This window comes from Fervidobacterium nodosum Rt17-B1 (genome assembly GCF_000017545.1).
In the GTDB taxonomy this organism is placed as follows: Bacteria; Thermotogota; Thermotogae; order Thermotogales; family Fervidobacteriaceae; genus Fervidobacterium; species Fervidobacterium nodosum.
Genome location: NC_009718.1, coordinates 1499455 through 1614797 on the forward strand (window position 1 = coordinate 1499455; position 115343 = coordinate 1614797).

Here is a 115343-nt window from a genome sequence, read left to right on the forward strand (position 1 = left end):
ATCGTTCTTGAAAGGATGGTGGTTGAGAAACACCCAAAATGCAATGTCATATACTCAGGCGGCGACGACTTCATGATACTCGGTCCATGGAGCGAATTACCACTACTTGCAAGAGATATAACAAATGAATTTAGAAAATACAGCAAAAATGATGAGTTATCGATATCCATGGCAATAGCAGTGGCACCTTCAAGAAAATTCCCGGTCTACAAACTTGGAACGCTGGCTGGTGAGTATCTGGACGACAAAGCGAAATCATATAAACGCACGTACAATAACAAAGAATTAGAAAAATCAGCCATCTACATGTTCGGGGGGTATGTAGGTTGGGAGGAGTTTGATAAGGTCTACAAACTCAACCAGCAACTTGAAGACATTATTTCACAAGGTGTTACAAGGAATATACTGCACGTGCTGAGCGCTTTTCTTGATAAACAGCAAGAAGGTGAACAACCAAAGATTTGGCGGCTATATTATTACGTAGGAAGACTCATGGAAAGGCAGGAAAACAGAGAAACAAAAGCTCTGATTCAAAGGTTTTTCAATGAAATACTGGAGGAAGGTAACAGCAGATTATATGATAAATTGGGATTGGTAATTAAGTGGGTTCACGACAAAACGCGTAAAGTTGAAAGTGATGAAAATGGAAAAGCTTCTCAAAACAGAATGATAACGGAGGTGTAAAGTATGCCGGAAAACAGAAATAATCAACACTCAACAGCTCACCAAACCTCATCGCCTTTGCAAAAATTGTTTGAAACGGTTGAAAGGGTGTTTAAGGGTATCGACATTAAAAACATTGATGGTAGTGTTTACAACCAACTAAATACATATGCCCATGACATAGGAAAAGAGCTATCACTCAATTCATCTAAATTGCGAAAATTCTATAACCATATCAAAAAACTGGAAATGGAGATTAGTGATCACAATAGCATAGTAAGAAAGCTCAACAAATTCATTGCCATAATGATGTATGATGTGGGAAGGGAAAATAATGAAGAACTAAAGAACTTTGCTTTAGGTATGAAGAAACTCGTAGACTTAGTGAAGTCGAGTAATGAACACGAAATAAAGAAGTTTTACAACATTTTCCTTGATTTCTTCGAATCACTTGTAGCTTACCATAGATACTATCATCCGGAAAGGTCTTAAATCTTTTAGGTCGGAAATTTGCAAGAAAATAAAAGCATAAGGGAGGAAATGGTATGGCAGTAAAATCTTTCAAAGGTAAATACATTGTCAAGGCTGATATAAGACTCATAACAGGGTTGCACATAGGCACGAGTAAAGATGACCTTGAAATAGGAGGACTTGATAACCCAGTCATCAAAGATCCCGAAGGAAAACCATACATCCCAGGTAGCACACTAAAAGGAAAACTAAGGGTGTTAAGTGAGTTCTTCAACGGAAAAGTGGATGAATCTGGTAAACCTCACGCATGTGATGATGAGAAATGTGTCGTGTGTGGACTATTCGGTACAGGAATTCTTAGAACAGAGAGCAAAACACTTTATTTGAGAAGGCTCATAGTTAGAGATGCATACATAGATCCAGAATCTTTGAAAGACCTGGAGGAATACTTGGAAACAAAATGGACAGAGGTGAAACACGAAAACATGATAAACAGACTAACATCAAGGGCTAATCCTCGACCTCAGGAGCGAGTTCCGGCAGGGGCAGTTTTCAAGGCAGAGTTTGTAGTCAATATATTTGAAGGAGACAACGAGGACTACCTGAATGAACTCTTGAAAATAATGAAACTCTTGGAAGATGATTACATAGGTGGCAGTGGTTCAAGAGGTTACGGAAAAATAAAATTCGAGAACATAAAAATAATCAAAAGAGAAAAGGATTACTACACTGGAGATAAAGAAGAGAGAACGATTAAGGAGATCAAATGTTTAGAGGACGTGGCGATTAAGAGTTCACACTAAGCTCCGTAAGTTTCTTATCAATTCAAAACAAACTGTAGGATGTGATGCATATGCTAACCTATCGGGTAAAGCTTAGATTCAAGGGACCGATTCATATTGGATACCTTGATAGAGTATTTGAAGTTTCTGATGCTACGATTCATGCAGATACCATCTTCTCAGGGCTCATTAACTCTTATAACTTACTTTTCGGAAGTGAGAAAACTAAGGAACTACTTGGGAAAATAGACAATAGTCACTCAGAGCTACTTTTATCGTCGACATTCTTTTACGTAGGAGACAAATATTTTCTTCCAAAACCAAAGGGTGAAACATTTGGTTTAGAGAATAAAATTGAACAAGTTAAGAAAATTAAGAAGATTAAGTTCGTTGAAGACAAGGTATTACTGGAGAATTCATCGCTTAGCGAAGAAAACATAGATATACCCTTCATACTCTCAGGAAAAGCCGATGCAGCGATTGCGAAGTTCTATGAAGTTCTAGAACGTCCGAGAGTCATGGTTGCGCGGGATTATTCTCAATCGAACCTGTTTTATTTCTCTGAAGTCCATTTCAAAGAGGGCAGTGGGCTATGGTTTTACTTAAAAGTTAGCGACGATATAGAAAAAGAAGTATTGGCGGCTTTGAAACTGCTTTCCGATGAAGGAATAGGCGGAGACAGAACTTACGGCTTTGGCCAATTTGAGTATGATTTAACACAGGTGAATCTTCCAGAACAAGGAGAGAACTATTTACTTCTCTCACCATATATTCCAGATTCGGAAGATTACGAAGAAAACTCGAAAGAAATCACAAAGCTTGCAAAGGCGTACGAACTACGATACAGAACAGGTTACATCCACAACAGCGACAAAAAGGCAAAAAGAGTGACAATGTTCGCAGAAGGAAGTGTATTCACAAAACCAGTAAAAGGAAAAATACTTGACGTAACACCCGACAACTTCGAATACGATTACAGAATATACAGATACGGGAAAGCATTCCTACTCCCGTTTAAAGGGGGTACAAACACATGAGGTTGAGAATTGAGCCAGTCTCTCCTGTATATATAGGCTCAGGTGAGAAAATAGGTAAGTTTGAAATGCTAATTCGTGGTGACAAAACATACGTTTTAGATTTTGACAAACTAATGTCTAAGAACAATTTTGTGGAATATTTTGTTGCAAACATTGATATAATCCTTGAACCGTCAAAAAAAGACATAGCCCTGGAAAAAATATTCAAAGCTCTAAAAATGAACGTCGAAGATTATACAAAATTTGTCTTTCAAACCATCATGGATGAAGAGTCTGCCAAGACTTTACAGATTAGTAAATTCATACACTCAGCAAACAGAAGATACATCCCCGGAACATCGATTAAAGGTGCACTTCGAACGATGTTAATCAAGGCTACGTCACTAAGAGAAAAAATGACAAGAAAATTTGGAGATAACAATTCGGTCAACGACATCAGAAAAAATGCAATCGAATCTGAATTGGTAGGTTTTCCGCAGCAGTCCATATTTAAATTTCTAAGAGTTTCGGATAGTACTTTCATCGATAGCAGATACATCAACGTGAAAAAGGTGGAGATAATTCACCTTTCAAATGTAAGGGCTCAGATACCGCAGTTTATCGAGGCATGGTTACCTGAAAACAATACAGACGGCCAGAGCAATTCTGTAGAGGTAACCGTCGAATTTAAGAACGACTTATACAGATTAGCGTTGGAAAAAAGAAATATTTCAAGAATATGTGCTATTCCAGAGCTCGCCGCAATACTTACGCAAAAGGACAAGTTTATTGCTGCAATGAAGAAGGCAAATAACGAAGTTATTCGGATCGAGAAAGAAAAGATCAGTAAACTTAAAGATTTTTCAGATCAAAACAGGCAGCAGATAAAAAAAGTACTCCAAACTTTCTATGATGATATCGAAGCTCAGAATGAGCAACTTCAAGACTCATTCTTCCTCAGACTTGGTGGACATACTGGATTTTATTCAAAGACAATTTTCGAGAAACCTCTTTCTGGAGAGCTGGTCAGATTCTTGGGAAGATTTGGATACAGAAATCTGAACATGAACGAATTTCCGATAACCACAAAAATTGTCTGGCTTTCGCCTTCTCCGAACGAAGTGAAGCCACTTGGATGGGTTAAAGTTACAGTCTTAGATTAACAAATTGGAGGAATGGATTTGATTGAGATTATCACTGAATGGAACTTTCAGGCTCCAAGAACTATCACTACAGAGGATATTAAGTTAGTTTACAATACATTAGACGAAGAATTCTTGTCAGTTTCTCATTTTCTCTCTAAGAAATATTACCCTTACGAAAAAGGTTACTACGTCTTTGGAAAGACCTATTTGAAGATTCGAACCTATGAATCACGGGTTGGTTCCATTGCGAAGAAACTCATTAAGCTGTTCATAAACGGAACCAGCCCTTGTTCCATCTCAATACAAGAAATCAGTCCAAATTCAGAGGGGTTTATCATTGCAAACAAAGAACTTGGAGAACTAAACTATGACGAAGTTTTATCACATATTGAGGATTGCTATTTTTCATTAGCAGAACGGTTATACAACGGTTTTTATCAGAAGAAGCTCATTCCAGTTATAACGAATTACAAAAGCAATCTTTACCGAATCCAGCTTTTTGGCGATGAGAAAGTGATAGAATTATTCAATATCGTAGGGCTTAATATTTTTGGAAAAAGATTATTCTTCTACCACAAGGAAGAACTTGGGGAATTAGAAAAGCTCTCAAACAAAATTAAGGAGGTTTTAATTTGAGGTTATATATCAAATTCAGCTTCGAACAGCTCGAACTTCCAACCGAATACAACAACATTTTGCAAGGGTTCGTATACAACATCATTAGTGAGGAGAAATACAGGAAATTCCTTCATGACAAAGGCTATCAACTCGGTAAACGAACTTACAAACTATTTAGCTTCTCAAGATTGCTTGGTAAATTCGAGCTTAATAAAGAAAATAAGACCATCAAGTTTTTAAACGAAGCGAAGTTGATAATATCTTCTTATGATACTTTACTTGCTGAGTTCATAATTGAAAAAGTAGGAACATTTGATAGCCTAAGAATAGGTCGTAATATTGTTCGACCAGAGAAAATCGAAATCTTTGAATTTCCACAAACCCAAAAAATCGTCGTATCAACAAAATCTCCAATAACAGTTTACTCGACGATCGAAAAAGATGACGGAAAGAAATTCACAAAATTTCATTCACCAAACGAAGATGATTTTATAAGGATTCTTAAAGAAAACCTTTTAAGAAAATACCAAACAATACACGAAACGCCGTTTAAAGGAGAGCTTCATATTGAAAACATAGCGGAAAAACCAAAAAAAGTGATATTGCAGTACAAGAACAGGAAGCTTGATGGATGGATAACCGTTCTAAAGCTCGAAGGGGATTACGAGATACTAAAAATAGCCTACGACACAGGATTAGGTTCCAAAAACTCTGCAGGATTTGGTTGCATCGAACTGGTAGACAAAGTACTGACTTAAGGTCAGTAGATTAAGTATCTGGAATTCCGTATAATACCACTTTCTTCAGCTGCTTCACGCAACTTGTATTTTGGTATCAAGTCTGAAAGGGCGACAGTCTTAACATGTAATAAAGCATAGAAAGTTTTTGGATCCATATCACAGCCCAGTTTAATGGAAAACGAAAATGGCAACCGACCTTTGTATAATAGCTTACCGTTGAATATAATTGCACCCGGCATAGTTACTAAATCATCGCTAAGAAAGACATTTGCTACTTTACTATCAATCTCAATTATCAAATCGTTGAATCTCATTATAGCCATTCTTTCTACCTCCGTTACAAAAAATTTGAAAGTGAGGTGTTTACGGTAATGTCAAGGAGAATACTGCTTGTTTATGACGTCAACGAAAAAAGAGTGGCAAAAGTTCACAGATTGTTACTAAGATACTTAGTATGGCGGCAGAACTCAACTTTCGAAGGAAAACTAACCAATGGCGCTATAAAAGAAATGATAAGAAAAATATCAAGATACATAAAACCTGAAGAAAATGATGGGGTTGCGATATATTACCTTTCCTCAAAAGACAGTGTAACAGTAGAAATTCTTGGAACTGACAAAGGAAACAAATTCTCGAACTTTATAGAATAAAGAGCCCTCTAAGTTTGTTACTCTATCATAGACTTTTCACCTTGCGCTTCCCCGATGATCAGCTTATGAGGCGCACTTCCTGTTTTTATTATGTAAAAATAAATACTGTCGTACTCTTCATCAATTACCTTTCTTAGCTCAGACTTTAACATACTATACTGCTCCTGAGTGAGATAACCTTCAAAAGCAGATCTAAGAACTTGGTGGAGATACTTTCGGCATATTTTCAAGACCTTTCGACACCGCCTCACTTCAACATCGTAGACAACTATAAAGTACATACCCTTTCGTCCTCCCAATCTCATCTCTAAATTTAAATAACGTGGAAAATACAGAGAACTGACACTGCATTTCGAATCAATATGATATTCATTTTGCAATATAATAGCAATTGATAATTAATATCTCATCTGTAACACTAATTGAGATGATCGACAGTAATTCTAAAAACTTTTTATAGCATATGTTAGCAAAAAAAAAAGAACAACAACCAACACTAAGTAATATAAAAGAGACATTATAGACACTCAAAAGTTACATACATCTTAATTTATATGGTAGCAACATTAACATATAGCTCGCTGAAAATTGGCAACTAGCGTCAAAACACGCTAAATGAACTTATGGTATGTAACAAATTTGTTAAGTTGAATTCTTGCTACTAATCTTCTCACCTAGAACTCAAGACTTCTTTCTTGAAGAAACACTCGCAACTTCTTTATCTATGCTCTAACTTCACAGATCAGACGAATTTTACAAATGTAACTATCAATTTTAACATAAAATGTTGTATATTATATATGAGGGATGGACGAGTTTTAGAAGTGACTATGAGGGATGGAAACAAAGATTTTTCGTTCCCTGTTGAAGTATGCTACTCGTTTTAGAAGTGACTATGAGGGATGGAAACTTGCCAACGCTAATTTGTTATCACCATTCTTGAGTGGTTTTAGAAGTGACTATGAGGGATGGAAACATATCCGAAAGTTTTTGTAGCAGCTCGTCTGTCAGTTTTAGAAGTGACTATGAGGGATGGAAACACTTCCCTTTGTTCGCGAGAAACTTCTTCAAGAACTTCAAGTTTTAGAAGTGACTATGAGGGATGGAAACCAAAGTATCTTCTTTACCAACCATACCCAACACCTCCTCTTAGGTTTTAGAAGTGACTATGAGGGATGGAAACGCCCTGGAGGCTTTGATGAGCTTGTCAATCTCTTCGGGTGTGTTTTAGAAGTGACTATGAGGGATGGAAACCCTAAACCGGCCCCGCTTGTCTGCGGTCCAATCTATTTCGTTTTAGAAGTGACTATGAGGGATGGAAACTTCTTTGACGATCTGAATCAGTTCCTCTGTGATAATAGAAAGTTTGTTTTAGAAGTGACTATGAGGGATGGAAACTTGTTTGTTCCAATGAAAAGTAAACATCGACGACGTCTTCGGTTTTAGAAGTGACTATGAGGGATGGAAACAAAGTTCTGAACTCTCCCTTCCCAACGTTAATGTAAGTTTTAGAAGTGACTATGAGGGATGGAAACTTGTACCCCCCCTTTAACAAGCTTCTTACTTCCTTTAAAAAAGTTTTAGAAGTGACTATGAGGGATGGAAACTTTAAAATTGCCTCATTTATAATTTTGTCTGGAACTGCGTTTTAGAAGTGACTATGAGGGATGGAAACTCACTCAATAGTTTCTGTCTCCTAATATCCTACGAAACTGTTTTAGAAATAACTATAAAAATGGAAACAATAAAGATCTGGTCAAAGACCAGGCAAAATGCTAAAAAGGGTTTTAGAAGGAGCTATCAGGGATGGTGTTTTTCTCAAGAGGGGTTTTTCTAACTAATCATGTTGTGATAGAAAGAATGTTTGGTAGTTAAGTTCTTTTGTTTTTTTGATATAATTGTCTTAGACAGGAGTGTTTGTTTTGGGGTGAGAAGACTTGAAAAAGCTCGGAAGTTATAAGTTTTATTCTCAACTTGTCATTTTCTATCATCCAGCGAAGACGGTTGGAAGTTTTTTGAATCTTCCAGATGTGTATATGTCAAGGAGTGGTACGAGATCATCAAGACCCGGGCTCTTGGAAGAAAAGGGCTCGCAAGTTCTTGTTGCCTTTCTTTCTACAAAGAATTATTCGGGTATAAGATTTAATTTGATAGACTGTTGTCCTTTGGCAAACGAGAGAATTTACGGAAACGAAAATTATATAATGAAATTCCATGGTGTTTCAGTCTTTAGGCTACCAGTTTTCTATATCAATAATTTAAAGCGAGAGAAGAAGATTGTCTTCGTTGCTGGTTGTTCCATTGATTTAGAGCATTGGAGTGATGAATGTGTCACAATTGAGAGATTTTAAAAAAATTGGCCGATGTCTAAGATTGTATATTCGTACGGGAAACTTTTCTTCTGAATGTGAAGGTGTTATCAAGAGTTTCATTAGGCACATAATATATAACACACCTGGTTTTAGTTTTGGAGCTTCGCGTAGCTTATCCAACGATGCTTTAGTTGACGACATTTCCCAGGAGGTTTTGAGTGCTTTTTGGAATGTAAGACAGAGATTGGAATCTATAACTGATGATGCTGCTCTGACTAATTATTTTATGAGATCTGTCAAAAATAAGATTCAAGACTATCGTCGCGCTAATATCAGGGCTTCAAGTGTTGTTTCATTGAATCAGTCAATTGCCTCGAATGATGATGAGTACTCTGAGATGCTCGATTTTGTGCCTGATAAAGGTTCTGAGATCGAGCAGTTCGATGAAGTCATTGCTGAATATATTTTTGACAGTTTCGTGAGCTATATGCGTAGTAAAGAAGCCGATATCTGCGATTATATTTTCTTTTCTTTATTAGCTCAAAGTACACACTTCAGAGAGTACAGTTCTACCGATGCAATGTATAAGGCTCATCAGAGGGCAAGGGATAGGGTAAAAGCATTTTTCGAGAAAGAGGTAAGTGTTTCATACGGCGTGATAAAGAAGATTTTAAAAAGATTTGTGTCAGAAATTTGCGAGAGTTTACGTAATAATAATTGAAGCAAAAGTACGCAGCAGTTGTTAAAGCAAGTGACTCACGTTTGGAGGTGTTCTTATGAAAAAATTGAAAGAAATATTTGACAATTATAAAAGCATTTCGAAAGTGATAGAAAAGCCTTACGAGGTTGGAATAGAAAGACTTGAGATTGGGGATATCTTTGTAGTCTATGCCGAAGATCTTGTCTATGGTGTTGTTATAGAAGAATTAGACGGCGTTTACAATGCAATCTTTCTAACAAGTGAACTGATATTAGGAGGTCCGGGGTACAAAGTTAAAGTGAACCATTTGGTTTCAGCGTTGAAAGTGACACCAATAAATTTTTACGTAATTCCTGAACTTGTTAAGTATTGTGAGGTCATAGGAAAGGTACAAGATTTGGAGACCTTGAAAGAAAACTTCAGAAAGCTGACGGAGAGAGAATACAAAGGTGTCTGGAAAAGCTTCTATGAATGGGAAACTAAACGTATAGGTATTTTCTATGACGCGTTTTTGGAATATATTAGCACTCAAGAGGAAACGAAAAAGGCACTTGATAAAGACGAACTTGATAAAGACGAAATAATAATTGATTTACGAAAGTTTTTTGATGTTGATGAAATCAAGAAGAGAATTACAGAAGTTGCTGCTGCCGCCTCAAACATTTTGAGCAAAGAAGATTATATATTACAGAGCGAAAATGGCGTTCTTTCCTTGTTCTTTTCCGACGAGTTTGTTGGCAAGAATGTTGAGGTTAAGCTTTTCAACAAGATAATCTTTTCAGGACCCGCTCCGAACGTTTTGAAAATTGATTTGCATACCGATGCTCCTGTAAGCATAATTTCTGAGAAGCTCGAAGTTGTTCTGACAGAATAATGTTTGGATTTCAATATTTCGTTATCATATAGACTCTTAATCTTTTTCTGAATAGCTCGGTGTGTGCTTTACGCACACACCTTTTTTGTTTATTAGGAATTCGCTATCCACTTTATTTTGCCTTGTTTAATCGTTCTTGTTTTTGGCAAGCATTTTGATTTTCTCCAAGATTTCTTAGAAAGCATCTGTCAGATTTCACCAGTTACGACGTTTATTATAGTGACCCTCAAAAATCTTTGCTAGTAATGGTTCTTTTGAAGCCGGTACGGAATTTCTAAAGTTCCAACTTCTTGTGGAGGTGGATAGTAGTGGTTAGAAAGGGGATAGTTATTACTTGTTTTCTATTCACAATCTCTATTTTCTTCAGTTTACAAGCATGTGTTGGCACTTTCGATGATCCATTACACGGCTGGACAATTTCGAGCAAGAAAGACCCTATGACTGGAAAAGAGAGTTGGTATGCTATTTCACCTGAGGTAAAATCGCTCGAAATAATGACCTTTCCATATTCAGGCACAAAAGCGAGGTTAGTCGTTGCAACAGATGGACAAACAGAATGGACGTACATATGGTTCAACAATGCACCCAACATCGTAGATTTCGACTTTGGGAGTGGGGGATACCTTATTATAAACACGCGCATAAAATGGGATAACCAAGAACCGGAATACGCTACGTTTTACAAAGAACCGCTGAGTAACTTCTTGAATTTTGGAAACGATGTGTATATCATTGACAAAATCCTGAACCACGAAAAACTGACGGTCGAACTCAATTGGTACAGCCAAGGATATGTGCATTTTGAATTCCCACTTGCAGGTGGCAAAGAAGCAGTTAAGCAGATAAGAAGTAAGTTCAATAAATGATAAGTAATTGTTTGGTTTCATTTTGCGTTCCGTACCGGCAACTTTTTTCAAAATTCATAAACTTCAGGGGAGGTTGGAAGGTATATGAAAGGTCTTAAGGGAAGCATATGGATCATTATCACGCTATTAACTCTCTTTGGAACAACTTTGCTTGCAGAAACAGAATCAGCAACAAGCGCTAGTTTGGCGGTTGTAGAGAACGAAGAAATAAGAATAATTGTAGACTTGGAGAGCTATGCAGGAACGCTATTTGACATTTTGGCAAATACAAAAGTCTTGCGTTTAACAATTACTAACAAGACAGGACTACCTTTGAAAATCATATGGGACGAATCTCTATTCACTGACAACTACGGGAAACCCGTCAAACTAATTCGTGAAGGTCAAAAGTTCATAGACGCAACGCGTGCTCAGGTTCCGACAGTAATCTTGCCGAATTCTACACTTTCAATTATTGCAGTCCCAGAGAGTCACATTTATTACTCAGGTGGTTGGCAAGTTCTTGGAATCTCCGGAATTGTTTCCAATAGAAAGTTGTTTGTTACATACGAAGTTAATGATAAAAAGAAGTACATAGAAACAAGTATAATAATAGAATTGCCATCGAAATCTTCTAAAAACCAAAAAACAAGGATCACTTTTCCATTTTTCAATATTCTCTACCCTTTTTCTGACAAAGAAGGAAACATAACAAGTTACAAAGGCTTCTCGGCACTTCTCTTTGGATACGTGGAAAAGAACTATTATGGATCTATGAAATTCAACTCATGGAACAACTTCTGGCATTGGGGAACGGCATTTATTGTACTCCCATATATAGGTATAGGAACTGAATATGTCAACGGTGATGGAACATTTGCATTTTCGCTTTTTACATTGTATATAGTCCCATTCTTTGAATTTTCAGTTTCATTCTAATTTTGATACCTTTTTCTTCTCCTCAACCGCCTCTATATTTGAGGCGGTTTTTCCTTTGAAAAGTTGAAAAAGTTATGTCAGATTTTGCCGATTCTTACGTTTTATATATTGTAAACTACCAGAAAAGCTTCTAGTTGGGAGGTATTCCTTTGATTAGGAGGAAAGAGGAAAAACGTGTGAGAAGAAGAATTCGTAAACACCGTCTTCCTGTTTGGGTACCTATTAAAAAGAGAGGATTATTAGAAAGGTTAGGTTTAATTAGACCGTCGTGATATCTCAATATCTTTGCGGCTTACTTATGCGGTTATTCTGTTAAGTATTAAACTTTAGAAGAGGAGGTCTTTTCGGTGTGTAGATTAGCCATTTTCAACAACATGGGTATAAAAGGAACATGGTTGGACATGCTTACTCTATCAAGAGGCGGAGATGGAAACGGGTTTGTTAGCTCAGAAGAGATAGAACCAAGACGCTACAAAATTGGCAAAACAAAAGATTTCTTAGTGAACGATTTGCATGTCAAGAAATGGTTCATTGGTGAAAACTACGCATATGAGCACGCAGGTTTAGAAATTTCTTGGCTTGTTTTTCACACGAGGTATGCAACGGTTGGAAGCGTTGACCTTGAACACGTTCATCCATTTGTTGTAAGAAATGAAAATAGAATTGTGTTGCTCATGCAGAACGGACACGAACCAGATAACATACAGCAATTGGCAGAAGAAACTGGAATATTCTTTGACGGAACTGATTACAGAACAATGGCACGAATAATTGCGGAAACAGGAGACAGTTGGCACCTAACCAAAACACGAAGCAACTGGTTTGTCTTTGTCTTTGAAAAAGCTGAAAACAAGTGGTATCTGAACGTTGCTTCATTTAGACCGTACGACCCACTTCATTTCTACGGGGATTTTAAAGGTTCTTTCTACATATCTTCAGAAAAATTAGAATCAGATCAAGAGACAAAGACATTAGAAGGTCTCTTAAGATTTGAAGTATCAAAAGAAAAATTGAAACTCCTTGTCTAAAACAACTTATTAGAGCTAATGCCTTTGGTTAGAAAGTATAATATGTAAAGAATTGATTTATTCTTTTTCACATCGCATGGCTTCGGTACTCCACCGAAGCCATGCCGAGTGAAAACTTTATAAGATAATTTTTTCCGTTCCACTTCCGTGGGCAAGTCCAATTTACAAGCTTCTGAGTAAGCAATACAGTTGTAAAATTAAGGTACTATTCTCCGAGTAACTCTGACAGAAAGTTTATAACATACTTTCTCTTTAAGGAATCATGACAGTATTGGTTTTTGTAGTTTCGTAGACAACCATAACAGCTTGAATCACCGTCTGTACCACCGCATTCGCAGTTTTTAACAATGTTTAGGGTTTCATAAAGTATCTTCGTAAAATTGTCCTCGTTAGCTATTCTTTTGACATGTCCTGCTCCTCCGGGAAAATCGTCAAAGAGAACTAATGCTGGACTCCCTAGAGCACCTTGATAGTAATATAACGTACCATCAATGTCTTGGCGTTCTATTTCTAAAGCTTTACTTGTTCCCTCGATTAGCCCGTACAACATTGATAACCAAAAGGCTTCGTCTGTATTGATGAGCTCTGGGATTTTTATAATACATATGTCGGTCTTGAATTCGTAACCTAATGCGTATCTTTCGAAAGAACCTGTGCATTCTTTGCCATAAGGATTCCTATGAGTTCGAGAATACTTATTATTGTATATCTCTGCATAACCACATTTTTTGCAGACTATAAAACCGCGCATTCCGGCGTTATTTATAACCGCAAGTTTTCCACTTCCTGCTGATATTTGTATAATAAAACCGTTCTTTTCCAAGGTTATTGGTTCGTCAATTTTCTCTTCCTGAGCAAAGTGATAACGCGTGGTGTAAGTTCTTTCGGGTTTTGTCATACTAGGTTTCCTTGGTTTTTCTGATATGAAACCAAATTCTGGGGTTATAAAAATTCCTTTTTGTTTCAGTTTTGAACCGCAATATTTGCATGTATCGAATGTGTCATGTTTTTCTGCTATATCGCTGAAGTATCTCTTACATTTATCACAGATACCGTATCGATATGTTATTGGTTCTCTGTCAGGTAGTTTTTTAATATATCTGCTTGTCCAGAGTTTTCCACCAGCTATGACTTCGCTGTCGGGTGCGTATTCAGATATGGCAATTTTCAGATCTCTTGTGAGCTCAAGCCCCTTTGCCTCATCGCCGTAATGATCTATAATCAACTCGACAACGTCTACTGGAAAGCCATATTTCGGAATCACGTTACTCTGCGAGAGATAATCTATTATGTTCTTATTTTCAAGTGTGTTAATGATTCTGCTTACTTCATCTGCTCTTCTGTGTTGACGATTGTTGGAGTATTCTCTTTCTATGGTTTTTAGTTCTTCTATGTCACTTAATATTCTTCTTTCGGCTTTTGTTAATACACCGTCTTTACCTATAAACTCATTAATCCACTCCCAGTTTTGAATACCTATTTCCATTTGTATGTCTTTTGGAACTATTCTTTCTAATCTCTCTTTCAATTCTTGAGGTTTGTTATGCAGGAATTCTCTCAATACCTCCGTTATAGGTTTATCTTTTTCGAAAAAGTTTTTAACTGTGCCGTAATAATAAGGATTCTCCTTCCAAAATAGCGAGAGTACGACTGAGTGAATGTGTCTTTTGATTATTTTCTCGTTCCTTAATTCAAAATGTGGTGGCTTTATTTTTCCTTCAACCATTCTGAAAGGTTCAGAAAAATGTGAAAAATCGTGTGAACGTGCTTGTGCAAATGTAAGTGCGAAGGCCGTTGATGATATTCTTCGTCCAGCACGTCCTACTCTTTGCACATAGTTTGAAGGGGTGGGTGGGACGTTTCGTAAAAATACGACCTCAAGTTCACCAACATCGACTCCCAATTCAAATGTTGTGCTACAGCTCAGTATGTTTATTTCTCCTTTGTTAAATTTTGCTTGGATTTCAGCAGCGGTGTCTGTGGTAAGTTGTGCGGTGTGTTCTTTCACCTTCATGCTTATCGGAGGTATTGTCAAGAAAAGTTTTCTATAGTGATTATTTTCCAATTCTTCAGAAATATTGATTTCAACTAGTTGCCCATCACAACGATACGATGGGCAAACACCCTGAACATTGTAAATGGATATCTTGTTACATTTTGTACATCTGTAGACCTTGCTGGATTTGTCAACTTCCAGGGGTACTATTTTCCAGTAACTTAAATCAAGGCGATAGCCATTCTTGGGGTCTCCTGAGAGGAAACTAGTTTGTGGAACTAAGAACTTATGCCATATGTCTGAAAGGAATTTTATGGCTTCATCCGTTGTTTTTTCTTCTCCCTTTACAGCGGCTAGGCGCATCAAAAAGTCTACCCTTGAATTGATTTTGTTTTCATAAGGAATCCAACTTAGCACTTTTTTCGTTCGCTCTTCATTTCCTTTAACGTATTTAAAACAAATATCTTTATTCAGTGGTGCAAAGAACTCGTCATTACGATCTACAATGTCGGGAAATTTCACAGCACCATATTTTCGTATGGTATCGAGCAATACGAATAGAAGATCATTTGCTTCGTTTTCAGTTAGCTCTACGAACTGTTTGCGTAAAGCTGGTGGAAGTTGATTATTCGATAACAACGGCTTAAAACTTAATACCCCTAGACTGGTTAAACTTGTTTCTCCGCCACGTTCCAAAAATTCATTAAGAACATACTTCCATGCAATTTCCTCCAATTCCTGGGGACTGTATTCTTTAAAGATTCCAGATTCTTGCATTATTCTTTTAAGATACCTCGCAAGATCATTTATTCTCCACTCATTCTTAATAATCTCATCCGCAAATCGTTCAATAGTCATTGCTAATAGTCGTTTTTGTAGTATTAGATTGTATGAATTCTCTAAATATACGGAGAAGAACGCAGCATCCTGTCGGCTATCCGAAAAGATCAACATTCTCTTTTTAGTTTCTGCAGAATTTGGTACTGATGGGACATACCATCCATCATCTGAGTTCAGCTCTAATTTTGGATTTTCTCTCTCGCCGGTATGTTGGTAAAGAGCTGTGGCTAAAACACTTGTTGCAGCCTCACTTCCAAGGATCAATCGTCTGACAATTGATGAACTGGGGTTAATGCTGCCGCATGCAGGACACTTATGAATGATTCCTTCACGAGTTGAGGCCTTGATAACTTTGACGTGGTATTGAGTTCCACAACTGCAAAATTCTCCACTTTCGTTCGCCTGTCTTATGGCACCACATTTTCCACAAAGAATGTACTCATTGTCGAGATCTTCTTGTTGTTCGTTATTGTCTAACAATATCATTTCATCCTCGTTATCCGGAGCAAGGGATGTTGTTGGTACTAGGAAGAATTTTAGACTCTTCATGTCTTCGAAAAATCGTTTGCCAGGCTGGTTCAGATACAACAAGTTATCCCTTGTATTGAGCTCACCTACTATGTAAAGTGAGTTACATTTGGAACAGGTGGCAATCTCGAAACACCGGAACTCTTTGTCATCAGTCCACTCTCGCCTATTTAAGTAAAGTTTTATTTTCGGAAATAGTGATATGAACCCGCCTTCGAGCGCACGTATAAACAGATGATACCTTACAGGAAGGAGTGGTTGCGAATTTTCATCCAGTTTGGCGTTGCTTGCAACATGCACTAAGGCTGACAAATTTTTGTAATTGAATTCATCGTTATCGGATGTAAATATTCTTCTCGCCATGTCCTCAAAATACTCAGGCTTTTCCTCTATTATGTTTTGAAGCTGAACAATTCTTTTATCATCTTTGAGGACTAGATACAAAAACTTCTGCCAATTGTCTTCACAGTTGTTTCTTACGTTCTCAATCACATACTCAGGAATTCCATGTTTCTTTCCTTCAATTATTAGTTTTTCAATAACTAAATTTTGATTACTTTCATTTTCAATAATTTCTGACCAAGCCGCATAGAGGGATTCTTCCGGTTCACCCCACGGTTGACTAGAAATATTGAGCTTTTTCTTCTTACCTGTGATAATATCTTGTCTCTTTGGATCTGTTTTAATCCACTCAAATTTTTCGTCAAACAGTTGTTCAGCGAACTTTGCTACTTCTTCGAATTCTTCGTTGTTTTCACTTGCAAGTGTTGCACTTGTTCCTATGCATTGAATTTTTTCTTTTTGACCTTTAGTTACTCGATCCTTTAATCTTCTAAGCAGCATTGAGAACTCGATGCCTTTTGAGCCTGAATAAATGTGAATTTCATCTACGACAATGAATTTCCATTCAGAAGCGTGTTTTCCATCAAAAAATACATTATCGTCAGGTCTTAGGAGTAAGTATTCAAGCATTGCATAGTTTGTTATTAGAATGTGAGGAGGTTTCTTTTGCATCATTTCCCTGGATAACAGTTCATTCACTAATCTATTTTCGTTAGGATTCATTTTTTGGAATTTTTCTATAGCTCTAGATTCAGTGCTTTCCGTTTCCCCTGTGTAGCTACCAAAGGTTATATCTGGATAATTCTTCAAGACTTGACGTAGGCGCTTTAGCTGGTCGTTAGCTAGTGCATTCATAGGATACAGGATGAGTGCTCTTACACCGGGAGTAAGCCGACCAATTTCTTTCTGTCTCATAAGGTAACTCAGAATTGGTATCAAAAATGACTCAGTTTTTCCACTTCCTGTGCCTGTTGAAATTATGACATTTCTCTTATCTACTACAATTTTTCTTATTGCTTCTTCTTGATGAATGTACAGATGTCTGTCAAGAGGCAAGGCATTAGATGAAAGTTTAAGAAACTCTCGTGAAAGGATACCTTCTTCGATTAGTTCTATTAGCTTCTTACCTGTTTCAAATGGTGGTGTTGCCTCTAAGATGGGGCCTTTAACAAATTTTTTCTTATTTATTAGTTCGCTTCTAAGTTGTTCCCTAAGTTCAGGGTCGTTAAATGAAAACGTAGTTGTTAAATAATCAATGTAACGATTTACAACTGTCCGTGTTGTTTCAATTGGATCAAGCCTGTGCATGTTCTTCCTCCCTCAGAGTTATTAATAAGCCGTCAGGAAGTATGACATATCCTTCTTTGTTACACTTTTCATGCTCTCTGTGATCAGAAAAAAGGCTCTTACATTTTTTGCAATACATAATTCCATCGCCTTGTGAATCTTCAATCTCGGTTATTCTGAACTTTCCGTTCAATAGGCTATTCCAGTTAACTGTAAAGTTCCAAAAGGAATTGTCAAGAATGTCTTTCCTTTGTTGACTGCAGAGTCGTCCCCTAAATCTTCTACCAGTTAGCGAATCTTCTACTAGTGGTTCTATGTCCTGTATCCAGTATTGAGCATTTGTTGGAAGTTCTTCGCTTTCTGATTCAACTCCTTCAATATCCAGAATTCTGATTCTTTTGATTCCTTTTACAACTTCTTCTATAATCTTTTTTGGATTTACGAGTTGAACGATGAATGAACTTCTTATAGATGGTTCCATACCTGAATCTCTCCAGGGATCCTCAATTTCGAATTGAAAAACATATTTCCCTGGTTCGATCTGCTCCAGATAATTCTCGAAGTTTAATGCGTATTCTCCGTCTTTGATTTTCCAGCGCCATTCCGGAAACTCTTTATTTAGCTTTCTAATAGACAAAACTCTGTCTGTTGCTTTTCCCAAATCTTTCCATTGGATATGTAGAACAGGAGGGTTATCTGTAGAAATTTCTATTAAGAAGCTCTTAACTTCCCACAGCAATCGTATATTTGCTACTAGTACTTGCCCTATTATGTTCTTGTTTTCGTCTTTAAAACCCAAGTATAACCCAGTGGTAGTAACTTTTTCCTGAGAGTGGAGTTCATATAGAATATCAGTCATTTCCTGAAGGTTAAACTTGACCACATCATCACCAATTCTTTTTCCTGTTATGTAAAAGTCTGTAGACCCAAGGTAAAGAAAAGGTTTCGTCTTAAGTAAGTAGGATGGGAGTTTAACTTGAAAGCTTCTTAGGTCATCAAACCAAACTTCCTTTGGGGTGGTCGTCCATTCTTCGTCTTCTGAAAACTTCCAATTTATTCTTGGAACGTTGAGGTTAAATGTGGTTTCGTAAATCATTTTTGCTCTATCAATCGAATTGTAGAATTCAACTGTGAGGTTCACGTTTTCTCTCTGACGATCTGTTCGAAGGATTTTAACTAAATCGCTGCCCTCAAGTTGTACGTTCTTGTCTATGTCAGTAACTTTGAAGGGTATATCAGACTTTAATAGAATTTCACTGTCAGATTCATTATTGTTTGAGAAATACCTTTCTAAGCTGACAGTTAAATTTGGGACTAAAACAAATTCCTGATTCCAAATAGGAACCATGTCTTTTATTAATGACAACCTAAAGGAACCATACATTTGCTTTGTTAGTAAACTTAGTGGAATTTCAATTGTACGACCTGCAAAGCCTTGGCCAATGAGTTCTTTTACTGGTTTGGATATAACTTGACCCGTTTCATCAACAAGATTTATATAGTATAATCTTATATCTTCATCTTTTCTGATAGAGAAAACAAAGCTTGGACTAAATGTGGAATAGATTTGTTTTCCGTCCAGGCTTATCCATTCGACTATCTTAACTCCGTGTAATTGTGGTTCAGTATTTATCATTCTTTCTAGTCTTCCAAAGGTCTTACCATCCTTTTCTAGGATTATTGATTCAACGTCTCTCAGATTAAGGCAAGTATATTCATAGTCATTCCATCCAGCAATAAGTTGTTCCCTTTCAATAACAATATCGGGAATCACTTTGCATCCTGCTTTTGTTACTAAATAGATGGTATCGTACTTTTCCGGAATTTCATCACCAATAATAAGTTTCATTTCCGGGCTAAATAGCATATAATCTCGGTTAAGTTTGAGCACCCATTTTTTTATTTCAATGTGAGAATCCATATCTTCTATCAAGAATTCATAGTTTTCACATGGTTTAGCTAAATGCTCTATGATAGCTTTGGTGCGATACATGTCACCAGCACGTCGATAACGTAGTTGCTTTGTTCCAAGTATAATATTGTCACCCTTTATCTTGAATTCCCACGTCCCAAGTTTATCGCAATCGCATATTACTTGCTCCGGTAAGATTACTTGTATACTTTTGCCTGTTGGGTCAAGTCTCATGGTGGGTTTTCTAAACCGGCTATGTGGTTTATCACTCTCTTCGTATAAGTTTTCATCTTCTTGATAACGATTGAAATTCCTGGTGGTTCGTACAATGTACCTTACAGTGTTGGTCATGGCTAAACTAAGTTTTTGCTCAAGCGATTCTTTTATTCTTGTTTTTAACCTGCTTGGTAAATTAATATCTTCAATTCTTTCACTTCTCACTATCCTCTTTAACAAATTGAGACTTTCGTAAATGAATCTCTCTGCAACTTCCCTACCCTGGAGTATGAAGATTCGAACAGGCTCAGGAAGTAAACTCAATAGATTGTTTGTACGAATGTTGATAAGCTCATGATTCGCAATTTCATTTTGAATACTTTGAAGCTCTTCTTTAATCAACTGCATATTCATTTCATAGTTAAATATCACAGGTAGGCAATTAGTCATATCATGCAAATCTTGGTGAGAATAGCGTTGTAGTCTCTCTTGTTCTAAGTCGTTTATTTTCTTTCTCAGTTCTTTTTGCTTTTCTAAGAACTGGAGTCCTTCGATGATTTCGCCTGGATATACATTTTTAAGCTTTTCTTCGAAATCGCTAAGGCTTTCTGCTCTTTTCTTGCTTAATTCCTCCCTCAGATTTTTCAAAACTTCATTGGCAATTTGATTGTTAATGTTTACAAGGTCTATAATGCTTTTCGAGCTTGTAGACATTCTAACAAACTTAAGGTTTGTTGCTTGCGTGTTATCTTTGATATACTCTTCCATAATGAGCAAGCGTTTAAGTATTTCGAGATCTAATTGTTCTATTTTCATGCATAGCTCACTTTTTTTGCTGAAAATCTCGAGAATTTCATTAATTTTGCTGAACAGGTCGTCAAAGTCTTTTTTCTTCTTTATATAATCGTTGAGATTTGCTATCAACTCATCTACCAATTGTGATTGTGATAATGCCTTCCTTAATTCTGTCAGCTTTCCAAGGGTTTCATATAGTGGAAACAACTCCAAAGTTCGAGTAAGTTTTGCTTCACGTTCTATCAATTCTTCTAAAGTATTTCTTGCCATCAGATTTTGAGATTCTCTTCGCCATTGTTCGACAATTGGTTGGACATTTGCAAAAGACAAGTCATCTCCTGATAATTCTTTCTTATAAAGATTATAGATGAAATTGAAATAGTCATCTATATATACGTTTGCAACACATCCATGTGCCAACACTGGTGTGACATATCGTAATCCTCCAGTGAAAAACATCATATCATGTTGTCTTAAGGTGCTTAGGAAAATTTCACCCAGCTTTCGTTGAACAGCTATCTCTTCGAAAGGTATGTTGAGAACCTCGTAAACATGTGCCCAAAAGTTTCCATTATATTTTAGGATTCCGGTCCAGACGAGAAATGTTGAAATAGCAAGGGAACCGGTAGAAAACTCTTCCACTTCGAAAATACATTCTCTGATTATTTTAGTAATGCATGTATAATCTTCCTCGTCGAAATCAATGAGCCCAAATACTTTTGGTTTACTTTCGGAGTTTAATATATCTTCAAAAAAATGTTCGAGCTCTTCTAAAGTTCTAAACCTATCCAAGGATAGTATGCTCATAAAATCGCACTCCTCATGTGTCTTATAACAATTATAACATATTTGTATGTTTTTTATGTATCGAATAAATTAACTTTATCTGGCCTCATAACACACGCGATGTCTTTTTAATAGCTGCGAGTGTAAAGGAAACCTGTTTCTTAAAAGGATAGTTTTAATTGTAAAAAAGCGTAAGAGTCTCGACTAGGTGACGTAAAAATAATCCTACAAATTTTATAAGACGTTCCTGATGGATTGGTATAAAGTTACTTGTGTTATTATTTATTATGGCTTCTGTTATATAATATTTTTGTACCTCAGAATTTAAGTCAGAAGGGTTTGGTAAATCATGGTCGAAGACAGTCGGAAATTTAGACAACCTTATTCAACAAAAAGCCTGCTTCCATCGTGTTTCATCGGAGGAAACGATTTGTTTTTGAAAGAAATCAGCGAGACTATATTAAAGGCTATTGAGATAGATATAATTGTTTCGTTTGTTCTCAAATCAGGTGTTGAGTTGTTGCTTGAACCGTTAAAGAAAGCAAGTTCAAATAGTGCAAAAGTGCGGGTGTTAACGAGTACTTATTTGAATATAACCGAACCTTCCGCACTTGTTCTCTTGAAAGATTCTCTTGGTGACAATTTAGATTTGCGGGTCTTTAAGTATGAAGATAAACATTTTCATCCGAAAGCGTATATTTTTGAGTTCACAAATGGCGATGGAGAGCTCTTCGTTGGGTCTTCAAATATTTCCAAGGATGCTCTGACTGGTGGTATAGAGTGGAATTATAGAATTTCAAAAAGCGCAAATCCTGAACATTTTGAGTATTTCAAGAAAGCTTTCTTTGACTTGTTTGAAAATCACAGCGTCTTAGTCGATGATAAGTTCATCGAGCAATATGCTGAAAAGTGGGCAGCCAAAAAGTCTGACTCCGAGTATGAAGGTTTGAAAAATTTGGAAAAGGATATTTACGTTTTTGAGTCGGATGAATGTGAAACTAATTTGGAGGAAATGGAAGGTATTGAACAAAGTAAGTCTGAGCTGTCCAATTTACCCATCATTCCTAACGAGGTTCAGCAGGAAGTTTTGAGGGAGTTGAATAATACAAGAGCAGAAGGATTCACAAAAGCGCTTGTCGTTTTGGCTACAGGGGTTGGGAAGACTTTCCTCGCAGCATTTGATTCTATGCAATTCAACAGAGTTTTTTTCATTGCACACAGAGAGGAGATACTAAAACAAGCGAAGAGCACGTTTGAGAAAGTACGCCCAACATCTCGCATGGGCTTTTTCACCTCTTCAGGGAAAGATACAGATGCTGATATCGTTTTTGCTTCTGTGTTCACAATTGGCAAAGAAGAATATCTGAACGATGATTACTTCCCGCCGGACTATTTTGACTACATAATAATTGACGAGTTCCACCATGCTGCGGCTGAGAGTTACAAAAAGCTCTTGAGTTATTTCAATCCTAAGTTCTTGCTTGGCCTTACTGCAACACCTGAAAGAATGGATGGTAAGGATGTATTCGAAATATGCGACTACAACGTTGTGTATGATTTAAGGCTACCGGATGCCATTAATAGAGGATACTTAGTTCCTTTCCACTATTACGGAATCTATGATGAAACCGACTTTTCAAAGATTCCAATTATAGACGGTCATTACAAAGAAGACGAGCTTGAAAAAGCATTAATGCTCCATAAAAGAGCTGATTTAGTGTTGCAAAAGTATGTAAAATATGGTAGAAAGCGGGCAATAGGTTTTTGCGTTTCTCGAAACCATGCCGAATACATGGCTGATTACTTTAACAAGAACGGTGTAAATGCATGTGCCGTTTACAGCGGTGAACAAGGTAGAAATGCTCTTCCAAGATGGGAAGCTATAGAAAAACTCAAAAATAGAGAAATAGATGTGATTTTCACCGTAGACGTCTTCAATGAAGGTGTCGATATTCCTGAGATAGAAATGGTCATGTTCCTAAGACCTACAGAATCTACTACCGTTTTCATCCAGCAACTTGGGAGAGGTTTGAGAAAAGCTAAAGGTAAGAAATACTTGATAGTGCTCGATTTTATAGGCAACTATAAGAATGCTGTTCTTGTTCCGTTTATACTTACACAGAAAGAGTACGATATTAGCTTGCTGAGAAGAGAACTTGATACAAAAAAACTAAGCGAAGTACTGGAACTCCCCAAAGGTTGCGAAGTTGAATTTGAATTCAAAGTTGTTGACCTCATTAGGAAGATGGCAAAAGAATTGCAGCAGATAGAAGAAATCATCTTTAACGAGTATCTTAGAATAAAGGAATTCTTGGGTCACAAGCCTTTGAGGCACGAGTTCTATAAATATGTAGAAAAAGTTGTATATAACAACATACGTAGAAACTCGAAACTGAACATCCTGAGAGATTATATTGCGTTTCTTAACAACCACGGAGAGCTCGATGAAAATGAAAGAGCTATTTGCAATACTATTGCTCATAGGTTTATAAACTTCATAGAGACTACTAATATGACAAAAAGTTATAAAATGCCAGTTTTACTTGCGTTTTATAACAATGGAAACCCGAAATTATGCGTAACTTCAGATGATATTTATATGAGCTTTAAGGAATTTTATTCCAATCCATCCAATGCTGTCGACTTAAAAATGCACAGCTCCACGAGAGATTTTGAAACATGGGGAAAAGATGAATGGGTGAAGCTTTCAAGAAAGACCCCTGAGCATTTTCTTGAGCAAACACACGGAGAATTCTTCAAGAGAAAAGGTGAGCTGTTTTGCCTGAATGAAGAACTTGCGAGGTTCTTTAATAATAAAGCATTTATAGAACACTTTAGAGATGCAATTGAGTACAGGACAATAAGGTACTACAAGGAGAGGATAAAGCATGGATAGAACGCTGGATTATTACAATAAGAACGCGAAGAAGTTTTTCGAGGATACAATAAACGTCGATATGAGCTTTTTGTATCAGATGTTCTTAAAATACATCCCAGCCAGAGGGAAGATTCTTGATTTGGGTTCTGGTTCGGGAAGGGATACAAAATACTTTCTGGAACGAGGTTTTTCTGTTGTTGCTACTGACGCTTCGCCTGAGATGGTAAAGATATCGACCGAATACACAGGAATCCAAACACTTCACATGAGTTTTGATGAGCTGAACTTTGTTGAAGAATTTGATGGTGTCTGGGCTTGTGCATCGCTTTTGCATGTTAAGAGAAGCGAAATAGATGATATCCTATACAAGATACGCCGAGCACTCAAGCCTAATGGAATACTCTATGCTTCTTTCAAATACGGTAACAAAGAAGAATACAGAGAAGATGGAAGGTATTTCAACTACTACGACGAAGATGCTTTTTCTGAATTGCTGAAAAATCATCCATACTTCAAGCTCTTAGAAACCGCAATCACAACAGATGTAAGAAAAGACAGGGCGAACGAAAAGTGGTTGAATGTGATATTGAAAAGAGTATAAGTCAAGGCTCAAACATTTTAACTTGCCAATGAAAGTGGAAAAGACAAAATTATATTGTTAACCCCTCAAACCGCACGTCAGTGGTACCCCACCAAAGCTATGTTCTTTAATCTAATCTGACTCCTTTCTTAGCCAAAGAGAACACCCTCTTGTTGGTTATATTTTACCACATTCGAGGGTGTTTTCTGTGTATTATTAAGGTCCTGCACTGAATATCATCTGTTCCATGATGATTTGGAAAAAACAGTTGAAAATGTTATAATTATAAAAACTGATGTTCTTGTAACTGTTACGTAAATCTACCTGAAAGGACATGTACTTCAAGGTATTGGGCTGAACATTTCACTGGCTAAAGAGCTCTTTCACTTGGTAGAGCTTGTTCTGCTTGGTGGGGGTAACATGACAAAAGCCGAGAGAATTAGGCAAGCTATCCAACAAACTAAACAAAGACATAAAGAGCAAGTTCCAGTGGTCTATGAACTGAAAGTAAATCTCAACTCGCTATCTAAGGCAGATAGAAAGAATCTGATTGCCTTGTTCTCTGAAGCTAAGTGGTTGTACAATCACATTGTAGCTGATATTGACAATAGGCTCAAATATGAATCATATAAACTGTCAGAAGTTGAAGTCAAAGTAGGGGATAAGTTTGAAACAAGACCAATCATTAATCTATCTTCTCAAATGAAACAGTCCATAGTAGAAAGAATTCAGAGGAACTTGTACGCATTACACAGCTCGAAAGAGAAAGGTAATAAAGTAGGTGCTCTGAAGTTTAAAAGAGAAGTAAACAGCATACCACTTAAACAATACGGGAAGACTTTTAAATTTACGAACGAGCAGAAAACGAAAGTTAAATTACAAGGGTTCAACAAACCAATTCGTGTACTCGGAGGTCACCAGATACCAGAGGATGCCGAAATTGCAAAAGCAGAGCTTGTGAGAAAAGCAAGTGGGATATACCTGCATGTGACATGCTACATTGGCAAAGAAGATTTCCTAAAGGTTTGGCAAAACAGAGTTAATCGCAAGCAAATAGTCAAACGACGGGAGTGGAAAACATTTAATCAAGCAGCAGCAATAGATTTCAAACCAACGGGAGTAGTTCTTTCCAATGGATTGAAAATAGAATGGAAGATAGAAGAAACACCAAGACTGAAAAGGTTGCAGCGGACATTATCATGCAAGAAGAAGGGTTCAAGAAATAGGCAAAAAGTCAAACAAAAGGTTAGGAAAGAATATGAACATATAGTAAACGTAAGGCAGGATGTAGTTAATAAAGTAATCTCATTGCTATACAGGTACGATACACTAATCTACCAAGACGATAACATCCAGGCATGGCACAAGGGGAGTTTTGGCAAATCAATACAAACGAGTGCAGTAGGGATGATAAAGCGAGGACTGAGGGACAGCCTTCGAGTCTCTACTGTACTCATAGATAGATTCCAACCTACCACGAAGACTTGCAGCCGGTGTGGCAACGTACAGAGCTTAGAACTCTCTGACAGAGTATACAAATGTCCTGCTTGTGGCAGTGAACTGGATCGTGACTTAAACGCAACCTATAATATGCTGAAGTTCGTAGGGCTGGACCGGTCCGAAGTAAAGCCTGTGGAGCACGAGACCGCTGTCAAGATTTTTGGGGCCAACCCAAAGGTCTTGATAAGTTTCGTGCAATGAAGCAGGAAGCCAATCCCTTAAAAGGGGTAGGAGGAGGTCAAGATAATATTTCAAAGTGATAGAAATGATGTCCACTATGAACCCACTTTTGAAAGCTTGAAAGGTGAAAAATCGTATTCCTGACTAACTCTTCACATCACATGGCTTCGGTTCTTTACCGGAGCCATTTGTTTTAATTTCTTCTGATGCTACTTCCCGTTGTAGAATTTTATATACTTTTCTATCGACCTCCTACATAAAATTATGGTATAAATATTCTAGTTAAAAGATAGGTAAGGACAGAACAACTTCTCTCATTTTGGCTTTCAAGTAATTTGTAGAATCTGTTGACTGTTCAATCATAGTAAGTTAGTTGGGTTTGCAACCCTTGTCATACTGGAGATTTTGTTCAGCAGGCACTTGCCTTTTATTCCAATCAAAGGAGGTCATGCCATGGATAGTAAAGTTTTTTCTGTTTTCGTAGGTATTGATGTTTCCAATGGTAACTTTAATGCCTGCGTAATTCACAATCCCAATTCCATCATCTTTGAGAAAGATTTTGAGATATCTAACCAAGGTTTTTCCTCATTTGCTGAAAGTCTTTCTTCTTTTCCCAAAGACTCCATCGTTTTAACATTAGAATCTACTGCGTGCAACCAAGTCAATTTGCTTTCGTTCCTTGTTAAAGATTTCTCTTGCGTTGCCTTTAAACCTTTGAATGTTAAAGATTCTCCTTGTGATTCTTTTAGAAAGACCGAGAACGAGAAATCCCATGCTTACTCTATTGCTTGTACTTTGTTTTATTTTCAAGAACAACTTTCTTCTTCCTCATTCCTTGATACTGAGTTTCGTGATGTTGTTATAGAACGTGAGAGAGTTATCCAAGAGATTTCAGAATCCAAGAGTGAGATCAAACAACTTCTTATTGTCCTTTTCCCTGAACTCGAAAGGTTTACTAATATCTACAGTGATTCTACTTTAGAATTTCTTCTCTCTTTTCCTTCTGCTAAAGCAATACAGAAAACTTCTCTCGAAGCCTTAAAAGCTTATTATTCAGAAGCTATCGGCAGGGAACCAAATATTTCTCCAGTCTTTCTAAAAGAACTCGCAGATAACTCTATTGCTCAGTACTGGCCCTTGAACGAGAAGTTACTCATCCACGAAATTGAAAGACTCAGATTATACCAACAACAACTTAAAGAATACGAAGGGATACTTACCCAATTTTGCGAGTGTTATTCAATTGATGTGAGCAATTTAAATAATAATGGCTGAAAAAGTTTTCAGGTTAGTCCATACCAGTTTGTTATCTTGAATTATCATCAAATACAGCTTCGCTTTGCTGTTCTTCTTTTGTCGCTTTTTTTTGTGTAATTTTTATTCCTTATCCGTGCACATAGTCCATATCTTTCATTATTCTGTATACCTTTTTATGGTTTATCATCATCCCTTCGTTTCTTAGCTCCATTGTTATTCTTCTGTATCCGTATGTTCTATTGTGCTTGAAGTATATCTCCTTTATCCTTTCTTTTAGTTCCTTATCTTTGTCTTTCTTATTTATCGCTCGGTAATATGCATTTATTGATATGTTTGCTATTTCACACAACAACTTGATGCTGAATTCTGTGCTTAGTTGATTGTTTCTGCCTTTGCTCTTTTATCTTTTTCTTTAACCTGTCTTTCCATGATTAATTTCAAATACGCTTCCTCTGCTTTTGACATTTCCAGCTGTTTTTCATGTGCTTGTTTCTTTGGTCTTCCTCTTTTCATTTCCACGTTTCCATGGGTAAGGTAGTTCTTTATCCACATTATTACTCTACCTTCGTCGATGCCTAAGATGCAATCTTGTTCTTTTGAAGATGCTTTTCCAAATAGAGTCTGATAACTTCTTGTTTCAGTCCAGAAGGATATTTCGTGAATTTCTGAGCTTTCTTAGCCAAATAAAACCCCCCCTTGTTGGTTATGATTTTGTTAACCAAAGGTATTGATAAATTTCAAAAATCATATTATCTTCTTAAAGAGGGGACACCCCCCAACCAACTCTCGACAAAGGAGGTATCCCGATATGAACAACTCAACGCTCTCTTGTCCAAAATGCGGTTCCACCAGCTTATACAAAAACGGTCATGACAAATACGGTAACCAACAATTCCTTTGCAAACTCTGCCATCATTCTTTCAAACTCTCCCATTCTCAAAAACGCAAAAACTTCCCTTTCCCTTATCCCAAATGCACTTCTTGTGGTAAATCTATGCAAATTTACAAAGTCCGTCGCTCTTTCGTTGTCTTCCGTTGTAGAGCTTGTCGTACCAAAGATAGAGTACCTTTTAACCTCCCCGAACCAGTCACCCTTATTCCTGAGAAATTTAAATATTTCCGCTTCCCTATCTTTTTCGTCTTAAAGGCTTTTGTTTTGTATATGAAACACAATATGTCTTATCGCTCTCTTGCTCATTCTCTTAATATCAAAGTATCTCATGTCACCATATACAAATGGGTTATTAAATTGTGTACTTTATTCTCTGTACTTTTTCCAACATTTACCATCGAAAATGTTTTCTCAGTTCATGCTGATGAAACTGTTCTTGTGTTCAAAGAACAAAAGTACTATGTTTGGCTATTAGTTGATCACGAAACTAACTTAATTCTTTGTTGGCATGTCTCAAAGTATCGTGATATGGGACAAGTCAAAGTATTGCTCGAGAAGTTCTTTGGTAATTCAAAACCTAGAAACATTGAACTTATTACTGATGGACTTGGTGCATATGAAAGTGCAGTAAAGCTGTTGTTCAGAAATATCAATCACGTAGTGGTACCGCTCGGTAAAAACAATCAATGTGAATCTAAGTTTTCATTGTTGAAAGACTTTTTCCGACTCAAGCGAGGGCTGAAGAATACGAAGAACTTAGCGAAATATATTCAAGGATTTTGTGTAGTGAAGAATCTTTGGAAAACGCACAATGGCAATATCAATCGCATTCTTTCACAATTACACTCTTTCATCACTACAAGTTAACACTATCGTTTTCACTCTTTTTTGGTTTTTTCTTGTTAATATTTTACATCTAAGGTAAATAAGTGTCAATTAGAGTAAAGTATGTAAAAAAGACAAAGAGCGGAATATAACCGCTCTTTGTTTGGATGTTTTATATCAATATTTTTTCAATGAATTATTTTATGCTTTTCTTATTTTATCCATTATTTCAACGAAAAATCCGACAGTTTTTCTGAGCATTTCGTTTTTTATGTTCTTAATCTCTTCTTTTGTTGGAAAGTATCCAATGGCTTTTACGAGGTTGAGTGTGAATTCAGCGTAATTTGTGATTTCTGCATCGAAGAAGTTATCCAACGGTTGATTGAGTAGTTGAAGCAATTGCTTAGAAAAGTCGAAGTGTAGTTCATCAATTTCCGGATGGATGTCTTCTATAAAATGGTCAACGTTGCTTTCGTTAGAGAGTATGTATTGGTAAAGTCTTAGAATGGTAGTTGTACAAGCTAATGGAAGTCCTGTACCTATTGTCGCAATTGTTAATATCGTTGCGTTCTTTTCCATTATAATTGGGTCTGTACCCGCTATGTACATTCCTGAGAGTATGTACGGGAAGTTTTCAAAGTTTGGGTTGTGATTATCGAATGGTTGAATGTTTATTTTTGTAATTTCAGCGAATTTGTCTATCAATATATTTCCATCATCGTCCGTTGATTCTATGATTATTTCCAATTCTTTTTCAAATGGGAATTTCACTTTTTCTAAGACACTTTCCGCCTTTTTCATTTCGTTGATGTATTCACTTTCAAAGTCTTTCTTGCCAACGTAAAATTGTATCCTTTCAAAATTTTCTGGGAAGTGTTCTTCTATTTTTTTGAATGTTTCGTATGCTTCTTCGTAAAGTCCAAGTCTTCTTTGGAGTATGCCAAGTTCGTTTAAGACTTCTGGTGTCTGGACTTCTTTTGATAAATCCAATAATATTTTGTAAGCTTCCATATGTTTGCCCAATTTTGTAAGTGTATAAGCGAGATTGTAGGTAATCTCAGCTTTTTTACCGGTGCTAAGTCCCAATTTGAATATTTCTTCGGCTTTTTCGTATTGTTGCCTAAGGTTGTATAAAACACCTAATCTGAGGTATGCCTCTGGCATGGGTTCGATTTCGAGCCCTTCTTTTGTTGCATACTGGTGCAGTTTGTCGCGTGCGATTATGGATTTGTAAAACATCTCCGCATCGTCAAGTTGACCGAGCTCCATGTAAGTATCGCCTATTTTCAATAGAGGCAATAAGAAGTTTGGGTCTTTTTCGTAAGCTTTTCTGTACGCTTCTATTGCATCTTCGTAATCTTTTTCTGCGAATAGTACGTTACCTAGTTCATAGTAAGCTAAGGCAAAGTCTGGGTTAAGTGTTAAAGCTTGTTTGAATTCGATTTCAGCGAATTCATAGTTCCCCATTTTTGCTTGGAGTAATGCGTTGTAGAAATGGTAACGATAGTCGTAATGGAGTTCTTTTACTTTTTTTAGTATTTCTTCAGCTTCTGCGTAATTTTTTTCGTTTAGCAAAACTTTGAATTTTTCATAGTAAAAATATACAAGGTAAGATAACCAATAGTCACTTTTCTCAACCTTGTACTGTTCTTCTAAGCCTCTGAGTATAACATCGAGTGGAATGTTATCTTGGTCAGTTATTAATGGCAAATCTTCCGCTAAAACTGGTAATTTAACAGGTAAGTTCAATCGTTTTGCCACATCAACTTTGATTGGTAAATAAACAAGTACTTTTATAGCCAATCACCTCCGATGGTTTTTCTTTCTTGTTGTAACATCAAATAATTATACACCAATTTTGTCTGATTTTCGATTGTATTTGTACTTTTATTTTTTTGTCATCAATAGACAATAAGTGTAATGTATGGTAAAATACAAAATTGGGAGGTGGTAAATGTGGTAAGTTTAGACAGTGTAATAGAACAAAAGATCGCGCCTAACTATCAAAAGAAAATGCTTTTTATTACTTCTCTGATGTGGATGTTTGACGCAGCGGGAGTTTTGGTTTTGTCTTTTACTTTACCGAATATATCGAAAGAATGGAATTTATCGGTTTCAACTTCTGCTAATGTTATCAGCTCCACATTCGTTGGTATGCTTATAGGTGCACTGAGTGTTGGAATAGTTTCTGATATGTTTGGTAGGAAGCTTTCCAATATTCTTTATTTCTTATTTACTGTTATTTTCACAGCGTTGCTGGGGTTTACAAAAGATGTTGGCACTTTTATTGTACTTCGTTTGTTGGCAGGTATCGGTTACGGTGGCCTTATGCCATCTGTGAATGCTTATATGGCTGAATTTACAGGTAGGGGATTAAGAGGGGCGTACCTGGTTCTTCTTGAAGCTAGCTGGGCTATTGGAAGTATAATCATTGGATTGATTTCTGTTTTAACGGTTGGTGTTAGTTGGAGGATAAGTTACTATGTTTTCTTGATAGGTATTTTGTTGCTTCCAATGTTGTTTAAACTTCCCGAATCACCGAGGTTTGTTTTCAAAAAGTCTGGTAAAGAAAAGCTAGAAAAGGTGTTTTCGATTAAAATAGAAGATAACATAGAGCCTATTCCCGAATCGAAAGTAGGTGTAATTGATATACTTAAGGGTGCTTATTTTAAACGTACTGTAATGATATGGATTCAATGGTTTACGGTGAGTTTTGTTTACTATACGCTATTTTCATGGGCGCCTAAGATATTCGCTCAGCAGGGACTAAGTGCGACTAAATCTCTGTGGTTTACTTTCTTTATGATGGTTGCACAACTTCCAGGATATCTTTCTGCGGCTTATTTTATAGAGAAGATTGGAAGGAAAAAATCTTTGGTTGTTTACACGCTCGGTATGGCTATTACTTCTATTATATGGGCATTCGTTAGTTCGACGGTTCAATTGGTAATTGTTGCTTTACTTTTATCGTTCTTCACGTTGGGCGTTTGGGGGTTAGTTTACGCATACACACCAGAACTTTATCCAACAGCGATGAGGGGAACTGGGAATGGCATGGCGGGGGTTATAGCAAGGATTGCAGGTATATTGGCTCCTCAGTACGGTGGTTTTATGCTCGCCAATAATAAATCGTTCCTTGAGATTTTTGGTTACCTTGCTTTACTTTCTATTATCTCATCAATTATCGCAGGGATAATGGGCGTTGAAACAAAACAGAAAGATATATTTTAAAATGTAATATGGTATAATATATTTCGAAAAGGCGAAAATATTCAGGGTACTCTCGGGGCAGGGTGAAATTCCCGACCGGCGGTGAAAGCCCGCGAGCCTTCCGAAAGTTTTTAAGTTTTTTGTAGGAAGGTTGATCCGGTGGAATTCCGGAGCCGACGGTGAAAGTCCGGATGGGAGAGAGTACCAAGAGCATTTGCTATTGTGCTCAGATGTTAAATGGTTAGTAATCAAGCCCCGAGAGTAAAAAGACTCTCGGGGCGTTTATTTTTGATTCTTCAAAAGGGGTGATTTTTCTGAACGAAGATAAGGTTCATGAAAGATTTATGAAACTTGCCATAGTTATTGCAAAGAAAGGTATTGGGTTTGTAAATCCTAACCCACCTGTTGGTGCCGTTATTGTTAAAGACGGTAAGATTTTGAGTATGGGATATCACAAATACTATGGTGGGTACCATGCTGAAAGGGATGCGATATTGTCTGCTTTAAACGCAGGGATTGATATTTCCGGTTCAACTATGTACGTAACTCTTGAACCGTGCGACCACTATGGCAAGACACCACCGTGTACCGATTTGATAATTCAGTCTGGAATAAAGGAGGTTTACATAGCTTGCACGGACCCTAATCCAATTAGTGGAAACGGTGCTGAGAAATTGCGAAAAAATGGTGTGGATGTGCACATCGGCTTACTCGAGGAAGAAGCGAGAGAATTGGCAAAGTTCTTTTTTAAGTCCGTTGAGACTGGGATTCCATATGTTACGTTAAAATACGCTGCTACGCTTGATGGGAAAATCGCGGATGTTAACGGAAACTCTAAATGGATTACAGATGAGTTGAGGAAGGTTGTTCACAAATTGAGAAGTGAACATATGGCGGTTTTAGTGGGCGCAGGTACGGTTATTAAAGATAATCCGACGCTCAACGTTAGGTTTTTAAAAAGCAAGAAGAGGAATCCTATAAAAGTTGTGCTTGATAAAAGAGGTGTTATTTTTGAAAAGATAAAAGATTTGAACGTATTTCAAGGCGAAAAGGTGATTGTTTTTACGGAAAAGCAAGTGAGTGCTCCTGAGCTCAATGGAGTGAATGGAGTGAAGATATTTAATGTTTTGGAACCGATTGAGATTCTTAAGACACTTTACAAGGAAGAACGTGTAGATTCTGTGCTAGTAGAAGGTGGGAGCGAGATTTTCAGCCAATTTTTGCCCTTTGCCGATGAGATTTATGGTTTTTACGGATTGAAAGCTTTGGGTAAAGGTAAAGGTATTTTTGAAAATATAGTGAATTTTATAGATTCCCCTTTCGATTTTTCGATTAAGCATTTTAAAGTTTCGAAGAATAAGAAAGAATTCTTGGTGGTGATGAAGAGATGTTCACAGGGATAATACAAAAGGTAGCAAAGGGAGTTTTGGTGGGGAATAGGTTGAAAATTGAGCGTTGTTGGGGAGATTTATCACTGGGAGAGAGTATTGCCATTAACGGTGTTTGTCTTACACTTACAGATTTTGACGATTCGTTTATGTATTTCGATGTTGGGGCGGAAACGTTGAAGTTAACTAATATTAAATACGAGAAGTTATTTAATTTGGAAAGGGCTTTGAAACTTGGAGATTCTGTTTCTGGACATTTTGTGACTGGTCATGTCGATGGTATGGTGAAGCTTATAGCTAAGCATATATACGATAAAACATTGTATCTTACTTTCTCAATGCCAAAGGAAAGATGGGGAGTTGTTAAGAAAGGTTCTATAGCTTTGAACGGAGTTAGTCTTACTATCGCGAATGCATCTCTTGATACTTTTACTGTTCAACTTATACCACACACAATAGAAAATACGACGTTTAAATTTATTACCTCTGGTTCCTATGTCAACTATGAGATTGATGTATTAGCAAGGTTTATTCATAATGAATTAAATAATCTTGAGAAGGGGTATAAGGATGGGATGATGTATGAGTATTGAATTGGGTATTTTGAAGGATTTGAGGGAGTATTTTCTTTCGGGTAAACCACTTATATTAATTGATGAGAATAGAGAAAAAGAAGGGGATTTTGTTTATCCAGCCGAGCTTATCGATGAGAGTATGGTTGAATTTTTTGTCAGGTATGGTAAAGGGCTTTTTTGTTTGGTTGCACCGGAAGGTGATTTACTGAGCAGAGGATTTTTCAAGTTGCCCACGAATTACGGCGCAAATTATTTTATTCCAATAGATTTTGGTGATGGTACAGGGATAAGTGCGTATGAAAGGGCGGTAACTTGCAGGGCGTTGGCTAATAGAGACAAAAAAATAAGTGAATTTAGGTATCCAGGTCATGTGATGTTGATTGGTTCGCAGGATTTTTCCAAAAGGCGTGGGCACAGCGAATCTTCGGTTGAGCTCATGAAAATGTGTGGATTTAAGCCTTACTCTGTTATTGTTGAAATTTTAAACGAGAGAGGCGACTCGCATGATTTTGATTATTTAAGTAAATTAGCTGAGAAGTTTGAATTGAAGACTATGAGTATTAAAGATGTATGGAGACTTTACGTTTTAAGTAATGAACTTATCAAGATTAAATCCACTGCGAAATTACCAACCGAATATGGGATATTTGAAATTGTTTCTTTTGACAATAAATTAGATTACAAAGAGCATTTTGCGCTTGTTAAGCGATGGCAAGGTGTGCCACTTGTAAGGATTCACTCTGAATGTGTGACTGGCGATTGCTTATCTTCTCTAAGGTGTGATTGCGGCTCGCAACTTGGTAAAGCTTTGAAGATGATAGAAAAAGATGGAGGAGTGCTTATTTACCTTAGGCAGGAAGGGAGGGATATAGGTTTAAGCGCAAAAATAAGTGCTTATGAACTTCAAGATAAAGGGTTGGATACGTACGAGGCGAATGTAAAACTGGGGTTTAAACCTGACCAGCGCGATTATGCAGCGGCAAGTCAGATATTAAAAGCACTTGGCATTGATAAAGTAAGGCTTTTAACGAATAATCCAAACAAGGTTAAGGCTTTAGAAAGTTATGGGATAAGCGTCGTTGAACGTGTGAGCCTTTATGGGAAAGTAACGAAATTCAATGTGAGTTATCTAAAGACTAAGGTAGAAAAATTTGGTCATTTGATAGAGATTGAAGGGTCAAAGGAGGTCAATTTATGAGCAACGGTTACAAAAATTACAAAGTAATTGAAGGCGGTTTTTCAGGAGAAGGTTTGCGTTTTGGGATAGTTTTGTCAAGGTTTAATAGTACCGTTACTGAAAGGCTTCTTGAGGGTGCTGTAGATTGTTTGACAAGGCATGGTGTGAGATACGAAGACATCGAAGTTGTTAGAGTGCCGGGAAGTATGGAAGTTGCGTATGCACTTAATTTGATGACAAAGCAGGAGGAACGATACGATGGGATAATTGTATTAGCTGCTGTTATCCAAGGTGAGACTTACCATTTCAATATTGTCGCTAATGAAATAGGAAAGGTTGTTGCTCAATTTAATATGACTTCGAAGATTCCTATCACTTTTGGCGTGTTGACAACGGATACTGTAGAACAAGCTTTGAATAGAGCTGGAATAAAGAGTGGTAACAAAGGGTTTGAAGCAGCTATGGCTGCGTTGGAGATGGTGAATTTGAAAAAGGCTTTTAATGGTTGATAAAAATTAAAGGCTTCGGTCTTTTTCCGAAGCCTTTAATTTTTGCTATTCTGAAATGCCAACGATTATTTTTATTTTCTGTATTACTTCTTGAGGATTTCTTCCGAATACTCTTATCATCGCTTCTTTTCCATACCAACCTTCATCGTAAATGATATCGGGAAGCTCTTCTGTTTTTTCTAAGGCGTATTTTATCATCCATTGCATGGAACTTCCATCGCTGTTTTTAATCTCTTCAGGTTCTAAGTTTCTATCGTATTTAAATACTTTCAGACCTTGTTTCAGAGCGTTTTCTATGTATTTTTCTTCGTATCTCACATTGCTTACACATCTTACGTAAGGTTTGAACGACTTTGCCGTTATAGCCATTCTTGCTGTGTGCGATTTGTCATTAAAAGACGGGTCTGAGACAAAGCACGCTTTTCCTTCCTTTAGTCTTATTCTCCCTGGAAATTTAGCCACGTCTTCTTCGCATTGCGACCATGGAAGTGCGTAAGAGATATTTTGGCCAACTTCTGGAATAGTTAAGTGGCCTATCTTTTCTATTTCTTCCTTCACGATTCTTAGGCTTTCTAATGCGTCGTATTTCATCCACTCACGGGCGAGTTTTTCACTTTGCACTTGCTGTATTTCCGTACTTCTTTCTAGAATTTTGCTCATTACAATCATCGCAGATTGAATAGCCTCTTCCACGGGGTAATCCATAGATAGAAATCCTGTGAAAATGCTTGTGAAAGCACATCCAGTTCCGTGGAATGATGAACCTTTAGGTCCTTTAATTCTTTTTGTCTTCATCTCTTTGTCATTATAGTAAACGCTAATGTATTCTCCTTCGGTATGGCCGTACGTTACAATAAATTTTTCTGAAGGTTTAACATCTAACTCTTGCGCTTCTTTGTTGTTTAAAACAATGTAATCGGCGTAATCAAAATTTTCTTTAACGATTTCTCTTTGCTCAAATTCGTACCCAGAACTTGCTTTGAGAACAATGTTCCAAACAATTTTTGCATCTGGGTATTTTTCTCGAATGAGTTTGACCATTTCAGGAGATATGAGCCCTATTTTTATATAATCAGGCTTGGGAAGAACTGTTAGCTCTGAATCTATTTCTTCCCATTTTCTGAATTTTGCCAGAAAGACTTTCTCGCTATTTTGAACTGTATAAGCACTAACAACTCCTATCGCACTTATTCCAAGCAAAGATAACGATTTTATATCCTGTAAAATCCCTGCTCCCGCCGATGGGTCAAATCCAGATACGACAAGTACTGTATTTGACATATTTACACCGCCTCCCAATACTCTAAGAGCTTACTCAATTCATTTGGACAATCGTTTGATGGCTCGATTACCAAATCTATATCTAATTTTTTAACTTGGGCTATAAGCTCAAGTATCTTTTTGAATTGTAAAGAATCCCCCCACGGCGCATGGTGACATTTGTTGTATGTTTCAATATCAGCGTAATAAAGATGGTATTCTTTGGTGTACTCGATTGTTTGATTGAGAAAGTCTATGGGATCAAGCATGTAATACTCAGTGTCTATGAGTAAATGGCCGATATCTATGCATAACTTAGTGTTGGTTTCTTTCGCGAGCCATACATAATCTTGTGGATTATGGAAATAATCATTTAAATATACATTTTCAATTCTAGTTTCTATAATTCGATTTAAATTTACGATATGGTTTATCGCTTGATTTACTATCTTTTCCTTTTTCCAATTATCCTTCTGCTTTGCGTTTGGAAAGTGGATTACTATATATTCTGCGCCTATGTTTTTTGCAAATTTACCACAAAATACGTTCGTTATGTATGTGTCTATTCTCAAATCTTCTAAGAGGTGCGTTGGGAATGGATGCGTTTCTTTGTATTTGTATATAAACGGTGCATGTATTCCAAATGTCGCGTTTCGTTTTTTTAGGAAGTTTAAGACTGTCTCAACATCTTGTTGCTTAAAAAATGTGAGTTCGTAATGTGATGATACCGGTAAAGTTTCTATTTTTTCGATATTTGCCCTTATCATGCTTGTTGATATGCCTTTTCGCATTTTTTATCCCCTTTTGATTTTATTTATTTTGCGTATTCGTTAGCTATTTTTATTGCGCAAAAAGGACCACACATCGAACAGCCTTTTTCTTCGTATGGTCTTTTCTTTAAGTAATCTTTAGCTTTTTCAGAGTGGATAGCCAATTCGAACATCTTCTCCCAATCAAATTTACTCCTTGCTATGGCCATTTGTTTTTCGAGTTCTAAGGCTTTTTTGTTTCCACGAGCCACATCGGCTATCGTTGCTGCTATTTTTGAAGCTATAACACCTTCTTTGACATCTTCAACAGTTGGAAGTGAAACATGCTCAGATGGTGTTACATAACACAGGAAATCGGCACCATAGTAAGCTGCCAAAGCTCCTCCAATAGCGCTAACTATATGGTCGTATCCAACACCTCTATCTGTGGGGAGGGGACCTAATAAAAATATTGGAGCACCTTTTCCCACTTTTTTCATCAATTTCACGTTCATCTCTATATCATTGAGTGGTACGTGTCCAGGACCCTCTAACATGACTTGTACGCCTTTTTCCCAAGCTCTTTCAACCAATTCGCGCATAACGAACAATTCTTCCAATTGTTGATGGTCAGTGGCATCAAGAATAGCGCCGGGTCTCATGCCATCACCTAAGCTAAGCGTTACGTCGTATTCTCTAGCTATATCTAATATCTCGTCGAAATACTCATAGAAAGGATTTTCTTTGTTATTTTTTATCATCCAGCCTGTGACAATCGCTCCCCCGCGACTAACTATTTTTAGTATTCTTTGGTTGTTTTTAACCTTTTCAAGCACGTTTTTCGTTATTCCAACGTGAATGGTCATGAAGTCTATACCATCTTCTGCGTGCGATTTAACCATATCTATGAAATCTTTCTCTGAGAAATCTACAACGTTTTTTCCAGATTTGTACGAAAGAACAGCGGAATCGTAAATTGGTACTGAACCAACCGGCACAGGGCTCATTTCGACTAAAATTCTTCTCATTTCCTTTAAATCTCCCCACGTGGAGAGTACCATGACGGAATCCGCACCAGAGTCTATAGCTACTTTTAACTTTTCGATTTCTTCTTCAAGTGAACTATAGCCAAGTGATGTTCCAATGTTTGCGTTAACTTTTACAGAAAATCCTTCACCGACAACCATTGGTCTTGATATTTTGTGGATTTTGTTTTTTGGTATAACGGCTTTTCCAGAAGAAAGTTTTTCTAATATTTCTTTAACATCTACACCCTCATATTCTGCACAAATTGACATTTCTGGAGATATTTGAGATTTTCTTGCCATTTCAAGTTGTGTCATACTCTCACCCACATCTTATCTTCTGAGGTTTCTATTCTTTTCAGCTCTTCTTCTATCAATTCAGCAGCGCGAAGACCAGACATTATCATTCCACCGAAAATTGGCCCCATTCTTGGTCCACCACCGACACTTACCGCCGCCATGCCCATGACGTAAAGACCGGGGTAAATTTCTTTTGTGTTTTCAACGACGAATTTTTCACCATTCTCAGCGTCCATTGGAAATTCGTATTCAACAACTCCGCATGAGCAAAGGTTTTCCGAAGAACCTTTTACAGAATTAATTATTCCTCTTTTGGAGAGTAATCTGACGAGATTTGCTGGATGTCCCGTGCCGTCAACTGTGAATTTAGCTACAACCGTTATAGGGTCGACGTGTAATTTTTCCTTTATAGTTGGCATCCAGTTTATGACAACACCGGATATTCTTTCATTGTACATAACAAGGTCTTCAACGAATACGTTATTGAATATATACGCACCATTTTTCGTTGCGTTGTAAAGCATTGCGGAAGCAAAGTGCACGGCATCAACAACGATGAACTCATCTTCCTTTTTGTACTTAATATGATGTTCCTTCAAATACCATTCGAGTTCACTTTCCAAAACTAGTTCATTGAACATCATTCCACCGCCCCAAATACCTCCGCCAGGTTCGTTTTTCGCCTCAAAAATCGCTACTTTTCTACCATTTTTGGCAAGTTCTGTGGCAAGAGCAAGGGCGCTTGGCCCACATCCAGCTATAGCTACATCTACATTCAGCACATCGTTTAGTTTTTGGAAGTAATGCTTTACGATAAGTTGGGAAATCTTTAAGTCTTTCATACTCATCTCCTCCCTGTTTTGAAGTTTTTTACAATAAAAAATCCCTCCGAATTTTCTTCGGAGGGATTTTTGTTTTGATATTTCATTTTGCTTATTTAACTTTTTTACAATAATTACCACTCCCAATCCCTCCGCCGGTATTACCCGGATCAGGTTCGTAGGGTCGAGGGATTGCCTCCCTCCTCTCAGCCCCGCAGTATGGAGCTCCCCTTGGGAGAATATTCACTTTTTCTAATTTGATTTTATCTTACCTATATCTGTATGTCAATTGCCGATTTTTGGTGAATTTGTTTGATTATTTGTATTTTGATAGCTCAGAATCGATTCAATCAACCCAAAGCGCCTAATTTTCTTCCGCCGATTATATGGAAGTGTATGTGGTGAACTTCTTGACCAGCGTCTTTGCCATTGTTTTGGACGATTCTATAGCTTTCGAGGTTTTGGTCTTTTGTTACTTTTTTTATCACTTCAAATAGTTTCCACATGTTTTTAGAATCTTCTTCGGAAAGGTCGTTTATTGTCGCAATGTGTTTTTTGTATATCGCAAGCAGATGAACAGGAGCGACTGGGCGAATGTCTTTGATAACGATAAAGTCATTGTCTTCGTATACTTTTTCAGAAGGTATTTGCCCATCGATTATTTTGCAAAATACACAATCATTCATCATTTTCACCCCCACAATCTGAAAGATTTCATTTTTTAATTTTGTTTATTGTTTTTATCTTACTTTCAAGGTTGTAATATTTTCCATTGCCTACGTTGAGCGCGTTTGCACTTGTATTGAATAAGTAGATTATTGAATAATCATCAATATCAATTTGGTTTAATTCAGAATTTTTTGATTTAACTAATCCACCTTTTAGAATTTTCAGCGATGAAATTTTCGAATTAACTATGTTCAGCTCAGAAAGATCCGAGATTTCAGAGTTGTCTATTTGAGAGTCGTACATGATTACTTTGGAAAGTAGAGAAGTCACGAAGGTGTTTACTACAGAGTTGTTTATATATACTTTTCCGCAATTTTGGATGTTTAGGTTTTCTATCTTTGAGTTTATTATATACACAGCGTAAGCGCCATTTATTGTTACATTTTGAAGCTCAGAATTTCTTATGACGACAAAATTTGGTAGTACTAAATTGGCATTGTTGGCCTTCGCGTTATCAAGAAAGATTAAAGCCCCTATATCGGAGTTTATGTTTGTAGTGTAAGCATTCCCATTTAAGTAAAGTATGCCACTTTGGGTTACGCTTAATCTTCCGCTTTCGAGGATAGTTATTGGACCTGTTGATATGAATGAACCTTTGATGTTTAGCTCAGAATTGAGCGCGTTCATTATAACCACGCCTTCCTCAAGTATGAGCCCACTTTGTTCGTTTAGAATAACTTTGCTCAGGAGTCTGTAAGGTGATTTTGAAGAGAGTAAGAATTTTTTCCCAGATATGTTTGTTATTGGGACTTGGGAATCTAGTATGTCTAGTTTTTCAAGTAGTGGAGGGATGAATATAACATCGGAGATATTACCGAATTCATCTTCAAATACCGCGATTTGAGGATTTTCAGACAAGGTTACTTCCGTGCTCTTTACCGGATTTCCTAACGAACGGTTGGTTGGATTAATTACTAAAGCCGCTTTGGTGAATGTATAAGCATACAAAGATTGGGTAACTTCAATAGGTTCTTTGTCTGGTTGTGTCTTAACTTCCACGGTGTATGTCTTGTTGTCTATTGTAATTTTTCTTTCACCATCTTTAAGGAGCATTCCATCTAAAAAGGTGTACGGATAATTTTTTCCGTCGACTTTTATAGTCTTATTTAACTCTATTTTTTTAATTCCCAATTTTGAAGGTATCGATTGAGAAGCCTCGGCGGCGTACACCACCGAGGATGCAAAGAATGTGAATATTGTTAATATTAGAATCTTATAAACAAAAGATTTTCTAAATGTTTCTATGTTTAATCTTTTAATAGTCATGTTTTTTATTTTCTTTCCCCTCTCAGCACTGCGCTACACCTTGGACAGGTTTCTGGGTGATTTTCATCTTTTCCTGTATCTGGATGGTATTTCCAACATCTTTGACATTTTTGACCTTCCGCATGTTCAACTAATACAGTCACAAGCTGCCCGTTTATACCATCTGATAGTTCGTTTAATATAGAGACTTTTGATACGATAAAGAAGTCTTCCAGCATATCGGCATATTTTTCAAGTAATTGACCAATTTCGCTGTTTTTAGGTTCGATTTTAACATGTGCGTCAAGTGAGTGACCGATTACATCAGAAGAACGTGCGTTTTCGAGTGCTTTTAGAACGTCGTCTCTAACAAGCAGCAGTTGTTGGAATTCTTCGAGTAAGTTTTCATTGATAAATTCTTTTCTCACTTCTGGCCAATTTTCAAGGTGTACGCTTTCATACTTTTTCAGAGGACTTTCTTGGTAAGCTTCTTCAGCTGTAAATGGCATAATTGGCGCAAGGATTTTGATAAGTGCTTCGAGGATGTAATAAAGTACTGTTTGCGCAGACCTTCTGTAAATTGAGTCTTTGGCTTCAACGTAAAGTCTGTCTTTAAGTATGTCAAGATAGATGGAACTTAATTCTGTAGTACAGTATTTTACTGTTGCGTTGTAAACTTTTGAGTATTCGAATTCTTCGTAATATTGTGTTACTTGTTCAATGTATTTCTGTAATCTTCCAAGTGCCCATTTGTCAAGTGGGAGTAGTTTTTCGTATGGTAAGATATCATTTTCTGTGAAGTCGTAAAGGTTGCTAAGTAAGTATCTGAGCGTGTTTCTAAGTTTTCTATATACTTCAACTTGTTGTTCTATTATATTCTTTCCAACCCTTATGTTATCAAAGAAGTCGGTGCTTGCCACCCATAGTCTTAGTATGTCCGCACCGTATTTATTTACAATTTCCATTGGGTCGATTACGTTTCCAAGTGATTTACTCATTTTTCTGCCTTGTTCGTCTTTGATAAATCCGTGCGTAACAACTGTTTTGAATGGCGCATTTCCTGTCTTTGCTGTTGCGAGGAATATTGAGCTTTGGAACCATCCTCTGTGTTGGTCATCGCCTTCCAAGTACAAGTCAACGGGGAATTTCTCACCCTTTGACCTTATAACCGCTTCCCAAGAACAACCTGAATCAATCCAAACGTCTAATGTGTCGTAAGTCTTTTCAAATTCTTTGCTTCCGCACTTTGGGCAGGAGAAATCAGATGGTATAAGTTCTTTTATGTCAAGTTCGAACCAAGCGTCAGTACCTTTTTCTTTGACTATATTCGCAAAGTGTTCTATAACTTTTGGATCGAGTGTAACTTCGTCGCATGACTTACATTTTACTGCGGGGATTGGTACACCCCAAACTCTTTGTCTTGATATAGTCCAGTCAGGTCTTTCTTGGACCATCGCGGTGATTCTATTTTCTCCCCATGATGGGTACCATTTTACTTTCTTTATTTGTTCAAGAACTTTTCCCCTTAAGTTGTTTTTGTTGACAGAGATAAACCATTGAGGTGTTGCACGGAACATAACGGGACCTTTACAGCGCCAGCAATGTGGATAACTATGGCTAATTTTTCCAAATTTTATCAATGCCCCTGCTTTTTCTAAATCTTCGACTACTACTTTGTTTGCGTCCCAGATTTTCAATCCTTCGTACTTTCCAGCTTCTTTTGTGAATTTTCCTTCGTCATCGACTGGCGATAAGATTGGGAGGTTGTATTTTAAACCAGTCTGATAGTCTTCTTCACCGTGTCCAGGCGCTGTATGGACACAACCAGTACCATCTTCAAGGGTAACGTAATCGGCGAGTACGATAACGGAAGTTCTGTCGTACAAAGGATGTTTTGTTAATTTGCCTTCTAAGGTTTTTCCCAAGAATTTTTCGGTTACTTGGAATTCGATACCTGTTTCTGAAGCGAATTTTTGCAATAGACCATCGGCGACAATCCAGTATTCGTTTCCAACTTTGATTTTCAAATATTCGTATTCTGGATGGAGCGCTATTGCAACGTTTGCAGGAATTGTCCAAGGTGTTGTTGTCCAGATGACAACGTATGTATCTGGTTGGTCAACCATTTGGAATTTTACGTATATTGATGGAGATTCGTGGTCGTGGTATTCGATTTCTGCTTCCGCAAGCGCGGTTCTACAAGTTGGGCACCAGTAAACTGGTTTGTTGCCACGATAGACATTCCCATTTTCAACCAATGTTTTGAATACATCTAATATGTGGTACTCGTAGTCTGGTGTGAGTGTTATGTATGGATGCTCCCAATCGCCTTTCACGCCAAGTCTTTTAAACTCTTCTCTTTGAATATCCACGTATTTTAAAGCGAATTCTTTACAAAGTTTTCTTATTTCAACTGGAGATTTTTTCTTTGCTTCTTCGCCAAGGGTTGTTGTGACTCTGTGCTCGATTGGAAGACCGTGTGTATCCCATCCAGGTACGTATGGGACTCTGTAACCACGCATCGTTTTGTATCTTGTTACGAAATCTTTCAAAATTTTGTTCATTGCGGTACCAAGATGGATATCTCCATTTGCGTAAGGAGGTCCATCATGGAGCAAATACGTTGGAGCACCTTCGCGGGTCTCAAGCGTTTTTTTGTAAATTTCTTTCTCTTCCCAGTATTTAAGCATGTTTGGTTCTTTTTGGACTAAATTTGCTTTCATTTGGAAGTTGGTCTGTGGCAAGTTCAATGTTTCTTTGTAATCCAATTCAAACACCTCCTGATTTTGCTTAGAATTTATATGATAATTATTATATTTGTATATATAAAGACAAAAAGGGGTGAGTGCCCACCCCTTTTTGTCTGGTGTGGGCACTATATCACATGTTAATTAAACGGCTTATTATTTCTTTTAATTCTGTCAAGTCAGAAGATTTAACAACGTAAGCATCAGCGGCCCAAGAAGCCATATCACTTTTGTAATGCGAATAAGCGGTTAACAATACTAATTTAACATCACGCTTTATTTCTCTCAATTTTCCGGCAAGTTCAAGTCCGTTCATTCCTGGCATTTCTATATCAATCGTTACAAGATCGTATGTTTTTTCTGTGAATTTTCTTAGGGCTTCTTCTCCATTTGCCGCTTCATCTACGTCATAGCCAGCATCGGTAAGCTCTTCCGTAACCAATAGTCTCATGTTTGGTTCATCTTCCACGACAAGAATCCTTTTGGGCATATATCCTACCCCCTTTCTTGGGGATATTATACCACAATACTGATAGTTTTTTCAATAATTTTAATTTTACTTGTACATTACCATCGCGGATATGGATTTTACAGTTATTTTTCCACTAACTTGATACAATACTTTTGTACCTGCGTTTTGTTGGTCGACTACTACGTTCCATGTGCCTTCTGGTAATGTAAAATCTTGGTCTTTTGTATCACCGTTGTATATGACGAGTATCTCTTTCCAGCTATCGTTTTCATCTTTGATTGTAAAGGCAACCATTTTCCTTGTGGTTGGCAAAAATGTGATTTTCTTTTTTATATCATCTGCTGTTCTTTGTCTGAATGCTGGATGAGCTTTTCTGATTTCTATGAGTCCTTTGTAGTAATTGAAGACATCTATGAATTCTGCTTTTCTTGCATAATCAAGACCGTTTATTGAAATTGGTGAGTTATATGAATTTTCATCACCTTTTTTGGTTCTTGCAAAATCTTGGCCAGCGTGTAAGAATGGTATACCTTGAGAAGTTAATAGTATGGCTCCAGCTAATTTTTGAGCGTTTTTGAGCATTTCTTCTGTCCATTTTATGTTTGTATCTGCTTGAGCTGCTAAGTAATTTTTATCCCAAAGTGTGTGGTTATCATGGCATGCAACGTAATTAATTGTTTCTTCTGGGTCTTTTGCAAAGCTTCTTATTACATCGTCGTACTCAATGCTTCCGACAACGCCACGTTTGATCGCTGTTTCTTTTGCAAGCGCGCCCATTAAGAAACCTTTGACTGTTGCGTTGAACACGGAACCCCTCATAGCGTCTCTGAATTCATCGTTAAATGCAGCGATGTGTGTTCCACCAACATCTGATTTTCCGAATCTTATTGGAGCACCCCAACCACCCCATGGTTCACCGTAGAGCAATATCGTTGGATCTATAGCGTGCAATTCTTTTTCCAAATCTAGCATTGTTTTCTTATCCATGAGACCCATTTGGTCGAATCTGAATCCATCAACATGGTATTCTAATACCCACCACTTCAATGTATCAATAACGTATTTTCTAAGCATTGGTCTTTCTGTTGCCATGACATTTCCAACGCCGCTTTCGTTCAAATAAGCGCCTGTCTTATCGATTCTGTAGAAATAGTAAGGGACCGCTGTGTCAAATGGTGAAAGAACGCCGATACCAAATGTATGTGGGAATACCATATCGAGTATTACTCTTATTCCATTTTCGTGTAATGCTTTGACCATTTGCTTGACTTCGTTTATCCTAACGTGTGGGTCAATTGGGTTTGTTGAGTATCTACCTTCTGGTACTGTGAATAAGTAAGGATCGTATCCCCAATTGTAGCTCTTTTCAAAATCTCTTTCTGATTCATCACCTGTGTAGAAATCAAACATTGGAAGGATATGCACATGCGTAACGCCTAATTCAACAAGGTGGTCTAAACCAGTTGTAACGCCATTTGGTCCTCTTGTACCCTTTTCGGTAAGGCCAAGGTATGTAGCTTTATTTTTGACATTGGAGTTGTCAAGTCCTGTCATATCTGCAATATGAATTTCGTAGATTATAGCGTCTTCAAGAGCTTTCATGGTTGGTCTTACATCTTTATCCCAGTCAGATGGGTTTGTCTTTTTCAGATCTATGATTGCGCTCTTTGCAGAGTTTTTCGTGACTGCTTTGGAGAAGTAATCTACTCCTTCCCTATACTCTCCGTAACTGAAATATCTTATTCTATAGAACCAACCTTCCCAATCACCATCGAGAACGGCTTCCCACGCGCCATTTCCGATGTATTTCATAGGTACGACTTTTGTAGGTTCTTTGTCATCCCAATTTTTGTAAAGTAGTAAATCTACTGTCTTTGAGACAGGAGACCATACTCTGATTGTAGTTTTAGTTGGAGAATACTCAAAACCAAGTGGACCATCGTAGTATATTTTGTCTAAGATTTCCATCATGATTACTCTTGCTGGTTTGTAGCCTTCGATTTCAACTTGGACATCTTTGTTGACTTCGTCAAGCTTTATTGGTTCAGCAAGAGTGATTTTTACGTGGTTTGTTTTTGATATATCCGTTGGATTTGCTTTTTCAACCTTTGCAACTTTTCTTTCAACACCGTCGACTGTAACTTTTGCGCTAACTTTTGTAGTATCAACTTGTCCTGTTAAGTAAGCTTCGATAACATCCTGTGCTCTAGCTTGAGCGAAAAGTACTCTTGGGCTTGTATCTGGCTTTGTTGTGTATATCTGTTCGATACCTTGCAACAACCACACCTCCGCTTTTCCATCTTTTATCGATATAAATCTATCCATCGCAACATCTTTTTCCTTCCATTCATTAAGTCTAACAATGATTCCAACTTTTGTCAAAGTTTCGTCGAATTTAACTCTTGCTACGACACCGAAATCATCTTTTTCAGTAAATTGATATGCCGCGCCGTCTTTAGAGATAGGCTCTACCCACCAAATCCATAGGTTCCAACCATCGTAATTACCATCCCAGCGATGATAATGGATGACCAGTTCTGTTGCTGCGTATGAGAAAACAACAGCTAATAAAAATAGAAAAACAAGAGCTTTCTTAGAAAAATTAACCATAGTAGCACCTCCTATTTTTGAGTTTGAAGAATTTTGAAAATTCCAATATAAATTATACATTACTTATTCAATTTTTGCATATTTTTTTGGAATCATTTCCAAATTTTCTTAATATTTCTTAACGTTTCAAAATTTTTTCCAAATAATTCTATTAGAAAATTAAGCTGTAAACTTCAAAAACTGGGAGGTGCATATTATGAGAAGATTTTTATTAGGTATTTTGGTTTTAGTTCTCGCTTTAAACATTTTTGCAGTGGATAAGAATACTTTAGTTATCAAAGGTTCAAACACGTTACTTGATGTTGCGCAACTTTGGGTTGAGGAATTCAACAAACTTTATCCCGAAATAAAAGTTACACTTGAAGGCGCAGGTAGTTCTACGGGTATAGCTGCTTTATTCAACAATACAACGGATATCGCCAACTCAAGTAGATGGCTTAAGAATTCAGAAGTGCAGAATATGTTCAATCAGAAAAAGTGGCTTGCCCCTATTTTGGTTGCGTGGGACGGTATAGCGATAGTTGTACACAAAGATATTCAGATGAAGAATATAACAATCCAACAATTGAAAGATATTTACACTGGGAAAATAACAAGGTGGAACCAAATTGATCCAAATCTTCCAGCGAGAGATATAGTAGCGTTTTCGAGAAATACGGCTTCTGGTACATTCGAGGTCTTTAAAGAAAAGGTTTTAGGTGATGAAAAGATGTCTCCAAGGGTAAGGATGTTGGAATCATCTATGGCAGAACTTGAAACAGTAGCAAAAACACCATTTTCAATAGCTTATTTTGGCGTTGGATATGTTGATCCGAACCAAGTTAAGGTTCTCACAGTAAATGGCATTTCGCCATCAAAGCAAAATATATTGGCTGGTAAATACCCACTTTCAAGACCGCTCTTTGTGTTCGTGGATGTAACAAACGGTTGGCCGGAAGAAGGTCCAGTCGCAGAATATCTTAAGTTCATAATGTCAAAGAAAGGACAAGAATTGGTTGAAAAAGCAGGCTTTGTCGCAGCGTTAGGTCAGTAATAAGGAATATACACAAGGTAGATGGTTATGCGGATATTTGAAAGCAACCATCTACCTTTTCATATAAATCTAAATAATTTAAAAATTAAAACCTTTTTAGAAAGGAGATTCACATGAATCGAGCTTTAAAAGATAGAGTTAGGAACCTGCTGCTAATTGTACCTGCGATATTGGCAATAAGCACTCTCTTTGGAATATATGTGTATCTCATTAAAGAATCTCTTCCTGCCCTAAAAAATGTTGGGGCAGAACTTTTTCTTTCGAATCAATGGTATCCTGTTTGGGATCCTCCAGAATTTGGAATGCGAAATCTTATAGTAAATTCAATATTGATAACCGTACTTGGTTCATTATTGGTTTTACCAATAGCTTATTTTATAGCTTTATATCTCCATGGTTACGCTTATTTTAGAGAAAAATATGTAATACGGAGGATATTTGAATATCTATCTGGTATTCCTTCCGTGATAATAGCTTTTGTGCTTTTAGATTTTGCGAGCCCGCTTTTTCCAAAAATTGGTATATACTCGCCTCAAAATTTACTCCTTGCGCTCATAGGACTTTTCTTTTTGACTATACCTATTGCCACTATACTCATTCTTGAATCTTTAGATAACGTACCACGCGAATTAGAAGAAGCAAGTGCCGCGCTTGGAGCAAACGAGTTCAAAACTTACACAAAAGTTACTTCCAAAGCAGCTCTTCCTGGTATTATGAACGCAATTGTCCTTACGGCCAATAGGATTGTGGGAGAAACGATAGTGGTTTTATTACTTGGTGGAGGAGCTTCAATAGTACCTCAAAAGTTAACTGACCCGATGAAAACATTGACGGCCGCAATAGCAAGTGAAATGCCAGAAACAGCACGAGGCTCTATGCATTATCATGCTCTTTTTGCCGCTGGATTTATACTCATAATCTTTTCCACTATTTTTGAAATTGTTTCAATTTCCATTTTAAGGAGGCATAAGAAATGAATGAGATAAATGTAAATGAGCTTGTTATTAATAGTAAATCATCCAAGAAAAATAAAAGAGCGAATGTGTTTTTGAGGATTTTAACGTATTTAATTTCTTTGATGATAATTGTTTTGTTTTTGCTTGCCTTTATACCAGGTTTAAAATACTGGAATTTAACGTTTTTTGCTCAATTTCCTAAAGATGGAATGACAGGTGGAGGAATTTTCCCAGCTATTCTTGGGTCTTTGCTTTTAACGTTAACGGCACTTGCGATAAGTATACCTCTTGGTATCTTACTTGGTGTTGTTTTGTCTGAATACAATCTTGAATATATAAAGTTCGTTGTGACTATTCTTAGCGGAATTCCCTCAGTTGTTTATGGGCTTTTCGGTCTTGGGCTTTTTTGTATAACTATGGGAATGCGCACGTCTATTTTAGCTGGTGGATTAACATTATCACTCCTTGTTTTGCCTGTCATTTCATCATCAGTTTACGAAACGATGAGGGCAATTCCTATGGAATTGAGAGAAGCTGCTTACGCACTTGGCGCGAAGAAAAGTGAAGTGATCTTTGAAATGCTGTTGCCCGCAGCAAAAAAATCCATATTGACAGTTTCTTTCGTTTCTGCGGGAAGGGCGATAGGAGAAACTGCACCGTTGATACTCACTGCAGCGGTATTTTATGCGACCGACCTTCCAAGAAATTTACTTTCACCAGTCATGACACTGCCAACACATTTGTATTTCTTAGCGGCAGCCTACGGTGAGAAGGCACGTTGGATGGCAGAGGGAACAGCGTCCGTTCTTATAGTTTTCGTTATATTAGTCTACACATTAGCATTTATGTTTAGGAGGGAAGAGAGATGAAGAATATTTCTAATGAGCTTGTTTTGGATATAAAGGATTTTAACGCTTATTATGGTGCAAAGAAAGCTGTAAAAAATGCAAATTTAAAAATATACAAGAACAAAATTACCGCGATTATGGGACCTTCTGGATGTGGGAAGTCCACACTTTTGAGAAGTATAAATAGGATAAATGATTTAATACCAGATTTCAAGGTTGATGGTGAAATTCTATTCCATGGAAAGAATATATACGATAAAGATGTTGATATTTATACTTTACGCAGGAAGATAGGGATGGTTTTCCAAAAACCAACACCGTTTCCCATGTCTATATATGATAATATAGCTTATGGATTGAAACTTATCGGTATAACAGATAAAAAGGAAATAAAAGAAAAAGTTAAGTGGTCCCTTGAAAAAGCAGCGCTTTGGGACGAAGTTAAGGCGGAGTTGGATAAGAGTGCGTTGAGATTATCAGGAGGTCAACAACAAAGATTGTGTATAGCACGGGCTATAGCTATCGAACCAGAGGTAATTCTCTTCGATGAGCCAACGTCCGCGCTTGACCCTGTAGCCACCCAAAAGATAGAAAGTTTAATTGAAGAATTAGCTGAAGAGTTTACGATAGTTATAGTGACTCACAATATAGGTCAAGCATCTAGAATTTCAGATTACACAGTTTTCATGTATCAAGGTGAAATCGTTGAACAAAATTATACCGCTGAAATTTTACGAAATCCACAGCATGAAATCACTCAGCAGTTTTTAAGTGGTAAAATTGGATAGAGAAATGAAAAATAAAAATTTAAAAGTTTAATAGGGAGGAAAATAAAATGGTTGAAATGAGACATCATTTTGAGAAAGAATTTTCATTACTTAGAGCGGAACTTGTAAAGATGGTATCTTTGGTAAGTGATTCTGTTGATATATCTTCAAAGGCTTTCGAGAACCTTGATAAAAGCCTTGCAATAAAAGTTATAGAATTAGACGATGAAATTGATAATCTCAACAGGGAGATAGAAAATCTCGTTTACGATATAATTGCAAGGTTTAATCCATTGGGGAAGGATCTTAGATATGTTGTTGCGGCTATGAAGCTCTCAAATAACTTGGAGCGTATTGCCGACCACTCTTGTAATTTTGCGGAAAGAACTATATGGATAGTTGAACACTTGCCAGATTTTAAACCATCTATGCTTGTTAAAGAGATGTTTGGAGTAGTTATAGGGATGCTACAAAAGACAGTTATAGCTTTCTCCAAAAGAGATGTGAATTTAGCTATCGAAACATGGAAAATGGATGATGTAGTAGACAACCTTGATAGAAGAATAACAAATGAAGTTGATAATATTGAACCGCATTCGCTTGTACTTTATGTTTTGTTTTCAAGAGACCTTGAACGAATAGCCGACCATCTTACGAACGTATGTGAGGAAATTGTTTTTATAGAAACCGGAAAGGAGTTGAAATCATTTCTATGAGAGTTCTCATCGTTGAAGATGAGCGTATTATCGCAGAAAATCTTCAAAAGTTGCTCAAATCAGATGGTTTTGAATCGGATGTCGCTAATGGGATAAACGATATGTATAGGAAACTTGAGAAAAATACTTATGAAGTTATATTGCTCGATTTGATGTTACCTGATGGAAATGCTATAAACGAGATTCAAACGCTCAAAAATGAGTTTCCTGATATAGGTATTATCGTAATTTCAGCAAAGAGTACGGATATTGATAAGATACTTGGTATAGAACTTGGAGCTGACGATTACGTTGGAAAACCTTTCAATCCAAGAGAAGTTGTTGCTAGAGTTAAAGCGTATTTACGCCGTACAAAAGGCATAAAAGAGGTTATACGTTATGGTAAATTGGAGATATATCCATCTGATTACGTTGTCCTTTACGATGGGCAAAAGATAGATTTAACCGCAAAAGAATTTGAAATATTGAAATTGTTGGCTCAAAGACCAGACAGGGTTTATTCTCGTGAAGAAATATTAGAGACCATCTGGACTGATGAGTATGATGTTTTTGATAGAGTTGTCGATGTACATATAAATAGTCTTAGAAAGAAACTTGGAAAAGATTGGATAATAACCGTTAGGGGGGTTGGGTACAAATTTTCAAAAAAGGGAGATGCCCAATCAAGTGAAAATGAGCGATTATGATAAGGACTTTGTAAGGGTACTATTAAACAATTTAGAAGAAGCGATCTTTTTACTCGATAAAACAACTATCACATTTGCCAATGAAATGGCAAAAAGTTTTGGCTCTATAATAAATATTGGGGTGTGTAAAAAGGAAAAAATATAGCACTTATTCTGAATGCCTGCTATAATAAAAACTGTTTTATGACAAAAAAAACACTCAAAAAGAAAGGAGGCATCCAGAATAAGTGCTCAAATCTAATTATATCACTGAACTTTTAAAATCGAAAGATATTATTCTTCACCAAATGAATGAGAATGAAAGTGAAATAGAACTTCACATAAGTCAGGTACAAAAGCCCCACAAATGTCCTAAATGTGGTAATATTACAAGTAAGGTACATGATTATCACACACAGAAGGTAAAAGACGTACCTATAATGGGCAAGAAAACATATTTGATTATAAGAAAGAGAAGATATGTCTGCAAAGCATGTGGGAAGAAGTTTTTTGAACACATAAGTTTTTTAGGCAAATCTCAAAGGATGACAAATAGACTTGCAGCATATATTATAAGTCAACTTGGAAGTTTAACAAGTATGAAAGAGATAGCAAAACACACAAATGTTTCAGTGACAACAGTTATGAGATTGTTTGATAAAGTAAATCCAGGTCAAACTGTAGATGAGTTTTCTTCTGAAGCAATATGTGTAGACGAGTTTAAAGGCAATGCAGGTGGAGCAAAATATCAATGTATATTTGTAGATCCTGTAAAAGGGCAAATAATCGAGATTTTGAAAGATAGAAAGCAAAATATTTTAATTGAGTATTTTAAGAGGCTGAAAGGTAGAGATAAAGTAAAATATTTTATCTGTGATATGTGGAGACCATTTGTAGAGGTAGCAAAAACATATTTTAAAAACGCTAAAATAGTGATAGACAAATTTCATTTTACCCGATACGTTTATTGGGCTTTAGAAAATGTGAGGAAAAGGGTACAAAAGGAATTAGGAAGTAATTTGAGGAGATATTTTAAGAGGAGTAGGAAGTTGTTATTGAAGAATTATGAAGAACTTGAGCCTGAGCAAAGAGAAGAATTAGAAGTAATGTTTTGGTATAGTCAAGATTTGAGGAAAGCCCATCAACTCAAAGAAGAATTTAAGAGAGTGTTAAAGAGCAGTAATTCTGAAGAAGCAAGACTCGTATTAAAAAAGTGGATAGAGAGAGCAGAGCAAAGTGGACTTTCTGAATTTATGAGATGTGTAAAGGTTTTTAGGAGCTGGTTTTCTGAGATAGTAAATGCATTTGATGTTCCATATACGAATAGTACGACAGAGGGTTTTAACAACAAGATAAAAGTATTAAAGAGGAATGGATTTGGATACAGGAATTTTGAAAGATTCAGGAAGAGGATTTTGTACAGTTGTGGTAGATAAGTTGAAAAAGTTGAATATTTAAAAACCCACTATATGAGTGGGCAAAAGTGGTATTAGTTTTTTTAGATTTGATTGCCTATAATATACATTAATAACATTTAATGTATGCTTGAAAAAGCTAAAAAGGTGGGCATTCAGAATACCCACCCCACTACTTGACAAAGAGCCAAAAAAGAAAAGGAGAGAGTACATCTCCCCTTTTTTGTATTATTTTCTTAACCAAGAACCCTTAAAAAATCCTCTTAAAAAGCCTTTAAAAGCCTTTAGAAATGCAAGAAGATTAGAGGTAGTATTTTAATATGTCTTTTCTTAAAGCGTTGCTTATGAGTAGCGGTATAAATGGTAATATTGCATAAAAATGGATTATTAACAAACAAACTGTTATTGTTAATACCTTTTTCCTACTTTTGATAATATTTTTTCCCCTTACCTAAAATAATTATGATCGCAACGTTTGAAACTATGGCTTCATTTTAAATCTTAAATTTCTCTACTTGTGTTTCTAAATTCTTTGCAACTTCCATTATCTGCTGTGCTGATGTTGCAATTTCTTCAGTTGTAGCTGCCAACTTCTCAACCGATGCTGATACCTCTTCTGAAGCTGCTGAATTCTCCTCTGCTACTGTACTTACACTCTCTAAATGCCCCATAGCTGTATCCTTTTGCTTCATTACACCCTCAATTTGCTTGTATGTTTCTTCTATCTGAGGTACAGAGGACGAAATAGCCTCTATTATAGCATCAAATGCAGCAACATTCTTTTCAACATTTTCTAATTGAGCTGTTATATTCACAGTAACTTCATTAGATGCCTGAACAACTTTGTTTGTATCAGCTGTAACACTGGTTAAAATTGCTTTAATTTTATCTGCAAATGCTCTTGATTCGTTTGCAAGTTTTTTCACTTCCTCTGCCACAACTGCAAATCCTCGTCCTGCACTACCAGCCCTCGCTGCCTCTATCGCTGCGTTGAGTGCTAAAAGATTTGTCTGGTCTGCAATTCCATTCATAACATTTATGATTTCGTCAACCTGAGCAATTGAGCCTGACAAGTTTTTAATCTTTTCAACCAAAGTGTTGAATATATCTCTGACACTCCTAATAAATGTTATAAGTAAATCCATCTCTTTCTTACCTTTTTCGGCCAACCTGGATGCATTCTGACTGTTTTCCTTTATACTATTGAACATTGTATATACTCTTTCCAAATTCTGTGCCATCAAATCAAACAACTCTACCACTTTCTGAACAGAATTTACCTGCTCGCTTGCTCCCTGGGCAACTTGCTGTATAGCTTTTGCAACTTCACTTGATGAAGCTGCAATCTCTTCTGATACCGAAGTTAAACTTTCTGAATTGGTAGAAAGTATCCCTACTCCATCTTTCAAATTTGCAAGTAGCGGTTTTATATCTGCCTGCAGCTTATCTATCGCCTTTGCCAGCAGTCCTATCTCATCTTTACGCTTAAGGTAAATCTCTGGAACAGGCATTGTAAAATCACCGTTTGCAATTACCCCCAAATGATTTACAGCAACTATCAGCGGCGTTGTAATACTTCTTGTAAATAAAAGTATTAAAAGTACTGCAATAATGATTATTATAATTGATGTGATCAGCATGAATTTACTAAGCCCCGATGCTCTTGCCAATATTTCAGAAGCAGGGGCTACAACTGCAATAGACCAACCGGTAGAACCTATAGGTGAATAAGCAATAAATTCCCTTACACCTTTAAAGGTATATTCGCCAATTCCTTCTTCGCCTTTAGTCATTTTAGAAACAATATTAGCCAAAGGAACTAAAGATTGGTCTTGTTTTGCTAAATCTATAATATTTTCTTGTTTTAATACTCGCTCTATTTCTTTATGCGCAATGGTTTTTCCTGTAGCATCTACTGCAAAGGCATAACCGGTTTTGGCGTAAGTTACGCTTTTTATAGGATCGCTTAAACTAGTTCCATCAATTACTCCAAACAGCACACCTATTATTTCATTTGTTTTATAATGTCTAATTGGTGTTGCACAAACAAACACTAATGAGTTATCTACTTTGCTGATGAGGCTGCTTGAAACCACCGTTTTGCCCGATAGAGCTTCTTTAAAATATTCCTTGTCCGAAATATTTGCTTTGCTTCCATCTGATAAAAAAGCATTACCTTGTTTATCTGCGATGCCAAATTGTTTAAATCCCAGGCTTTCGCCTTTTTTTGCCTCGCTTTTAATGACGTTTATTTTTTCTTCCAATGTTGCCTCCCGCTCGCCCCAAATTCCTCTTATTATATTTCTGTTAGCTATCATTTCAATAATATAAAATTTGGCTTGTATTCTACTGTTTTGTGTCTCAGCAAGCTGTTTTGCAACTTTCAGCATTGCCTCCTTTGCTTCTGCCTCTAATGCTTTGCCAGCTTGATTCTCGCTTATAAAAAATAAAATAAGGCAGCCAATTAAAACAATAAGCCCAAACAAAACAGCAATTCTCATTTTTAAGCTTTTGTTGTAAAACCCAAGCATATCACTTTCACCTCCTTTTTTTCTCAAACTTCCTACATTTCATTATATCAATCAAAACCGGTGTTGTCAAGTTTGCCCTTCTCACCTAGTTAAAGAAAGAATGAACAGCTATTCATCACAATCCCCTAAATAGACTATTACTACTTACTGATATAGTTATCTCTTAATAGTTTTATGCCCTTATTTTTCCTCTTTAATGCACCCTGTAGAGAAAAATTTTTTGGGTTAACCTTGCCCTTCTCCTAAAATCATTAAAGTATTACAGCGAGGGCACTTAACATGTTCCAAATTCCTGTGTATTTCAATAAAATTTTGACTCTCAGCCTTTTTATGTAATTTATCTATGTTTATCGTAATTATTGGCATTTTACATTTTGCAAGATACTTATTGAAATAAAACAAAAAAGCTTTAATTTTCTCACAGCTTTTCTGAACAAACAAAGAGTTTAATTTTTAAAGTTTAAACTTACTTATTGTTTCTGGTTTTTTACCCCCTCTGCCGCCTCTTTTGTAAAGATTGTCTTTAAAGTCAGAAGCAAAATCTTAATATCAAGAAACACAGAGTAATTTTTTATATATATCAGATCAAGCCTTAGCTTATCTTCCGGGCTTGTTGCATACTTGCCGTAAACCTGTGCAAGCCCTGTTAGCCCTGCCTTTACATTGTGGCGAAGAGAATACTCCGGATACAGTTTTTTAAACTGCTCAACAAAGTATGGGCGCTCGGGTCGTGGTCCAATAAAGCTCATCTCACCTTTTAGAATATTTACAAGCTGAGGAATCTCATCAAGCCTTGTTGCGCGCAAAAACCGCCCCACCCTCGTTATCCTCGGGTCATTCTCGGTTGCCAGGACAGGTCCTGTCATCTTCTCAGCATCCTTTACCATTGTCCTGAACTTCAGAACGTAAAACTCTCTTTCGCCTTCTGTAACCCTTTTTTGTCTGTAGATTACCGGTCCTTCAGAATCAAGTTTTATGGCAATTGCAATCAGAATCATAATAGGAAAAGAAACAACCAGCGCAACAGAGGCAAGGAGAACATCGCACACTCTTTTAATTAGCTTTTGCTCGGATGTAAGCTCCGGCTGCTCGATTGAAAGTGTTGCAACATCGTCAAACTGAATAACCCTTGCGCGCGACACCAGAATGTCCCTGAAGTCGGGCGCAATGAAAATGTGCTTTTTGAACTCTATTGCCTTTTTAATAATCTCGCTTTTCAAATTCTCATCCATTTTTGAATAAAGATAGATTGTATCAACCACTTTTATATACTGTACAAGATCTTCAGCAGTTTGGGGCTCCAGAACATATTTTACATCAATCCACCCTTTTGATATGTTTTGAAGCTTTTGGGCAAACTCCTGTGCCTTTGGCATATAACCTATTACCATCACATGCTTTACACCCTGCACTCTTTTGAAGACATATAAAACAAGCCCTCTCCAGCCAACGAGCAGCAAAAACTGGATAAAAAATGCAATTATGAATATACTTCTTGGAAAGGCAAAGTGCCTGTAAAAGAAGGTAGAAACAACTGTTAAAAATTGCGGCTCTATAATAAATATTGGGGTGGGTAAAAAGGAAAAAATATAGCACTTATTCTGAATGCCTGCTATAATAAAAACTGTTTTATGACAAAAAAAACACTCAAAAAGAAAGGAGGCATCCAGAATAAGTGCTCAAATCTAATTATATCACTGAACTTTTAAAATCGAAAGATATTATTCTTCACCAAATGAATGAGAATGAAAGTGAAATAGAACTTCACATAAGTCAGGTACAAAAGCCCCACAAATGTCCTAAATGTGGTAATATTACAAGTAAGGTACATGATTATCACACACAGAAGGTAAAAGACGTACCTATAATGGGCAAGAAAACATATTTGATTATAAGAAAGAGAAGATATGTCTGCAAAGCATGTGGGAAGAAGTTTTTTGAACACATAAGTTTTTTAGGCAAATCTCAAAGGATGACAAATAGACTTGCAGCATATATTATAAGTCAACTTGGAAGTTTAACAAGTATGAAAGAGATAGCAAAACACACAAATGTTTCAGTGACAACAGTTATGAGATTGTTTGATAAAGTAAATCCAGGTCAAACTGTAGATGAGTTTTCTTCTGAAGCAATATGTGTAGACGAGTTTAAAGGCAATGCAGGTGGAGCAAAATATCAATGTATATTTGTAGATCCTGTAAAAGGGCAAATAATCGAGATTTTGAAAGATAGAAAGCAAAATATTTTAATTGAGTATTTTAAGAGGCTGAAAGGTAGAGATAAAGTAAAATATTTTATCTGTGATATGTGGAGACCATTTGTAGAGGTAGCAAAAACATATTTTAAAAACGCTAAAATAGTGATAGACAAATTTCATTTTACCCGATACGTTTATTGGGCTTTAGAAAATGTGAGGAAAAGGGTACAAAAGAAATTAGGAAGTAATTTGAGGAGATATTTTAAGAGGAGTAGGAAGTTATTATTGAAGAATTATGAAGAACTTGAGCCTGAGCAAAGAGAAGAATTAGAAGTAATGTTTTGGTATAGTCAAGATTTGAGGAAAGCCCATCAACTCAAAGAAGAATTTAAGAGAGTGTTAAAGAGCAGTAATTCTGAAGAAGCAAGACTCGTATTAAAAAAGTGGATAGAGAGAGCAGAGCAAAGTGGACTTTCTGAATTTATGAGATGTGTAAAGGTTTTTAGGAGCTGGTTTTCGGAGATAGTAAATGCATTTGATGTTCCGTATACTAATAGTATGACAGAAGGTTTTAACAACAAAATAAAGGTACTAAAGAGGAATGGATTTGGATACAGGAATTTTGAAAGATTCAGGAAGAGGATTTTGTACAGTTGTGGTAGATAAGTTGAAAAAGTTGAATATTTAAAAACCCACTATATGAGTGGGCAAAAGTGGTATTAGTTTTTTTAGATTTGATTGCCTATAATATACATTAATAACATTTAATGTATGCTTGAAAAAGCTAAAAAGGTGGGCATTCAGAATACCCACCCCACTACTTGACAAAGAGCCGAAATATTGAAATTGTTGGCTCAAAGACCAGACAGGGTTTATTCTCGTGAAGAAATATTAGAGACCATCTGGACTGATGAGTATGATGTTTTTGATAGAGTTGTCGATGTACATATAAATAGTCTTAGAAAGAAACTTGGAAAAGATTGGATAATAACCGTTAGGGGGGTTGGGTACAAATTTTCAAAAAAGGGAGATGCCCAATCAAGTGAAAATGAGCGATTATGATAAGGACTTTGTAAGGGTACTATTAAACAATTTAGAAGAAGCGATCTTTTTACTCGATAAAACAACTATCACATTTGCCAATGAAATGGCAAAAAGTTTTTTTGGCCCAAGCGAAGGTATGGATATTTTTGACTTGCTTATATTTGAAAAGTCTACTTTATTAGTGGATTCAATACATGAACGTAAACCATTGAATATCGAATCAAAAGTATTTCTCAGTAAGAAAGGCGGCTGGTGTGATTTTTACATTAGATACATACCAGAAATAGAAGCCTTATTAATGAGAGATGTATCTTTTATAAAAATTATCGAAGAGGCTAAATTAAACATGTCTGTTCTTATCTCGCATGAGTTAAAAAATCCGTTGGGAGTTATTGAAAGCATTGTTTCTGATATGCTTGAAAACGAAGAAGATGAAGAAAAAATAGAAAAATTATGGAAAATAGAAAAACAGTCCAAAAGGCTTAATAGAATTATCCAACAGATTGAGTATATAACTATGGCACAACTTGGTCTTTACGTTCCAAGAAAGGAAACTTTAAATGTCCAGAAAATTATTTCAGAAGTTATGGAAGAAATCGAAGAGTTGAGGAAGAAAAAAGAAATAGAAATTTCCATAAATCTTGAGACTAAAACGATAGAAGCTGATGGATTCATAATTCGAACAATCCTTAAAAATTTACTTTCAAACGCTTTAAAATATTCTTTCGAAAAGTCAAAAGTTATTCTCGAGTTTAGTGCTGAAAGAATGAGTATTCAAGACTTTGGTATTGGTGTGCCAGATTCTGAGAAGGAAAAGATATTCGGTAGGTTCTATAGAACACCAAGTGCGGTAAAAATGGCCTCTGGTTCAGGATTGGGATTAGCGGTTGTTAAGCATCTTGCAAGTATTGCAAATTACAAAATTGAATTTGAATCACAACACCTTATAGGAACAAAGGTGATAGTATGGTTTGGAGAGTGAATTTACTTAGAACAATTCTTTTAATTTTACTTAGTACTAGTTTACTTAGTACTAGTGTTTTTCCAGTATTAGTAGACAAGGACTACTTGGTGAATTTGAAAAGAGATTTGTTTTGTTTGATGGTATCTTACAATAGTTACATCACCGACATAGAAATTAGTGGAAAATACGTTTACTTGGTGATGAAGTCTGGAGAGAGAGTCATATACGATGATTTTTTAGAAAAAAATTTTGAGGAGAAATTATCAAATGGTGATTTGCAAGATTCAATGGAGTTAATTTATCCATTGGATTTTCCAACAAATATCGCCACAAACAGCTTCGATCCTGGACGAGTTAGAAGCTATGAATTTTTGAAAGCTGTATATGGAAAAGACAAAGAAAGTATAGAAAGTAAACTAACCATTGTGAAAACATCTTTGGGGGAGTGGAAATTTAACAATGAAAATAACGCAGCATCTAAATTCAAAGAAGCATTGGATAATGCGCATAGTTTAATATTGAATAACGAAGGCATAAAAGAGTTTGTACTGCCTTTATTGGGTACTTATGTGTTCAGAAAAATTGCAAATTCCAACCAACTTAGCATGCATGCATTTGGCTTGGCTGTTGACTTGGCGCCAAAAAGAGAAAGTTACTGGCTCAACGCAAGCTATGAGCAGGGATTAAAGCTTTTAAGATTATATCCAAAACAACTTGTGGAGATTTTTGAAAGTAATGGATTTATCTGGGGTGGAAAATGGGCTCATTTTGATTTAATGCACTTTGAGTACAGGCCAGAGTTGATATTGAAATCGAGAGTTGATATTGAAATCGAAGTTATTTGAAAAATCAAATAATGATGGACCTTGGTACGTAGATAATGACATTTATGAAAGTTATAAAATATTGATTGATTATATCGATAAAAAACTTGCCAATTACCACTAATCTAAGTAATAAAAAACACCCCATAATCCGGGGTGTTTATGCGATTTTTGATTGGCTATATTTGCTGCTTTTCCTCTTCAATAATTGTCAACTTCCTTGGAATTTTCTTTATAATATAAAATTCTAGCTCATCGCCTTCTTTTATATCGTCAAAGTTTTGGAACTTTATACCGCATTCTTGTGGAGCGCTAACTTTATTGACGTCTTGTTGATAATGTTTCAGAGACTCTATTTTCCCTTCGAAAACGAGTGCACCGTTTCTGTATATTCTCACAAATCCAGATTTATCAACGTATCCATCATACATTTGAACGCCTGCGATATTTCCGTATTTGTGGATTTTGAATGCCTTCTTAATTTCTCCATAACCTGTTTTTTCTTCAACTTCTTCAGGTTCAAGCATTCCTTCAAGCGCCGCCTTTAAATCTTCAAGGAGTTTGTAAATAATTGTGTATGTTTTTATTTGAACTCCTTCGCTCTCAGCAAGCTTTGAAGCTTGGTTGTCGGCTTTAACCCTGAATCCAAGGATAATAGCTTCAGATGCGCTTGCTAGCATTATATCGCTTGAATTTATAGCTCCGACCGCTGAGTGGACAATATCTATATCTATCTCATTTGTTCTTAATTTTGCTATTGCGTTTTGAAGGGCTTGGAGTGAACCAACGGTATCGGCTTTCAAAATAAGTTTTAATTCTCGTTTTTCAGTTTCCTGCATTCGTTTGAGTATTTCCTCAAGTTTTACTTGTCTCTTCTTTCTTAATTCCCTTGCTTCTATTTCTCTTACTTTTTCGACAATTTCAAGTGCTTTCTCTTTTGAGTCAACTACATAGATTATACTGTGTGGGTCTGGTAATTCTTCAAAACCGACAATCATAACTGGTGTTGATGGTTCTGCTTCTTTTAATCTTTTACCTTTATCATCGATGAGAGCTTTTACTTTACCAAATACTTTACCTGCGACTACGTAATCCCCTACTTTTAATACACCATCTTTAACGATAGCATTCGCTACAGGGCCATAACCTTTGTCAAGTCTTGTCTCTATGGTAACCGCTCTAACTGGCGAATCTGGTATGCATCGTATGTCCTGCATTTCAGCTACAAGGAGTATCATTTCCAAAAGTGTATCGACGTTGATTCCATTTCTTGCCGAAATAGGGACAACAATCGTGTCTCCGCCCCAATCTTCTGGAATGAGATTCAATTTCGTCACTAATTCTTGCTTTGTCATGTCAACATTAGCATTTGCTTTATCTATTTTGTTAATAGCCACTATTATTGGTACGTTCGCAGATTTCGCGTGGTTATAGGCTTCTATGGTTTGAGGCATGACACCGTCATCTGCGGCTACAACTAATACTACTATGTCAGTCGCTTGAGCGCCACGGGCTCGCATTTCTGTAAAAACTTCGTGACCAGGTGTATCAATGAATGTGATTTTCTTACCATTTACAATAACTTGGTAAGCACCAACGCTCTGAGTGATTCCGCCTTCTTCCTTTTCTGCGACTCTTGTTTTTCTTATATAGTCAAGTAAAGTCGTTTTACCATGGTCGACGTGTCCCATTACTGTAACTACAGGAGGCCTGTTTACCAATTTGTCTTTATTATTTTGGTATATTTCCTCAAATTGTCTTTTTAATTCATCGAGAGGATTTTCCAATTTTGGTTGCTCTTTTACAGCAGTTTCGTCTTCTTCGAAAGTCAATCTTACGTCGTACATCTTCGCAATTTTTTTAGCAAGCGAAATCGAAATTGTTTGGCCAGGTTTGAGAATTTCACCTTTCATGAAGAAATCTTGAATAATTCTGTTTTGTGGTATTTTTATCTTTTCGGCAAATTTATCAAGCTTTAAATCAGCCTCTGTTATGTGGACTGGAGGCTTTTTCGCTTCTGTTTTCTCTTTAGACGGTTCACGTGTTTTTGCAAGAGATATATCTTCCTCTTCATCAAGAGTTTGCTTGTATATGTCAAGGAGGATATTTACAGTTTCCTCATCAATAAAACTCATGTGGCTCTTAACTTCAATACCAAGCTCCTCCAACTCGTGGAGTAATTCTTTTGTATCCATATCAAGCTGCTTTGCCAATTCGTATACCCTTAAGCGTGCCAATAAATCCACCTCCTCAGTTCCACAAATGCTATTATATCACACAACCACAACTTTATTCAACCTGTTCAAGCAAATGAAAAAAATATATCAAATTTGTCAAAAATATTTTTGGCAAATTTGATATTTAATAATATAAATTTGGTAAATAAAAAGTTCAATGTATTTCGTCAAGCCATTTGAAAAAATCTTGAATGGTCTCTTCCACTTTTCTTGGATGATAAGCTATTGTGCTTGAAAGCTTTTCGTGAGAATAGGTATAATCGAGCTCAAGTGTGTGTAATGCATATGGAACGAATTCAACGGGGATTTTAAAAAGCGAGTTAAATAATAGTGTTAAATAACTCATTAGACGTGCGGATGAATTTTTTAGTATCTTGTATTTTCTCAGACCACATAACAATGGTAATTTTTCGAAGTGAATTTTGTTTCCAGAGACTATGAAGCCTTGATGGTTCACGATATAATGTCTTTCTTTTAAAAGATTATATAAAGCAACGATGCTATTTGCGACATCTCTAACATCAACAAAATCGAATCTACCATTTACTGTTATCTTTAGCTTTCCAAGTCTATATTTTTCCAAAACTCTTGAGAAATAAGAAAATTTATAATCATATGGCCCAAATATCCCTGTTGGAAATACAATAAAACCACTTAAACCATCTTTAAATGCTTCCATAACCTTTTTGGTGGCTATTGCTTTTGACTTTGCATAATCCCCGACTACGTTATTTTCGTCAATTGGAGTCTTTTCATCTATTACGGATCCGGGTTTGACTTCGGAGAACGCATGTACGCTACTAACGTATATGAGTGGAATTCTGTGCTCTTTAGCTAAATTTATAATGTTATTTGTGCCATCAACGTTTACAGAATATATTAGCTTTTTGTTGGAATTTGTGATTGATATAACCGACGCAAGGTGAAAGACAGCATCGACACCACTAAAAGCTTTTTTAATATCACCGCGAATATCACCATAAACAACCTCGATAGGTAAGTATTGTAATGAATAGAGAGAATCTCCAGGTTGGACTAAAACCCTTACTTTTTCACCTTCGGTGATTAATTTTTTAATTAAAACATTGCCAAGGTGTCCTGTACCTCCAGTAACTAATACCATACTCTTTTAGCCTCCAAATTTATTATTTTTTAGAAATTACTCTTGAAAATTCGAGTATACTATCAAAACACTCGTTTAGTTTTTGAATTTTTTCGTTTCCGAAAGATTTATAGACGCCATCTAATATAGTTTGAAATGAGGACAAGAACTTGTTAAATAGTTTCTGTCCATTTTCCGATAAGTGAATCATTGTATATCTTCTGTCTTTTTCGTCTTCAACAGTTTCTATAAGTTTGTTTTCTATTAATTTTTTCAAAGACATACTTACTGTACTTTTTGATACTCCAAGTTTTTTGGAAATTTCGTTATTAAAAGTTTTGTCGTTTGTTGCTATAAACAAAAATATGTAAAGTTCAGTTGTACTCATTTCTTCAAATTCAGAAATCTGTGGTATGAAGTTTACGAAATTGGTGGTGATTTCCATAATGTTTTTTACAACTTCTTTAGCAAACTCTATGTTGAGTTCCATAGTTGACCCTCCTATTTTGATTTTCGCCCTATATATTTAGACAGTTTATTTTTTAAATAGTTCAAAAATTAAACTAATTTTTTTAATCAATAAAACTTTGGAAAAAGAAGAAAAAAGTCCTATATTTGTATTAATCTCTTTAAATTATCGATTTTCAATGCTATGTTATAGTATGTTTTATTATGCAAAGTTTATTTGTTATGTTTAAAAGGTTTAAAATTTACTTGTGAAATTTCATGGGTTAAATCTATTGATAAATTTGAAAATCAAAACTTTAGAATCAGAAGAGGAGGTTTTTGTATGTCAACAAATGGAAGGTGGAAGTGGCAGGATGTTAACAAAGTTAACTTTTCTAAGATTAGAACGACGATTGAAACAGCTTTTTATGGAAATAATGTTGAGTTACTCACTTCAAGAAGAGAAGCTTACAAAAAAGCGTTAAAATCTCCAGGAACTATAGCGACAGACCTTTTTGTCTATAAGCCAGAACTTCTTAATCTCGATGAGGGGACAAGAATATTGCTTTTCAACGATGGTGCGACTGTGGGAAGATTTGCAGGCGCAAGGAAAATAATAGGTATGCCAGGTGTTAATGAGGACCAATTAGCAGAAGTAATTCGTGAAGCAGTTTACGGTACAAGGTTTAGGAAAATGTACCATGCGATTAGTTTTACAGGATTACATCCTGACTTTATCGTCAAAAATCATATATTAATTCCAGAGGGGTTTGAAAATACTGTTTACAATTGGCTTCTAAACTTTCAAGACTTAACTTCAGAATATTCACTTATGTATGAAAATTCCAAGCTTTTGAATGAACCTGATATTTACATATTTACAGATCCTGATTGGTCACATCCTAATTATCCTGGTGGGCTTGCGCTCTTTGACCCGAATAACAACTGTGCCGCGTTGCTTGGATTAAGATATTTCGGAGAATTTAAGAAGGGTACTTTGACACTTGGTTGGTCTGTTGGAAATAGACAGGGATATGTGGCGTGTCATGGTGGTTTGAAAAAATACGAGTACGATGGTAAGCATTTTGTTGCTGCATTTTTTGGACTTTCTGGTTCTGGGAAGTCTACACTAACTCACGCAAAACATAAAGGTAAGTATCAAATTACGGTTCTTCATGATGATGCGCTTGTTATAAACTTAGAAGATCTTTCTTCCATCGCTCTTGAACCGTCGTATTTCGATAAAACATCAGATTATCCTCTAACAAGTGAAGACAATAAATATTTGATAACAATACAAAACTGTGGTGCAACTGTTGACGAAAATTTAAAAGTAGTCCCCGTTATGGAAGATATTAGGAACGGAAATGGTAGAGCGATAAAATCTAAATTATGGTCACCAAACAGGGTAGATAAGATTGAAGAGCCTGTAAATGCAATATTCTGGATAATGAAAGACCCGGTTTTACCACCAGTTGTAAAGATAGAAGATCCTATTCTTGCTTCTACAATGGGTGCAACATTGGCTACCAAAAGAACTTCGGCAGAAAAATTGCTTCCAGGAGTAGACCCTGAAGCGCTCGTTTTTGAGCCATACGCCAATCCATTCAGAACTTACCCGCTCTCTGAAGACTACAATAAGTTTAAAGCACTATTTGAAAAGGGAGTGGAATGTTATATAGTCAATACAGGATTCTATCTCAATAAGAAAGTACCAAAGGAATTGACCCTTGAAATTATAGAGCAAATTGTTGAGAAAAAAGCCAATTTTGTCGATTGGTTCGGTGGATTAAAAACTATGCAAATACCTGAATTTGAAGTAAGAACATCGGATTATGAATACAGAGAACTCGTTAAACTCTCACTTACAAAAAGAGTTGAATTTATTAAAAACAAAGAGATTGAAAACCAAGGATACGATAGGCTTCCGGAAGAATGTATAAGTTCATTAAATAATTTAATATCACTACTTTGATTTTGTAAATATTAAATTAAAAATTTAGTTACATTTTGTTTCTTGAAATTATTTGGACTAAGTATAAAATTATATTGGATTTAGAAATGACTTAGGAAAAACAGAAAAACCATTATGAATTTTGAAATAGGAGGTGTTTGGTATGGGTTTACCACTTATAGGAGAAAAGGTTCCTGAATTTACAGCAAAGACAACACACGGAGTTATAAATTTTCCAAAAGATTATGAAGGTAAATGGGTAGTACTTTTCAGCCATCCGGCAGATTTTACACCTGTTTGTACAACAGAATTTGTTGCATTCCAGAAAAGGTACGATGAATTCAAGGCTCTAAACACAGAACTTGTTGGTTTGAGTATTGACCAGGTTTTCTCACATATCAAATGGGTACAGTGGATTAAGGAAAAGCTTGGTGTAGAAATCAAATTCCCAGTAATTGCGGACGATAGGGGTCAAATTGCAGAGCTTTTCGGTATGATTCACCCAGGGAAGGGAACGAATACGGTCCGAGCAGTATTCATTATCGATCCAAAGGGTATACTAAGAGCATCGCTTTACTACCCACAAGAACTTGGAAGAAATATGGATGAGATTCTTAGAATGGTTAAAGGTTTGCAAGTTAATGATACAAATGGTGTTGCTCTCCCAGCGAATTGGCCAAATAACGAATTAATCGGTGATGAGGTTATTATTCCACCTGCAAGTGACTGTGCAACGGCTGCAAGGAGGATGGAAGAATACGATTGTTACGATTGGTGGTTCTGCCACAAGAAATTGAAATAATCCGAATAAATGAAGAAAACAAGCGGGAGATTAAAAACTCCCGCTTGTTTTTTATATAAAGTATTTAAAGTATTTAATCAACTTTCTTTGTCTTCCATATATCCCTAACGTATTCTTCTATAGTCCTATCGCTTGAGAACTTCCCACTTCTTGCTATGTTGAGCAAGGATTTTTTGTTCCATTCTTCTTGGTTAAGATACAATTTTTCCACGTCTTTGTGAGCTTTTTCATATGACTCAAAGTCTGCGAGTAAGAAGTATTGGTCTGGCATTGGAGCATGTTTTCCGTAAAGCAAAGATTCGTATATATCTACAAATAACTCTGGTTCATTTGGTGTGAAGTATCCACCCCTAATCATGTCAAGCACTTTCCTAATTTTTTCGTTTTCTAAGTAAATTCCAAACGGGTTGTAAATTCCTTTCCTTCTTGCTTCTTCTATTTCTTCGGCTTTAAGTCCAAAGATAAATATGTTTTCTTCGCCTACTTCTTCTAGGATTTCTATATTTGCGCCATCTAATGTTCCTAATGTGAGCGCTCCATTTATCATGAATTTCATGTTCCCGGTTCCAGAAGCTTCCGTTCCCGCCGTGGAAATTTGCTCACTGATATTTGCAGCGGGAATAATAATCTGTGCAGCTGAGACGTTATAGTTAGGTATAAATACAACTTTCAGGTGTTTATTGACAATTGGGTTTCTATTTACAACTTCCGCAACACTGTTGATGAGTTTGATTATAAGCTTTGCCATTCTGTATCCTGGAGCGGATTTACCTGCGAATATGAATGTTCTCGGAACTTCCGGCTTTTTCCCATCTAAGATTTCGTTGTATAGGTGTATTATGTGTAAAACATTTAATAATTGTCTTTTGTACTCATGGATCCTTTTAACTTGTATATCAAATAGCGTGGATGGGTCAACGGATATATCTAGTTTCTCACGGATGTAATTTGCTAATCGTTCTTTATTCCATCTTTTTGCTTCGGCAAGTTTTTTAAGAAATTCACTATCGTTTAAAAATGTTTCTAGTTTTCTCAATTCGTAAAGGTTTGTTATCCACCCATTACCTATACTTTCGGTAATGAGTTTCGCAAGTGGTGGATTACATTCCAAGAGCCATCTTCTTTGAGTTACTCCATTTGTTTTATTATTGAACTTCTCAGGGTACATTTCATAAAAATCTTTTAAAACACTTTTTTTAAGTATTTCGGTATGCAATTCAGAAACACCGTTAATTGAGAACGAAACTACAGATGAGAGATTAGCCATTCTTACCTTCTTTATGTTTCCTTCTTCAAATATGGACATATCTATAATTTTTTTCAGATTATTGTTGAATTTTTCTCCGACTTCTTTCAAAAATCTTGCGTTTATTTCCTCGATTATTTGATAATGTCTTGGAAGGAGATTTTGGAGTAATGGGGCCTCCCATTTTTCAAGTGCTTCAGGCATTACAGTATGGTTTGTGTAAGCTATTGTGTTTTTGACTATGTTCCAGGCATCATCCCAACCGTATCCTTCTTCGTCGAGTAATATTCTCATAAGTTCTGGTATTGCAAGGGCAGGATGCGTGTCGTTGAGTTGTATAACTTCGGATTCATGAAGGTTACTTAAATCGTTCCCAAATCTTCTCTTGTGCCTTCTTATTATATCTTGTAATGCGGCGCTTACAAAGAAATGTTCTTGCTTGAGCCTTAATTCCCTACCTTGGTAAAATGCGTCGTTTGGATAAAGAACTTTGCACAATGTTTCCGCAAGATTTTTCTCGTAAACGGCTTTTTCATAATTACCCTTCTCAAACTCCGCAAAGTTAAATTCGTTTATAGCTTTAGGATGCCAAAGTCTTAATACTGAAACGATGTCACTGTTGTAGCCGGTTATGTAAATATCATATGGTACGGCTAATATATCGTACGTATCCACCCATTTGAATCTAATGTTACCTTTTTCATCGGTGTAAGGTTCACTTCTTCCAAAAAACTTAACAGTTACAGCTTCTTCGGGTTTTGGAAATTCCCAAGGATAACCATTTTTTAGCCAATCATCTGGCATTTCTTTTTGGAATCCATTTTCGATTGTTTGTTTGAAGAGACCATATTGGTATCTTATCGTATAACCGTATGATAGATATCCAAGAGTTGCCAACGAGTCTAAGAAACATGCAGCGAGTCTCCCGAGTCCGCCGTTACCGAGAGCAGCATCTTCTTCAAGTAATGCTATTTTATCAAGGTCTAAATCAAATTTTTTAAGAAGAGCTTTCACCTCATCTTCAACTTGCAAGTTCAATATGTTGTTGTACAACAGTCTACCTATCAAAAACTCCATTGATAAGTAATTGACAATTCTTAAATCTTTCCTTTGATGTATGATTTCTTCGGTTCTAAGCCATTTTTCTGCAACGATGTCTCTAATGGAGTAAGATAGTGCAAAAAATTTCTGCAGAGTTGTTGAAAAGTCTTTATTTTCAGCTAATGTGTGATTGAGATGATATGTAAATTGATTTGTTATGTCAATTTTAGAGTTTTTAGCCACTATCTACACCTCTCTTACTCACCGTTGTTGTAATACACTTTGTAATTCTCTTGAATCGTTTCCAAAGTCCAATAAACCCCTTTAAAGTTTACACTAAATTTCGAAAAATGTCAAATCAGGAATAAATATTGTGCTTTTATTTTAAAATACGACTTGTTGTTTTTCTTTGCTCTCGTTTAATAAAAAATCCGCCCTTTTTTTAAAACACAAGGGCGGATTTTTTGGTTTTTTTCGAATAATTTGGAGTAAATTTATTCAGTTTTATCTGACTATATTTTTAAGTTTTCCTTCTAAAAATAGTTTTACTGCATCGTCTATGGTTGTATTTAACGGTACCAAGTAAACTCCTATTTTCCTTGCTTTAATGTCTTCAAACATATGTGGTCCCATTTTCACGGCTATAACTCCATCCACATCGCCTGTTGAAGCAAATACTTCATCATGGCCATGGTGGTGCCCGTGTTCTTGTTCGTGCTCGTGCTCATATTCATTATGTAGCCTTCCAAAGTGTCTGCCATAGCCGTGATGGTTATGTTCTCCGCCGTGGTGACCTCTTGCGTGTAGATTTTCGGAAAGTTTTCTTGATAGTTCTTTGTCACCTTCGATTTCAACAATCACAAAATACTCTGCTCTTCCGAAATGAGAAGCTACTGTTTTACCATCGTCTGTTGGGATTGCAATTCTTACCATAATACCGCCTCCTTTTGATTATTTGATTTAATTGTTTTAAACTAACTTTCCAAGAATTTTTCGAAAGATTCTTTAAGAGTATTTATCAACTCTAAAAGATTATTGAGGTATTTAATTCCGTTGTCAGTTATAGAATATACTTTTCTTAATCCTCCGTTCCCTTCTTCAACTTTGAATTCGATAATTCCGTGATGTTCGAGTTTTCTCAAAATGTTGTAAATAACGGATGGATCATGTTTGAAAGGATAGTAAGCAACTTGTTGAAGTTTTTCGTAGAGTTCATAACCATGCATTGGTTTTTGGCTTAACAGTTTCAAAATAACCGCTGTGAGAAAGTCTCCTGTTGAAAAACCAGTTTCTTCGCATCTATGTATATTTCCACCCTGACCATGTTGACATCCACATTTTCTCCTCACAGGTAAACACCTCATTACATGATAGTATTTTCTGATGACGATAATATTATATATCAGTATTGATAAAAAATCAATAGTGATAATTATAAAAATAAACGAAATCCCCAATTCGAAGAGGGATTTCGTTTATTTTTTTATTGCTATATTAATTATACATCAAAATATAAGTCGAATTCTTTTGGATGGGGTATTGAGTTAACTTGTCTTTCTTCAGAGAGTTTAATGTTTACCCAGTGTTTAATCAATTCTTTCGGGAAAGTTGTTAAAAATTCGTTATTTGATAAAAGAGCGTTGCAACTTTCTTCGAGAGATTTCGGGAGAGGTTTAACTTCTTTTTCGTATAGATCACCTTCAAATGGTCCAAAACCCTCAGCTGTTGGGTCAATTTTCTTTCTTATACCATCTACACCAGCTAGTATCATAGCTGCAAAGCCAAGATATGGATTACATGTTGCGTCGATCGTTCTAAATTCGATTCTTCTTTTTTCTGGATCTTTCACATAAGCTGGTATTCTTATCGCTGATGTTCTGTTTGCAAGCGCAAAGACTGCGTTTGTTGGGGCTTCGAAGCCAGGTACCAATCTTCTGTATGAGTTTGTAGATGGATTGGTGAATGCCATTAACGCTGGAGCGTTTTTCAATATCCCACCTATGTAATAAAGCGCTTCTTGTGAAAGGTTGTAAATCTTATCGCCATCGAATATATTTTTTCCGTTCTTTTTCAAAAATTGGTGCACGTGCATTCCATTTCCAGCTTCATCGTACAATGGTTTAGGCATAAATGTGACTAAGTAACCGTATTCTTTTGAAACTAATCGTGCAACATGCTTGACTAACATTGTATAATCGGCTGCTTTAAGAGCATCTATTAATGGTAATTCTATTTCAACCTGACATGTTCCCACCTCGTGGTGGTGGTATTTTACGGGGACACCGTACTCGAGTAATTTTTTAACTATCGCGTTTCTTACTTCCATCAGTTTATCGAATGGAGGAATTCGGTGGTAACCTTTTTTCCTTCCTACGAAATATTCTCCTGTTTCGCCCGATTTCCAAAATGCTTCTGAACTATCAATTTCCAAAGATATTTTGTTTGTTTTTACCTCGTACTTAACATTTTCGAATATGTGGAACTCGTATTCAGGTCCAAGGTATACTTCGTCTGCAATGTCTTTTATTGACTCAAGCGTTTTTTTCAATATTGTTCGTGGATCGTGTGAACATGGTGTCATGTTTTCAACTTCGTAAACGTCACATATCATAGACAAGACTTTTTCACCGTTGTATTCTTCTATTATTGCTGTGTTTGGGTCAGGGATTATTACCATGTCGCTGCTGAAGACTTCGGCATAACCAAGATTGGAAGCATCGAAGCCCACACCTTCAACAAATGTTTTTTCTGAGAAATTTGTTTTTGCAAGAGTTACATGTCTCCATCTGCCCCAAAGGTCTACAACTTTTAAGTCTATAAAATTAATTCCCTCTTGCTCAACTAACTTTAGAATTTGACTCGCGTCCATATGGATAACCTCCCATTCCAATAATTTATTCGTGTACAAAAATTCTATCACTTGTTATATTTTAGTACAAATCAAAATGCACAAAATTAGTTCTATTATCCCTTCTTAATGTTCAAAATCATTTTATTATCTTAAATTTTTCTATATATGCTATAATATACTTTGCGATGCATTGTTATGTTTTAACACTCTGAATAATTTAAGAATTGTTACTATGAATTGTTGGGTTATAATATATTGTTAAAGAAGCTCGCAAAATTTGAGAGAGTGAAAAAGGGGGATAAGACTATGAAAGCTATTATTTTATGTGCAGGTAAGGGAACAAGACTCAGACCTTTAACTTATACAACCGCAAAACACCTTATTCCTGTGGCAAACAAACCAGTTATTCTTTACACAATTGAGAAAATAAAGAGTGTTGGTATAAAACAAATAGGTATTATAGTTAGCCCGGAGAATAAGGCTGATTTTGAAGAAAATCTTGGTGATGGTAGCAAATACGGCGTTGAGATTACTTATATTCTCCAACCTGAACCAAAAGGACTCGCTCATGCTGTTTTGATGGCAAAAGATTTCTTAGGCGATGAAGATTTCATGATGTACCTTGGTGATAACCTTATTATGGATGATATAAGACCTTTTGTTGATGAATTCGAGCAAAGAAAGAATATAAGTGCACTTATAATGCTCTCGCCAGTTAACGATCCAACAAGGTTTGGTATTGCGGTAATGGAAGGAAACAGGATAGTAAAAACTGTTGAGAAACCAAAGGAACCACCTTCAAATCTTGCGATTATAGGGCTTTATTTGTTTAGAAAAGATATATTCGAAGGTATTGCAAATATTAAACCATCATGGCGTGGCGAATTGGAAATTACAGATGCGATTGATTGGCTTATCCAAAACAAAGGGAATGTTGAGGGACATATAATTTACGGATGGTGGAAAGATACAGGTAAACCCGAAGATTTGCTGGAAGCAAATCACAAGATACTTGATGATATAATCGAAGAATTCAAGATAAAAGGAACTGTTGAAGCATCATCGGTCATACAAGGTAGAGTTAGTATCGGTGAAGGTACCGAAGTGGTGAATAGTGTTATAAGAGGCCCGGTAATAATTGGTGAAAATTGTACAATCTCAAATGCCTACATAGGTCCTTACACGTCGATTGGAAATGGCGTGCTTATTGAAAATTGCGAAATTGAAAATTCTATCGTTATGGATGAGGTTAGAATTTCTAATTTCTCACCAAGAATAGATTCATCTTTAATAGGTAAGAAAGTAGAAATTGTCGAGAACGATGGGAAACCAAAAGGTGTTCAAATTATCGTTGGTGACCTAGGGAAGGTCATTGTTTCAAGGTGAGAAATAGTTGCTAATTTTGGAAAGATGGAGGTATATTAGAGTGGTTAAGTTGATAGTTACGGATTTAGATGGGACATTGTTGAACGACGATAAGCATATTCCAGACGATAATATAATTGCCCTTAGAGAAGCTATGGAAAAAGGTGTGCATGTAAGTATCGCGACAGGGCGAAATTTTGGTTCAGCAAAAAGGTATATAAAAGAGCTTGGGTTGGATGTACCTGTCATTTTTCAGAATGGCGCGTTTATTTATCAATGGATGGAGGATAAAGTTATATACAAATCCGATTTGAAGTCTGAAATTGCTAAATTAATCGTTGAAAAAGCTCGGGAAAAAGGTTTGTTTTATGTCGTTTACATAGACTTTTTGGAAGAGAAAGATATGTATATAGACGCGAATTATTCAGGTGAGTTTTTGAGTTATTTAAAGCAAAATGAGTGGAGAATAAATTATGTGAGCGATGTTGTAAATTATATATCAAACAGGGATTCAATAGCCGAAGTGGCTCTTGTTGGTGATGAGGAAAAGATAAAAAATATTGTAGAGGATGACTTATTCATATTTGGTGAGTCTGTAAGTGTTGTTAAAAATAATAGGATAAATTCGGAAGTGTTTTACGAATTTTTTGGCCCAAATTCATCTAAAGATATATCTTTCAATTATTTACTCAAATATTTTAATGTAAAGCCTGAGGAGACGATGTATCTTGGTGATAATTATAACGATATAGGTATGTTAAAAATCGTTGGCTATCCTGTCGTTATGGAGAATGCACCAGATGAAGTTAAAAAATATGCAAAATATGTAAGTAAATCAAACAATGAAGCAGGTGTTGCATACGCTGTCAGAAAGTTGGTGTTAGGGTATTGAGAAAGATTAATATTAGAGTTTTTTTAGTTTTATTAATATTTTTTATTTTACAAGAGTTGCTTTTGGCTTCGTCTTATTCTTCTGAGTTGTCTTACAAAATTCAATATATGATTGGCAACAGGCAAGCAAAAGGACTTGATGCACTATTGAAGTCAATTAACTATGAAGAATTATCCCCCGATGAAAAGGGGGATATTGTTATTGCATATACGGAGCTGTACAGTTGGGGTGGAATGGGTTATAATTATTCCGAAAAAGCTTATCAATTGGCAGAGAAAATTGTGAAAGATTATCCAAATTTTTGGAAAGGTTATTATTGCATGGCTCTTGTGCTTTCCCACAGGGTTCAGAAAAATAATCTATTAGCTTTGACTTTAACAAGTAAGATAGATTATAATTTGAATATGGCCATTAAGTATGGTCAAGACCAATGGTTACCTCATTTCTTAGCGGCTATAAGATACATAGAAGTGCCGATTTTTCCTGACCTTGAAAGAGGCGAAGCGTTACTTAAAAGATCGATAGAACTTGAACCCAATCATGTGTATTCTTATTTTGTGTACGGTAAGTTATATGAGAGAAAAGGAAGATACTGCGAAGCAGTTGAAATGTATAAGAAAGCTTTGAGTTTACCAACGAGGCCCGAGTGGAAAATTGTGGATGAGGACGCAAAGAAAGACGCGAATCAGAGACTTGCGGAGGTGGAGAAGAAGTGTACCAAAAAATAAAGGGCACGGAAGATTTGTACGGCGATGAGATGAAGTATTGGTATTGGATAGAGAAAAAGGCAAAAGATTTAGCAATAAGATACGGATACGGTGAAATAAGAACACCAATATTCGAAGAAACGAAGCTTTTTATTAGAAGCGTGGGGCAGGATACGGATATCGTTCAGAAAGAAATGTACACATTTGAGGATAAAGGTGGAAGAAGCATAACACTTAGGCCTGAAGGGACTGCGCCTGTTGTAAGGGCTTTTGTTGAAGATGGAATGATAGCTCAAGGATTTCCACAAAAGTATTTTTACATTGGTCCGATGTTTAGATACGAGAGGCCACAATCTGGGAGGCAAAGGCAGTTCCATCAATTTGGTGCAGAAATTTTCGGGAGTTCTTCTGCTATAGCAGATGCAGAGCTTATAATCTTTGCCGATAGATTGATGAAAGAAATAGGACTTGTCGATTATCAGATTCATATAAATTCGCTTGGTGACATAGAAGATAGGGTGAAATATCGCGAAGCTCTAAAGGAATATTACGCACAGCACTTAGAAAATTTATGCGATGACTGTAAAGTTAGGTATGAAAAGAACGTACTTAGGCTTTTGGATTGTAAAGTTGACATAGAATACACAAAAAATGCGCCAAAGATAACGGATTATCTTGGTGAGAATTCTAGGAAGCACTATGAAGAATTGAAAGCATTGCTTGATTCGGTAGGTATAAAGTATATTGAAAATCCAAGACTTGTTAGAGGTCTTGATTATTACAATAGAACGGTTTTTGAAATACACCACCAAAAGCTCGGGGCTATGAGCGCTATCGCTGGTGGTGGAAGATACGATGGACTAATAAAAGAAATAGGTGGTAAAGACGTTCCAGCGTTAGGTTTTGCAACGGGCATAGAACGATTGATACTTGCATTGAAAGCTGAGAATGTTTTAGTTGATGAAATTGAAACCAACGTAGTTTACATCGCTTACCTTGGTGGGTTTGATGTAAAAGCTGAAGCGATAAGGCTTTCGGAAGAACTTAGAAGAGAAGGTATACCAGTTGGTCTTGAGCTTATGGAACGTGGGTTGAGCGCGCAACTCAAGAATGCTGCAAGAGTTGGAGCTAAATTTACAATAATCGTTGGTGAGAGTGAACTTGAAAGAAATATCGTGCTTGTAAAAAATATGGAAACAGGTGAACAATTGGAGTTTGAAAGAAGCTTTGTAGTTAGCGGAATAAAAGACATGATAACAGAAATGCAGTAATCTAATAAAAATCCCCCACGAAACGTGGGGGAAATTTATGTATTGGCTGGGAGGGGAGGATTCGAACCTCCACTGGCGGATCCAGAGTCCGCAGTCCTGCCATTAGACGACCTCCCAAAAGCCGTAAGGCAAGATATATTTTATCATTCAAGGTTGAGAATGTCAATTATGTAAAATAAGAATACGAAGAGGTGATTTTTTAATGTTTTTTGATGCCGTAGTAGTTGGTGCAGGTTTAGCTGGCTCAACAGCAGCAAGAATCTTGGCTGAAAGTGGTAGAAAGGTTTTAGTTATCGAAAAGCATAAACACATCGCTGGTCACTGCCATGATTACAAAGATAATAATGGCATAACGGTTCACACTTATGGTCCACACATATTTCACACAAACAATAAGACAGTTTGGGAATTCGTCAATAAGTTCACTGAATTCAATTATTATCAACACAAAGTTCTAAGCTACGCAGAGGGTAAATTAATACCCTTTCCGATCAATAGAGATACTTTGTGCGAAGTTTTCGGCATCAATATTGCCACATACGAAGTTGAAGAGTTTTTATCAAATGAAGTTAAGAAATCAAAATTCAACAATCCTCCTAAAAATTTCCGCGATGTTATTGTCTCACAAGTTGGCGAAAGGCTTTATGAGCTTTTCTTCAAAAATTATACTATTAAACAATGGGAACGAGATCCTGAAGAACTATTACCCGATGTAGCAAAAAGAATACCTGTAAGGGCCAACAGAGACGACAGGTACTTCTCTGATAAATATCAAGGCATACCAAAATACGGTTACACAAAACTCGTCGAAAATATTCTGAACCATGACAACATTACAGTGATGATGGGAATAGATTATTTTGAAATCAGAGATTACCTGAAATCAAGCCTTGTAGTATATACTGGTGAATTGGACAGATTTTTTGATTTTTCGCATGGAAAGTTAGAGTACAGGTCTTTAAATCTTGTATTGAAAACGTTTGATATAGAGTTCTACCAACCGGTTGCTGTGGTTAATTACCCAAACGACTATGACTGGACCAGAATAACTGAATACAAACATTTTCTTGATGAAAAATCTTCGAAAACTACTGTTTGTTTTGAATATCCAACAGCACATGGCAAACCATACTACATAGTTATGACAAGTGAAAACATGGAAAGAAGGAAAAAATATACTGAGGAAGTCGAAAGATTAGAAAGGACAGGTGAATATATATTTGTCGGAAGATTAGCGGAATACAAGTACTATAACATGGATGAAGTAATAACAGCTTCAATTAGGAAGACAGAGGTGTGGTTAAATGGAAGGTAAAGAGATTTATTACGTCCCATATTTTCACTGGGACAGTAAATTTAATGCGGGTTACAAGGCCAAAAATGACGTCGAAATCATTTTTGAGAGTGCTAAATTCAAAAGAGTCGACATTTTCAAAAAAGCAAGTGATAGTAATTCAAGGATTTTCAGTCTAAGTAGGCTTATTTCATTGTACCTTAAGCGAAATTTCGCAAATAATGCCATCGTGTTTTTCCAAAACGGAACAGGGCTCGATTTGTTAATAGCCCCTGCACTAAGGAAGGCGTTCAAAAATGCCAAAAGATGCATTGTAATTCACGATATAGAAAGTATAAGACTTGCAAGAAGCATAGATTTCACAAGGGAAAAGCTTGTATTCTCAAACTTTACACATGCAGTATGTCATTCAAAGAAAATGGCAGATTATATAAAAGAGAAATTAGGATATAAGGGAAAAATCTACATTCTCGGCTTGTTTGATTACATCCTCGATACCCCAGTATACGAAAGAGTTATGAGCAAGACTCTACCAAGTTTAGGAAAATACGTAATTTCTTTCGCAGGTAATCTTTCAAAATCAACATTCTTGAAAAAGATAATAAAAGAAGTAAACCCGTTAAATTACACAGTCTATCTATACGGAAAAGGTTATGACGGTGATACAAAAGACGGCGTTTTGGAATACAAAGGTGTGTTTCATCCCGATGAACTTCCATACAAAATTGAAGGACACTTTGGATTAGTATGGGACGGTGAAGAAGTCAACGGAATAAGCGGAACGGTCGGACACTATCTTAAATACAATTCTCCTCATAAGGCATCTTTGTATATAGTTAGCGGATTGCCGCTAATTGTTTGGAAAGAATCGGCAATATACGAAACCGTAAAGGAATACAATATAGGTTTTGGGGTAAATTCTTTGAAAGAAATTGATGAAATACTAAGTAAAGTATCTGAAAAGGATTATCAAGTATGGAGAGAAAACACTATTAAATTGGGCAAAAAGTTAGCCAGCGGTGAAAATGTAAAGGAAATTATAAACAGAATATTATCGAAATAGAAAAGGGTGAGAGTTCTCACCCTTTTATCTTTTAGATTTGAACAACGATAGAACTTGATAGAATGTCCTCAACGCAAAAATTGCGAGCGGTCTCGGAATGTTGTAACTTTCTCCGTAGCCAAAGTTTAGGATTGGCCTGAATAACTTGTGTCTGCCTGCATTGTGAACAACTGGGATTAGTTCAACTTTTCCATTTTCTACAAGATAGAACTTTCCGTTTTTCACTTTGTACTTTTTTTGCGTCGTAGTGGGAATAAAGTTATACTTAGGATGAAGCTGATAAAAATCTTTTTTGTATGCATAGTAGTTCAAGACTACCATATCCGTTCCCCAAGCATCCAAATCTCTAATAATTTCGTTCATTGACCATACAAGTTCAACAAATTGTTTTCGTGGATAGATGACAAAGCCTGCGTTTATCAATTTTTTGTCAGACAAAAACTTCTTTATTTCGTCAGCATTTTTCACATTCTTATCGTTGGCAACGATTTCCATATTTGGTGATATTTCTTCACAAACTGCTTTTATCTTTTCAGGTTCTAACTGGAAAAGATGAGAGATATCCGACTGGAATATTATATCCCCTGAGTCGCATAACACTACTTGCTCATAGTTTTCGTTTTCAAGTAAGAAATCATTCAATTCCAAAAATCTCGTGTTGTTAATATGACCTTTAAATTTTCCAGCGATTTTGATTAAAACAGCTTCACTTTTAAGAATTTTGCGTGCATTTTCAGATAGTCCATAGTCTATAACGACGATATCAATGCTTTCTAATGTGCAATTCGATTTTAAGGACCTCAACCAATGATTTATTAAGAACTCTTCGTACTTCTCATTACACGCCGTTGCTAGTAGATATTTTTTATTCATCCTAGAGACCTCCATATCGTTATCAAACTTATCGATGCAAGATTTTTAGGATATATGAGTAGCTTCTAAGAAGCACGTAGACTAAAAATGGAGAGAAGCGGAAAAGACTAATTAAGAAATTTTGCTGCTTTCCAAATTTTGTATTTTTATTGTGAATTTTGTAAGATATGACATTTCTCCTCACTTTATCCATTCTTGCGATTCTAAGCCAATCAAAGAGTGGGTATCCATTAAACGCCAAATTTCCAATAGTCCAAGTGTATGCCGCAGGTATACATTCTGATTCTATAATCTTAGCAATTTCTCTTTCTCTTCGTTCTTCGAAAAACCTTTTGAGCCTCAGCATTGCACCAACGTTATGAAATACTGATAAACTTGGAATCTTAGTTGTAGATTTTATACGATAAAGTGCATTTGCAACAGCCTTATTGAACACATAACCACTTCCTGAATAATAGAGATACTTAGATATAAACTCATTATCTTCTGAATACCTAGTTCCTGGTGTAAACTTGATGAAGTTTTTATCAATTATCTCTTTTAAGAATATAGAAGAATTCAATGATATATGCATTGTTTGTAGGAGAAATTTTTTTAGGATCTCCTTTGACTCATAAACTCCTTGAGTATACTCATACATTTCATCATATCGATACAAAATCTTTCCTTTAAGATTCACAACATTTTGACCACCAAATGCTATATCGCATTTATTCTCCTCAATCGCCCCTACAAGCTCTTCGACTGTCCACGGAAAGAGTGTATCATCTCCATCTAAGAACTTTATGTACTTCCCTTGCGCTGCTGTAAGCCCGGTGTTCCTTGCAACGCTTGCCCCTTGGTTTTTTTGATTGATTATCTTGTAAATTTTCCCAGCATTTTTGAGTATCTTCTCTGCAACTTCTGCAGTGCTATCTTTTGAACCGTCGTTAACTACTATAATCTCTATATTCTCATACGTCTGCTCTAAAACGCTTCTCAGTGATCTTTCGATGTAGCTTTCCAAGTTATAAGCAGGTATTATCACTGATACAAGTTCTTGTTTATTAATCATTTCAATACCCTCCGAAAGTCACCAATCAACAGCGATTTAACTTTTGCTGGAATATATCTTATTGCTAAATACACTATTAGTAAATCAAATGCAAAGTAAATATACCAGATCTTGTTTAAAAGTGACATAACATCGGATATAACTATTCCAAATAAATTCAAAATTACGTAGAGCAAGCTCCCTAAGAGCATGTGATATCCAATTACAAACAACGCATTGAAAGCCAACTTGTAGAAAAATTTGTCTAAGCTTATAGCTTTCACCATCTCTGAAAGATATATGACTACGAATACCGCCATTATCTCCCCCAGCAAGGCGATAAATCCGCTCTTTCCAAACCATTGGTTGTTCCACGATATGTCTCCATTTGTTTGGCTAATCAAAATCAATGCAAGAATTGAAAGTGCGAAGTCCAGAGGTCTAACTTCAAGCTCGTATTTTCTCCAAATTTTTCCGAGCCAGAAAAATAGCAATGCAACTATGGCCGAGTCGATCTTGAAAATAAACGGCTCATGAGGAATGATTCTAAAGATTATCGCTAAGAGTACAGAAGCGGCTAACAAAAAGCTACTCTTATTCACAAAATAGTACATAACTTCTGATAAGAATAGCATCAGAAAGAACCATAATGGAACTGCATTAATTGCTACTTGATCAAGTTTGTCCATTCTCCCAATAAGATAGTTAGTAATGTACACATACTTAGGATATTGCAAAACATTTTGCGGTGCCAAAATTAAATATATCAAAGTATTAATAAACCCGGCTACGTAGTATGCTTGCACGAGAAGAACTCTTGACTTAATTAATTCTTTAAATCCTCTATCCTTCCATTGGTATCCTCTCGCAAATGCTAACGAACTCAAACCATAGCTAAAAAACGCATATATGTAATTCGGTGTTCCGGCGTGCACGAGCATTACGAAAAAGATAGCAACACCCTCTAAGAGAAGTATGTTCAGTTTCTGTTCTTTAGGCATAATTGTTTCTTAAACCTCCCAGTGATTTAGATTAAATCAGTTCAAATCACCACTTCCCACTTGCACCACCTCCACCGCTTCGCCCACCACCGAAACTACCAAATCCACCGCCAGAACTTCTTCCGCCACCGGAACCTCCGAATCCACCAAATCCACCTGGTCCAAACGGCCCCCTTGGTCCCATACCACTTATCCTTGTTCTTTTTGATAGAGTTATCAGTATTACGATGATTACAAAGACAATTATCGGTAAATATTTTTGAATTGTTTCAGTTTCATCTTGTTGAGGTAATTCACTATCTATATCCATTGTCAATTCTACATTGTATTCCTTTGCTATCTCTTTCGCAAGGGCTAAATAGCCATAGTATACACCTTTGGAATAGTCTTCTTGTTTGAAATATGGTATTATGTATTCATCTCTGATTCGTCCTGCCTTGCCATCTGGTATCGCACCTTCAAGCCCGTATCCAACTTCAATCCTCATTACTCTGTCTTTTACAGCAACAAGTAATAGCACACCGTTGTCTTTGCCTTTTTGACCTATTCCCCATTTTCTGAGTAACTCAACAGCGTATTCTTCAATTGTTGTGTCTCCTATGGTATCAACTATGACAGCTGTTAGTTGCGCACCCGTTTTTTCTTCAAGTTCTTTACCTATAGAGACTATGTTTTTTACATAATCTTCGCTAATTATTCCAACGTAATCGTTAACATATTTCAATGGTGTTGGCTGTGGAAATGTAATTGCTCTGAGGGATGAGTTTAGAAAAAATAGTAAAATTAGAGCAATTAACGATATTTTTTTCATTAAAACCATCTCCCTAAGATTAAGTGAGAAAATTGATTTTGTAAGGTTATACAAAATGCCTGATTAAATCTTTTTTTATCATTTCATATTCTTCTATTAGCTTTTCAACCTGGACAAACGGATTTTCTGAAAATATCGTGTTGAAATCTAATGTAAAGGAACCTATAACTTTTTCGTTTAATGCAAAGTATTTTGCTGGGCTGAGATTGTGCTTTTTTCTTAGTAATGACACAACTTCAGACAACAAGGGCCTGAATTCGTCACTTACACTTCTGTCAATAACGAAGAAATTTATACCCTCATCGTTTATAATGGTTTTACAGATTTTGAATTTTCCCTCTTTGTATTTTTCCAAACGTTCAATAATTTTTTCATCAACTTTTTGTGCAAAAGAGAAAGATTCTGTTCCCAGCACCTTTTCACTAAATATTTCTTTTTTTAAAAATTCATCTGAACCTGCGATGGCAACAAAGCGTGTTTTGAGAGGCAGTTTAATTATACCACATTGAAGATTACAATTTTCATTTGTAAAGTTTTTGAATTTTTCCTTAAAATTTTCTTCATCTTTCATTTTTTGGAGCTTGTATATTGCTGGATTTGTTGACATAGGGTTAGAGATGGATAAACCAATGAGTTTTTCATTTGAAGGAGTTACTAGGAGATTCATAAAAAATGGGAATTTTTTTTGTGATTCAGTCGGGTTTATTTCACTATGTTCATTCGAATAACAAGTTACCACCGCAACATGGCGGTGGTAAACATCAAGCCTATCTTTTTTACTCTCTAGAAAGTTCAATAATTCTGAGCTATTAAATTCGATTTTTTCTATACTCTTATACTTTTCAGGTCCAAAGTACATCTTTCACCTGCTCCATTCGAATAGTTTTAATCCATCATTGGCATTCTAATTCCATGCTTTTTGGCTGTTTGGATAGCTATTTCATATCCAGCGTCAGCGTGCCTTACTACTCCCATGCCAACGTCGTTTGTCAATACTCTTTCGAGTTTTTGTCTCGTTAGTTCTGTTCCATCAGCGACGATAACAACTCCAGCGTGAATTGAGTATCCTATTCCAACGCCTCCACCATGGTGGATAGAGACCCATGTCGCACCACTTGCGACATTTAACATTGCATTTAACAATGGCCAGTCAGCTATTGCATCGCTACCATCTTTCATTGCTTCTGTTTCTCTGTATGGACTTGCTACTGAACCAGTATCGTGGTGGTCTCTACCTATAACTATAGGAGCTTCAAGTTCGCCCTTTCTGACCATTTCATTCATTGCAAGTCCCATTTCTGCTCTCTGTCCTTGACCAAGCCAGCATATTCTTGCCGGTAATCCTTGCCATTTTACCTTCTTTTGAGCCATATCTATCCATTTCCTAAGATGCTCGTCTTCGCCAAATAGTTCTAATACCTTTTGGTCAGTCTTGTAAATGTCTTCCGGCTTACCAGACAATGCTACCCATCTGAATGGGCCTTTACCTTCACTGAATAAATCTCTTATGTATTCAGGCACGTAACCTGGGATATTGAAAGCATCCTTTACTCCATGGTCTAGTGCCAATCTTCTTATGTTGTTCCCATACTCAAATACTTTTGCGCCTTGCCTTTGCATTTCCAGTATTGCCTCAATGTGTTTCACAACGCTATCGTAAACCATTTCAAGATATTTTTCCGGATTTTCTTTCCTTAGTTTCAAAGCCTCTTCGAATGAAATGCCAGCAGGGACATAACCATTTAATGGGTCATGTGCGGCTGTTTGGTCTGTTACTACATCGGGAATGATACCTCTTCTTACAAGCTCTGGATGTACTTCTGCTGCGTTTCCAAGTAAACCTATCGATAGAGGTCTACCTTCCTTCAAAGCTTCTTTTGCTAATCTCAAAGCCTCATCCAAGTTATCTGTCCATGTATCGAGATAACCAGTTTGAATTCTTCTATCTATCATCCTTTTATCAACTTCAACAGCGATTACTACACCGTCATTCATTGTAACTGCGAGTGGTTGGGCTCCGCCCATTTCACCAAGTCCGGCTGTTAAAACAAGTTTACCTTTAAGCGTTCCACCAAAGTATTTCTTAGCAACGGCGTAGAATGTTTCGTAAGTACCTTGGAGTATGCCTTGTGTACCTATGTATATCCAACTTCCTGCTGTCATTTGCCCATACATTATCAGCCCACGTACTTCAAGTTCGTTGAAATATTCCCACGTTGCCCATTTTGGTACAAGGTTGGAATTTGCGATAAGTACACGCGGTGCCCATTCGTGTGTTTTCCAAACTGCGACTGGTTTTCCACTTTGAATAAGTAACGTTTCATCGTTTTCTAATTTTTTAAGTGTTTCAACTATTTTGTAGAAACAATCCCAGTTTCTTGCAGCTTTACCTTTACCTCCGTAGACTATCAAATTAGCCGGATCTCTTGCAACTTCTGGATCAAGATTATTCATTAACATTCTCATCGCGGCTTCTGTTTGCCATGATTTGCATGTTAATTGTGTTCCTCTTGGTGCCCTTATGACTTCTGGCATAAATCATCCCCCCGTTTGGCAATTACTTAAGATATTCAGGAATAACAATTTAATTATAACACTAACTTGGTTATTTTCATTTTTCAAAAGTTTGTGAATCTAAAAGAAATCAAAAGCATAGTTATTAAAGAACAAAAAATAACCTCGAGTTTGAAAACACGAGGTTATTTCAGAATGCTTACGAGAGATATAATTTATTGATTTGAATTAGTTTGACTTCCGTTAAGATTAATTAATTTTCTAATAAGTTCATCACAAAATTCGCCTTTTAACCCAGGTGTGTTGGAGAGATTTACCAACATTCTCATAAAAGCTTCGAACGAATCAGATGGAACGACTTTCGATAATCTTATTAAATTTTCCGATATATTATCTAATTTTTTGCGTAATTCTTGAAGGTCTTTTTCATCTACGGAAGTTATAAAATCTACTAATCTTATCAACAATCCGTTTGCTTGATGAATATCCATCTGCGTAGGGATATTGCCGTTTATGAATACTTCATATGGACTTAAAATATCAGAAGAGATTGCCCTATCGACGAACACTTTTGCAGCTTCTGGACCAATTATTCCACTTGCTAATATGTATAAATACTCTTTTTTATCTTCTTCAGTTAATTGAGAAAGTACTTTTCCAAGTTTATACCAACTTCTTGGACTTGGTTTTATAGAGGCTTTTAATGACAGAGTATCATGAACAGAAAGAAACTCTGGGTATTTTTCTATGAAGTTAATTATGTCTCTTGGAATACTATTTTTTTCAGCCCAATTTATCCATTCAGATGGTTCCGGATGTATTTCAAGAATAAAGAACCTTGAGAGAAAAGCAGGGTCTGTTATTAATTCAACTTGGTCATAGTTTTCATCAGGTGGGTTCATAGACGCCATTAACCATGTGCCTTCTGGAAGTACATGATTGTGAATTCTTTTATCCACAAGAAGTTGCATTATCGCATTCCTTATGCTTCTGTGAGCTCTGTTTATTTCATCCAAAAGAATTATAACATTTCCATCTTCTGGCCACCAATCAGGTGCTAAGAATTTAGTCTTATTCTCATCTCTTGCAGGTAGTCCAATCAAATCTCCTGGTTCCATCTGCGATAATACTAATATAATAAGCTTTCTCCCTCTTTCTTTCGCTATATCCCTTGCTATATCTGTTTTCCCAACACCAAAATGTCCTATTAAAAGTGGAATTTCACCAGCTTCCATTATCTTTTGTGATAGATATTTTGCTTCATTTACAGTCATGAGCATCCCTCTTTAGTTTGATTTTTATTTAATTTTCTTTATTTTCCTGTTTGTTATTTGTATTGATTTGTTCTTCAGGTTCAAAGATATTCTGTGCAATACTTTCGAACGAAGCACCACCTGCTTGGCGAACGAGTTCTTCAATCATGCTTTCGTCTTTAAATGTTTCGGTAAGGCTGTAGATAAAGGTTCTTCCAGATTTCCTCCTTTTAATGACTCCAGATGCTAATAATTGTTTAATTATATTCGTTGAATCTTTGCCTCGCATACTGTCTATCTCTAATTTTGTTGCTTGCTTTCTAACGGCTAAAAATATAGCTATCTCAAGTTGTGAAGAAGAGAGACTTCCAAGATATCTCCTCTTGGCTACTTTTGACACAATGCTTGAAAACTGAGGTTTCGTATAGAATCTTAAGTAACCTTCTATTTCCCTAAGTTCAATACCATGATTTTCTGAAGAATAATCTTCTTTTATTTCGTTAATCAACAATTCTATTTCCTCAAGAGGAATTTCGGTCAGAGTGGATATGTTTTCTTTACTTATTCCGCGTGAGGCGAAGATAATTGATTCAATTAATGCCTTTTTAGTTTTAGTATTATACTGCGACATTCGCCTTCACCACTTTCTTTAAAACAAGGTTTTCATCAATGATAAATTTTTCAAAACGTATTAGTTCAAGTATAGCCAAAAATTTGATTATTATTTCATATTTTGATGTACTATTTCTAAGCAATTCGTATAGACTTATTGAATCATAACTTTGCTCTATTTCTTCCATCACTTTTTCAAGAGAGTAATTTTCTTTTTTTATAACGTAAACTTTTTGCTTTACCTCTAATTCCTTTATTGCTGCTTTAACTATATTTACAAGTTTTTTCTCATCTACCTTTGGGAAAGTATACAAAACTTTCACAGGATATTGCTCAGCAGAATCTTTTCTTGATAATTCTTCTGCTAATTGTTTTAATCGAGCGTATTCTTCGATTCTCCTAAACAAAAGTTCCCTTTTGTATTCATACTCTTTTCTTTCTTTATCACTTAATGAAGGAATTAAGCTTTTTGATTTTAATTCAAGCAAATAAGCTGCCGTTGATATGAACTCTGAAGTAACGTTTAGATTGAATTCTTCCATTTGATTTATATAGTATAAAAACTCATCTGCCAGTTGTGAAATCGACAACTGGCGGATGTCTATCTGTTTTTTCTGGACTAAATAAAGGAGTAAGTCAAGAGGACCTTCGAATGTTTCTAGTTTGAATAGTATATCCATTTCTTATTGGAAAAATCCCTCTTCTTCAACTATTGATTCGTATGGGATTTCATATACTTCAAGTATGCTTGCAACGCTTTCTGCATCTTTACTATCAACTTTTATTGATACAAGGCGATTGTTATCATCTTTAAGTGTTAGGATAGAAAGAATGTTTATTCTGTTGTTTGCAAGCACATCGATAACTTTCTTCAATTCGCCAGGTTTGTCTTGAAGTGTCAGATTAATTCTTATTCCGTGTTCATCCATTGCTGACATTTCTGTCATAGCTTCGAGTACTTCTTGAATGGTTAGTACACCTATAACTTCACTATTTGAATTAACAACGGGAAGTACCGTTTCTTTGTTTTCAATAAGCATCATCGCAGATTCTTCGATTGTTGAATCCTCAACAATATAAAAATCGGGGAAAATAACGTATTTACCAACCTGTTCTTCCATTTCAACTTCTTTTATAACAGATTTGTGAATCAATCCATCAAATTTGCCATCTTCGTCTACGACGATACAATAATCACAAGAATATTTTCTCATTTCATGGAGTGCATCAGAAATTGACTGCGTGTTTTTTACCTTTGGAAAAAATGTATTAACCCATCTGACTGCTTTCATATCTTTCTACCTCCTTAATAATTAATGATTTTTAGTTTTTTAAAAAGTATAATAATAAAACTCGCCACTATCGGAACAATATACAGAAAATGCGCTTTGTGAATCTTTTAGTGTAAATACTTCAAAAGGATAATCACCCGTATCAAATACATTGATTTCTTTCCCATCTTTTGTTACCATAACTTTATTGTAAGGGGCGCTTAATATAACTATGTATTCTCCAACCTTTTTTACAAAAGTTGGGGTGTATGGCACTTTGAAAGAATTTTGAACAGAATCATTTTGCACAATAGTAAGTGACAATCCTGCCATAGAAGTTATATAGTATTTCTCACCATCGTAATAAGCGCTCGAGATGTATTTGGATATTTTAGTTATTTTGCCTGTTTTAAGGTTATAAAGTTGTCCATCACGGGTATCTATAAGTATGTCACCAACAAGAATAGAAGGTGTTGTTAAACCTATTTTTTGAGGTTTCTCGTTTACAAACTCTATGTCGTAATTTTCATTCCAAAGATAAGTTGCAAATATTTTTCCATTCCAAGAGAATATGTAAGCGGGTGATCCAGAAAATTTGTATGTTCCTATTGTATTTAAATCTTTATCGAAGGAATAAAGTTCGCCTCCTTCAAGAAGAATATATAAAACATTATCTTGCAGTAAACTCGATTGAATTCTTTTTTGGAAAGATACGCTTTTAATTAAGTTACCATAAAGGGTAATCTTTGAAATTTTTGGCGATGTTCTATCGACTATTATATAATCGTTTTCTGATTGATAAACGTTCATGACGTAACTTCCAATGGAAGAATAAGCTGTAACTATTTGTTTTAATTCGAGATTGTATACAACCATGTTTCTACTAAAAGGATCCACTAAAATTACTGTACCGTCTGTCCTAAAATTCCTGAAAGAATACTTGATACCCACGTAAACTTTTTCAATGTTTACTCCAAAAGTAAATGTTTGAATTAGCATAACAATGAGAAGAAAGAAGTGGATTTTTCTTAGGATTCTTGTAGAACTTTGCATAGCTTTATCAACAACTCCTTTGCTATTTCTTCTTTTGTTCCCTCAAGTTCAACTATCGAATTATTTTTGAAAATTATATAAACGTGATTTCTATCGTTTCCCATAGCAGTTCTAGCATCGTTTGCGACTATCACGTCTGCGTTTTTTCTCACAAGTTTTTCGTAACCGTTTTCTATTATATTTTCTGTTTCTGCGGCAAATCCAACAACAATTTGATTTTCTTTTTTTGAATGACCAATTGTTTCAAGTATATCTGGGTTTTTCTCAAGCTCAATAGTAAGTGTTTCTGCGGATTTTTTGATTTTTTGTTGAGCACTAACCTTAGGCTTGTAGTCAGCAACTGCCGCACACATAATAAGTATATCATAATTATCCTTTTTGCTCAAAACTGCTTTGTACATTTCTTCCGCAGATTTAATAGAAACTATTTCATCCATAAAGAAAGGATATTCAATACACGTCGGGCCAGTTATTAGCGTAACGTCTGCTCCCAATCTTTTAGCTACAGTTGCTATGGAGTATCCCATCTTCCCACTTGAATGATTTGATATGTATCTAACGGGATCTATAGATTCTACAGTTGGACCGGCTGTTACAAGAACTTTTTTACCTTCCAACGGTTTTTCTTCTGATACTATCTTTATGAATTCTATAATTTTCTCATTCTCAGGATACCTGCCTTTTCCAACTTCTCCGCAAGCAAGATGACCACTTTCAGGATTAAGTATTTTCCAACCTAACTTACCAAGCTTTTCTATATTCTCTTGTGTTATTTGATTTTCGTACATTCTTGTGTTCATAGTTGGGACAACTATTTTTTTACCCTTGTCAAATGCGAGCGCGGTTGTGGTTAGCAAGTTATCAGCCAAGCCATTTGCAAGTTTTGCTATTGTATTCGCAGTAGCGGGTGCAATTATAAATACATCAGCCCATTTTGAAAGCTCAGTGTGTATTATCCAACCAGATTCAATTTCATATGTATCTGTATAGACTTTACAGTTTCCAACCGATGAGAAGACAATAGGATTTATCAATTTACTAGCATTTTCGGTCATTATAACTTGAAGGTTCCAGCCTTGTTTTCTTATTTTACTTGCTAAATCGACAGCTTTGTAAATCGCTATACCTGAGCTAACTCCAAGTAGGATATTCAATTTTATCACCTCATTTCTTTCAGAAATACTCACAAGTATCATAAATAATTATACCATATTTGAAACATTAATTTTCTTTAACAATTTTAATCACGTTAAATTAAACACAAATTCCATTTATTAAGTAACAATTTTAATCTTTCGATACTATAATTATTCAAAAAATCAGATTAAGTTGTAAAAACATACTAAAAATACATATTTTTTTAATTTTCTCTCGTTTTCTAATAAAATCGCTTGACTTGTTTTGGTTGTTTGTGTTAAAATACATAAAAATTTTTTTACCAACGTTAAAATTTGTATCTAAAAAACTTCTTTAAGGGAGGGAGAGACTATGAGAAAAGTCTTTTTGGGATTGCTGTTGTTAGCTAGTCTTAGTTTATTTGCCGTTGTTAAGATTGGTGCGCTTTTACCTTTAACAGGTGGTGTCTCGGCTTTTGGCGATTTGGTAAAGAAGGGTATAGAACTTGCTTGGGAGGAAAAGAACACGGTTTTAGGTGAGAAGATAGAAGTTGTTTACATGGATACAAGGAGCGAAAAAACAGAGGCAGCAAACGGTATCGCAAGGCTTATTGATAAAGAAGGTGTTGTTGCTGTCATCGGTGAAGTTATCAGCGGTAATTCAATTGCTGCTGGAGAAATTGCTGAGAAAAAGAAAGTACCTATGGTCAGTCCTTCTTCTACAAATTCGCTTGTAACACAAGGTAAAAAGTTTGTTTCAAGGGTTTGTTTCATTGATCCGCTCCAAGGTACCGCACTTGCAGAATTTGCAGCAAAGACATTGAAAGTAAAGAAAGCAACGGTACTTACGGATGTTGAGCAAGACTACAGTGTAGGTCTTTCGAATTACTTTATGGAAAGGTTCAAGAAATTAGGAGGACAGGTATTACAATTACAGTATAAATCAGGTGACCAAGAATTTAGCGCACAACTTTCACAAGCATTAGCATTTGGTAGTGAAGCTATAGTGGTTACAGGTTATTACAATGAAATAGCGCTTGTTGCTCAGCAGGCAAGAGCTCTTGGATATAAAGGTTACATACTTACCGGTGACGGAGCCGATGCGCCAGAATTAATAAAAATCGGTGGTCAAGCAGTCGAGGGAATTTACTTCTCTGACCACTTCCACCCAGATGCGCCGGTGACAAAAAGGTCAAAGCTTTTCGTTGATGCATTTGTAAAAAAATATGGAGTAAAACCGTCAACACTTTCAGCATTAGGTTACGATGCTTATATGCTTGTTTTAGAAGCAATTGAAAGAGCAAAAACAACAAAACCCGAACTTATAGCAACGGCTATTAGAAGCATCAAGAACTTTGAAGGAGCGACGGGTACAATAACGATAGATTCAAACGGCAATGCGACAAAAGACGTTGTTATATTAACCGTTAAAAATGGACAATTTGCCTTTGCCGCGAAAATTTCTGCTAGCGCTTTGAAATAATATATGTTTCATACAAAGTGAGTGGTGACAAGCCACTCACTTTGCATATTATTTATTCCCATTATTTTCATAGGAGGTGGTTCGTTGTGAAAAGGTTTTTGTTGATTTTATTTCTGATTTTTAGTATTTTTGTTTTCTCAGAAATAAAGATTGGTGTACTTCTTCCACTCACCGGTGGAATTTCTGCTTTTGGTGATTGGACAAAAAAAGGTATAGAACTTGCGTACAGCCAAAAATCAACAGTTCTTGGTGAGAAGATAACACTTGTTTACGCTGATACCAGAAGTGAAAAAACAGAAGCGGCAAACGCTATGGCAAGACTTATAGATAAAGAAAAAGTGGTAGCTGTAATTGGTGAGATTGCAAGTAGTAATTCAATTGCGGCAGCAGAAATTGCAGAAGCGAGAAAAGTACCACAAGTTGCAGTCACTTCAACAAATCCTTTGGTAACACAAGGAAAGAAATTTGTCTCACGTGTGTGTTTTATTGATCCGCTACAAGGTACCGCACTTGCAGAATTTGCCGGTAAAACTTTAAAAGCGAAGAAAGTGGCGATATTCGTTGATATCGAACAAGATTACAGTGTGGGTTTGACAAATTACTTTAAAGAAAGGTTTGAAAAGAAATACAAAGGGCAAATTTTGGAAGTTCGTTACAAATCTGGTGACCAGGAGTTTAGCGCACAACTTGCTCAAGCACTTGCATTTAATAGTGATGTGATAATGTTCACTGGATATTACAACGAAATAGCTCTCGCTGCACAGCAGGCTAGAGCCATGGGATATAAAGGCTACTTTATTGCTGGAGATGGTGCAGATGCTCCAGAGCTTATAAAAATAGGCGGACAAGCAGTTGAAGGACTTTATTTCACGACACATTATGTCCCAGAAGCAGCTAAGACAAAGATTGCAAAAGACTTTGTAGATGCCTTTAAGAAGAAATTTAATACCCTTCCTGCAATGAACGCGGCTCTCGGTTATGATGCATATATGCTTATTGTAAATGCTATTGAAAGGGCAAAGTCAAAAGACCCAGTTAAAATCAATGAAGCAATTAGATCCACAAAAGGTTTCCAGGGTGTTAGTGGGAATATAGATATAGATGAAAACGGTAATGCAGTTAAAGATGTAATTATCGTACAAGTTAAAGGTGGAAAATTTACATATGTAACAACCATAGGTCCCGAAGATTTGAAATAATTTTTTATTGTGGATGATAACTGTGTAAATATCGGTTATCATCCACAATTTCTCTAAATAAACAAGAGGAGGGATACAGATTGAGCTTTAATTTTACTATTTTTATTCAAAATCTTTTGAATGGTTTGATGGTTGGAGGGTTGTACGCTCTTATCGCTGTTGGATATACAATGGTTTACGGTATCTTGCGATTGATAAACTTCGCGTTTGGTGATGTCATGGTTATGGGAATTTACTTTGCCTTTTACGGTGCTACTCTCATACGTTTTAGCTTTCCTCTTGCAGTTGCATTTTCACTTTTAGTAACTGCCATTTTGGGTGTGCTAATAGATAGACTTGCTTACAAGCCATTGAGAAACGCTCCAAGGATATCTGCTTTGATAACAGCAATAGGTGTTTCATTTTTTATTGAAAGTTTCGCTGTAGTGTTTTTCGGGCCGAATTACAAAGCATTTCTTGAAGCGCTTGAGAACAAAACAATAGCTTTTGAATCGTTTATTATAGGTGGAGTTTACTTACCAAAGATAATATTCATAATCTTAGGTATAACAGCTGTTGCTCTTGTAACGTTGTTCCTGATTGTATATAAAACGAAAATGGGAATGGCTATGCGTGCTATTTCTGCAGATATCCCAACAACATCGTTGATGGGGATAAATGTTGATAACGTGATTGGCTTTACATTCGCTATAAGTTCAGCACTTGCAGCACTTGCTGGGGTAATGTGGGCACTTAGATATCCAAGTTTCTATCCTTACACAGGCTTTGTGCCTGGTTTGAAGGCATTCATTGCTGCTGTATTCGGTGGAATTGGTTCAATTGGCGGCGCTGTACTTGGTGGCATATTGCTTGGTATTCTTGAGATGATGATAATAACGTTTTTCCCAACACTTATGCAATACAAAGATGCATTTGCATTTATTATCCTTATAGTTATTCTCCTTATTAGACCTGCAGGACTTCTTGGTAAACGCTCAGTTGTAAAGGTTTGAGGTGAGAGATGATGAAGAGCAAAGCAAAAAGAGACTTGACATTAACAGTATTGTTTGTCATTTTCGCTATTATCCTTCTTCAAATCGCGAATGTTAAATTTGACACTTATAAAAAACAAATTCTCTCGCTTATGGCGATTTACGGAATAATGGCTGTAAGTTTGAATTTGGTCAATGGGATAACTGGCGTATTTTCACTTGGTCATGCTGGATTTATACTGCTTGGAGCTTATACTTCGGCTCTTTTAACGATACCACCAGAACAGAAAGCAATGATTTTTATAATAGCACCACCTAGTCCGTTTATTGTGAATCTTCATACTGACTTTCTTACAGCAACGATAATTGGAGGACTTGTTGCAGCATTTGGAGCTTTTATAATCGGTTTTCCAGTTCTCAGATTATCAGGTGATTATCTTGCAATTGCTTCTTTAGGCTTTTCAGAGGTTTTGAGAATATTAGCATTGAATCTCCAATCTATCACAAATGGCTCTCTTGGTTTAAAAGGTTTGCCGAATTACACTAATATTTGGTGGAGCTGGGGTTGGTTGTTTGTAACGATACTATTCATAGTTAGTCTTGTGAAAAGTTCTTATGGTCGGGCTTTATTAGCGATTAGGGACAACTCAATTGCAGCTGAAGCGATGGGGATAAATGTTTTTAAACATACGTTGTTATCTTTTGTTGTAAGTGCATTCTTTGCTGGCGTGAGTGGTGCTCTGTACGCTCATTGGCTTACAACAATTGACCCAAGAATCACCACTTTCGGTCCAATTCTTACATATTATGTTTTAATAATGGTTGTTCTCGGAGGTCTTGGAAGTATAAGTGGTTCGGTGATTGGCGCGATAATATTTGCATTTTTAATGGAATGGCTTAGGGCATTTGAGCAACCATTTACATTATTTGGTAAAGATTTCCCGGCCATCCAGGGTATGAGAATGTTAGTTTTGTCTGTTTTATTTGTCGTTACAATGATTGTATGGAAGAGAGGAATATTTGGACGAGCAGAAATAACTTGGGACGGAATAATAAATATTTTCAAGAAGTTCTCAAGAGGTGGTAAAAAATGACAAAAAATGAGATAAACAATCCAAAAAAGGTAATTTTGAGAATGGAACATGTGACTATGCAATTTGGCGGACTTACCGCAGTTGATGATTTTGATAACGTAGCTTACGATGGTGAAATCCTTGGGATTATCGGTCCGAATGGCGCTGGTAAGACAACAGCTTTTAATGTTATCACAGGTATATACTATCCAACAAAAGGAAGAGTTATATTTGACGATATAGATATTACGCCTTACAGACCTCACCAAATAACACATTTGGGTATAGCTAGAACATTTCAAAATATAAGGCTTTTCGATACTTTGACGGTTTTAGACAACGTACTTGTTGCTCAGCATCATCTTTTATCAACGAGAGATGCCGATAAAATTTTACAAAAACACGGGAAAGAGAAAAAAATAAAAGGTGGATTATGGTTTTGGAGGTCTGTTTTCAAAGTTGGATATCGTAAAGTTGAACAAGAAATGAGAGCACGTGCGATGGAATTACTTAGGAAAGTTGGGCTCGATCATCTTGCGTATGAAATTGCATCGTCATTGCCATATGGTCAACAAAGAAAACTTGAGATTGCAAGAGCACTTGCAACAGAGCCGAAACTGTTATTACTTGACGAACCAGCGGCAGGTATGAACCCAAAAGAGTCAGAGGAACTGCTGAATTTTATCAGATATATACGAGATGAGTTTAATTTGACAATTATACTTATTGAGCACGATATGAAAGTTGTTATGGGAGTATGCGAAAGAATTATCGTTATGGATTCTGGAAAGATTATCGCAGAAGGAACACCAGAAGAGATAAGCAAAAATCCTAAGGTAATAGAAGCTTACCTTGGTAAGGAGTGGGAACATGCCGGTGCTTGAAGTAGATGGTCTTCATGTTTTTTATGGAGCTATTCACGCAATTAAGGGGATTTCTTTTAAAGTTGAGAAAGGTAAAGTTATAACACTCATAGGTGCAAATGGCGCAGGGAAAACGACGACTCTTTCAACGATAGCAGGTCTGGTAAAATCAAAAAGAGGGAGAATTATATTTGAAGATAAAGAAATACAAAATCTTCCACCACATACTATCAATAGACTTGGTATTTCATTGGTTCCTGAAGGAAGACGCATATTTCCAAATTTAACAGTAATGGAAAATCTCATGATGGGTGCTTACAATCGAAAGGATAAGGAAGGAATAAAGAAAGATTTGGAGTGGGTGTTTTCTTTATTCCCAAGGCTTGCTGAACGTAAAAATCAGCTCGGTGGAACTTTATCCGGTGGAGAACAGCAGATGTTGGCTATTTCGAGGGCACTCATGAATCGTCCGAAACTTCTCATGATGGATGAACCTTCTCTCGGGCTTGCACCTATATTGGTTGAAGAAGTCTTTGAGATTATCAAAAAACTAAATTCAGAAGGAATAACAATATTGCTTGTTGAACAAAACGCAGTAGGGGCACTTAACATATCTCACTATGGTTACGTTCTTGAAACTGGGAATATAACCCTGGAAGGTCCTTCAAAGGAGTTGCTGAAAAACGAGGAAGTTAAAAAGGCATACTTAGGTTTGTGAGATATTTGTGAAATAAAAACAAAAGGCTTCAGGTAATTCCTGAAGCCTTTTATTTTCTAAGTATTTTTACTCCAATTTTCTTTGATTTTTTCAACGATTTGCTGCGCAGTTTTAGTCCCGGCAATTCCACCGATGCCAGTTTCTCTAAGACTTTCCGGCAAAGATTTTCCAACGTTGTACATAGCCTCGACAACTTCGTCGAATGGAATTACACTTTCAATGCCAGCCAACGCCATTTCACTGCAAATAATTGCTACATTAACTGCTGAACCATTCCTCTTAACACATGGTACTTCAACAAATCCTCCTACTGGGTCACAAACAAGCCCCATGAGCGACTTGAAAGATAACGCTGCAGCGTGTCCGACTTTTACAGGGTCTTTTGAAAAATAATAAGTTAAAATAGCAGAAGCCATTGCTGTTGCAGTACCTATCTCGGCTTGGCAACCACCAGCAGCCCCTGAAAGTGTAGCTTTATTCGCTACAACGTTTCCTACCCCAGAACCTACGATAAACGATTTCAATAAATCTTCCTCGTTTGCGTTGTATGTTTTTTTCAAAGCGTATAACGCTCCTGGAACCACACCACACGAACCAGCTGTTGGACATGCGACGATACGACCCATAGAAGCATTCGATTCACCCATGGAAATAGCTACTGTGGTAGCTAAATGATTAAACTCGCTTACCATTTTCGGAGAGTGTTTATAAAATTTTAATCCATTATCTCCCGTCATACCCGTAAGAGTTTCGAATTTTTTTCCGATATTTTTCTCAGATTCTTCTAGAATTACATTCATCAATCTTCTAAGATTTTCTTTAACCCTTTCTGGGTCTCTTCCAGTTTCTATCATCTCTTGAGCTAATATTATTTCACTGAATTCTAAATTCGTCTCTTTCCAAATTTCTAAAAGTTCGGAATATTTCATATTACTTCACCTTCTTCGATTCTAACATTGTAAACTTCAAGAACGTTATTTAGATTTTTCAAACATTTCAAAACATCATCACTAGCGTTTTCATCGAGTTCTATTATCGTCAATGCTATAGCTTGTAAAGCGTTTATTCTTCTTAAATAAACATTTGCTATGTTTGTTTTTATACAATCAAGTATATCCTTTAAGGCGCCTGGTTTATCTTTATTTACAATTACCAGTGTGGGAAAATCGCCGGTAAGTTGGCATTCCACACCATTGATTTTTGTTATCTTTATCGCTCCTCCACCAATAGAAGAACCTTCAATTTCATTGTATATATTATCTTTCCAAGCTTTTATAAGAACGGTGTTAGGATGTACATCTCCTAGATCTTGTACCTCAAATTCATATTGTAGACCGTACATTTTTGCGATATTATAAGCTTCTTTAACATCTGGGCTATCTGGTTTAATCCCCAAAACCCCTGCAAGCAAAGCCCTATCCGTGCCATGCCCACGGTAAGTTAATGCGAAAGAACCGTGCATTGCAAACACAACATGCTCAGGTATTCCCATTAATTTATAGACAAACCTTGCAATTTTTAAAGCACCTAATGTATGTGAACTTGATGGCCCCGTCATCACTGGCCCTGAAACTTCAAGTAATCCCATATAAAAGCCTCCAAATAGTTAAGATAATTAATTTTTTGTAATTATCTTAGTTTAAAAGTTTTTTCTAAATTGAATTATACCATTTTTAGAATTTAATATCAATCATATTAAGCAAACAACAAAAGCCCCGTTAGGGGCTTTTGTTTTAAACTTATTATTAATTATTATCCTCTGAGTAATTGCAATACATTCTGTGGTAAACCATTGGATTGAGCAAGCATTGCCATGCCAGATTGCATCAAAATTTGTTGCTTTGTAAACGCCATCATTTCTTTTGCCATGTCTGCATCTCTTATTCGGCTTTCGGCTGCTGTTAAGTTTTCTGCGGCAACTCCGAGGTTTGCTATCGTATGTTCCAGTCTATTTTGAATTGCACCAAGTTGTGAACGTATGGAACTTACTTTATGAATTGCTCCATCAATTACACTTATTGCTCTTTCTGCAGCATTTTGTGATGTAACTTTTAAAACTGTGGTAATAAGCCCGAGGTTTTTGGAGTCTACAGCATCAATTCCGGCTACCATGTTTGCGCCTTCGTTTGCACCGATTTGGAAAATAAGCTGATTTCCTGTTGTATTTAATCCTTCAACTCTGGCAACACCGGTATCTATAACTGTTTCTTTTGGTAGTGCTCCTCCAAATTGATTTATGTTGAATCTTGTGGTATTCCATGTTACTTTTATTCCACCAATTGTTACATAGCCTACTGTGTAGTTTTTAACTGTTGCAACCGTTGTCCCATTGTTTTTAATTAAGACTACTCTTGCATCAAGATTACTCGTTGTTGTTCCTTGGAATTGCCCAATTTCGAGTATATAAGTTCCTTCAACAACACTTACGTATGAACTTGCGATTGAAACTTTCAAATCAATATTACCTTCAGCGACGACTTTTGCGTCTGGCGCGGCTCTAAAACCTTCAAGATTACCGTTTAAAAGTTTTTTAGTGTTGAATTCTGTTGCTCTGCTTATTCTATCGATTTCATCTCTTAGTTGGTCAATTTCTGCTTGAATGTTCCATCTATCAACGTCTGTGTTTGTGTCAGTTGCGGCTTGTACAGCTAATTCTCTCATCCTTTGGAGTATAGCGTGGATTTCGTTTAGTGCTCCTTCAGCAGTTTGAATAAGTGAAATAGCGTCTTGTGCGTTTTTGCTAGCCATCTCAAGCCCCTTGACCTGTCCTCTCATCTTTTCGCTGATTGCAAGACCTGCTGCATCGTCACTGGCTCTATTGATTCTTAAACCGGAAGAAAGCCTTTCAAGACTCTTTTTCATGTCCGAATCTGTTAATGTAATCTGCCTCCATGCGTTAAGAGCAGACAAGTTGTGGTTAATCCGCATAACCTCACCTCCAATGATATAAGTACATAAATTGTTTTATTTGTTTTATTTTTCAAATATAACCGCTCTCAAGTGACCTGTGAGAATAATATGTTTAATTCTTTTAATACTCAATTTTTCCAATTCATCGTTTATAGCCTTTCTATTTCGGAAAACTCTAAACAATGGATAATACCAAGCGATATCACTTTTGTTTTCAAAGTTCGGAACGAAATAGAACAATAGTCCACTCTTGTATTTACTCAAAATTTTGCTGATTTCTATTTCTGTATTCAAAAGTTCAAAACTAACTATACTTTCTGAATTTTCTTTATATTCTATCCCAATCTCTTTCACAGCGCTTGTAATAGTTTTTTTCAATTCTTCATCATCTTCAAGCAGAGAAATTTCGTTCACATTCAATTCGTTCAAGCTTTTTAGTAAGTCTTCCATTCCAACGGAGAATTTTGGCAATTTGTAACTTTTTAATCTTTCCTTGTAAACTTTCAAAACTTCACTCTTGGGGAATGGATAAGCATAGTAATAGTTGTTCGCCTTTTTCCATGCACGTATTGGTGAAATTACCCCTAATCCAGAGTGCTTTTCTGATATATTTCCAACCCACACAATTTCATCATTGGGTGAACCGATTTTTTCAGAAGGATAAAACCCATCAAATTTATATATTCCAATACCTAAGTCAGCTAAATTGAAATTCTTTTTGCATGCTTCAACATGCAATTCGTAGGCTTTTCTTAAATCTTCTTGGTTTTCAGATTTTTCGAATATCTTTGCAAGCCTAAAGTTGTAAAAATAGAACTTATCTTTATTTTCGATTTTTTCCAAAAATTGCTTTGCTTTGTCAATATTTGAATCGTAAAGATAAACCGAACTTACGTATTTAGCAAAATCGCTATCTGAGATTAAGTAAATCTTTTTGAGTTCTTCGACATTGAATTCTTTTGAAAGGTCAGTAAAGAATTCCTTAGCTTTTGTATAATACTCTTTTATCTCTTCAAAAGCACCGTCGATCTCTGTGTCCAACTTTGTTTTTAAATCCTCCAAAACCGGTTTTATAAATTTCCCGAGTTCTGGTAAAGTATCAATTGAACGTTTGTAGTAATCAAGAGCAAGTTTAAAATTCCCCATTTTCAAATAAGTATCGCCTATTAAGGCAAGTGAAACTCCTTTTAAGGTTTCATCTTCCGATTTACGTATTTCATTCAATAATTTCAATTTTTCCGTTGTTTCACCTTTGAAATTTTCAAAATAAAATATCAAACTGCCTAATCCATATTTTTTAATTCCTTCGATTTTGTCTTCACCAAGGATGTAATCTAAAAGATAATCATTACCACTCTCTAGCCTTTTTAAAACATAATCTTCAAATTTACTTTTCACGTGTGGACGATAAAGTTCCACATTGTATGTTCTACCACTTTCTAAATCTTTTTCTATAAAGTCAAGTATGTTAAGCCTAACACCTAACTGAGAAGCTTCTAATAATAACTTGTCGATTTCTTCAGATAACGAAGCGTAATCTTCGTTATCAAGTTCAATAATGTATTTAGCTAACGACTTCAAAAGCTTTGGGAGGTCTTCGCCAGTCTTTTTTGCTTCTTCAAATATTAAATAGTAATTCTCCTTAAATTCTTTTAGTCTTTTAGCTTTTAAATAACCAATACAGAGAAGTGTTCGTGCTGAAGCTTTGTATTTTATCGTAATTATTGTCCATCCATATTTTTCTGGGTGCTCTTCAACATCTTTTATTTGTTCAAAGAATTTTTCGCCGTGTGGTATAAGCTTATCAAATTCTTTTCTAGCCTCATCGATTCCAAGAAGTCCGTAATATGGATCAGGATTATTTGAATTTAGGGAAAGAACTAATTTAAACATTCGCTCTGCCAAATCGTATAAACCTTTTGACATGAGGTCCAAACCATGTAAGAAAAATACTTCAAAACCTATAGAATTTATTCTTTGCTCCTTTTCTACAAGAGAGAATATTTCTTCAACTATTGGATATTTGTTATATCTGGATTCATACATAGACTCGGTTTTGTAAAGTTGACATAAATAATATATTCTTTCTATATTGGACATATCTTTTTTTTCATTAAGAAGCTTAACTAAAAGATTTCTTGTTCTTTCGTACTTTTTTTGCTTTAATTTTCTTGTCCAAATATATCCGTAGTGGTATATTATAAACGGAGCTTCAACAACTTTACCTTTGTAAATTGGTTGGTTATGGACTATATTTTCATATCTTACCGTTCCATTTCTGAAAATTCTCGCGGTTGATGCAACTTCGGTTCTTTTTAAATCCCAGTCGAGATAACTTATTGTAGGAAGATAAACAGTATTTACATCTTTTGGTAAACTTGCTAAAAACTCTCTTATTTTACCAAAATCTTCCTTAACTTCTTCATCGGCATCGTATATCAATACCCATTCACACGTTGGAAATTGCAATGAATAGTTTCTGGCTTCTGAAAAATCATCCCGCCATTCGTGAAAATAAACTTTATCAGTATATTTCTTCGCAATTTCAACACTATTATCCGTTGAGCCTGTGTCAACAACAATTATTTCATCAACATACGGTTTTATACTGCCCAATGCCCTGTCCAAGTTGTGCTCTTCATTTTTCATTATCATTGCAACACTTAGTAAGCATTTATTTTCAGGTTGCTTTGACACGTTTATTCACTCCTCGTAATAAAAAATTTATACTTTTTCTCAACATATTTTTCAATATATGACTATAATTATCCTAAAAAAAGTGTGAAAAACAAAAACCAAAAGCGGGCGAATGCCCGCTTTGGTTTTGAACTGTATTCAAATTGACTTTGTAAATGATTTTGTAAATTATTAAAATTATTATCTGAGTAATTGCAATACTTGTTGTGGTTGAGCGTTTGCTTGTGCAAGCATTGACATACTCGATTGCAACAGTATCTGTTGTTTTGTGAATTGCATCATCTCTTTTGCCATATCTGCATCTCTTATTCGGCTTTCCGCTGCTGTTAAGTTTTCTGCTGCTACTCCCAGGTTCGCTATCGTGTGTTCAAGCCTATTCTGGATAGCACCGAGAGCTGCCCTTGCCGTACTTACTCTGTGAATTGCTGCATCCACTACCATTATTGTTTTTTCAGCACTGTTTTGATCTGTTACTTTGAGTGTTGATGTCAACAATCCAAGAGCTTTCGCGCTCATATTGTCGATACCAGCGATCATGTTGTGACCTTCGTTTGCGCCGATTTGGAAGACTAATTGATTGTTTGCTGTGTATCTTGCTTCCACTCTTACCACTGCGCTATCTATTACTTCGTTCACTGGTAAAGCGTCGCCAAAATCGGAAATGGTGAATACTCTTTGCCACTTAATTGTTACGTTACCAAGCGCTGCGGAGAGAGCACCTATTGTTGCAGTAGTTGAATTTAATACTGTACCATTGTTACCTATTTGGGTAATTTTAACATCAAGCTGTGATGTAACAGCACCCTTGAATTGTCCAACCTCTATAACATATGTTCCTTCTGTTGCACCAGTTTTTGAATAACCACCTACAGTTACGTTAATATTACCTCCGGTAACGACTTTAGCATCTGGAGTATTTTTGAACCCTTCGAGTTTACCGTCGAGAAGTTTCTTTGTGTTGAATTCTGTTGTTCTTGCTATTCTGTCAATTTCTTCCCTTAATTGATCGAGCTCTGCTTGTATTTGATTTCTATCAACGTTTGTGTTTGTGTCACTTGCTGCCTGTACGGCTAGTTCTCTCATTCTTTGGAGTATTGAGTGTACTTCTGTTAATGCTCCTTCTGCTGTTTGAATCAATGATATCGCGTCTTGTGAGTTTTTAATTGCCATGTCAAGACCTTTGATTTGACCTCTCATCTTTTCACTGATAGCCAAGCCTGCTGCATCGTCTCCAGCTCTGTTGATTCTTAAACCAGATGAAAGTCTTTCAAGAGTTTTGCTCATGTCCATGTTGGTCATGGATATGTTTCTCTAGCTGTTCAAAGCGTTGACGTTATGGTTAATCCTCATATCTTTCCACCTCCATGTGGGTTTTGTTTCCTTAGATTTTTTAAAATTTGGCAACCAAGGATGCTTTTAAAGGATACTTTAATACCATAAGCATTATCGGATAAGTTTTATTTTTTTTTAGGGTAAAAATCATAAGAAAAACCAAAAGCGGGCGAATGCCCGCTTTTGGTTTTGAACTGTATTCAATTTGACTTTGTAAATGATTTTGTAAATTATTAGAATTATTATCTGAGCAATTGCAATACTTGTTGTGGTTGAGCATTTGCTTGTGCAAGCATCGACATACTCGATTGCAACAGTATCTGTTGTTTTGTGAATTGCATCATTTCTTTTGCCATATCTGCGTCTCTTATTCGGCTTTCTGCTGCTGTCAAGTTTTCTGCTGCCACTCCAAGGTTCGCTATCGTGTGTTCAAGCCTGTTCTGAACAGCACCGAGAGCTGCCCTTGCTGTACTTACTCTGTGAATTGCCGCATCCACTACCATTATTGTTTTCTCAGCACTGTTTTGATCTGTTACTTTAAGTGTTGATGTTGATAAACCAAGAGCTTTCGCACTCATATCATCGATACCAGCGATCATGTTGTGACCTTCGTTTGCACCGATCTGGAAGACTAATTGATTGTTTGCTGTGTATCTTGCTTCCACTCTTATCACTGCGCTGTCTATTACTTCGTTTGTTGGAAGTGCGCCACCAAAATCGGAAATGGTGAATACTCTTTGCCACTTAATTGTTACGTTACCAAGCGCTGCGGAGAGAGCACCTATTGTTACAGTAGTTGAATCTAATACTGTACCATTGTTACCTATTTGGGTAATTTTAACATCAAGCTGTGATGTAACAGCACCATTGAATTGTCCAACCTCTATAACATATGTTCCTTCTGTTGCACCAGTTTTTGAATAACCACCTACAGTTACGTTAATATTACCTCCGGTAACGACTTTAGCATCAGCACTACTTCTAAATCCTTCGAGTTTACCGTCGAGAAGCTTCTTTGTGTTGAATTCTGTTGTTCTTGCTATTCTGTCAATTTCTTCCCTTAATTGATCGAGCTCTGCTTGTATTTGATTTCTATCAACGTTTGTGTTTGTGTCACTTGCTGCCTGTACGGCTAGTTCTCTCATTCTTTGGAGTATTGAGTGTACTTCTGTTAATGCTCCTTCTGCTGTTTGAATCAATGATATCGCGTCTTGTGAGTTTTTAATTGCCATGTCAAGACCTTTGATTTGACCTCTCATCTTTTCACTGATAGCCAAGCCTGCTGCATCGTCTCCAGCTCTGTTGATTCTTAAACCAGATGAAAGTCTTTCAAGAGTTTTGCTCATGTCCATGTTGGTCATGGATATGTTTCTCCAGCTGTTCAAAGCGTTGACGTTATGGTTAATCCTCATATCTTTCCACCTCCATGTGGGTTTTGTTCCATTAATAATTTTTCTATCAAGTTAGTGCTCGTAAGTTTATAAAAGCATCCTTGGTTGCCATAATTATTATCGGAATAAATTTGAGAAATTTTAGTTGCTGATAGCTCATTTATTTATCGTTTTTATAATATGACTGATTCTTAAGTAATTGTTCTTCTGGTACATCTTTAATTTCTTTTGCAGGTGAACCAACGTAAATTTTTCCAGGTTTTGCATTTTTTGTTAGTATTGCTCCAGCAGCTATTAGAGCATCTTCACCTATTTCTTTGCCAGGCAGTATAGTTGCATTTGCACCTATACGCGCACCTTTTCTCAGAATTGGTCCTTTGAAGTACTTTTTTCTTTCCTCTGTTCTACCTAAAAAATTATCATTTGTGAACGTAACTGCTGGAGCTATGAAACAATAATCTTCTATTGTTGATATGGCTGTTATATAAGCATTTGTTTCTATCTTTACATATTTTCCAATTTTTGTTTTATTTTCCACAGCTACTCCCCTACCTATTATTGTATATTCGCCTATTTCAACATCTTCACGTATACTTGCAAGGTCTCCTACAAACACAAAATCACCTAATATAGCTCCTCTGTAAATTACACAATTTGCACCAATCGTTACATATTTTCCAATTTTTAATGGAAGAAGTTCTTTTTCTTCAGTTGTTGCGGACGCAGAAGCTTTGAATGGTTTCTTCCCAAGCACTGTATTATCTCCAATAATACATCCATCACCGATTATTGTATCTTTTCTTATCACAACGTTATGACCTATTGTTACATTATTACCTATTATTACATTGTCTTCAATTACTACGTTTTCACCGAGAATAACGTTGTTGCCTAATTTTGCATTTTTTGATATCATCTTGCTCTCCTCCCTTTAAATTAATTTAATTTTTCTTCATACCCTAATTTAATTATAACACACCTAATTGTGGTATAATGAATACAAGAAAAATATCAAAAAATTCTTTATAATTATCGTTTCTAAGTTATCTTAAGTTTGTTTCAAGAGGAGGGATTCTTATTCAAAAAGTAGCTCTTATCGCACATGATAAGAAAAAATTGGACCTTGCTATGTTTGTTAAAGAGTGGAAAAATGTTTTTGAACGTTGTGAGTTGTATGCGACGAAATCAACAGGGAAGATTATCGAAGAAAAGATAGGACTCAAAGTGAATAAGTTTGAGTCGGGACCATATGGTGGAGATTTACAAATAGGTTCAATGATTGTAAACGGTGAGATTGATTTCGTTATATTTCTCCGCGATCCTCTAACAGCTCAGCCACACGAACCTGATGTTAGTGCTCTTCTAAGGGTTTGCGATGTGCATAATGTTCCTTTGGCTACAAATTTGGCAACTGCAGAAGCTCTTGTTTTGGAGATACAAAAGAAAATACTTCAAGAAAACCAAAAAAACGAAGAAACTGGTGAGTGAGTAATTATGAATAAAATAAACAATGTAAGCAAAGATGCTTTGCTTGTTTTGATATATTTTCTTTTGTTTTTATTTTTTGTGTGGAAAGTGCCATTTGTTGTTGGCGCTCTTGTTCTTGGTTTCTATTTTTCCATAATCCTGAGTGTTCCATACGATTTTGTCTTAAAAAAGACAAATAAAAAATTTTTAGCTGTAATTTCTTACATACTTGTCGTTTTTATATTTGTTTATACCATCATTTCATTTTTCCCGAAGACATTTGATCAGGTGTATAAATTATTTCAGGCGTCAAAAGATTTGAATATAAATGGGAATTTTCCGACGTGGTTAGTGAATGCTATAAATGAGCTGAAGTCAAATATTTCTTCAATTCTTTTAAGTATATTGAACAAGGTGGTCGGTGTATTACCTTCCCTGATTACTATGCTGATGTTTATTTTAGTGACCATGGTAGGAATAGAAAGTATAAAATCTTATCTTGCTAAAAATATTTCGATATTATTTGTTGAAAATCCTGATTATGGTAAAAAATTTGTTTATGAACTTTTTGGGGATATTAGAAAGTACATCAGAGGTCAGGTTCTTGTTTCTTTTATAAGTGCTTTCCTTACAACGTTAGGATTGATATTATTGAATATTCCCTCGGCATTAACACTAGGTGTGTTAACGTTTCTTGGGGGTTTTTTCCCATTTGTTGGATTACTTATCTCTGCTGTACCTATGTATTTATTTGCTTTTTCCACAGGTGGTTTGAAATCTGTTATTTTCCTAACTTTTTTACTTGTTGGTGTTAACCAAGCTGAATCTTGGATTTATGGTCCAAGAATCCAGAGTGATAATTTGAAATTACATTGGTTTGTAATAATTCTGGCTATTTTCTTACTTGGGGATATCTTAGGTTTTGTAGGCGTTTTAATAGCTATTCCTGTGTTGCTCTTTGTTAGAAAATTTTGGAAATATTATGTTCTGAAAAACAACTAACTTAAAAATACAGAACCTGGCCAATTGGAAAAATGGCTTAAGTTAGAATAAAAAAATACATCTGCTAAAATTGTCTTTGTGTCAAATTACATATTTGCTCTGATTTTACCTCTTAATGTATTTAACTAATATTCAGTCTAGAAAGTTCGAAGCTTTTGGCAGATAAGGGATATTAGCAATGAAAGTATACATAAAGCCCTTTGAGAAAGAAAAAGCAGAGAGTTTATAGACACACTCTCTGCCCATCCAAAAATGATTAGATTAATTGACAAATAGTTTTTACATTAGCCAAGGTGAGAATTAAATTTATTAAAAGCATTATTTATTTTTTGCTAGCGACTATTATCATATTATGTGACGAATTAGCAATTCCTGATACTGTTGAAATAGAATCAATTGAAAAATATTGGATTTTTTTGAAATATTTTTTTAGTAGATTATAAATTTCTATAATATCATATTCCTTTATATGAAATGGATTTTTTATATGTTTTCTATTTATTCTGTTTGGAGTAGACATAATAAGCTTTCCATCTGATTTAATTACACGATATGCTTCCTTAATGTATTCTTCTACGTTTTCTAGTGGTAAATGTTCAATTGTTTCATATGAAACATATGCATTAAAATATTCATTATTAAAAGGTAACTTAGTTACATCAGCTTGAATCCAATCTATGTTATCTAATTTGAAATATTTCTTTCCGAATTCAATAGAATCTTTTGCTAAGTCAACAGCAGTAACTTTTTCAGCATGCGTAGATAAATAGGCAGCTCCATATCCAAATCCACTCGCGGCTTCTAAGACGTTGTCCGAAGATTTTATAAATGATGCTGCCAAATCATACTTTGAACTAGTTGTTAAAAGAGAAACAAAAGGCATAAATTCTGTTCCAGGAATGCCTCTTTCCCACATATATGCAATTTTATTTTTATTAACATTTTCTTTAAATTTTTTATCGTAAATGAAACCATAGATTTTTTGTGATAGAAAAATATTTTTTTCTGTTAGTAAAATTTGCCTAACTATATTTAGAATTTCTTCTGGTTTTTGTGATTTTCTTACATAATCAGGCAAAATAATTTTATTTGAATAAATGTCAATTATAATTCCTGAGATTATTATTCCATTATTTTCATTTTCTAAAATAAAATCTAACATGTACATATTATCATTTATATGTTCGAACTTTCCGGCAACTATTTTGGAACTATCAAATGAGAAATTATTTATTAATTTGTTATTGTAGTGAAAGAACTTTTCTATAGGAGTTATTGAATTAGGAGTGAATAATATTTGTTTTTTCGAAAACAATCCGAATACATAATCATTTACGTTTTCCAAAGAGAATATATCTATAAGTGAAAAATCTTTAAAGTTTGTTAGTAATTCTAACATAAATTCTTTTAATGGATCAAAAATGGGTATAGCTATTAATATGTGTTCATAGTTAGTTTTAAATGCTTTTTCAATTGTTTCCTTTATATAAAATTTATTAAAATTACCAATGATATCATCAACGACAAATAATAATTTTTTTAAATTTATATTATTATTAATATAATCTTTTACTTCGTTACTAAGAGAGCTATTTTTATCCTTAATATATGGTAAAGTATAATTAATTTCCATCAAAGATTTAATTGTATTTTGAATATTCAAAATTTGCTTTTCAAGGGAAGAATTCTTTTCCACAAATTCACGGTACTCTATGGAATTGTAATTAGGCGATACAATCATTTCTACAGCTTCATCTATAGTTTGGAAAATGTAGTCTTTAGGGTAGAATTCCTCTGCTACATAGAAATTATGAATTACTGGTTTAATTCCTTTACTCATAGCTTCAAGTATTGCTACACCGTATCCTTCATGTATGCTAGTTGAAAGGAAAATGTTTTTATCTTCCAAATAATCTTCAACATTTTTGATAAATCCGTCGAACTTGAATTTGTCTTTTATTTCCATCTTTTCAAGAATGTACGACACGTACCTATACATTCTTTCATCTTGCATTTGACCTGCCCAGAACAAGCTATAATTTGGATCTATATCTGTCAGTTTTTTCAATATTTGAGTAGCAAAAACAGGGTTTTTCTTGTAGTTGAAGTGCCCTACAAAAACAATGTTAGGACCTGGTTCCCTTATTTTGAAAGTAAACTTAGTCAAGTCAATGCCGTTCCAGACAAGCGATTGAGGAATAAATTTTATTTGAGAACAGTTTTCAATGGTGGTTTTCAAAACATTTTCGGCAACAAAAATAACATGATCAATTTTGTCCCACTTGATGTTTTTCAAGAAGTCTAAGCGAAGTGACTTATAGCCATGCAGTCTACACAAAATTTTCTTCCCTGCCTTTGGCAGTTTGTTTGTAATTTCTATGGCCAATTCATTAGCCCATTCGAGCCAAACAATGTCCGCCCAGTTGTAAGCTTCTTGAATCTGTCTTCCGTCAGTAGTGACTACGAGTTTTATTTCGTAGATATTTGACAAAATCTGAGCTATATCTTTTATGAAGTTATCCAAACCTGGAAGGCAAAAAAATGCTAACCTTTCATTTCTTTTGAAAAATTTCTTTGCTTCTTCGAATTTTTGTTTCATTTGTTCTGGAGCATTAAGTTCACAGGCTTTTCCGTAATAATGTATTGCCATTGCAGAATTATTCTGCCTTAGTTGCGTGTCTCCCAAAAGATCGTATACTTCCCAGCTTTTGTTTTTTATTCGTGTCAGATATCTCCAAGATTCAAAGTAATTTTGCTTTTCAAATAATACTTTTGAATAGTTGAACAAAGCATCGTCATGTGTTGGATCAAATTCTAAGGCTTTTTTGAAATGATTTAGTGCATCATCTAGTTTGCCTTCTTGATAGAAAATTATTCCAAGTACGTTGTGCTTATCTACAGTAGATTCTATCTTGTCTGCATATTGTTTTGCCTTTTCAAATTCACCATTTTGGAGAAGCCTATTTATTTCATCTAACATGCTGTTTGTTCACTCCTTTCAAGTATGCTAATTAATTTATTCTCCTATTAGATAGGGTATTCCTTAGTACGAGGATATAAATTTGTTGAGTGTTATGTGTTTAAAGAATTATACATTGAAACACTAAAATACAAAAAGGCGAGCTTTATGCTCGCCTTTGTATTTTTTTCCTGATTATCAATTACAGCAAATTATTACTGTTCGAATTTTTATGCACGCGTATCATAAAATATATTCCTGGATAATCTTCTTTATTTCATCTTTTGTTGCTACTTTACCCGAGATTTTAACTTTCCCGTTGACTACTAATGCGGGAGTAAACATGATATCGTATTCCATTATTTTGTCTATGTCTTGTACTTTTTCAATGTTTGTACTGATTCCGAGTTCTTTTAGAGCTTCTTCTGTGTTTCTTTCAAGTGCTTTGCACTTTGGACAACCTTTACCTAAGATTTTGATATCCATAAATTCCACCTCCGTTGTTTTTCGCTCTTATCTTATGCTATTATACCAAATATGTAACCTGTAAGTGTTGCCATTATGATTACTAAAGCAACATATGTTGCTGTTTTTTTCCATCCTAAGACGCTGTTTATTACAAGCATATTAGGAAGACTTAGAGCTGGACCAGCTAATAGTAAAGCAAGTGCGGGACCTTGACCCATTCCAGCACCAAGAAGCCCTTGCAGTATTGGAATTTCAGTGAGTGTTGCAAAGTACATGAATGCTCCAACAACTGAAGCTATGAAATTTGATAATAATGAATTGCCACCGACTATTGATGATATGTATTTAGATGGTATTATACCTGCATCAGTATTTGGGCGCCCCATGAAAAAGCCAGCTAAAAGTACGCCGATGAATAGCAACGGTACGATTTGTTTGGCGAAGCTCCAAGTTGATTCAAACCAAGAAGATATTTCTTCTTTTTTAAACCATATGTATATAATTAACACTAGGATTGCCAATAAAAATGTCGTGATATACCACTTTATGTTGTACACCGTGCTGAAGAAACCGGTTTCTTGAGCAGGTTTACTCCAAGCTGCGAAAATTAATATGAGCACTAAATTGAATATGAAAATCATATCTTGATACAATTTCCTTCCTTTACTTTCTTCTGATGAGGAATTTGAACTAATTTGGTTCATTCTTTCTTTATCTTCTTTTCCATAAATAAATTCCATGATTAGCCCTATGACTATTGAAAATACTATGGCGCCGATCGCTCTAGCTAATCCTAATTTCCAACCTAGAATACGAGCTGTCATGATAATAGCAAGTACATTAATGGCAGGGCCAGAGTAGAGGAACGCAATTGCGGGACCAATTCCAGCTCCTCGTTTGTAAATTCCTGCAAAGAGTGGCAGTACTGTACATGAGCATACGGCTAAAATTGTACCTGATACTGAAGCAACAGCATACGCTAACCACTTTTTTGCTTTACTTCCAAGATATTTTATAACTGCATTTTGAGAGATAAATATAGATATCGCACCAGCTATGAAGAAAGCAGGTATAAGGCATGTTAGTACATGGAGCCTTGCGTATTCTTGGAGCATGTAAAGTGATTCAAAAATAGCGCCTGTAAAGCGTTGGTTGGAAAGTGGCATATAGTAAGCGAAAAGGAAAATAGCGACTATTAATACAAATTTTTGCCATTCTTTAAGTTCTTTCATTTTTGCTTCCCCCTTTTTTTGAAGTTTTAGTTTCTGTTCCTCATACTTACACTTGTACAGAATGCTACCTCTACACTGAGATATTTTTCTAGTCTCCCTCTCTGATTTTTTGTTCGTCTATTTCAAAGTCTATTTCTGTTGACAAAGAAAATTTGCCTTTTAAATCTTCTTTAATTATGTTCGCAGCACATTTGAGAGAATTCAATATGCAAGGTGTCTGTAATTTGTAATTTACTGTAAGCCCTTTCTTTTCACTTCTCACAATACCTGCATTCTTCAAGATGTTGAGATGTTTTGAAACAGAAGGTTGATCTATATTAAGTTTTTGTGCGATGCTGCATACACATAATTCTCCATATTTTGAAAGAAGTTCTACAATCATTATTCTTTTTGGGTGGGCTAACGCTTTGAATATCGAAGCGTACATTTCATATGCATCTTCTTTCATTTTTTCCTCTCCCTTCTTTTTGATTTTTTTCTTATATTCCAATATTAGAATATAATATAAATAAAAAATGTCAAGTAAGATTTTTTTTAAATGCAAGTTTAATACAAAGAACAAAAGCACACCTCAAAGGTGTGCTTTTGTTTAATTGCTTTGTAATCTTTTTATCTAACACCTAAAGCCACGGGGATGTTCCTTGGAGAATTGATTGTTACAAGTTTTCCAGCATACACCATTCCAGTGGACCCGCCACCATCTAACATCATTGCGGATTCGTATCCTTTTGAAAGTAAGAACTGAGCTGCTTCGTCAAAATTCATGCCTGTTCCATTTGTGCCTTCTATCGTTATTAGATGAACCTTTCCGTCCTTTATAGCAATTATTGTTCGTGAAGCTCTTGTTGTAGGTATTCCTCCACCATAACGTAGTTTTTCTTCGGCGGCATCTTGTATAATTTTCTTATCTTGGATAAGCAACGGACCAGCACCTACAGCGTTTTTTACTTTATAACCGTTGTCTGTGTAGAGTTCAACACTTACGTCTGCTCCTACCGATATTTTAGGAAGGTACTGTTTTTGAATATCGTTGCTTATAGCAATTACTAATGAATTATTTGGAACATATTCAACGTAGCCAACAGACGTTACTTTTCCGTTCTTAGCAACTATGTAATTTTTTGAAACATCTTTCGTGATTTTCATTTTATACTCATCTGTATATAAGCTAACCTCGTTGACGGTTTTTGTGTTTACGCTTTTTACCATTAGTAGTGTGTCGCCTATTCTAACGGTTATATCGATGTAATTTTTTCCAATAAAGACTTTATCATCTGTGGTTTCAATGAACATCGGTCTAAGCCCGTACCTATGTGATAGAACTTTACCACCAGAGATGATTATATCTATTGGCATTCCTGTAGCTGGGTCAAAGTAGTTTGCGTTGACACCGTGA

Annotated in this window: 100 protein-coding genes, 1 tRNA gene, 2 pseudogenes, 1 CRISPR repeat array and 2 riboswitches (2 of these 106 only partly in view); of the genes and pseudogenes, 52 read left to right on the plus strand and 51 right to left on the minus strand. The window is 35.9% G+C overall.

Going from position 1 to position 115343, the window contains the following annotated elements:
* The 7 genes in view from cas10 to cas6 are tightly spaced (at most 53 nt apart) and all read left to right on the plus strand, a layout consistent with a single transcriptional unit that may run on beyond the window.
* On the plus strand, positions 1-684 hold the final stretch of the coding sequence (cas10, locus tag FNOD_RS07255) for a type III-A CRISPR-associated protein Cas10/Csm1 (protein WP_011994541.1). 1809 nt of this gene lie to the left of the window's left edge; only the last 684 of its 2493 coding nucleotides appear in the window; its start codon lies beyond the left edge, outside the window; its stop codon occupies positions 682-684.
* Between the two features lie 3 nt (positions 685-687).
* Positions 688-1155 (plus strand): type III-A CRISPR-associated protein Csm2, encoded by a 468-nt coding sequence (gene csm2, locus FNOD_RS07260; protein ID WP_011994542.1) that lies wholly within the window; start codon positions 688-690, stop codon positions 1153-1155.
* Positions 1156-1208: 53 nt separating this feature from the next.
* Positions 1209-1937 (plus strand): type III-A CRISPR-associated RAMP protein Csm3, encoded by a 729-nt coding sequence (gene csm3 / locus FNOD_RS07265; RefSeq protein ID WP_011994543.1) that lies wholly within the window; start codon positions 1209-1211, stop codon positions 1935-1937.
* A 50-nt stretch (positions 1938-1987) separates the two neighbouring features.
* Positions 1988-2953, plus strand: coding sequence for a type III-A CRISPR-associated RAMP protein Csm4 (gene csm4, locus FNOD_RS07270; protein ID WP_011994544.1), 966 nt, complete (start codon positions 1988-1990; stop codon positions 2951-2953).
* On the plus strand, positions 2950-4095 hold the full coding sequence (gene csm5 / locus FNOD_RS07275) for a type III-A CRISPR-associated RAMP protein Csm5 (RefSeq protein WP_011994545.1): 1146 nt from the start codon (positions 2950-2952) through the stop codon (positions 4093-4095). The genes csm4 and csm5 overlap by 4 nt, the downstream gene beginning before the upstream one ends.
* Before the next feature lie 18 nt (positions 4096-4113).
* The gene (locus tag FNOD_RS07280; protein ID WP_041256968.1) at positions 4114-4713 is read left to right on the plus strand and encodes a hypothetical protein; all 600 of its coding nucleotides are present in this window, start codon (positions 4114-4116) and stop codon (positions 4711-4713) included.
* Complete coding sequence (gene cas6 / locus FNOD_RS07285) at positions 4710-5453, plus strand: CRISPR-associated endoribonuclease Cas6 (protein WP_011994547.1); 744 nt, start codon at positions 4710-4712, stop codon at positions 5451-5453. The genes FNOD_RS07280 and cas6 overlap by 4 nt, the downstream gene beginning before the upstream one ends.
* A gap of 2 nt (positions 5454-5455) precedes the next feature.
* On the opposite strand, the gene FNOD_RS07290 is transcribed toward cas6, so the two are convergent.
* Positions 5456-5758: a hypothetical protein gene (locus tag FNOD_RS07290; protein WP_011994548.1), complete on the minus strand. Its 303-nt coding sequence runs from the start codon at positions 5756-5758 to the stop codon at positions 5456-5458.
* 48 nt (positions 5759-5806) lie between these two features.
* Here FNOD_RS07290 and cas2 (FNOD_RS07295) point away from each other — a divergent pair, with 48 nt between their 5' ends.
* Positions 5807-6085 (plus strand): CRISPR-associated endonuclease Cas2, encoded by a 279-nt coding sequence (cas2, locus tag FNOD_RS07295; protein ID WP_011994549.1) that lies wholly within the window; start codon positions 5807-5809, stop codon positions 6083-6085.
* 17 nt (positions 6086-6102) lie between these two features.
* Here the strand turns inward: cas2 (FNOD_RS07295) and cas2 (FNOD_RS07300) are convergent, their stop codons facing one another.
* Positions 6103-6390 (minus strand): CRISPR-associated endonuclease Cas2, encoded by a 288-nt coding sequence (gene cas2 / locus FNOD_RS07300; protein ID WP_337998403.1) that lies wholly within the window; start codon positions 6388-6390, stop codon positions 6103-6105.
* A 510-nt stretch (positions 6391-6900) separates the two neighbouring features.
* Positions 6901-7760: a CRISPR direct-repeat array (repeat unit 30 nt; unit sequence GTTTTAGAAGTGACTATGAGGGATGGAAAC).
* Positions 7761-8022: 262 nt separating this feature from the next.
* On the opposite strand from cas2 (FNOD_RS07300), the gene FNOD_RS07305 reads away from it, so the two are divergent.
* From FNOD_RS07305 to FNOD_RS07330, 7 genes are all read left to right on the plus strand, one after another.
* Positions 8023-8436 (plus strand): hypothetical protein, encoded by a 414-nt coding sequence (locus FNOD_RS07305; protein WP_011994551.1) that lies wholly within the window; start codon positions 8023-8025, stop codon positions 8434-8436.
* A complete protein-coding gene (locus FNOD_RS07310) occupies positions 8414-9118 on the plus strand; it encodes an RNA polymerase sigma factor (RefSeq protein WP_011994552.1) in 705 nt (234 codons plus the stop codon). The genes FNOD_RS07305 and FNOD_RS07310 overlap by 23 nt, the downstream gene beginning before the upstream one ends.
* A 55-nt stretch (positions 9119-9173) precedes the next feature.
* Entirely contained in the window at positions 9174-9971 is a 798-nt protein-coding gene (locus tag FNOD_RS07315) for a hypothetical protein (RefSeq protein WP_011994553.1), read from the plus strand.
* A 308-nt stretch (positions 9972-10279) separates the two neighbouring features.
* Positions 10280-10837, plus strand: a complete 558-nt coding sequence (locus tag FNOD_RS07320; protein WP_011994554.1) for a hypothetical protein — start codon at positions 10280-10282, stop codon at positions 10835-10837.
* Positions 10838-10921: 84 nt separating this feature from the next.
* Positions 10922-11755, plus strand: coding sequence for a hypothetical protein (locus FNOD_RS07325; RefSeq protein ID WP_011994555.1), 834 nt, complete (start codon positions 10922-10924; stop codon positions 11753-11755).
* A gap of 149 nt (positions 11756-11904) precedes the next feature.
* The gene (locus FNOD_RS09935; RefSeq protein ID WP_274376816.1) at positions 11905-12027 is read left to right on the plus strand and encodes a hypothetical protein; all 123 of its coding nucleotides are present in this window, start codon (positions 11905-11907) and stop codon (positions 12025-12027) included.
* Between the two features lie 75 nt (positions 12028-12102).
* Positions 12103-12783 (plus strand): class II glutamine amidotransferase domain-containing protein, encoded by a 681-nt coding sequence (locus FNOD_RS07330; RefSeq protein WP_011994556.1) that lies wholly within the window; start codon positions 12103-12105, stop codon positions 12781-12783.
* A gap of 205 nt (positions 12784-12988) precedes the next feature.
* Here the strand turns inward: FNOD_RS07330 and FNOD_RS07335 are convergent, their stop codons facing one another.
* A complete protein-coding gene (locus FNOD_RS07335; protein ID WP_011994557.1) occupies positions 12989-17797 on the minus strand; it encodes a DEAD/DEAH box helicase in 4809 nt (1602 codons plus the stop codon).
* Positions 17784-21506, minus strand: coding sequence for a hypothetical protein (locus FNOD_RS07340; RefSeq protein ID WP_011994558.1), 3723 nt, complete (start codon positions 21504-21506; stop codon positions 17784-17786). Before FNOD_RS07340 ends, FNOD_RS07335 begins: the two co-directional genes overlap by 14 nt.
* A 409-nt stretch (positions 21507-21915) precedes the next feature.
* Between FNOD_RS07340 and FNOD_RS07345 the strand changes: the two genes are divergently transcribed.
* From FNOD_RS07345 to FNOD_RS07360, 4 genes are all read left to right on the plus strand, one after another.
* The gene (locus FNOD_RS07345) at positions 21916-24381 is read left to right on the plus strand and encodes a DEAD/DEAH box helicase family protein (RefSeq protein WP_202965502.1); all 2466 of its coding nucleotides are present in this window, start codon (positions 21916-21918) and stop codon (positions 24379-24381) included.
* Positions 24374-24964 (plus strand): class I SAM-dependent methyltransferase, encoded by a 591-nt coding sequence (locus FNOD_RS07350; protein ID WP_011994560.1) that lies wholly within the window; start codon positions 24374-24376, stop codon positions 24962-24964. Before FNOD_RS07345 ends, FNOD_RS07350 begins: the two co-directional genes overlap by 8 nt.
* Before the next feature lie 399 nt (positions 24965-25363).
* Positions 25364-26644 (plus strand): RNA-guided endonuclease InsQ/TnpB family protein, encoded by a 1281-nt coding sequence (locus FNOD_RS07355; RefSeq protein WP_011994561.1) that lies wholly within the window; start codon positions 25364-25366, stop codon positions 26642-26644.
* A gap of 432 nt (positions 26645-27076) precedes the next feature.
* Complete coding sequence (locus tag FNOD_RS07360) at positions 27077-27898, plus strand: IS110 family transposase (protein WP_011994562.1); 822 nt, start codon at positions 27077-27079, stop codon at positions 27896-27898.
* 101 nt (positions 27899-27999) lie between these two features.
* Here FNOD_RS07360 and FNOD_RS10015 read toward each other — a convergent pair.
* Together FNOD_RS10015 and FNOD_RS07370 are read right to left on the minus strand one after the other, a co-directional pair.
* Positions 28000-28118 (minus strand): annotated as a pseudogene (locus tag FNOD_RS10015) (IS3 family transposase); the annotation flags it as partial.
* 134 nt (positions 28119-28252) lie between these two features.
* Complete coding sequence (locus FNOD_RS07370; RefSeq protein ID WP_041256970.1) at positions 28253-28432, minus strand: hypothetical protein; 180 nt, start codon at positions 28430-28432, stop codon at positions 28253-28255.
* A gap of 256 nt (positions 28433-28688) precedes the next feature.
* Between FNOD_RS07370 and FNOD_RS09725 the strand changes: the two genes are divergently transcribed.
* Complete coding sequence (locus FNOD_RS09725; RefSeq protein ID WP_011993230.1) at positions 28689-29639, plus strand: DDE-type integrase/transposase/recombinase; 951 nt, start codon at positions 28689-28691, stop codon at positions 29637-29639.
* Positions 29640-29798: 159 nt separating this feature from the next.
* Here the strand turns inward: FNOD_RS09725 and FNOD_RS07380 are convergent, their stop codons facing one another.
* Positions 29799-31400, minus strand: coding sequence for a tetratricopeptide repeat protein (locus FNOD_RS07380; protein WP_011994563.1), 1602 nt, complete (start codon positions 31398-31400; stop codon positions 29799-29801).
* 153 nt (positions 31401-31553) lie between these two features.
* Here FNOD_RS07380 and FNOD_RS07385 point away from each other — a divergent pair, with 153 nt between their 5' ends.
* From FNOD_RS07385 to ribH, 5 genes are all read left to right on the plus strand, one after another.
* Entirely contained in the window at positions 31554-32828 is a 1275-nt protein-coding gene (locus tag FNOD_RS07385; RefSeq protein WP_011994564.1) for an MFS transporter, read from the plus strand.
* A gap of 44 nt (positions 32829-32872) precedes the next feature.
* A riboswitch (FMN riboswitch) is annotated at positions 32873-33014 on the plus strand.
* Positions 33015-33112: 98 nt separating this feature from the next.
* Positions 33113-34210 (plus strand): bifunctional diaminohydroxyphosphoribosylaminopyrimidine deaminase/5-amino-6-(5-phosphoribosylamino)uracil reductase RibD, encoded by a 1098-nt coding sequence (gene ribD, locus FNOD_RS07390; protein ID WP_011994565.1) that lies wholly within the window; start codon positions 33113-33115, stop codon positions 34208-34210.
* Positions 34211-34248: 38 nt separating this feature from the next.
* Positions 34249-34788: a riboflavin synthase gene (locus tag FNOD_RS07395; RefSeq protein WP_238374581.1), complete on the plus strand. Its 540-nt coding sequence runs from the start codon at positions 34249-34251 to the stop codon at positions 34786-34788.
* A complete protein-coding gene (locus FNOD_RS07400) occupies positions 34778-35968 on the plus strand; it encodes a bifunctional 3,4-dihydroxy-2-butanone-4-phosphate synthase/GTP cyclohydrolase II (RefSeq protein ID WP_011994567.1) in 1191 nt (396 codons plus the stop codon). Before FNOD_RS07395 ends, FNOD_RS07400 begins: the two co-directional genes overlap by 11 nt.
* On the plus strand, positions 35965-36456 hold the full coding sequence (ribH, locus tag FNOD_RS07405; RefSeq protein WP_011994568.1) for a 6,7-dimethyl-8-ribityllumazine synthase: 492 nt from the start codon (positions 35965-35967) through the stop codon (positions 36454-36456). The genes FNOD_RS07400 and ribH overlap by 4 nt, the downstream gene beginning before the upstream one ends.
* A 45-nt stretch (positions 36457-36501) precedes the next feature.
* On the opposite strand, the gene FNOD_RS07410 is transcribed toward ribH, so the two are convergent.
* The 9 genes from FNOD_RS07410 to pulA form a co-directional block, all read right to left on the minus strand.
* Entirely contained in the window at positions 36502-37737 is a 1236-nt protein-coding gene (locus FNOD_RS07410) for a thiamine-phosphate synthase family protein (protein ID WP_011994569.1), read from the minus strand.
* Positions 37738-37739: 2 nt separating this feature from the next.
* A complete protein-coding gene (locus FNOD_RS07415) occupies positions 37740-38507 on the minus strand; it encodes a sugar phosphate isomerase/epimerase family protein (protein WP_011994570.1) in 768 nt (255 codons plus the stop codon).
* 23 nt (positions 38508-38530) lie between these two features.
* A complete protein-coding gene (gene thiC, locus FNOD_RS07420) occupies positions 38531-39808 on the minus strand; it encodes a phosphomethylpyrimidine synthase ThiC (protein ID WP_011994571.1) in 1278 nt (425 codons plus the stop codon).
* Positions 39805-40632 (minus strand): sulfide-dependent adenosine diphosphate thiazole synthase, encoded by an 828-nt coding sequence (locus FNOD_RS07425; protein WP_041257209.1) that lies wholly within the window; start codon positions 40630-40632, stop codon positions 39805-39807. Before FNOD_RS07425 ends, thiC begins: the two co-directional genes overlap by 4 nt.
* Positions 40633-40740: 108 nt before the next feature.
* Positions 40741-40853: riboswitch (TPP riboswitch) on the minus strand.
* A gap of 108 nt (positions 40854-40961) precedes the next feature.
* Complete coding sequence (locus tag FNOD_RS07430) at positions 40962-41297, minus strand: histidine triad nucleotide-binding protein (RefSeq protein WP_011994573.1); 336 nt, start codon at positions 41295-41297, stop codon at positions 40962-40964.
* A gap of 28 nt (positions 41298-41325) precedes the next feature.
* On the minus strand, positions 41326-42606 hold the full coding sequence (locus tag FNOD_RS07435) for a hypothetical protein (RefSeq protein WP_011994574.1): 1281 nt from the start codon (positions 42604-42606) through the stop codon (positions 41326-41328).
* Positions 42607-42611: 5 nt separating this feature from the next.
* Positions 42612-45353 (minus strand): isoleucine--tRNA ligase, encoded by a 2742-nt coding sequence (ileS, locus tag FNOD_RS07440; protein ID WP_011994575.1) that lies wholly within the window; start codon positions 45351-45353, stop codon positions 42612-42614.
* A 112-nt stretch (positions 45354-45465) separates the two neighbouring features.
* Positions 45466-45822 carry a response regulator gene (locus FNOD_RS07445; protein WP_011994576.1) on the minus strand — a complete coding sequence of 119 codons (357 nt, stop codon included), beginning with the start codon at positions 45820-45822 and terminating at the stop codon, positions 45466-45468.
* 66 nt (positions 45823-45888) lie between these two features.
* On the minus strand, positions 45889-48414 hold the full coding sequence (gene pulA / locus FNOD_RS07450) for a type I pullulanase (RefSeq protein WP_011994577.1): 2526 nt from the start codon (positions 48412-48414) through the stop codon (positions 45889-45891).
* Positions 48415-48610: 196 nt separating this feature from the next.
* Between pulA and FNOD_RS07455 the strand changes: the two genes are divergently transcribed.
* The 7 genes from FNOD_RS07455 (at position 48611) to FNOD_RS07485 (ending at position 54835) form a co-directional block, all read left to right on the plus strand.
* Entirely contained in the window at positions 48611-49447 is an 837-nt protein-coding gene (locus FNOD_RS07455) for a phosphate ABC transporter substrate-binding protein (protein WP_011994578.1), read from the plus strand.
* Between the two features lie 113 nt (positions 49448-49560).
* Positions 49561-50424: a PstC family ABC transporter permease gene (locus FNOD_RS07460; protein WP_011994579.1), complete on the plus strand. Its 864-nt coding sequence runs from the start codon at positions 49561-49563 to the stop codon at positions 50422-50424.
* Positions 50421-51272, plus strand: coding sequence for a phosphate ABC transporter permease PstA (gene pstA, locus FNOD_RS07465; RefSeq protein WP_011994580.1), 852 nt, complete (start codon positions 50421-50423; stop codon positions 51270-51272). Before FNOD_RS07460 ends, pstA begins: the two co-directional genes overlap by 4 nt.
* Entirely contained in the window at positions 51269-52039 is a 771-nt protein-coding gene (gene pstB / locus FNOD_RS07470) for a phosphate ABC transporter ATP-binding protein PstB (protein ID WP_011994581.1), read from the plus strand. Before pstA ends, pstB begins: the two co-directional genes overlap by 4 nt.
* A 47-nt stretch (positions 52040-52086) precedes the next feature.
* Positions 52087-52734, plus strand: a complete 648-nt coding sequence (gene phoU, locus FNOD_RS07475) for a phosphate signaling complex protein PhoU (protein WP_011994582.1) — start codon at positions 52087-52089, stop codon at positions 52732-52734.
* The gene (locus tag FNOD_RS07480; RefSeq protein WP_011994583.1) at positions 52731-53420 is read left to right on the plus strand and encodes a response regulator transcription factor; all 690 of its coding nucleotides are present in this window, start codon (positions 52731-52733) and stop codon (positions 53418-53420) included. Before phoU ends, FNOD_RS07480 begins: the two co-directional genes overlap by 4 nt.
* Positions 53421-53647: 227 nt before the next feature.
* Entirely contained in the window at positions 53648-54835 is a 1188-nt protein-coding gene (locus tag FNOD_RS07485) for an ISL3 family transposase (RefSeq protein WP_011994584.1), read from the plus strand.
* A 473-nt stretch (positions 54836-55308) separates the two neighbouring features.
* Here the strand turns inward: FNOD_RS07485 and FNOD_RS07490 are convergent, their stop codons facing one another.
* The 3 genes from FNOD_RS07490 to FNOD_RS07495 all read right to left on the minus strand — a co-directional run bounded on the left by FNOD_RS07490 (position 55309) and on the right by FNOD_RS07495 (position 59018).
* Positions 55309-57345 (minus strand): methyl-accepting chemotaxis protein, encoded by a 2037-nt coding sequence (locus FNOD_RS07490; RefSeq protein ID WP_011994585.1) that lies wholly within the window; start codon positions 57343-57345, stop codon positions 55309-55311.
* Positions 57346-57570: 225 nt separating this feature from the next.
* Entirely contained in the window at positions 57571-57711 is a 141-nt protein-coding gene (locus FNOD_RS09995) for a Sir2 family NAD-dependent protein deacetylase (protein WP_148202066.1), read from the minus strand.
* A gap of 104 nt (positions 57712-57815) precedes the next feature.
* Positions 57816-59018: an exopolysaccharide biosynthesis polyprenyl glycosylphosphotransferase gene (locus FNOD_RS07495; RefSeq protein WP_202965516.1), complete on the minus strand. Its 1203-nt coding sequence runs from the start codon at positions 59016-59018 to the stop codon at positions 57816-57818.
* A 2-nt stretch (positions 59019-59020) separates the two neighbouring features.
* On the opposite strand from FNOD_RS07495, the gene FNOD_RS07500 reads away from it, so the two are divergent.
* The 4 genes and pseudogenes from FNOD_RS07500 to FNOD_RS07515 all read left to right on the plus strand — a co-directional run bounded on the left by FNOD_RS07500 (position 59021) and on the right by FNOD_RS07515 (position 62395).
* Positions 59021-60208, plus strand: a complete 1188-nt coding sequence (locus FNOD_RS07500) for an ISL3 family transposase (protein WP_011993438.1) — start codon at positions 59021-59023, stop codon at positions 60206-60208.
* 168 nt (positions 60209-60376) lie between these two features.
* Positions 60377-60604, plus strand: a pseudogene (locus FNOD_RS07505) (winged helix-turn-helix domain-containing protein); the annotation flags it as partial.
* Positions 60591-61568, plus strand: a complete 978-nt coding sequence (locus FNOD_RS07510) for a sensor histidine kinase (protein WP_238374632.1) — start codon at positions 60591-60593, stop codon at positions 61566-61568. The pseudogene FNOD_RS07505 and the gene FNOD_RS07510, both read left to right, overlap by 14 nt.
* A complete protein-coding gene (locus tag FNOD_RS07515; RefSeq protein WP_011994588.1) occupies positions 61553-62395 on the plus strand; it encodes a M15 family metallopeptidase in 843 nt (280 codons plus the stop codon). The genes FNOD_RS07510 and FNOD_RS07515 overlap by 16 nt, the downstream gene beginning before the upstream one ends.
* A 158-nt stretch (positions 62396-62553) precedes the next feature.
* Here FNOD_RS07515 and infB read toward each other — a convergent pair whose 3' ends face one another.
* The 3 genes from infB to FNOD_RS07530 all read right to left on the minus strand — a co-directional run bounded on the left by infB (position 62554) and on the right by FNOD_RS07530 (position 66203).
* Complete coding sequence (gene infB / locus FNOD_RS07520) at positions 62554-64611, minus strand: translation initiation factor IF-2 (protein WP_011994589.1); 2058 nt, start codon at positions 64609-64611, stop codon at positions 62554-62556.
* Between the two features lie 154 nt (positions 64612-64765).
* Positions 64766-65734, minus strand: coding sequence for an NAD-dependent epimerase/dehydratase family protein (locus FNOD_RS07525; RefSeq protein WP_011994590.1), 969 nt, complete (start codon positions 65732-65734; stop codon positions 64766-64768).
* Positions 65735-65756: 22 nt separating this feature from the next.
* The gene (locus FNOD_RS07530) at positions 65757-66203 is read right to left on the minus strand and encodes a MarR family winged helix-turn-helix transcriptional regulator (RefSeq protein ID WP_011994591.1); all 447 of its coding nucleotides are present in this window, start codon (positions 66201-66203) and stop codon (positions 65757-65759) included.
* 300 nt (positions 66204-66503) lie between these two features.
* On the opposite strand from FNOD_RS07530, the gene FNOD_RS07535 reads away from it, so the two are divergent.
* Complete coding sequence (locus FNOD_RS07535; protein WP_011994592.1) at positions 66504-68135, plus strand: phosphoenolpyruvate carboxykinase (ATP); 1632 nt, start codon at positions 66504-66506, stop codon at positions 68133-68135.
* Between the two features lie 142 nt (positions 68136-68277).
* On the plus strand, positions 68278-68916 hold the full coding sequence (locus FNOD_RS07540) for a peroxiredoxin (protein WP_011994593.1): 639 nt from the start codon (positions 68278-68280) through the stop codon (positions 68914-68916).
* A 73-nt stretch (positions 68917-68989) separates the two neighbouring features.
* On the opposite strand, the gene FNOD_RS07545 is transcribed toward FNOD_RS07540, so the two are convergent.
* From FNOD_RS07545 to glnA, 4 genes are all read right to left on the minus strand, one after another.
* Entirely contained in the window at positions 68990-71446 is a 2457-nt protein-coding gene (locus tag FNOD_RS07545) for a glycogen/starch/alpha-glucan phosphorylase (protein ID WP_011994594.1), read from the minus strand.
* A gap of 261 nt (positions 71447-71707) precedes the next feature.
* On the minus strand, positions 71708-72136 hold the full coding sequence (locus FNOD_RS07550; RefSeq protein ID WP_011994595.1) for a NifB/NifX family molybdenum-iron cluster-binding protein: 429 nt from the start codon (positions 72134-72136) through the stop codon (positions 71708-71710).
* A gap of 41 nt (positions 72137-72177) precedes the next feature.
* Positions 72178-72552: a PadR family transcriptional regulator gene (locus FNOD_RS07555; protein WP_011994596.1), complete on the minus strand. Its 375-nt coding sequence runs from the start codon at positions 72550-72552 to the stop codon at positions 72178-72180.
* A gap of 149 nt (positions 72553-72701) precedes the next feature.
* The gene (gene glnA / locus FNOD_RS07560) at positions 72702-74072 is read right to left on the minus strand and encodes a type I glutamate--ammonia ligase (RefSeq protein WP_011994597.1); all 1371 of its coding nucleotides are present in this window, start codon (positions 74070-74072) and stop codon (positions 72702-72704) included.
* 288 nt (positions 74073-74360) lie between these two features.
* Between glnA and FNOD_RS07565 the strand changes: the two genes are divergently transcribed.
* Genes FNOD_RS07565 through hisS form a run of 4 tightly spaced genes read left to right on the plus strand, consistent with a single transcriptional unit; the run spans position 74361 to position 78289 of the window.
* The gene (locus FNOD_RS07565; RefSeq protein WP_041256973.1) at positions 74361-75440 is read left to right on the plus strand and encodes a glucose-1-phosphate thymidylyltransferase; all 1080 of its coding nucleotides are present in this window, start codon (positions 74361-74363) and stop codon (positions 75438-75440) included.
* Between the two features lie 40 nt (positions 75441-75480).
* Positions 75481-76311 (plus strand): Cof-type HAD-IIB family hydrolase, encoded by an 831-nt coding sequence (locus FNOD_RS07570; RefSeq protein WP_011994599.1) that lies wholly within the window; start codon positions 75481-75483, stop codon positions 76309-76311.
* A complete protein-coding gene (locus FNOD_RS07575; protein WP_011994600.1) occupies positions 76308-77039 on the plus strand; it encodes a tetratricopeptide repeat protein in 732 nt (243 codons plus the stop codon). Before FNOD_RS07570 ends, FNOD_RS07575 begins: the two co-directional genes overlap by 4 nt.
* Positions 77024-78289, plus strand: coding sequence for a histidine--tRNA ligase (gene hisS / locus FNOD_RS07580; protein ID WP_011994601.1), 1266 nt, complete (start codon positions 77024-77026; stop codon positions 78287-78289). Before FNOD_RS07575 ends, hisS begins: the two co-directional genes overlap by 16 nt.
* 43 nt (positions 78290-78332) lie before the next feature.
* On the opposite strand, the gene FNOD_RS07585 is transcribed toward hisS, so the two are convergent.
* Positions 78333-78406, minus strand: a tRNA-Gln gene (locus FNOD_RS07585).
* Between the two features lie 85 nt (positions 78407-78491).
* On the opposite strand from FNOD_RS07585, the gene glf reads away from it, so the two are divergent.
* Positions 78492-79604, plus strand: coding sequence for a UDP-galactopyranose mutase (gene glf, locus FNOD_RS07590; protein ID WP_011994602.1), 1113 nt, complete (start codon positions 78492-78494; stop codon positions 79602-79604).
* Positions 79594-80646 carry a glycosyltransferase gene (locus FNOD_RS07595; protein WP_011994603.1) on the plus strand — a complete coding sequence of 351 codons (1053 nt, stop codon included), beginning with the start codon at positions 79594-79596 and terminating at the stop codon, positions 80644-80646. The genes glf and FNOD_RS07595 overlap by 11 nt, the downstream gene beginning before the upstream one ends.
* Positions 80647-80670: 24 nt before the next feature.
* Here the strand turns inward: FNOD_RS07595 and FNOD_RS07600 are convergent, their stop codons facing one another.
* From FNOD_RS07600 to coaBC, 12 genes are all read right to left on the minus strand, one after another.
* Complete coding sequence (locus tag FNOD_RS07600; RefSeq protein ID WP_011994604.1) at positions 80671-81519, minus strand: glycosyltransferase family protein; 849 nt, start codon at positions 81517-81519, stop codon at positions 80671-80673.
* Between the two features lie 28 nt (positions 81520-81547).
* A complete protein-coding gene (locus FNOD_RS07605; protein WP_011994605.1) occupies positions 81548-82573 on the minus strand; it encodes a glycosyltransferase family 2 protein in 1026 nt (341 codons plus the stop codon).
* Positions 82570-83553 carry a hypothetical protein gene (locus FNOD_RS07610; protein WP_011994606.1) on the minus strand — a complete coding sequence of 328 codons (984 nt, stop codon included), beginning with the start codon at positions 83551-83553 and terminating at the stop codon, positions 82570-82572. Before FNOD_RS07610 ends, FNOD_RS07605 begins: the two co-directional genes overlap by 4 nt.
* A gap of 46 nt (positions 83554-83599) precedes the next feature.
* Positions 83600-84364, minus strand: coding sequence for a TPM domain-containing protein (locus tag FNOD_RS07615; protein ID WP_011994607.1), 765 nt, complete (start codon positions 84362-84364; stop codon positions 83600-83602).
* 46 nt (positions 84365-84410) lie between these two features.
* Positions 84411-85223, minus strand: coding sequence for a DUF4895 domain-containing protein (locus FNOD_RS07620; RefSeq protein ID WP_011994608.1), 813 nt, complete (start codon positions 85221-85223; stop codon positions 84411-84413).
* 26 nt (positions 85224-85249) lie between these two features.
* Positions 85250-86899 (minus strand): urocanate hydratase, encoded by a 1650-nt coding sequence (gene hutU / locus FNOD_RS07625; RefSeq protein ID WP_011994609.1) that lies wholly within the window; start codon positions 86897-86899, stop codon positions 85250-85252.
* 194 nt (positions 86900-87093) lie between these two features.
* Positions 87094-88152 (minus strand): AAA family ATPase, encoded by a 1059-nt coding sequence (locus FNOD_RS07630; RefSeq protein WP_011994610.1) that lies wholly within the window; start codon positions 88150-88152, stop codon positions 87094-87096.
* A gap of 28 nt (positions 88153-88180) precedes the next feature.
* On the minus strand, positions 88181-88762 hold the full coding sequence (locus FNOD_RS07635; protein ID WP_011994611.1) for an SMC-Scp complex subunit ScpB: 582 nt from the start codon (positions 88760-88762) through the stop codon (positions 88181-88183).
* Positions 88749-89423, minus strand: a complete 675-nt coding sequence (locus FNOD_RS07640; RefSeq protein ID WP_011994612.1) for a segregation and condensation protein A — start codon at positions 89421-89423, stop codon at positions 88749-88751. The genes FNOD_RS07635 and FNOD_RS07640 overlap by 14 nt, the downstream gene beginning before the upstream one ends.
* A gap of 3 nt (positions 89424-89426) precedes the next feature.
* Positions 89427-90035, minus strand: coding sequence for a CBS domain-containing protein (locus FNOD_RS07645; RefSeq protein WP_011994613.1), 609 nt, complete (start codon positions 90033-90035; stop codon positions 89427-89429).
* A gap of 39 nt (positions 90036-90074) precedes the next feature.
* Positions 90075-91067, minus strand: a complete 993-nt coding sequence (locus tag FNOD_RS07650) for a hypothetical protein (RefSeq protein ID WP_011994614.1) — start codon at positions 91065-91067, stop codon at positions 90075-90077.
* A complete protein-coding gene (gene coaBC / locus FNOD_RS07655) occupies positions 91043-92221 on the minus strand; it encodes a bifunctional phosphopantothenoylcysteine decarboxylase/phosphopantothenate--cysteine ligase CoaBC (protein WP_041256974.1) in 1179 nt (392 codons plus the stop codon). The genes FNOD_RS07650 and coaBC overlap by 25 nt, the downstream gene beginning before the upstream one ends.
* A 334-nt stretch (positions 92222-92555) precedes the next feature.
* Here coaBC and FNOD_RS07660 point away from each other — a divergent pair, with 334 nt between their 5' ends.
* The 6 genes from FNOD_RS07660 to FNOD_RS07685 all read left to right on the plus strand — a co-directional run bounded on the left by FNOD_RS07660 (position 92556) and on the right by FNOD_RS07685 (position 98489).
* Positions 92556-93665 carry an ABC transporter substrate-binding protein gene (locus FNOD_RS07660; RefSeq protein ID WP_011994616.1) on the plus strand — a complete coding sequence of 370 codons (1110 nt, stop codon included), beginning with the start codon at positions 92556-92558 and terminating at the stop codon, positions 93663-93665.
* A gap of 86 nt (positions 93666-93751) precedes the next feature.
* A complete protein-coding gene (locus FNOD_RS07665; protein WP_011994617.1) occupies positions 93752-94864 on the plus strand; it encodes an ABC transporter substrate-binding protein in 1113 nt (370 codons plus the stop codon).
* 80 nt (positions 94865-94944) lie between these two features.
* Positions 94945-95856: a branched-chain amino acid ABC transporter permease gene (locus tag FNOD_RS07670; protein WP_011994618.1), complete on the plus strand. Its 912-nt coding sequence runs from the start codon at positions 94945-94947 to the stop codon at positions 95854-95856.
* 11 nt (positions 95857-95867) lie between these two features.
* Positions 95868-96929, plus strand: a complete 1062-nt coding sequence (locus FNOD_RS07675) for a branched-chain amino acid ABC transporter permease (RefSeq protein ID WP_011994619.1) — start codon at positions 95868-95870, stop codon at positions 96927-96929.
* A complete protein-coding gene (locus FNOD_RS07680; RefSeq protein WP_011994620.1) occupies positions 96926-97792 on the plus strand; it encodes an ABC transporter ATP-binding protein in 867 nt (288 codons plus the stop codon). The genes FNOD_RS07675 and FNOD_RS07680 overlap by 4 nt, the downstream gene beginning before the upstream one ends.
* The gene (locus FNOD_RS07685) at positions 97779-98489 is read left to right on the plus strand and encodes an ABC transporter ATP-binding protein (RefSeq protein WP_011994621.1); all 711 of its coding nucleotides are present in this window, start codon (positions 97779-97781) and stop codon (positions 98487-98489) included. The genes FNOD_RS07680 and FNOD_RS07685 overlap by 14 nt, the downstream gene beginning before the upstream one ends.
* A 56-nt stretch (positions 98490-98545) precedes the next feature.
* Here FNOD_RS07685 and sdaAA read toward each other — a convergent pair whose 3' ends face one another.
* From sdaAA to FNOD_RS07720, 7 genes are all read right to left on the minus strand, one after another.
* Positions 98546-99418, minus strand: a complete 873-nt coding sequence (gene sdaAA / locus FNOD_RS07690; protein ID WP_011994622.1) for an L-serine ammonia-lyase, iron-sulfur-dependent, subunit alpha — start codon at positions 99416-99418, stop codon at positions 98546-98548.
* Positions 99415-100077 (minus strand): L-serine ammonia-lyase, iron-sulfur-dependent subunit beta, encoded by a 663-nt coding sequence (gene sdaAB / locus FNOD_RS07695; protein ID WP_011994623.1) that lies wholly within the window; start codon positions 100075-100077, stop codon positions 99415-99417. Before sdaAB ends, sdaAA begins: the two co-directional genes overlap by 4 nt.
* A gap of 164 nt (positions 100078-100241) precedes the next feature.
* Positions 100242-101417 (minus strand): flagellin N-terminal helical domain-containing protein, encoded by a 1176-nt coding sequence (locus FNOD_RS07700; RefSeq protein WP_011994624.1) that lies wholly within the window; start codon positions 101415-101417, stop codon positions 100242-100244.
* Positions 101418-101462: 45 nt separating this feature from the next.
* The gene (locus tag FNOD_RS07705; protein WP_011994625.1) at positions 101463-104096 is read right to left on the minus strand and encodes a tetratricopeptide repeat-containing glycosyltransferase family 2 protein; all 2634 of its coding nucleotides are present in this window, start codon (positions 104094-104096) and stop codon (positions 101463-101465) included.
* Positions 104097-104276: 180 nt separating this feature from the next.
* A complete protein-coding gene (locus FNOD_RS07710) occupies positions 104277-105395 on the minus strand; it encodes a flagellin N-terminal helical domain-containing protein (protein WP_011994626.1) in 1119 nt (372 codons plus the stop codon).
* A 275-nt stretch (positions 105396-105670) separates the two neighbouring features.
* The gene (locus FNOD_RS07715; RefSeq protein WP_011994627.1) at positions 105671-106840 is read right to left on the minus strand and encodes a flagellin N-terminal helical domain-containing protein; all 1170 of its coding nucleotides are present in this window, start codon (positions 106838-106840) and stop codon (positions 105671-105673) included.
* Positions 106841-106979: 139 nt separating this feature from the next.
* Positions 106980-107735 carry an N-acetyltransferase gene (locus FNOD_RS07720; RefSeq protein WP_011994628.1) on the minus strand — a complete coding sequence of 252 codons (756 nt, stop codon included), beginning with the start codon at positions 107733-107735 and terminating at the stop codon, positions 106980-106982.
* A 161-nt stretch (positions 107736-107896) separates the two neighbouring features.
* Here FNOD_RS07720 and FNOD_RS07725 point away from each other — a divergent pair, with 161 nt between their 5' ends.
* Both FNOD_RS07725 and FNOD_RS07730 read left to right on the plus strand, forming a co-directional pair.
* The gene (locus tag FNOD_RS07725; RefSeq protein ID WP_083756811.1) at positions 107897-108307 is read left to right on the plus strand and encodes a methylglyoxal synthase; all 411 of its coding nucleotides are present in this window, start codon (positions 107897-107899) and stop codon (positions 108305-108307) included.
* 6 nt (positions 108308-108313) lie between these two features.
* On the plus strand, positions 108314-109288 hold the full coding sequence (locus FNOD_RS07730) for an AI-2E family transporter (RefSeq protein ID WP_011994630.1): 975 nt from the start codon (positions 108314-108316) through the stop codon (positions 109286-109288).
* A 322-nt stretch (positions 109289-109610) separates the two neighbouring features.
* On the opposite strand, the gene FNOD_RS07735 is transcribed toward FNOD_RS07730, so the two are convergent.
* From FNOD_RS07735 to FNOD_RS07755, 5 genes are all read right to left on the minus strand, one after another.
* On the minus strand, positions 109611-112268 hold the full coding sequence (locus tag FNOD_RS07735; RefSeq protein WP_011994631.1) for a methyltransferase domain-containing protein: 2658 nt from the start codon (positions 112266-112268) through the stop codon (positions 109611-109613).
* Positions 112269-112490: 222 nt separating this feature from the next.
* Positions 112491-112733 (minus strand): thioredoxin family protein, encoded by a 243-nt coding sequence (locus FNOD_RS07740; RefSeq protein WP_011994632.1) that lies wholly within the window; start codon positions 112731-112733, stop codon positions 112491-112493.
* A gap of 32 nt (positions 112734-112765) precedes the next feature.
* The gene (locus FNOD_RS07745) at positions 112766-113947 is read right to left on the minus strand and encodes a permease (protein WP_011994633.1); all 1182 of its coding nucleotides are present in this window, start codon (positions 113945-113947) and stop codon (positions 112766-112768) included.
* A gap of 88 nt (positions 113948-114035) precedes the next feature.
* Positions 114036-114395, minus strand: coding sequence for an ArsR/SmtB family transcription factor (locus FNOD_RS07750; RefSeq protein ID WP_011994634.1), 360 nt, complete (start codon positions 114393-114395; stop codon positions 114036-114038).
* Between the two features lie 161 nt (positions 114396-114556).
* Positions 114557-115343, minus strand: the 3' end of a protein-coding gene (locus FNOD_RS07755; protein WP_011994635.1) for a phosphodiester glycosidase family protein. The gene runs 800 nt beyond the window's last position; only the last 787 of its 1587 coding nucleotides appear in the window; its start codon lies off the right edge, out of view; the stop codon is at positions 114557-114559.

Bases quoted from the DNA above. Each gene is read 5' to 3' on its own strand.
- FNOD_RS07535 (WP_011994592.1), top strand. From the start codon at position 66,504: ATGTCAACAAATGGAAGGTGGAAGTGGCAGGATGTTAACAAAGTTAAC.
- hutU (WP_011994609.1), bottom strand. From the start codon at position 86,899: ATGCCAGAAGTCATAAGGGCACCAAGAGGAACACAATTAACATGCAAA.
- FNOD_RS07410 (WP_011994569.1), bottom strand. From the start codon at position 37,737: ATGTCAAATACAGTACTTGTCGTATCTGGATTTGACCCATCGGCGGGA.
- csm4 (WP_011994544.1), top strand. From the start codon at position 1,988: ATGCTAACCTATCGGGTAAAGCTTAGATTCAAGGGACCGATTCATATT.
- FNOD_RS07550 (WP_011994595.1), bottom strand. From the start codon at position 72,136: ATGGTAAGAATTGCAATCCCAACAGACGATGGTAAAACAGTAGCTTCT.
- FNOD_RS07335 (WP_011994557.1), bottom strand. From the start codon at position 17,797: ATGCACAGGCTTGATCCAATTGAAACAACACGGACAGTTGTAAATCGT.
- FNOD_RS07650 (WP_011994614.1), bottom strand. From the start codon at position 91,067: ATGCAAAGTTCTACAAGAATCCTAAGAAAAATCCACTTCTTTCTTCTC.
- FNOD_RS07680 (WP_011994620.1), top strand. From the start codon at position 96,926: ATGACAAAAAATGAGATAAACAATCCAAAAAAGGTAATTTTGAGAATG.
- FNOD_RS07340 (WP_011994558.1), bottom strand. From the start codon at position 21,506: ATGAGCATACTATCCTTGGATAGGTTTAGAACTTTAGAAGAGCTCGAA.
- FNOD_RS07430 (WP_011994573.1), bottom strand. From the start codon at position 41,297: ATGAATGATTGTGTATTTTGCAAAATAATCGATGGGCAAATACCTTCT.
- FNOD_RS07740 (WP_011994632.1), bottom strand. From the start codon at position 112,733: ATGGATATCAAAATCTTAGGTAAAGGTTGTCCAAAGTGCAAAGCACTT.
- FNOD_RS07675 (WP_011994619.1), top strand. From the start codon at position 95,868: ATGAAGAGCAAAGCAAAAAGAGACTTGACATTAACAGTATTGTTTGTC.
- FNOD_RS07730 (WP_011994630.1), top strand. From the start codon at position 108,314: ATGAATAAAATAAACAATGTAAGCAAAGATGCTTTGCTTGTTTTGATA.
- FNOD_RS07605 (WP_011994605.1), bottom strand. From the start codon at position 82,573: ATGATTAATAAACAAGAACTTGTATCAGTGATAATACCTGCTTATAAC.
- FNOD_RS07615 (WP_011994607.1), bottom strand. From the start codon at position 84,364: ATGAAAAAAATATCGTTAATTGCTCTAATTTTACTATTTTTTCTAAAC.
- cas2 (WP_011994549.1), top strand. From the start codon at position 5,807: ATGTCAAGGAGAATACTGCTTGTTTATGACGTCAACGAAAAAAGAGTG.
- FNOD_RS07460 (WP_011994579.1), top strand. From the start codon at position 49,561: ATGAATCGAGCTTTAAAAGATAGAGTTAGGAACCTGCTGCTAATTGTA.
- glf (WP_011994602.1), top strand. From the start codon at position 78,492: ATGTTTTTTGATGCCGTAGTAGTTGGTGCAGGTTTAGCTGGCTCAACA.
- ribH (WP_011994568.1), top strand. From the start codon at position 35,965: ATGAGCAACGGTTACAAAAATTACAAAGTAATTGAAGGCGGTTTTTCA.
- FNOD_RS07645 (WP_011994613.1), bottom strand. From the start codon at position 90,035: ATGAAAGCAGTCAGATGGGTTAATACATTTTTTCCAAAGGTAAAAAAC.
- FNOD_RS07750 (WP_011994634.1), bottom strand. From the start codon at position 114,395: ATGAAAGAAGATGCATATGAAATGTACGCTTCGATATTCAAAGCGTTA.
- FNOD_RS07370 (WP_041256970.1), bottom strand. From the start codon at position 28,432: ATGTGGATAAAGAACTACCTTACCCATGGAAACGTGGAAATGAAAAGA.
- pstA (WP_011994580.1), top strand. From the start codon at position 50,421: ATGAATGAGATAAATGTAAATGAGCTTGTTATTAATAGTAAATCATCC.
- FNOD_RS07415 (WP_011994570.1), bottom strand. From the start codon at position 38,507: ATGCGAAAAGGCATATCAACAAGCATGATAAGGGCAAATATCGAAAAA.
- FNOD_RS07710 (WP_011994626.1), bottom strand. From the start codon at position 105,395: ATGACCAACATGGACATGAGCAAAACTCTTGAAAGACTTTCATCTGGT.
- FNOD_RS07610 (WP_011994606.1), bottom strand. From the start codon at position 83,553: ATGCCTAAAGAACAGAAACTGAACATACTTCTCTTAGAGGGTGTTGCT.
- csm2 (WP_011994542.1), top strand. From the start codon at position 688: ATGCCGGAAAACAGAAATAATCAACACTCAACAGCTCACCAAACCTCA.
- cas2 (WP_337998403.1), bottom strand. From the start codon at position 6,390: ATGAGATTGGGAGGACGAAAGGGTATGTACTTTATAGTTGTCTACGAT.
- FNOD_RS07685 (WP_011994621.1), top strand. From the start codon at position 97,779: ATGCCGGTGCTTGAAGTAGATGGTCTTCATGTTTTTTATGGAGCTATT.
- FNOD_RS07315 (WP_011994553.1), top strand. From the start codon at position 9,174: ATGAAAAAATTGAAAGAAATATTTGACAATTATAAAAGCATTTCGAAA.
- FNOD_RS07480 (WP_011994583.1), top strand. From the start codon at position 52,731: ATGAGAGTTCTCATCGTTGAAGATGAGCGTATTATCGCAGAAAATCTT.
- FNOD_RS07525 (WP_011994590.1), bottom strand. From the start codon at position 65,734: ATGGTATTAGTTACTGGAGGTACAGGACACCTTGGCAATGTTTTAATT.
- FNOD_RS07490 (WP_011994585.1), bottom strand. From the start codon at position 57,345: ATGCTTGGGTTTTACAACAAAAGCTTAAAAATGAGAATTGCTGTTTTG.
- FNOD_RS07660 (WP_011994616.1), top strand. From the start codon at position 92,556: ATGAGAAAAGTCTTTTTGGGATTGCTGTTGTTAGCTAGTCTTAGTTTA.
- FNOD_RS07595 (WP_011994603.1), top strand. From the start codon at position 79,594: ATGGAAGGTAAAGAGATTTATTACGTCCCATATTTTCACTGGGACAGT.
- FNOD_RS07640 (WP_011994612.1), bottom strand. From the start codon at position 89,423: ATGGATATACTATTCAAACTAGAAACATTCGAAGGTCCTCTTGACTTA.
- FNOD_RS07400 (WP_011994567.1), top strand. From the start codon at position 34,778: ATGAGTATTGAATTGGGTATTTTGAAGGATTTGAGGGAGTATTTTCTT.
- FNOD_RS07360 (WP_011994562.1), top strand. From the start codon at position 27,077: ATGGATAGTAAAGTTTTTTCTGTTTTCGTAGGTATTGATGTTTCCAAT.
- sdaAA (WP_011994622.1), bottom strand. From the start codon at position 99,418: ATGAAATATTCCGAACTTTTAGAAATTTGGAAAGAGACGAATTTAGAA.
- FNOD_RS07455 (WP_011994578.1), top strand. From the start codon at position 48,611: ATGAGAAGATTTTTATTAGGTATTTTGGTTTTAGTTCTCGCTTTAAAC.
- FNOD_RS07700 (WP_011994624.1), bottom strand. From the start codon at position 101,417: ATGCGGATTAACCACAACTTGTCTGCTCTTAACGCATGGAGGCAGATT.
- FNOD_RS07290 (WP_011994548.1), bottom strand. From the start codon at position 5,758: ATGGCTATAATGAGATTCAACGATTTGATAATTGAGATTGATAGTAAA.
- pulA (WP_011994577.1), bottom strand. From the start codon at position 48,414: ATGGTTAATTTTTCTAAGAAAGCTCTTGTTTTTCTATTTTTATTAGCT.
- FNOD_RS07565 (WP_041256973.1), top strand. From the start codon at position 74,361: ATGAAAGCTATTATTTTATGTGCAGGTAAGGGAACAAGACTCAGACCT.
- thiC (WP_011994571.1), bottom strand. From the start codon at position 39,808: ATGACACAACTTGAAATGGCAAGAAAATCTCAAATATCTCCAGAAATG.
- FNOD_RS07600 (WP_011994604.1), bottom strand. From the start codon at position 81,519: ATGAATAAAAAATATCTACTAGCAACGGCGTGTAATGAGAAGTACGAA.
- FNOD_RS07530 (WP_011994591.1), bottom strand. From the start codon at position 66,203: ATGGAACTCAACATAGAGTTTGCTAAAGAAGTTGTAAAAAACATTATG.
- csm5 (WP_011994545.1), top strand. From the start codon at position 2,950: ATGAGGTTGAGAATTGAGCCAGTCTCTCCTGTATATATAGGCTCAGGT.
- FNOD_RS07715 (WP_011994627.1), bottom strand. From the start codon at position 106,840: ATGAGGATTAACCATAACGTCAACGCTTTGAACAGCTGGAGAAACATA.
- FNOD_RS07515 (WP_011994588.1), top strand. From the start codon at position 61,553: ATGGTTTGGAGAGTGAATTTACTTAGAACAATTCTTTTAATTTTACTT.
- FNOD_RS07435 (WP_011994574.1), bottom strand. From the start codon at position 42,606: ATGACTATTAAAAGATTAAACATAGAAACATTTAGAAAATCTTTTGTT.
- FNOD_RS07325 (WP_011994555.1), top strand. From the start codon at position 10,922: ATGAAAGGTCTTAAGGGAAGCATATGGATCATTATCACGCTATTAACT.
- FNOD_RS07350 (WP_011994560.1), top strand. From the start codon at position 24,374: ATGGATAGAACGCTGGATTATTACAATAAGAACGCGAAGAAGTTTTTC.
- FNOD_RS07720 (WP_011994628.1), bottom strand. From the start codon at position 107,735: ATGATATCAAAAAATGCAAAATTAGGCAACAACGTTATTCTCGGTGAA.
- FNOD_RS07355 (WP_011994561.1), top strand. From the start codon at position 25,364: ATGACAAAAGCCGAGAGAATTAGGCAAGCTATCCAACAAACTAAACAA.
- FNOD_RS07445 (WP_011994576.1), bottom strand. From the start codon at position 45,822: ATGCCCAAAAGGATTCTTGTCGTGGAAGATGAACCAAACATGAGACTA.
- FNOD_RS07620 (WP_011994608.1), bottom strand. From the start codon at position 85,223: ATGTACTTTGGACCTGAAAAGTATAAGAGTATAGAAAAAATCGAATTT.
- FNOD_RS07735 (WP_011994631.1), bottom strand. From the start codon at position 112,268: ATGTTAGATGAAATAAATAGGCTTCTCCAAAATGGTGAATTTGAAAAG.
- pstB (WP_011994581.1), top strand. From the start codon at position 51,269: ATGAAGAATATTTCTAATGAGCTTGTTTTGGATATAAAGGATTTTAAC.
- FNOD_RS09725 (WP_011993230.1), top strand. From the start codon at position 28,689: ATGAACAACTCAACGCTCTCTTGTCCAAAATGCGGTTCCACCAGCTTA.
- FNOD_RS09995 (WP_148202066.1), bottom strand. From the start codon at position 57,711: ATGCCAATAATTACGATAAACATAGATAAATTACATAAAAAGGCTGAG.
- glnA (WP_011994597.1), bottom strand. From the start codon at position 74,072: ATGGACGCGAGTCAAATTCTAAAGTTAGTTGAGCAAGAGGGAATTAAT.
- FNOD_RS07540 (WP_011994593.1), top strand. From the start codon at position 68,278: ATGGGTTTACCACTTATAGGAGAAAAGGTTCCTGAATTTACAGCAAAG.
- phoU (WP_011994582.1), top strand. From the start codon at position 52,087: ATGGTTGAAATGAGACATCATTTTGAGAAAGAATTTTCATTACTTAGA.
- sdaAB (WP_011994623.1), bottom strand. From the start codon at position 100,077: ATGGGATTACTTGAAGTTTCAGGGCCAGTGATGACGGGGCCATCAAGT.
- FNOD_RS07425 (WP_041257209.1), bottom strand. From the start codon at position 40,632: ATGAAAGACTTAAAGATTTCCCAACTTATCGTAAAGCATTACTTCCAA.
- FNOD_RS07635 (WP_011994611.1), bottom strand. From the start codon at position 88,762: ATGTCGCAGTATAATACTAAAACTAAAAAGGCATTAATTGAATCAATT.
- csm3 (WP_011994543.1), top strand. From the start codon at position 1,209: ATGGCAGTAAAATCTTTCAAAGGTAAATACATTGTCAAGGCTGATATA.
- FNOD_RS07510 (WP_238374632.1), top strand. From the start codon at position 60,591: ATGAGCGATTATGATAAGGACTTTGTAAGGGTACTATTAAACAATTTA.
- FNOD_RS07745 (WP_011994633.1), bottom strand. From the start codon at position 113,947: ATGAAAGAACTTAAAGAATGGCAAAAATTTGTATTAATAGTCGCTATT.
- FNOD_RS07630 (WP_011994610.1), bottom strand. From the start codon at position 88,152: ATGACTGTAAATGAAGCAAAATATCTATCACAAAAGATAATGGAAGCT.